The sequence below is a fragment of the Arthrobacter sp. ISL-48 genome (assembly GCF_018613805.1).
In the GTDB taxonomy this organism is placed as follows: domain Bacteria; phylum Actinomycetota; class Actinomycetes; order Actinomycetales; family Micrococcaceae; genus Arthrobacter.
Map to the genome: position 1 here is coordinate 56,906 of NZ_JAGGPL010000001.1, position 113,742 is coordinate 170,647.

Annotated in this window: 110 protein-coding genes, 3 tRNA genes and 2 pseudogenes (1 of these 115 running past the window's edge); 31 read left to right on the plus strand and 84 right to left on the minus strand. The window is 65.1% G+C overall.

The genetic code is table 11. From position 1 onward, the window contains the following. The 8 genes from J7E83_RS00265 to J7E83_RS20980 all read right to left on the minus strand — a co-directional run bounded on the left by J7E83_RS00265 (position 1) and on the right by J7E83_RS20980 (position 8,993). A complete protein-coding gene (locus J7E83_RS00265; protein ID WP_214958429.1) occupies positions 1–453 on the minus strand; it encodes a helix-turn-helix domain-containing protein in 453 nt (150 codons plus the stop codon). 152 nt (positions 454–605) lie between these two features. After that, positions 606–1,085, minus strand: coding sequence for a CinA family protein (locus J7E83_RS00270; RefSeq protein ID WP_214958430.1), 480 nt, complete (start codon positions 1,083–1,085; stop codon positions 606–608). Continuing rightward, the gene (gene pgsA, locus J7E83_RS00275; protein ID WP_214958431.1) at positions 1,082–1,714 is read right to left on the minus strand and encodes a CDP-diacylglycerol--glycerol-3-phosphate 3-phosphatidyltransferase; all 633 of its coding nucleotides are present in this window, start codon (positions 1,712–1,714) and stop codon (positions 1,082–1,084) included. The genes J7E83_RS00270 and pgsA overlap by 4 nt, the downstream gene beginning before the upstream one ends. 23 nt (positions 1,715–1,737) lie before the next feature. Then, positions 1,738–4,704, minus strand: a complete 2,967-nt coding sequence (locus J7E83_RS00280; protein WP_214958432.1) for a DNA translocase FtsK — start codon at positions 4,702–4,704, stop codon at positions 1,738–1,740. A 174-nt stretch (positions 4,705–4,878) separates the two neighbouring features. Next, positions 4,879–6,570, minus strand: coding sequence for a ribonuclease J (locus J7E83_RS00285; RefSeq protein WP_214958433.1), 1,692 nt, complete (start codon positions 6,568–6,570; stop codon positions 4,879–4,881). Between the two features lie 62 nt (positions 6,571–6,632). Then, the gene (gene dapA, locus J7E83_RS00290; protein WP_214958434.1) at positions 6,633–7,541 is read right to left on the minus strand and encodes a 4-hydroxy-tetrahydrodipicolinate synthase; all 909 of its coding nucleotides are present in this window, start codon (positions 7,539–7,541) and stop codon (positions 6,633–6,635) included. A 98-nt stretch (positions 7,542–7,639) separates the two neighbouring features. Next, positions 7,640–8,386, minus strand: a complete 747-nt coding sequence (locus J7E83_RS00295; protein WP_214958435.1) for a carbon-nitrogen hydrolase family protein — start codon at positions 8,384–8,386, stop codon at positions 7,640–7,642. A 67-nt stretch (positions 8,387–8,453) separates the two neighbouring features. Continuing rightward, positions 8,454–8,993, minus strand: coding sequence for a hypothetical protein (locus tag J7E83_RS20980; RefSeq protein WP_251043258.1), 540 nt, complete (start codon positions 8,991–8,993; stop codon positions 8,454–8,456). Between the two features lie 111 nt (positions 8,994–9,104). Between J7E83_RS20980 and J7E83_RS00305 the strand changes: the two genes are divergently transcribed. Beyond that, positions 9,105–10,340, plus strand: a complete 1,236-nt coding sequence (locus J7E83_RS00305; RefSeq protein ID WP_214958436.1) for a heparan-alpha-glucosaminide N-acetyltransferase domain-containing protein — start codon at positions 9,105–9,107, stop codon at positions 10,338–10,340. Positions 10,341–10,391: 51 nt separating this feature from the next. Here J7E83_RS00305 and J7E83_RS00310 read toward each other — a convergent pair whose 3' ends face one another. The 9 genes from J7E83_RS00310 to J7E83_RS00350 form a co-directional block, all read right to left on the minus strand. Continuing rightward, entirely contained in the window at positions 10,392–10,868 is a 477-nt protein-coding gene (locus J7E83_RS00310; RefSeq protein ID WP_214958437.1) for a hypothetical protein, read from the minus strand. A 3-nt stretch (positions 10,869–10,871) separates the two neighbouring features. Next, positions 10,872–11,630 (minus strand): 4-hydroxy-tetrahydrodipicolinate reductase, encoded by a 759-nt coding sequence (dapB, locus tag J7E83_RS00315; RefSeq protein WP_214958438.1) that lies wholly within the window; start codon positions 11,628–11,630, stop codon positions 10,872–10,874. A gap of 149 nt (positions 11,631–11,779) precedes the next feature. After that, entirely contained in the window at positions 11,780–12,241 is a 462-nt protein-coding gene (locus J7E83_RS00320; RefSeq protein ID WP_214958439.1) for a molybdenum cofactor biosynthesis protein MoaE, read from the minus strand. After that, complete coding sequence (locus J7E83_RS00325; protein ID WP_214958440.1) at positions 12,231–12,767, minus strand: MogA/MoaB family molybdenum cofactor biosynthesis protein; 537 nt, start codon at positions 12,765–12,767, stop codon at positions 12,231–12,233. The genes J7E83_RS00320 and J7E83_RS00325 overlap by 11 nt, the downstream gene beginning before the upstream one ends. Then, positions 12,764–13,258 carry a cyclic pyranopterin monophosphate synthase MoaC gene (moaC, locus tag J7E83_RS00330; RefSeq protein WP_214958441.1) on the minus strand — a complete coding sequence of 165 codons (495 nt, stop codon included), beginning with the start codon at positions 13,256–13,258 and terminating at the stop codon, positions 12,764–12,766. Before moaC ends, J7E83_RS00325 begins: the two co-directional genes overlap by 4 nt. Beyond that, on the minus strand, positions 13,246–14,595 hold the full coding sequence (gene glp, locus J7E83_RS00335) for a gephyrin-like molybdotransferase Glp (RefSeq protein WP_251043259.1): 1,350 nt from the start codon (positions 14,593–14,595) through the stop codon (positions 13,246–13,248). Before glp ends, moaC begins: the two co-directional genes overlap by 13 nt. Next, on the minus strand, positions 14,592–16,145 hold the full coding sequence (locus tag J7E83_RS00340) for a molybdopterin-dependent oxidoreductase (RefSeq protein WP_214958442.1): 1,554 nt from the start codon (positions 16,143–16,145) through the stop codon (positions 14,592–14,594). Before J7E83_RS00340 ends, glp begins: the two co-directional genes overlap by 4 nt. Then, on the minus strand, positions 16,135–17,358 hold the full coding sequence (locus J7E83_RS00345; protein WP_214958443.1) for a cell wall metabolism sensor histidine kinase WalK: 1,224 nt from the start codon (positions 17,356–17,358) through the stop codon (positions 16,135–16,137). Before J7E83_RS00345 ends, J7E83_RS00340 begins: the two co-directional genes overlap by 11 nt. Then, on the minus strand, positions 17,345–18,151 hold the full coding sequence (locus J7E83_RS00350; RefSeq protein ID WP_214958444.1) for a response regulator transcription factor: 807 nt from the start codon (positions 18,149–18,151) through the stop codon (positions 17,345–17,347). Before J7E83_RS00350 ends, J7E83_RS00345 begins: the two co-directional genes overlap by 14 nt. Before the next feature lie 132 nt (positions 18,152–18,283). Between J7E83_RS00350 and moaA the strand changes: the two genes are divergently transcribed. From moaA to J7E83_RS00365, 3 genes and pseudogenes are all read left to right on the plus strand, one after another. Then, positions 18,284–19,405, plus strand: a complete 1,122-nt coding sequence (gene moaA, locus J7E83_RS00355; RefSeq protein WP_214958445.1) for a GTP 3',8-cyclase MoaA — start codon at positions 18,284–18,286, stop codon at positions 19,403–19,405. A 4-nt stretch (positions 19,406–19,409) separates the two neighbouring features. Next, entirely contained in the window at positions 19,410–19,676 is a 267-nt protein-coding gene (locus J7E83_RS00360; protein WP_214958446.1) for a MoaD/ThiS family protein, read from the plus strand. Between the two features lie 422 nt (positions 19,677–20,098). Beyond that, positions 20,099–21,643 (plus strand): annotated as a pseudogene (locus J7E83_RS00365) (DUF222 domain-containing protein). Between the two features lie 365 nt (positions 21,644–22,008). On the opposite strand, the gene J7E83_RS00370 reads toward J7E83_RS00365, so the two are convergent. From J7E83_RS00370 to truB, 10 genes are all read right to left on the minus strand, one after another. Next, complete coding sequence (locus tag J7E83_RS00370; RefSeq protein ID WP_214958447.1) at positions 22,009–22,470, minus strand: DUF1579 family protein; 462 nt, start codon at positions 22,468–22,470, stop codon at positions 22,009–22,011. Positions 22,471–22,503: 33 nt separating this feature from the next. Next, a complete protein-coding gene (locus J7E83_RS00375; protein WP_214958448.1) occupies positions 22,504–23,847 on the minus strand; it encodes a pitrilysin family protein in 1,344 nt (447 codons plus the stop codon). Positions 23,848–23,971: 124 nt separating this feature from the next. Then, positions 23,972–26,236 carry a polyribonucleotide nucleotidyltransferase gene (locus J7E83_RS00380; protein ID WP_214958787.1) on the minus strand — a complete coding sequence of 755 codons (2,265 nt, stop codon included), beginning with the start codon at positions 26,234–26,236 and terminating at the stop codon, positions 23,972–23,974. Between the two features lie 248 nt (positions 26,237–26,484). Continuing rightward, positions 26,485–26,754, minus strand: a complete 270-nt coding sequence (rpsO, locus tag J7E83_RS00385; RefSeq protein WP_164201122.1) for a 30S ribosomal protein S15 — start codon at positions 26,752–26,754, stop codon at positions 26,485–26,487. 249 nt (positions 26,755–27,003) lie between these two features. Next, positions 27,004–28,263 (minus strand): kynureninase, encoded by a 1,260-nt coding sequence (gene kynU / locus J7E83_RS00390; protein ID WP_214958449.1) that lies wholly within the window; start codon positions 28,261–28,263, stop codon positions 27,004–27,006. Next, on the minus strand, positions 28,260–29,114 hold the full coding sequence (kynA, locus tag J7E83_RS00395; RefSeq protein ID WP_214958450.1) for a tryptophan 2,3-dioxygenase: 855 nt from the start codon (positions 29,112–29,114) through the stop codon (positions 28,260–28,262). The genes kynU and kynA overlap by 4 nt, the downstream gene beginning before the upstream one ends. A 36-nt stretch (positions 29,115–29,150) precedes the next feature. Further along, positions 29,151–30,134: a bifunctional riboflavin kinase/FAD synthetase gene (locus tag J7E83_RS00400; RefSeq protein WP_214958451.1), complete on the minus strand. Its 984-nt coding sequence runs from the start codon at positions 30,132–30,134 to the stop codon at positions 29,151–29,153. 95 nt (positions 30,135–30,229) lie between these two features. Further along, positions 30,230–30,739: a hypothetical protein gene (locus J7E83_RS00405; protein ID WP_251043260.1), complete on the minus strand. Its 510-nt coding sequence runs from the start codon at positions 30,737–30,739 to the stop codon at positions 30,230–30,232. 1 nt (position 30,740) lies between these two features. After that, positions 30,741–31,094, minus strand: coding sequence for a hypothetical protein (locus tag J7E83_RS00410; protein WP_214958452.1), 354 nt, complete (start codon positions 31,092–31,094; stop codon positions 30,741–30,743). Positions 31,095–31,096: 2 nt separating this feature from the next. Beyond that, positions 31,097–32,035, minus strand: coding sequence for a tRNA pseudouridine(55) synthase TruB (truB, locus tag J7E83_RS00415; protein ID WP_214958453.1), 939 nt, complete (start codon positions 32,033–32,035; stop codon positions 31,097–31,099). Between the two features lie 78 nt (positions 32,036–32,113). Here truB and J7E83_RS00420 point away from each other — a divergent pair, with 78 nt between their 5' ends. Further along, on the plus strand, positions 32,114–33,301 hold the full coding sequence (locus J7E83_RS00420) for a pyridoxal phosphate-dependent aminotransferase (RefSeq protein WP_214958454.1): 1,188 nt from the start codon (positions 32,114–32,116) through the stop codon (positions 33,299–33,301). Here J7E83_RS00420 and trxA read toward each other — a convergent pair. The 7 genes from trxA to rimP all read right to left on the minus strand — a co-directional run bounded on the left by trxA (position 33,298) and on the right by rimP (position 40,574). Next, entirely contained in the window at positions 33,298–33,735 is a 438-nt protein-coding gene (gene trxA, locus J7E83_RS00425) for a thioredoxin (RefSeq protein WP_214958455.1), read from the minus strand. The genes J7E83_RS00420 and trxA overlap by 4 nt on opposite strands. A gap of 2 nt (positions 33,736–33,737) precedes the next feature. Continuing rightward, positions 33,738–34,220, minus strand: coding sequence for a nucleoside deaminase (locus J7E83_RS00430; RefSeq protein ID WP_214958456.1), 483 nt, complete (start codon positions 34,218–34,220; stop codon positions 33,738–33,740). A 316-nt stretch (positions 34,221–34,536) separates the two neighbouring features. After that, positions 34,537–35,046 (minus strand): 30S ribosome-binding factor RbfA, encoded by a 510-nt coding sequence (gene rbfA / locus J7E83_RS00435; protein WP_214958457.1) that lies wholly within the window; start codon positions 35,044–35,046, stop codon positions 34,537–34,539. 248 nt (positions 35,047–35,294) lie between these two features. Further along, a complete protein-coding gene (gene infB, locus J7E83_RS00440) occupies positions 35,295–38,258 on the minus strand; it encodes a translation initiation factor IF-2 (RefSeq protein WP_214958458.1) in 2,964 nt (987 codons plus the stop codon). Between the two features lie 152 nt (positions 38,259–38,410). After that, the gene (locus J7E83_RS00445; protein ID WP_251043312.1) at positions 38,411–38,773 is read right to left on the minus strand and encodes a YlxR family protein; all 363 of its coding nucleotides are present in this window, start codon (positions 38,771–38,773) and stop codon (positions 38,411–38,413) included. Between the two features lie 203 nt (positions 38,774–38,976). Further along, complete coding sequence (gene nusA, locus J7E83_RS00450; protein ID WP_214958460.1) at positions 38,977–39,957, minus strand: transcription termination factor NusA; 981 nt, start codon at positions 39,955–39,957, stop codon at positions 38,977–38,979. Then, on the minus strand, positions 39,957–40,574 hold the full coding sequence (gene rimP / locus J7E83_RS00455; protein ID WP_214958461.1) for a ribosome maturation factor RimP: 618 nt from the start codon (positions 40,572–40,574) through the stop codon (positions 39,957–39,959). Before rimP ends, nusA begins: the two co-directional genes overlap by 1 nt. 88 nt (positions 40,575–40,662) lie before the next feature. Here rimP and J7E83_RS00460 point away from each other — a divergent pair, with 88 nt between their 5' ends. Next, positions 40,663–41,886 carry a ferritin-like domain-containing protein gene (locus J7E83_RS00460; protein WP_311379544.1) on the plus strand — a complete coding sequence of 408 codons (1,224 nt, stop codon included), beginning with the start codon at positions 40,663–40,665 and terminating at the stop codon, positions 41,884–41,886. 9 nt (positions 41,887–41,895) lie between these two features. On the opposite strand, the gene J7E83_RS00465 is transcribed toward J7E83_RS00460, so the two are convergent. After that, positions 41,896–42,456, minus strand: coding sequence for an ATP-binding protein (locus tag J7E83_RS00465; protein ID WP_251043261.1), 561 nt, complete (start codon positions 42,454–42,456; stop codon positions 41,896–41,898). Between the two features lie 230 nt (positions 42,457–42,686). On the opposite strand from J7E83_RS00465, the gene J7E83_RS00470 reads away from it, so the two are divergent. Both J7E83_RS00470 and J7E83_RS00475 read left to right on the plus strand, forming a co-directional pair. Further along, complete coding sequence (locus J7E83_RS00470) at positions 42,687–43,421, plus strand: VIT family protein (protein ID WP_251043262.1); 735 nt, start codon at positions 42,687–42,689, stop codon at positions 43,419–43,421. A 72-nt stretch (positions 43,422–43,493) separates the two neighbouring features. Next, positions 43,494–44,552 carry an aminoglycoside phosphotransferase family protein gene (locus J7E83_RS00475; protein WP_214958464.1) on the plus strand — a complete coding sequence of 353 codons (1,059 nt, stop codon included), beginning with the start codon at positions 43,494–43,496 and terminating at the stop codon, positions 44,550–44,552. A gap of 19 nt (positions 44,553–44,571) precedes the next feature. Here the strand turns inward: J7E83_RS00475 and J7E83_RS00480 are convergent, their stop codons facing one another. The 4 genes from J7E83_RS00480 to J7E83_RS00495 all read right to left on the minus strand — a co-directional run bounded on the left by J7E83_RS00480 (position 44,572) and on the right by J7E83_RS00495 (position 50,596). Continuing rightward, positions 44,572–45,969 carry a pyridoxal-dependent decarboxylase gene (locus tag J7E83_RS00480; protein WP_214958465.1) on the minus strand — a complete coding sequence of 466 codons (1,398 nt, stop codon included), beginning with the start codon at positions 45,967–45,969 and terminating at the stop codon, positions 44,572–44,574. Positions 45,970–46,041: 72 nt separating this feature from the next. After that, a complete protein-coding gene (locus J7E83_RS00485; RefSeq protein ID WP_214958466.1) occupies positions 46,042–47,889 on the minus strand; it encodes a glycoside hydrolase family 15 protein in 1,848 nt (615 codons plus the stop codon). 79 nt (positions 47,890–47,968) lie between these two features. Next, a complete protein-coding gene (locus J7E83_RS00490; RefSeq protein WP_214958467.1) occupies positions 47,969–48,763 on the minus strand; it encodes a TSUP family transporter in 795 nt (264 codons plus the stop codon). Between the two features lie 21 nt (positions 48,764–48,784). Continuing rightward, positions 48,785–50,596, minus strand: coding sequence for a proline--tRNA ligase (locus J7E83_RS00495; protein WP_214958468.1), 1,812 nt, complete (start codon positions 50,594–50,596; stop codon positions 48,785–48,787). 376 nt (positions 50,597–50,972) lie between these two features. Between J7E83_RS00495 and J7E83_RS00500 the strand changes: the two genes are divergently transcribed. From J7E83_RS00500 to J7E83_RS00510, 3 genes are read left to right on the plus strand one after another with little or no spacing between them, the layout of a single operon-like run. After that, positions 50,973–51,830, plus strand: a complete 858-nt coding sequence (locus J7E83_RS00500; RefSeq protein ID WP_214958469.1) for an ABC transporter ATP-binding protein — start codon at positions 50,973–50,975, stop codon at positions 51,828–51,830. Positions 51,831–51,838: 8 nt separating this feature from the next. Continuing rightward, positions 51,839–52,582, plus strand: a complete 744-nt coding sequence (locus J7E83_RS00505) for an ABC transporter permease (RefSeq protein ID WP_214958790.1) — start codon at positions 51,839–51,841, stop codon at positions 52,580–52,582. Next, positions 52,579–53,259 carry a TetR family transcriptional regulator gene (locus J7E83_RS00510; RefSeq protein WP_214958470.1) on the plus strand — a complete coding sequence of 227 codons (681 nt, stop codon included), beginning with the start codon at positions 52,579–52,581 and terminating at the stop codon, positions 53,257–53,259. The genes J7E83_RS00505 and J7E83_RS00510 overlap by 4 nt, the downstream gene beginning before the upstream one ends. Here the strand turns inward: J7E83_RS00510 and J7E83_RS00515 are convergent. The 8 genes from J7E83_RS00515 to dxr form a co-directional block, all read right to left on the minus strand. Further along, complete coding sequence (locus tag J7E83_RS00515; protein ID WP_214958471.1) at positions 53,252–53,764, minus strand: hypothetical protein; 513 nt, start codon at positions 53,762–53,764, stop codon at positions 53,252–53,254. The two genes, J7E83_RS00510 and J7E83_RS00515, sit on opposite strands and share 8 nt — an antisense overlap. Positions 53,765–54,048: 284 nt before the next feature. Further along, on the minus strand, positions 54,049–54,939 hold the full coding sequence (locus tag J7E83_RS00520; RefSeq protein ID WP_214958791.1) for a GNAT family N-acetyltransferase: 891 nt from the start codon (positions 54,937–54,939) through the stop codon (positions 54,049–54,051). Continuing rightward, positions 54,902–56,068 carry a flavodoxin-dependent (E)-4-hydroxy-3-methylbut-2-enyl-diphosphate synthase gene (gene ispG, locus J7E83_RS00525; protein ID WP_078105708.1) on the minus strand — a complete coding sequence of 389 codons (1,167 nt, stop codon included), beginning with the start codon at positions 56,066–56,068 and terminating at the stop codon, positions 54,902–54,904. Before ispG ends, J7E83_RS00520 begins: the two co-directional genes overlap by 38 nt. A 49-nt stretch (positions 56,069–56,117) precedes the next feature. Further along, complete coding sequence (locus tag J7E83_RS00530; RefSeq protein ID WP_214958472.1) at positions 56,118–56,411, minus strand: YciI family protein; 294 nt, start codon at positions 56,409–56,411, stop codon at positions 56,118–56,120. Positions 56,412–56,490: 79 nt separating this feature from the next. Further along, positions 56,491–57,018 (minus strand): hypothetical protein, encoded by a 528-nt coding sequence (locus tag J7E83_RS00535; RefSeq protein WP_214958473.1) that lies wholly within the window; start codon positions 57,016–57,018, stop codon positions 56,491–56,493. Next, positions 57,015–57,719, minus strand: a complete 705-nt coding sequence (locus J7E83_RS00540; RefSeq protein WP_214958474.1) for a MarR family transcriptional regulator — start codon at positions 57,717–57,719, stop codon at positions 57,015–57,017. The genes J7E83_RS00535 and J7E83_RS00540 overlap by 4 nt, the downstream gene beginning before the upstream one ends. A gap of 112 nt (positions 57,720–57,831) precedes the next feature. Next, positions 57,832–59,163 (minus strand): RIP metalloprotease, encoded by a 1,332-nt coding sequence (locus J7E83_RS00545; protein WP_214958475.1) that lies wholly within the window; start codon positions 59,161–59,163, stop codon positions 57,832–57,834. 18 nt (positions 59,164–59,181) lie between these two features. After that, positions 59,182–60,366, minus strand: coding sequence for a 1-deoxy-D-xylulose-5-phosphate reductoisomerase (dxr, locus tag J7E83_RS00550; protein WP_214958476.1), 1,185 nt, complete (start codon positions 60,364–60,366; stop codon positions 59,182–59,184). Between the two features lie 57 nt (positions 60,367–60,423). Between dxr and J7E83_RS00555 the strand changes: the two genes are divergently transcribed. After that, on the plus strand, positions 60,424–61,902 hold the full coding sequence (locus J7E83_RS00555; RefSeq protein ID WP_214958477.1) for a lipase maturation factor family protein: 1,479 nt from the start codon (positions 60,424–60,426) through the stop codon (positions 61,900–61,902). A gap of 4 nt (positions 61,903–61,906) precedes the next feature. Here the strand turns inward: J7E83_RS00555 and J7E83_RS00560 are convergent, their stop codons facing one another. The 7 genes from J7E83_RS00560 to J7E83_RS00590 are packed head-to-tail and all read right to left on the minus strand — an operon-like array spanning position 61,907 to position 69,942. Then, positions 61,907–62,746, minus strand: coding sequence for a CoA ester lyase (locus tag J7E83_RS00560; RefSeq protein WP_214958478.1), 840 nt, complete (start codon positions 62,744–62,746; stop codon positions 61,907–61,909). Beyond that, entirely contained in the window at positions 62,743–63,324 is a 582-nt protein-coding gene (locus J7E83_RS00565) for a MaoC family dehydratase (RefSeq protein WP_214958479.1), read from the minus strand. Before J7E83_RS00565 ends, J7E83_RS00560 begins: the two co-directional genes overlap by 4 nt. Beyond that, on the minus strand, positions 63,321–64,082 hold the full coding sequence (locus tag J7E83_RS00570) for a CoA transferase subunit B (protein ID WP_251043263.1): 762 nt from the start codon (positions 64,080–64,082) through the stop codon (positions 63,321–63,323). The genes J7E83_RS00565 and J7E83_RS00570 overlap by 4 nt, the downstream gene beginning before the upstream one ends. A gap of 2 nt (positions 64,083–64,084) precedes the next feature. Further along, complete coding sequence (locus J7E83_RS00575; RefSeq protein ID WP_214958480.1) at positions 64,085–64,912, minus strand: CoA transferase subunit A; 828 nt, start codon at positions 64,910–64,912, stop codon at positions 64,085–64,087. A 20-nt stretch (positions 64,913–64,932) separates the two neighbouring features. After that, on the minus strand, positions 64,933–66,096 hold the full coding sequence (locus J7E83_RS00580) for an acyl-CoA dehydrogenase family protein (protein ID WP_214958481.1): 1,164 nt from the start codon (positions 66,094–66,096) through the stop codon (positions 64,933–64,935). A gap of 2 nt (positions 66,097–66,098) precedes the next feature. Beyond that, entirely contained in the window at positions 66,099–68,327 is a 2,229-nt protein-coding gene (locus tag J7E83_RS00585; protein ID WP_214958482.1) for a biotin carboxylase N-terminal domain-containing protein, read from the minus strand. A 7-nt stretch (positions 68,328–68,334) separates the two neighbouring features. After that, complete coding sequence (locus tag J7E83_RS00590; protein WP_214958483.1) at positions 68,335–69,942, minus strand: carboxyl transferase domain-containing protein; 1,608 nt, start codon at positions 69,940–69,942, stop codon at positions 68,335–68,337. Positions 69,943–70,132: 190 nt separating this feature from the next. On the opposite strand from J7E83_RS00590, the gene J7E83_RS00595 reads away from it, so the two are divergent. Beyond that, positions 70,133–70,792 (plus strand): TetR/AcrR family transcriptional regulator, encoded by a 660-nt coding sequence (locus tag J7E83_RS00595; RefSeq protein WP_214958793.1) that lies wholly within the window; start codon positions 70,133–70,135, stop codon positions 70,790–70,792. A 109-nt stretch (positions 70,793–70,901) separates the two neighbouring features. Here J7E83_RS00595 and J7E83_RS21360 read toward each other — a convergent pair whose 3' ends face one another. From J7E83_RS21360 to pdhA, 3 genes are read right to left on the minus strand one after another with little or no spacing between them, the layout of a single operon-like run. Continuing rightward, the gene (locus tag J7E83_RS21360) at positions 70,902–72,386 is read right to left on the minus strand and encodes a dihydrolipoamide acetyltransferase family protein (RefSeq protein WP_214958484.1); all 1,485 of its coding nucleotides are present in this window, start codon (positions 72,384–72,386) and stop codon (positions 70,902–70,904) included. Next, positions 72,383–73,393, minus strand: coding sequence for an alpha-ketoacid dehydrogenase subunit beta (locus J7E83_RS00605; protein ID WP_214958485.1), 1,011 nt, complete (start codon positions 73,391–73,393; stop codon positions 72,383–72,385). The genes J7E83_RS21360 and J7E83_RS00605 overlap by 4 nt, the downstream gene beginning before the upstream one ends. Further along, complete coding sequence (gene pdhA, locus J7E83_RS00610) at positions 73,393–74,571, minus strand: pyruvate dehydrogenase (acetyl-transferring) E1 component subunit alpha (protein WP_214958486.1); 1,179 nt, start codon at positions 74,569–74,571, stop codon at positions 73,393–73,395. The genes J7E83_RS00605 and pdhA overlap by 1 nt, the downstream gene beginning before the upstream one ends. Before the next feature lie 194 nt (positions 74,572–74,765). On the opposite strand from pdhA, the gene J7E83_RS00615 reads away from it, so the two are divergent. From J7E83_RS00615 to J7E83_RS00630, 4 genes are all read left to right on the plus strand, one after another. After that, a complete protein-coding gene (locus tag J7E83_RS00615; protein ID WP_214958487.1) occupies positions 74,766–75,239 on the plus strand; it encodes an Lrp/AsnC family transcriptional regulator in 474 nt (157 codons plus the stop codon). 115 nt (positions 75,240–75,354) lie between these two features. Continuing rightward, positions 75,355–76,044: a hypothetical protein gene (locus tag J7E83_RS21000; RefSeq protein WP_311379546.1), complete on the plus strand. Its 690-nt coding sequence runs from the start codon at positions 75,355–75,357 to the stop codon at positions 76,042–76,044. A 138-nt stretch (positions 76,045–76,182) separates the two neighbouring features. Further along, on the plus strand, positions 76,183–76,587 hold the full coding sequence (locus tag J7E83_RS00625; RefSeq protein WP_214958488.1) for a DUF4383 domain-containing protein: 405 nt from the start codon (positions 76,183–76,185) through the stop codon (positions 76,585–76,587). A 6-nt stretch (positions 76,588–76,593) separates the two neighbouring features. Then, complete coding sequence (locus J7E83_RS00630; RefSeq protein ID WP_214958489.1) at positions 76,594–77,178, plus strand: hypothetical protein; 585 nt, start codon at positions 76,594–76,596, stop codon at positions 77,176–77,178. Between the two features lie 99 nt (positions 77,179–77,277). Here the strand turns inward: J7E83_RS00630 and J7E83_RS00635 are convergent, their stop codons facing one another. Both J7E83_RS00635 and J7E83_RS00640 read right to left on the minus strand, forming a co-directional pair. Beyond that, positions 77,278–78,894 carry a cation acetate symporter gene (locus J7E83_RS00635; RefSeq protein ID WP_214958490.1) on the minus strand — a complete coding sequence of 539 codons (1,617 nt, stop codon included), beginning with the start codon at positions 78,892–78,894 and terminating at the stop codon, positions 77,278–77,280. Then, complete coding sequence (locus tag J7E83_RS00640; RefSeq protein WP_214958491.1) at positions 78,891–79,271, minus strand: DUF485 domain-containing protein; 381 nt, start codon at positions 79,269–79,271, stop codon at positions 78,891–78,893. Before J7E83_RS00640 ends, J7E83_RS00635 begins: the two co-directional genes overlap by 4 nt. 169 nt (positions 79,272–79,440) lie before the next feature. Here J7E83_RS00640 and J7E83_RS00645 point away from each other — a divergent pair, with 169 nt between their 5' ends. From J7E83_RS00645 to J7E83_RS00665, 5 genes are all read left to right on the plus strand, one after another. After that, positions 79,441–80,658 carry a sensor histidine kinase gene (locus J7E83_RS00645; protein ID WP_214958492.1) on the plus strand — a complete coding sequence of 406 codons (1,218 nt, stop codon included), beginning with the start codon at positions 79,441–79,443 and terminating at the stop codon, positions 80,656–80,658. Positions 80,659–80,705: 47 nt separating this feature from the next. Continuing rightward, positions 80,706–81,425, plus strand: coding sequence for a LytTR family DNA-binding domain-containing protein (locus J7E83_RS00650; RefSeq protein WP_214958493.1), 720 nt, complete (start codon positions 80,706–80,708; stop codon positions 81,423–81,425). Next, the gene (locus J7E83_RS00655) at positions 81,422–81,772 is read left to right on the plus strand and encodes a hypothetical protein (protein WP_214958494.1); all 351 of its coding nucleotides are present in this window, start codon (positions 81,422–81,424) and stop codon (positions 81,770–81,772) included. Before J7E83_RS00650 ends, J7E83_RS00655 begins: the two co-directional genes overlap by 4 nt. 7 nt (positions 81,773–81,779) lie before the next feature. Further along, positions 81,780–83,258 carry a cation acetate symporter gene (locus tag J7E83_RS00660; protein WP_214958495.1) on the plus strand — a complete coding sequence of 493 codons (1,479 nt, stop codon included), beginning with the start codon at positions 81,780–81,782 and terminating at the stop codon, positions 83,256–83,258. A 79-nt stretch (positions 83,259–83,337) separates the two neighbouring features. Next, entirely contained in the window at positions 83,338–84,042 is a 705-nt protein-coding gene (locus J7E83_RS00665; protein ID WP_214958496.1) for a hypothetical protein, read from the plus strand. Between the two features lie 54 nt (positions 84,043–84,096). Here J7E83_RS00665 and J7E83_RS00670 read toward each other — a convergent pair whose 3' ends face one another. From J7E83_RS00670 to rpsB, 6 genes are all read right to left on the minus strand, one after another. After that, positions 84,097–84,681 carry a DivIVA domain-containing protein gene (locus tag J7E83_RS00670; protein WP_214958497.1) on the minus strand — a complete coding sequence of 195 codons (585 nt, stop codon included), beginning with the start codon at positions 84,679–84,681 and terminating at the stop codon, positions 84,097–84,099. 86 nt (positions 84,682–84,767) lie between these two features. Then, a complete protein-coding gene (locus J7E83_RS00675) occupies positions 84,768–85,691 on the minus strand; it encodes a phosphatidate cytidylyltransferase (protein WP_214958498.1) in 924 nt (307 codons plus the stop codon). Next, complete coding sequence (frr, locus tag J7E83_RS00680; protein ID WP_214958499.1) at positions 85,691–86,248, minus strand: ribosome recycling factor; 558 nt, start codon at positions 86,246–86,248, stop codon at positions 85,691–85,693. Before frr ends, J7E83_RS00675 begins: the two co-directional genes overlap by 1 nt. A gap of 128 nt (positions 86,249–86,376) precedes the next feature. Continuing rightward, positions 86,377–87,114 carry a UMP kinase gene (pyrH, locus tag J7E83_RS00685; RefSeq protein WP_214958500.1) on the minus strand — a complete coding sequence of 246 codons (738 nt, stop codon included), beginning with the start codon at positions 87,112–87,114 and terminating at the stop codon, positions 86,377–86,379. A 124-nt stretch (positions 87,115–87,238) separates the two neighbouring features. Further along, complete coding sequence (gene tsf, locus J7E83_RS00690; protein ID WP_214958501.1) at positions 87,239–88,075, minus strand: translation elongation factor Ts; 837 nt, start codon at positions 88,073–88,075, stop codon at positions 87,239–87,241. A gap of 126 nt (positions 88,076–88,201) precedes the next feature. Then, complete coding sequence (rpsB, locus tag J7E83_RS00695; RefSeq protein ID WP_214958502.1) at positions 88,202–89,098, minus strand: 30S ribosomal protein S2; 897 nt, start codon at positions 89,096–89,098, stop codon at positions 88,202–88,204. A 471-nt stretch (positions 89,099–89,569) separates the two neighbouring features. Here rpsB and J7E83_RS00700 point away from each other — a divergent pair, with 471 nt between their 5' ends. Then, entirely contained in the window at positions 89,570–90,124 is a 555-nt protein-coding gene (locus tag J7E83_RS00700; RefSeq protein WP_214958503.1) for a M23 family metallopeptidase, read from the plus strand. Positions 90,125–90,141: 17 nt separating this feature from the next. On the opposite strand, the gene J7E83_RS00705 is transcribed toward J7E83_RS00700, so the two are convergent. Further along, positions 90,142–91,332 (minus strand): acyl-CoA dehydrogenase family protein, encoded by a 1,191-nt coding sequence (locus J7E83_RS00705; RefSeq protein ID WP_214958504.1) that lies wholly within the window; start codon positions 91,330–91,332, stop codon positions 90,142–90,144. 415 nt (positions 91,333–91,747) lie between these two features. After that, positions 91,748–92,095 carry a hypothetical protein gene (locus J7E83_RS00710; protein ID WP_214958505.1) on the minus strand — a complete coding sequence of 116 codons (348 nt, stop codon included), beginning with the start codon at positions 92,093–92,095 and terminating at the stop codon, positions 91,748–91,750. Positions 92,096–92,128: 33 nt separating this feature from the next. Here J7E83_RS00710 and J7E83_RS21560 point away from each other — a divergent pair, with 33 nt between their 5' ends. The 4 genes and pseudogenes from J7E83_RS21560 (at position 92,129) to J7E83_RS00725 (ending at position 94,625) form a co-directional block, all read left to right on the plus strand. Then, positions 92,129–92,371, plus strand: a complete 243-nt coding sequence (locus J7E83_RS21560) for an Ig-like domain-containing protein (RefSeq protein ID WP_396020468.1) — start codon at positions 92,129–92,131, stop codon at positions 92,369–92,371. Then, a pseudogene (locus tag J7E83_RS21565) lies at positions 92,368–92,475 on the plus strand (hypothetical protein); the annotation flags it as partial. The gene J7E83_RS21560 and the pseudogene J7E83_RS21565, both read left to right, overlap by 4 nt. Before the next feature lie 51 nt (positions 92,476–92,526). Further along, positions 92,527–93,822, plus strand: coding sequence for an ice-binding family protein (locus J7E83_RS00720; protein WP_214958506.1), 1,296 nt, complete (start codon positions 92,527–92,529; stop codon positions 93,820–93,822). 224 nt (positions 93,823–94,046) lie between these two features. After that, the gene (locus J7E83_RS00725; protein ID WP_214958507.1) at positions 94,047–94,625 is read left to right on the plus strand and encodes a hypothetical protein; all 579 of its coding nucleotides are present in this window, start codon (positions 94,047–94,049) and stop codon (positions 94,623–94,625) included. Positions 94,626–94,868: 243 nt separating this feature from the next. Here J7E83_RS00725 and J7E83_RS00730 read toward each other — a convergent pair. From J7E83_RS00730 to J7E83_RS00750, 5 genes are all read right to left on the minus strand, one after another. After that, positions 94,869–94,942, minus strand: a tRNA-Ile gene (locus tag J7E83_RS00730). 79 nt (positions 94,943–95,021) lie between these two features. Then, positions 95,022–96,218, minus strand: a complete 1,197-nt coding sequence (locus J7E83_RS00735) for a glycosyltransferase (protein ID WP_214958508.1) — start codon at positions 96,216–96,218, stop codon at positions 95,022–95,024. Between the two features lie 110 nt (positions 96,219–96,328). Then, positions 96,329–97,237 (minus strand): DMT family transporter, encoded by a 909-nt coding sequence (locus J7E83_RS00740; protein ID WP_214958509.1) that lies wholly within the window; start codon positions 97,235–97,237, stop codon positions 96,329–96,331. Beyond that, the gene (locus tag J7E83_RS00745) at positions 97,237–97,860 is read right to left on the minus strand and encodes a CDP-alcohol phosphatidyltransferase family protein (RefSeq protein WP_214958510.1); all 624 of its coding nucleotides are present in this window, start codon (positions 97,858–97,860) and stop codon (positions 97,237–97,239) included. Before J7E83_RS00745 ends, J7E83_RS00740 begins: the two co-directional genes overlap by 1 nt. A gap of 107 nt (positions 97,861–97,967) precedes the next feature. After that, the gene (locus J7E83_RS00750; RefSeq protein WP_214958511.1) at positions 97,968–98,822 is read right to left on the minus strand and encodes a phage holin family protein; all 855 of its coding nucleotides are present in this window, start codon (positions 98,820–98,822) and stop codon (positions 97,968–97,970) included. Positions 98,823–99,000: 178 nt separating this feature from the next. On the opposite strand from J7E83_RS00750, the gene J7E83_RS00755 reads away from it, so the two are divergent. The 3 genes from J7E83_RS00755 (at position 99,001) to J7E83_RS00765 (ending at position 100,914) form a co-directional block, all read left to right on the plus strand. After that, positions 99,001–100,224, plus strand: coding sequence for a multidrug effflux MFS transporter (locus J7E83_RS00755; RefSeq protein WP_214958512.1), 1,224 nt, complete (start codon positions 99,001–99,003; stop codon positions 100,222–100,224). A gap of 9 nt (positions 100,225–100,233) precedes the next feature. Further along, positions 100,234–100,413 carry a complement resistance protein TraT gene (locus tag J7E83_RS00760; protein ID WP_214958513.1) on the plus strand — a complete coding sequence of 60 codons (180 nt, stop codon included), beginning with the start codon at positions 100,234–100,236 and terminating at the stop codon, positions 100,411–100,413. A 93-nt stretch (positions 100,414–100,506) separates the two neighbouring features. Next, entirely contained in the window at positions 100,507–100,914 is a 408-nt protein-coding gene (locus tag J7E83_RS00765) for a hypothetical protein (RefSeq protein ID WP_214958514.1), read from the plus strand. A 107-nt stretch (positions 100,915–101,021) separates the two neighbouring features. On the opposite strand, the gene J7E83_RS00770 is transcribed toward J7E83_RS00765, so the two are convergent. The 10 genes from J7E83_RS00770 to J7E83_RS00815 all read right to left on the minus strand — a co-directional run bounded on the left by J7E83_RS00770 (position 101,022) and on the right by J7E83_RS00815 (position 111,156). After that, positions 101,022–101,094 (minus strand) — tRNA-Asn (locus J7E83_RS00770). A gap of 125 nt (positions 101,095–101,219) precedes the next feature. Then, positions 101,220–101,292 (minus strand) — tRNA-Asn (locus J7E83_RS00775). Positions 101,293–101,406: 114 nt separating this feature from the next. Next, entirely contained in the window at positions 101,407–103,332 is a 1,926-nt protein-coding gene (gene dnaG, locus J7E83_RS00780) for a DNA primase (protein ID WP_214958515.1), read from the minus strand. A gap of 70 nt (positions 103,333–103,402) precedes the next feature. Continuing rightward, positions 103,403–104,692 carry a deoxyguanosinetriphosphate triphosphohydrolase gene (locus J7E83_RS00785; RefSeq protein ID WP_214958516.1) on the minus strand — a complete coding sequence of 430 codons (1,290 nt, stop codon included), beginning with the start codon at positions 104,690–104,692 and terminating at the stop codon, positions 103,403–103,405. Beyond that, positions 104,685–105,863: a tRNA dihydrouridine synthase DusB gene (dusB, locus tag J7E83_RS00790; RefSeq protein ID WP_214958517.1), complete on the minus strand. Its 1,179-nt coding sequence runs from the start codon at positions 105,861–105,863 to the stop codon at positions 104,685–104,687. The genes J7E83_RS00785 and dusB overlap by 8 nt, the downstream gene beginning before the upstream one ends. Before the next feature lie 76 nt (positions 105,864–105,939). Next, entirely contained in the window at positions 105,940–106,551 is a 612-nt protein-coding gene (locus tag J7E83_RS00795; RefSeq protein ID WP_214958518.1) for a response regulator, read from the minus strand. Then, the gene (locus J7E83_RS00800) at positions 106,548–107,732 is read right to left on the minus strand and encodes a sensor histidine kinase (RefSeq protein WP_214958519.1); all 1,185 of its coding nucleotides are present in this window, start codon (positions 107,730–107,732) and stop codon (positions 106,548–106,550) included. Before J7E83_RS00800 ends, J7E83_RS00795 begins: the two co-directional genes overlap by 4 nt. 93 nt (positions 107,733–107,825) lie before the next feature. Further along, positions 107,826–108,602, minus strand: a complete 777-nt coding sequence (locus tag J7E83_RS00805) for an ABC transporter permease (protein ID WP_251043267.1) — start codon at positions 108,600–108,602, stop codon at positions 107,826–107,828. Beyond that, positions 108,599–109,534 (minus strand): ABC transporter ATP-binding protein, encoded by a 936-nt coding sequence (locus tag J7E83_RS00810; protein ID WP_214958520.1) that lies wholly within the window; start codon positions 109,532–109,534, stop codon positions 108,599–108,601. The genes J7E83_RS00805 and J7E83_RS00810 overlap by 4 nt, the downstream gene beginning before the upstream one ends. 161 nt (positions 109,535–109,695) lie before the next feature. Continuing rightward, entirely contained in the window at positions 109,696–111,156 is a 1,461-nt protein-coding gene (locus J7E83_RS00815) for a YibE/F family protein (RefSeq protein ID WP_214958521.1), read from the minus strand. A 92-nt stretch (positions 111,157–111,248) separates the two neighbouring features. On the opposite strand from J7E83_RS00815, the gene J7E83_RS00820 reads away from it, so the two are divergent. After that, complete coding sequence (locus tag J7E83_RS00820; protein WP_311379547.1) at positions 111,249–112,007, plus strand: alpha/beta fold hydrolase; 759 nt, start codon at positions 111,249–111,251, stop codon at positions 112,005–112,007. Positions 112,008–112,043: 36 nt separating this feature from the next. On the opposite strand, the gene J7E83_RS00825 is transcribed toward J7E83_RS00820, so the two are convergent. Beyond that, the gene (locus J7E83_RS00825) at positions 112,044–113,090 is read right to left on the minus strand and encodes a GNAT family N-acetyltransferase (RefSeq protein ID WP_214958522.1); all 1,047 of its coding nucleotides are present in this window, start codon (positions 113,088–113,090) and stop codon (positions 112,044–112,046) included. A 2-nt stretch (positions 113,091–113,092) separates the two neighbouring features. Further along, on the minus strand, positions 113,093–113,742 hold the 3' portion of the coding sequence (locus tag J7E83_RS00830; protein WP_214958523.1) for a glycine--tRNA ligase. Its footprint extends 736 nt past the window's final position; only the last 650 of its 1,386 coding nucleotides appear in the window; the start codon falls outside the window, past its right edge — the gene reads right to left on this strand; the stop codon is at positions 113,093–113,095.

Sequence of the window (113,742 nt, forward strand, 5' to 3'; positions counted from 1 at the left end):
TTAGCGTGCGCCGGAAAGCAGGCCCTTGGAGAGTTCATTGGTGAGTTCTGCACCCAGGTCGCGCTCAAGGTCGCGGCCGTAACGCTGCGAGAATTCCTGGGGAACGGTGTCTGGCACTGCAACGCCCTCGGCGACGGCAACACGGTCGCTGACTTCGCGGAGCATGCTGGACAACGGTACGTCCAAGGCGGAGCAAATGGAGGACAGAAGCTCAGATGACGCTTCCTTCTGGCCCCGCTCGACTTCACTGAGGTACCCCAGGGAAACACGGGCACTGTGCGAGACTTCACGGAGCGTGCGGCCCTGGCGCTGGCGGACATCGCGCAGGACATCACCAATTTCGTGACGAAGTACAACCATCTTGCGCTCCTTCTGTTCGCTCTTGGCCTGATCGGCGAGGCCCACATCCTTCCAGCGGACAACGCCGTTTACGGATACGGGCTGCTTAACCATCTGTATCGCCTTGCTCCCTCATAAGTCCGGTCCGCCGTGGAGCGAACCGTGGTGGTTTATTCATCCTAAGCGCCCCCGCTCTCCGGAAGCGACACAATGTAATAACTAATGGGTACCAGGATTTGTTCCCGGCAACTTTACGCCCGGTAGCCTCAGGCGGACAGGGCGGCAAGCAATCTTTCCAGCGCAGCCCCGCAGGCCTGCCCGCGGATCTCTGCGCGGTTTCCGGTAAATCCGTACTCAAAGGAAGTTGAGCCCTCCGCCGTGGCAATGCCGATGAAGACGGTTCCGACGGCTTTCCCGTCATGCTCCTCGGGGCCGGCCACCCCCGTGGTGGACACCCCGATGTCCGAGTTGAGGATGTTGCGGGCGCCCGCGGCCATGGCAGCAGCAACATCGCCATCCACAGATCCGACGGCGGCCAGCAGTTCGGACGAAACGCCCAGGACGTCCACCTTTGCCGAGTTCTGATAGGCCACTACTCCGCCCTGCAGCATCGCGGAGGCGCCGGCCGTGTCGGCGAGCACAGCCGAAACCATGCCCGCGGTCAGCGATTCGGCCGTGGCGACGGTGACTCCCCCGCCCACGGCACTCTCAACGGCCTGTTCGGCGAGGTGGTGAAGATTTGTCACGTCGGCTCCTTTGTTCCATGGCGTTTACCGCGGGACCGAAGCCGGAGCGCTTCCACGACGTATTCGCCGCCGGTCCAGACCGTGATCAGAACTGCTGCCATCATGACGGCGAAGGCCACCCATACAAGCCACGGGGCCAAGGCAGCGAGCGGCAGCAGATAGAGGAAGATTGCGGCGGTCTGCACTGCCGTCTTGAGCTTGCCTCCACGCGAGGCCGGAATGACACCGTAGCGGATCACGAAGAAACGCAGCGCGGTGATGCCCCATTCCCGGACCAGGATGACGATTGTCACCCACCATGGCAGTTCCCCGAGGACGGAGAGCATCACCAGGGCGGACCCGATCAGGAGCTTGTCCGCGATGGGGTCGGCGATCTTGCCGAAGTCGGTGATGAGGCCGCGGCTTCTGGCGATGTCGCCGTCGAGCTTGTCTGTGTAGATCGCGACGGCGAACGCCAGCACCGCCGCCCAGCGCCAGAGCCCTGACTGGCTGTGCAGCCCGGGGGCATCCACAAGAAGGAACCAGACGAAGAACGGCACCAGGGCAATGCGGAGCATGGTCAGGATATTGGGAAGATTCCAGATCCCCGCACTGCTGGGGCCGGCTGCGGTTGCTTCGGTGCTAGTCACCCTCCTAGGCTACATTCTTTGGGCTAGCGCCCGGTGAGTGACCAGGCGTCTTCGGAACCGTCCTCGTCGTCCCCGTACGAGCCCGACGGCGAATCGGCACCGTCGTAATACTCAACGTTCTGGGCGCGCAGATCCAGATCAGCTGCCACGAGGTCTTCGGCGTAGCCACCCTGGGCAATATTCGCGTTGGCGTTGTCACTCAGCGCGGCCGTTTGGGAGTCTGCCGCGGCCGGTGCGTCCTGGCCCTTCATGGCGGCAAGGACCGCCGCCAGGTCGTCTGGCTTGACCAGGACATCGCGGGCCTTGGACCCTTCGGACGGACCCACCACTCCCCTGGACTCGAGCAGGTCCATAAGGCGTCCAGCCTTGGCGAAACCGACACGCAGTTTGCGCTGGAGCATAGAGGTGGAGCCGAACTGCGTGGTAACCACCAGTTCGGTGGCCTGCAGCAGTACTTCAAGGTCATCGCCGATGTCGTCGTCGATCTGTTTCTTCTGCGCTTCAGGGGCAACATCGTCACGATAGACGGCCTTCAGCTGGCCCTTGACGTGCTCCACCACCTTGTGGATTTCGGATTCAGTGACCCAGGCGCCCTGGACGCGCATGGCCTTCGAGGCGCCCATGGGCAGGAAGAGGGCATCGCCCTGTCCGATGAGTTTCTCGGCACCGGGCTGGTCCAGGACCACCCGGGAGTCGGTGACCGAGGACGTGGCGAAAGCCATCCGCGAAGGCACGTTGGCCTTGATCAGGCCCGTGACAACGTCCACGGACGGACGCTGCGTGGCCAGGACCAGGTGAATGCCGGCGGCACGCGCGAGCTGGGTGATGCGGACGATGGAATCCTCGACGTCGCGGGGGGCCACCATCATGAGGTCCGCGAGCTCATCCACGATCACCAGCAGGTATGGGTAGGGCCGGATGACCCGCTTGGAGTCCACCGGCGGCTGGACCTTCCCCGCGCGGACCGCCTTGTTGAAGTCGTCGATGTGCTTGAAGCCGTAGTTGGCGAGGTCGTCGTAGCGGGCGTCCATCTCGCGGACCACCCATTGGAGCGCCTCGGCAGCCTTCTTGGGGTTGGTGATGATGGGTGTGATGAGGTGCGGAACCCCCTCGTACGCGGTCAGTTCCACGCGTTTGGGGTCCACCATCACCATCCGCACCTCGTCCGGAGTGGCCCGCATCAGGATGGACGTGATCATGGAGTTCACGAAGGACGACTTACCGGCACCGGTGGCGCCCGCCACCAGCAGGTGGGGCATCTTGGCGAGGTTGGCTACGACGTAGCCGCCTTCGACGTCCTTGCCCACGCCCATGACCATGGGGTGGTCCGTCCGCCGGGCGTTCTGGCTCCGGAGCACGTCGCCCAGGGAGACGGTTTCACGGTCGGTGTTGGGGATCTCGATGCCAATGGCCGACTTGCCGGGGATGGGGCTCAGGATCCGGACGTCCGAACTGGCTACGGCGTACGAAATGTTCTTGGACAGGGCGGTGACGCGCTCCACCTTGGTGCCCGGGGACAGTTCGATTTCGTACCGCGTCACGGTAGGACCCCGGCTGAAACCGGTCACCTGCGCTTCGACGTTGAACTGGTTGAGGGTCTCCGTCAGGGACGCCACAATCGCGTCATTGGCTTCTGTGCGCTCCTTGGGGATGGAGCCAGGCGTGAGAACGTCCGACGACGGCAAGGTGTACGTGACATCCCCGGCCAGTGACAGCTGCTCCGTCCGCTGCGGAATAGGAGTGGGCAGCGGTGCGGGGGTGACAGGTCGGGCCGGAACCTGGGGAACGCCTGACGGAGCACCGCTTTGGACGGGGTTGAGCGAGCCCGCGGCAACCATGCCGGGCGTCACGAGCGGGATGGCCTCGGTGGCGTTCTCCCCCGCAGATGCTTTCCCGGCGGTGCCCAGGCCCTGCGCCGCCTTGATCTTCTCGACAGCGATTTCGGCCTGGGTGGGGCGGCGGACACCAGGCGCAAGGCCCGGTTCCTGGCCCCCCTTCACCCCATCGGCTGGTGCGTCGTCGTCGATGACTGCGTGCTCGAAGGCTTCGTCGCCCACATAGCCTTCCAGTCCGGCGTCCTTCTCCTCGTCCTTGCCAAAGAACCGCCGCTTTTTCTTCTTGGGTGCCGCGGCGGCCGGAGTTTCGTAGAGGTAGCTGCGGTCATGGCCGGCGCCGTCCTCGTCTGCTTCCAGGAGGTCGATGCCCATGAGGTGCTCGTATCCCTCGCGCAGGCGGCGGGGAATGGCACCGAACGGCGTGGCAGTGATGATGAGCAGTGAGACAAATGCCAGCAGACCGTAGAGGGCAACTGGAACGGCGGCGTGGATGGCAGCGAGCGGTGATGCGGCCAGGAAGCCGAGCATGCCTCCCGCCTGCCGGAGCCCGTCGAATCCCTGCGCAACAGTCGGCTGGCCGCCCAGGACGTGGGCCAGGCCGCAGCCTGCGAAGGTCATGATGAGGAAGCCGATCCCCACCCGGTTATTGCCACGACCGTCCGCTGGCCGCCTGAAAAGCCGGAAGGCGCAGACAAACAGCATCAGCGGCAGCAGCAGCGACATCCAGCCGAATGTGCCGTTGACCACGCTGTAGACCGTGTCCGGGAACCACCCGGTGAGTCCCCACCAGGCGAAGGTGGCGATGAAAACCCCAAGTCCCAGGTTGAACAGGGCTGCGCCGTCACGGCGTTCTTCGGTGGGCAGGTCGCTGACATCGTGGCCTATCCTGCGGACGCCACCGCCCACCAGATGGCCGATCCCGAGCCAGGCACCGCCCACCACGCGCAGGAGCCAGGGCTGGCGCTGTTCGACGACGGGGAGCCGGCGGGTGCGCGAGGCACCGGCGGAAGTGCCGGTCCGGCCGGTCTTGGATGCTGGGGAACCGGCACCGCGGCCGGCGGAGCTGCCGGATTTACTCCCGGTGCTACGGCCGGTATTGCCGCCAGCATTGCCGCCAGTATTGCCCCTGGGCGCGGAAGTGGTACGAGTGGCCATACTTGCCACCGTACCCGAACCGGGCCGGAATCCTGCGGATTTCCGAGCGGTTCCGGGTCCCCCATGTTGGCCGGCTCATGGCATGGTTGCCTTCCGACAGCAAAGGCCCGGTTCAGTGGAACCGGGCCTTTGCTTATTCGGAAGACTGCCTTTCCGAAAGAATTCCTGTCGCTGTTACGCCTCAAGGACCACCGGAATGATCATGGGCTTGCGGCGGAGCTTCCGGTTGACCCATGTGCCCACCACGCGGCGGACAACCTGCTGGAGCTGGTGCGTGGTGTGGTCCGTGCGGTTGAGCACGGCTTCCTCCAGCGCTGCGTTGATCTTGGGGATGATCTCGTCGAAGACTGAATCGTCTTCGGCGACGCCGCGGGCGTGGATTTCCGGTCCGGAGACCACCTTGCCGGTGGCGCGGTGGATGACCGTGATGATGGAGATAAAGCCCTCATCGCCAAGGGTCTGGCGGTCCTTGAGGTCGGCTTCCGTGACTTCGCCCACGCTGGAGCCGTCCACATAGACGAAACCGACTTCGACCTGGCCTACGATGTCCGCCTGGTGGTCGTGGAGGTCGATGACGGTGCCGTTGTCCGCCAGCAGGATGCTCTCGTCGGGGACGCCTGAGTCCAAGGCGATCTTGCCGTTGGCAATCAGGTGACGCGTCTCGCCGTGTACCGGCATCGCGTTGAGCGGCTCAAGGATGTTGTAGCAGTAAAGCAGCTCACCGGCGGCGGCGTGGCCCGAGACGTGGACCTTGGCGTTGCCCTTGTGGATCACGTCGGCCCCAAGCTTCAGCAGGCCGTTGATGATGCGGAATACCGCGTTCTCATTACCCGGGATGAGGCTCGAGGCGAGGATGACCGTGTCACCGTCGCCCACCACCACACGGTGATCGCCATTGGCCATCCGGGACAGCGCCGCCATGGGTTCGCCCTGCGAACCCGTGGACATCAGCACGACGCGGTTATCCGGCAGGTTGTCGATGTTCTTGATGTCGACAAGGAGGCCATCAGGAACGTCGAGGTAGCCCAACTTTGCGGCAATAGCCATGTTGCGGACCATCGAGCGGCCCACGAAGGCCACCTTGCGGTTGTGCTTTGCCGCGGCATCAAGGACCTGCTGGACGCGGTGAACGTGCGAGGAGAATGAGGCCACGATCAGCCGCTTTGTAGCCTGGCCGAACAGCCGGTCCAGGGTGGGGCCGATTTCCTTCTCGGCGGTCGTGAAGCCCGGGACGTCGGCGTTCGTGGAATCGGACATGAACAGGTCGACGCCTTCTTCACCCAATTTGGCGAAGTGGCGCAGGTCGGTGATGCGCCCGTCCAGGGGCAGCTGGTCCATCTTGAAGTCGCCGGTATGCAGCACGGATCCACCTGCGGTGCGGAGGAACACGGCGAGGGCATCCGGGATGGAGTGGTTGACCGCGACGAACTCGCACTCGAACGGGCCGAACTTCTCCACCTGGCCTTCGGTGACCGTGAGGGTCAGCGGCCTGATCCGGTGTTCCTGCAGCTTCGCCTCGATCAGGGCCAGCGTCAGCTGCGATCCCACGAGGGGGATGTCGCTGCGCAGGCGCAGCAGGTAAGGAACTGCTCCGATGTGGTCTTCGTGGCCATGGGTCAGGACGACGGCGACGATGTCGGCGAGGCGGTTCTCGATGTAGGAGAAATCGGGAAGGATCAGGTCCACGCCGGGCTGGGTTTCCTCCGGAAAGAGGACGCCGCAGTCGACGATGAGCAGCTTGCCGTCGATTTCAAAGACGGTCATGTTGCGGCCGATCTCGCCCAGGCCTCCAAGCGGCACGATGCGCAAGGTGTCCTTGGCGAGTTTCGGGGGCGTGACAAGGCCGGGAAGGGCGGTTTGGGTCATAGTGCACTACTTTCCAGGCGGGTTGCCGGGCAGGTCGTTGCCGATCAGGGAAAACACCTGAATCAGGAAAAGACCAGCCCCGCTTGCGCCAAATCCTCGCGGATGGTTTCGATCTCGGCTTCGTCCGGCTCCACGAGGGGCAAACGGACGACTGAGTTGGGCAGGACTCCCTGCCATTTAAGAATTTGCTTGGCCGCAACGGCACCCTGGACGCGCGTCATCGTTGCACGCACCACGGGTTCAAGTTCGAAGTTTATCTTGCGGGCCGTTCCGAGGTCATTGGCATTGACGGCGTCGATAAGCTCACGGAAACGGCGGGTGGCAACGTGTGTTGTGACACCTACCAGGCCTACGGCGCCCAAAGCCATCCACGGAAGAGTCAGTCCGTCGTCCCCGGAGTAAAAGAGAAGGTCGGTCTCAGCCATGACGCGCGTGGCGGCAGCGAAGTCGGCCTTGGCATCCTTGACGGCCACGATATTGGGGTGCTGCGCAAGACGGATCATGGTCTCGGGCTCTATCGCAATGGAGGAGCGGCCAGGAATGTCGTAGACCATGACGGGCACGTCCGTGGATGAGGCCACGGTCTCGAAGTGGGCGCGGACGCCGGCCTGGCTGGGCTTGTTGTAGTACGGCGTGACGAGCAGGAGGCCATCGACACCGAGCGCAGCTGCCTGCTGGGAGAGATGCACAGAATGTGCAGTGTCGTTGGTCCCGGTGCCGGCGATGATGGCGGCCCGTCCTCCGACGGCCTCCTTCACGGCGCGGAACATTCCGAGGTTTTCCTCATCTGTCAGGGTGGAGGTTTCGCCCGTGGTTCCGGTCACCACCAGGCCGTCGCAGCCGTCGTCCACGAGCTTGCCGGCCAATTCCGCCGCCTGCTGGTAGTCCACTTTGCCGTCCTTGGTGAACGGCGTGACCATCGCGGTCAGGAGGGTACCAAGAGCAGGAACGTTCGCGGAAGTGTCAGCCATGGAAAAAACGTTACCCTGTTGGCGGCTGGTTAGGACAATGCCGGTGGCGTGATGATCGTCAAATAACGGGCTTGCGGTGTCATGAGGGGCCAGATGGCTCACCGGAATTTCCGCAGCGCACTCCGCTGGAGAATGGCCGTCACCAGTTCAGCGCCTGTTCCGGCCGCCCTTTTCATCAGGAGGCCGTCGGGACCCCAGAACCCACTGAGCCCGCATGAGGGGCCCAGCGTGCTCGTTCCGCCAAGATTGGCCAGGACACCGAACATTCTGTTGTCCGTGGCCCGGGCGCCCAGGTGCAGCGCCAGCCGGTGTTCTTCCTGCCGGGTGTAGACGGCCGAGACGGCATAGGCGTCTGCCCCTGCTGCAGCGGCGCCGGCGGAGTGGGCAGGAACCGCGGCATCGAAGCAAATGGCCAGCGCGATTTTCCAGCCGTCAAGCTCAAGGAGGACGGCGCCGTCGCCGGCAGCGAACATTTCCAGTTCCTGGCCGTGGAGATGCGTCTTGAACGCGGCCTGGATGATGCCTTCGGGATGGATGGCCAAGGAAGCCAGGCGGGGTGTGCCATCCGTTTCATGGCAGGCGGCACCTACCACGGCCGTAATTCCTGTGCGGCGGCAGATTTCGCGGATGTCCCCCAGCCGGTGGTCGTCCGGCTCCAGCCAGTTCTCCGGGGTCTTCAGCGACGGCAGGTTATAGCCGGTGAGTGAGAGCTCCGGAAATATCACGAGCCGGGACCCGTGGGATTCGGCGTCCTCGATCAGGCGGACGTGCTCCATGGCATTGGGGACAACCCCGCCGTCGAGGGCCTGGTACTGGACAGCGGAAACAGTCAGGGCATCGCTCACACCTTCATCCTAGGGAACCGCCGTGGTTCCTAGGGAACCGCAGTGGTTCCGCCACTGGCCGAAGTCCTTATGGCGACGGGGCAGGTTTCCCGGCTGTGGGGTCACCAGCAGGCACCGCGGGGCGGCAGTACCTTGCCACTGCCTCCTCCCGCAGCCCCTCTGCCCAGGACGCCAGCCGCTGAGCCGCCCTGACATAGTGGAACAGCTCTATGGGCGTGAGTGCCTCAAGGTCCGTTTCAGCCAGCCTCCGCGCCAGTTCCGCTCCCGGCGGCTGGGCCGAGAGCGTGATGCCCTCTTTTTGCCACTGAACGTCCTCCGGCGACTCACCCGCAACCAATTGGCGGAAGAGATAGTCCACAACTCCGGGGCTCATGGCCTTCATCAACCCTGCAGGCTGTGAGGGACCGCCGTCGTCCTTTGCCACTTGTGCGGGTGCTGCCCTCGACGGCGTGTCCGTTCCCGGCTGCTGCTGAGACCGGACGTTGTGCGCCACAGGACGCCCGGACCCAGGACGCCCGGACCCAGGACGCTCGGACTCAGGACGCTCGGACAGGGGTCGCTGCGATGGAATGCGCTGGGACGGAAGCCGCTGGGAGGGAGTCTGCATGGCGTCAATTGTATTCGAACATATATTCGAATACAAGAGTTCCTCCTGTTCGGCGCCAGCGGATAACCACTTTGACCGCCGGCCAGGAGGTTGGTGTGAGAACATCGGCTCATGACCTCGCGTGCCACGGCAACACCTTCCAGGGCGCCCAGGAGCTCATCTGCCGCGGACCGCTTGCGCGGCATCGACGCGGCCCGCGGGTTGGCGCTTCTTGGCATGATGGCTACGCACCTGCTTCCCACCTTCGAGGCCAATGCGAGCCTCACTCCCACCTGGATCGGCCTCACGTTCTCGGGCCGCGCCGCTGCCCTGTTCGCGGTGCTGGCTGGGATCGGACTGGCACTGTCCACGGGAAAGCAGGTGCCGGCAGCGGGGAGGGCCCTGGGCGCGGCCCGCCGAGGCATCGCGCTCCGCGCGGGGGTGATCGCCGCCGTCGGGCTAACGCTGGGCGGGCTGGAAGTAAACCTGGCCATCATCCTGGTCCATTACGCCGTGCTGTTTCTGTGTGTGCTGCCGTTCCTGGGCCTGAGACCGGGGATCCTGTGCGCCTGGGCCGCCGGCTGGATCCTGGCGTCCCCGGTGTTGGCCTACCTGCTTCGTCCCTGGCTCATGGCGTCCTATCCGCCGCTGAAGCTTGACCACAATCCGTCCTGGGAGGACCTGGCCACGCCCTCCCGGCTTTTGGGCGACGTCTTCTTCACCGGTTACTACCCGGTGTTCCAGTGGATGTCGTATTTGCTGGTGGGCCTGGCCATCGGCCGGCTTGCTTTGACGAAGGCCAGGATTCCGGTCCTGCTGCTGGCCGGCGGCACGGTACTGGCTGTCCTGGCCAAGGCTTTGGGCACGGCAGCGATGGAGAACTGGGGCGGCAGGGCCGCCCTCCAGGAGGTACTGAATGCCCCGGGCTACCCCCTGGACAGCGTGCTGCAGGTCAACCTCGCGGGCGTGCAACAGGAGGGATCGTGGTGGTGGCTGGCGTCAGCGGCACCGCACTCCGGCACTACCCTTGACCTGGCCCACACCTCCGGCGTGGCGGTGGCTGTGGTGGGTGCGTGCCTGTTGCTTGGCAGGCTGGCTGACTGGCTCAACCTTGACTTGCTGCTGCCGCTGCGCGGAGCGGGCGCCATGACGCTGACCTTGTATTCGGCTCATGTGTGGGTGGTGGCGGCGTTCTACCTGAAGCCGCTTCCGGCTGGCTGGACGGAAGACGGGATGTACTTCGCGCATGCGGCCACAGCCATCATTGTGGGCATGGTGTTTGTCCTGCTGAAATGGCGGGGCCCGCTCGAATGGCTGGGACATGCCGCGAACCAACTGGGCCGCCATGAAGGAAACAAACTCCGTTAAGCGCGCCGGACTAGCGGGCCGCAGCCAGCCGGTACCGGCAACTGCCAGCGCTCAGGCCGGAAGCTTCGAACGGAAGAGGCGGACGGCGTCGCGCATGGAGGCGCGGGCGCGCTTGCGGTCCCCGGCGGCGTCGTAGGCGCAGCTGAGCCGGAACCAGGAACGCCAGTCATCAGGCGCCGTCTCAGCCTCGATCCGGTATTTTTCGAATTCCTGGTCCGCCGCCGCGCGGACGATCCGTCCACCGGGAGTGCGCGGCAAATCGTCCACCGGCAATCCTCCCTCCGCTTCAAGGACCCTGGCCATCTGCTCAGTGCGCGCCCCGAACATCAGCTCCCGGATCATGGCCCACGCGCCGATGATGGGCAGTACCAGGTACGCGGCGCCAATAGCTTTAGCCGTCAGGTTAGTGTCCAGGAGCAGCAGAACGGACCGTTGGAAGGACACCAGCAGGTAGAAGACCAGGAGGAGCGTCACTGCGCCCACCCAGATCTTGGTGCGGTTCTTCTGGAACGCCGCGATGAAGCCCACGGCTCAGAACCCCAGGTCCAGGTAGCCGTCCAGGCCCACCGTGAGTCCCGGGTGCGCGGCGACGTTGCGGAGGCCCAGCAGCACGCCGGGCATGAAGGAGGCCCGGTCAAACGAATCGTGCCGGAACGTCAGTTGTTCCCCGGGCCCGCCGAGGAGCACCTCCTGGTGGGCCACCAGGCCACGGAGCCTGACGCTGTGCACGCGGATTCCGTCCACGTCGCATCCCCGTGCGCCGGCACGTTCGCTGGTTGTGGCGTCGGGGCTGGGCGGGACACCGGCCCCTGCACGCTCGGAGGCGATGAGCTGGGCAGTGCGGACGGCCGTGCCGGAAGGTGCGTCCACCTTGTCGGGGTGGTGCAGTTCGATGATTTCCACGGACTCGAAGTACTTTGAGGCCTTGGCGGCAAGCGCTGACGCCAGCACTGAACCGAGGGCAAAGTTGGGGGCGATCAGCACGCCGGTCTCGGGCCGGGCGGCCAGCAGCGATTCCAGGGCCGAGAGCCGTGAGGCATCCCAACCGGTGGTTCCCACCACCGCGTGCATGCCGTGCTCGACGGCGAACCGGACGTTGGCCTCGGTGCTTTCGGGAACCGTCAGGTCCACCACATACCTGGCCCCGGACGAAGCTAACTGGTCCAGCGAGTCAGTGCGTCCCAGTGCCGCTACGAGCTTCATGTCGGCGGCGGCTTCAACGGCCTTTATGGCCTCTGCGCCCATGCGTCCGTTGGCGCCCAGGACGGCGACTGCTAGTTGTTCGGTCATGGCCTTAACCCTACCGTCGGGCCGGGGGCGGGACTGAACCGGGCGCTATGCGTTACCTCGCATATAGCCGCCCTCACCTGACCGCTCGGAGGGATCCCTGGGGAACGGCCGCTGTTCGGACAGCGCGAGGCGTACGGCGGACCACAGACTCAGCCGGCCGCGCCTACCCACTCAACGGTGCCGTCCGAAAAGAACTGCTCCTTCCAAACGGGCACCTGTTCCTTGATCCGGTCCACCAGTTCGGAACAGACCGCAAAGGCCTGGCCGCGGTGCGCGGCCGACACGGCACACACAAGCGCGGGATCGCCAATCTCCAGCATCCCGATCCGGTGGGCTGCCCAGATGCGAACGGGCCGGGTGGATGACCCCTCGGCCTCCTGCTCGGCCGCGAGCCGCGCCACGACGTCGGCCATGACCTGGTGGGCGGTCGGGTGCGCGCTGTAGCTAAGGCGCTCCACTGCCTTGCCGCCGTCGTGGTTCCTGACGACGCCGCTGAAGCTGACCACCGCACCGGCGGTGTCCGATTCCACGGCGGCAATGGCCTGGTCAACAGAGATGGGCTCAGCACTCAGGACTGCGTGGACCACTTCGAAAACCGATTCAGTGCCCATGGCCGCCCTCCAGCTGGTCGCACAGGTGCCCGATCACGGGGTCCAGGACGGACAGCCCATCCATGACTCCCTTCGGTGATCCGGGCAGGTTGACGATGAACGTGCTGCCGTGGGATCCGGCGTGGCCGCGGCTCAGCGCAGCGAGCGGCGTCTTGGCTGCCCCGGCGCGTCTCATGGCCTCCATGATTCCCGGGATTTCACGGTCCAGCAGCGGGAGGGTCACGTCCGGGGTCCGGTCGTCAGGGCTGAGGCCGGTCCCGCCGCTGGTGATCACGACGGCGGGATGCTGGGTGAGGAGGGCACGGATGGCCGCCCCGACGGGCTCGCCATCCGGAACTACCATGGCAGGGAAGGCCTCAAACCCGTGCTCGGTGAGCCAATCGATGATGATCGGGCCGGTCTCGTCCTCGTAGATGCCCGCGGCGGCCCGGGTGGACGCGATGACGACGCCGGCCTTCCGTCCCTGCACGTCTCCGTGCCGGTGCGGTTCGGGCAGGTTCAAGGTGTTCCCAGTGGTGCTGCTCATAGTGTCCAGTCCCCGCTCTTGCCGCCGCTTTTCGCCAGCACTTTTATGTCCATGAGCACGGCATGCTTGTCCACGGCCTTGATCATGTCGTAAACGCTGAGGGCGGCCACAGACGCAGCCGTCAGCGCTTCCATTTCCACACCCGTGACGCCACGGGTCTTGACCGTGGCGAGGATGGCCACGGAATCGGCCCTGAGTTCGAAGTCAACGGTCACCTTCGACAGCGGCAACGGATGGCACAGCGGGATAAGTTCCGGCGTCTTTTTTGCGGCCATGATGCCCGCCACCCGGGCAACGGCGAGGGCATCTCCCTTAGGCAGGCCGCCTGATCCCAGCAGGTCCAGCACTTCGCTGGTGGTCCGCACGGTGGCCGTGGCGGTGGCTTGGCGGGTGGTTTCGGCTTTGGCCGACACGTCTACCATCTGGGCGGTACCGTCCCCGCGCATATGCGTCAGGGCGGACGGGCTCTGTTCTGCATTCACAGCATCCATACTTCCACCTCGTCGCCCTCAGCGAGCGCCGAGACCCCCTGAGGCACGTGCACCAGCGCATTTGAACCAGCCAGGGCATGCATCAGATGGGAGCTTTCGCCGCCCTCCAGCCGGACTGTCCCGTCCGCCCGGAGGCTCCCGCGGCGGACCTGGTGCTTGTGTTCAGGCGAGCTGAGTCCGCCCGCAATCCTGGCACGGACGGGCATCCGCGGCGCCGGAGATCCGAAGAGCTCGGCCAGCACGGGACGGAGAAACATTTCGAAGGAAACCAGGCAACTGACAGGGTTTCCCGGGAATCCAAGGAAAGGCACGGCGTCGAAAGTGCCAATTCCCTGCGGACCGCCGGGCTGCATGGCCACGTGAAGGAACTCGGCCTGCTGCCCTTCCATCGCCTGGCGAACCACCTCGTAGGCACCTTTGCTGACGCCGCCGGTGGTGACGATCAGGTCCACTGCCGGTCCTTCGGCGCGCAGGAGCGCCCGCAGCTCCTTGGGCTTGTCAGTGGAGATCGCTGTGCGAACCACCGTGAGGCCTGCCTGCCGCATGGCACTCTCCAGCAGGGTGCCGTTGGCATCGTAGATCCTGCCCTGCTCAAGGGGCTGGCCCGGTTCGACGACTTCGTCTCCGGTGGTAACCAGGAGGACCGTCACGGGGCGGTACACGGTGACTTCCGGTATTCCCAGTGCTGCCAGGAGTCCAAGCTGGGCTGGGCCCAGGAAAGCCCCCGCCGCGAGCGCCAGCTCCCCCACCTGGACATCGCTTCCTATGCGCCGAACGAATGTCCCGGCCGCCGTGGCAGGCAGCCACACTTTGTTTTCCCGGCTCCCGTCGTCTGCAAGCGGGAACCTGTCGGGCACCGCACGTTCCACAGGTACGACGGCGTCCGCACCGGCCGGGATCATGGCACCAGTCATGATGGGGGCGGCGGTGCCCGGCTCAAGCCGGGCCGGGACGGCACCAGCCGGAACGGCAGCCACCGCCCGCAGCTCCGCGCCGGCGTCGGGCAAATCAGCTGTGTTGACGGCAAAGCCGTCCATCTGTGAGTTGGCGAACGGCGGGAGGCTGACGGTCGCTGTGATGTCCTGCGCCAGCCCTTTACCCAAGGCCGCACGGAGGGGCAGTGTTTCCGTCCGGTCCGTGGAGCGCAGGGGCGCAAGCAACTCCCGCACGGCGGCCCGGTGTGCCGCCACGGACCTCGCGGCGTGGACCGCTTGGTGCGTGCCGCCGTCGTGCCTGCCGTGATCCTGGGTGGAGCCGTGGCCGGAATCCTCCCTGGGAACCTGGCCGTGCTGATGCGGAGGGCTGTGCATGGTCCTGCCTTCGGTTGCGGCCGTCATGGTCTCACGTCAACTCTAATCGTGTGGAAGCCTGTGGCTCCGTCCGGCGCAACCGGCCTGCTTTCCTCCTTTTGGGGTTCGCCCTTGAGGTTTGTGGCCCGCACCTGGACCTCATACTGCCCGGGCGCCAGGTCGATGCCCAGCGTCCACTGGTACCAGGTGTCCAGCGAGATCCCAGGCGCGAGGGCTGCCATCTGCCATGGTCCGCGGTTGACCCGGAGTTCCACTTTCCCGATCCCGTTGTGCTGGGCCCAGGCTACCCCTCCGAACATTACTTTTCCGGCAGCTACCTGGCGGCCGGTGCGGGGTACATCGATCCGGGACGACGTCTTGATCGGCCCGCGGGCTGACCAGCCCCGGGGCGTCCAGTACCCGACGTCGTCCGCGAACCTGGTGACCTTCAGCTCCGTGAGCCACTTGGTGGCGGACACATAACCATAGAGCCCGGGCACGATCATCCGTACCGGAAAGCCGTGTTCCAGAGGCAGCGGTTCGCCGTTCATCCCCACCGCCAGAATCGCGTCCCTGCTGTCCATGAGGACTTCGAGCGGAGTGCCTGCGGTCCAGCCATCCGAGCTCCGTGACAGCACCATGTCCGCTCCGGTCTGGGGCCCGGCCATGGCCAGCAACTCCCGGACCGGCCAGCCAAGCCAACGGGCATTGCCGATCAGGTCGCCGCCAACCTCGTTCGACACACAGGCGATGGTCACGTGCCGTTCGATCAGGGGTTTGGCCAGAAGCTCCGCGAAACCCAGTTCAATCTCGTGGTCCACCATGCCAGTGACCCGTAGCATCCACTTGTCCGGGTCAATCGCCGGCACGGAGAGGGCTGTGTCAATCCGGTAGAAATCGCGGTTGGGGGTTACCAGCGGCTCCATGCCGTCCAGGCTTACCTCCGCACCGGCCGGGATGGCCGGCGCCGGCGATCCTGCATCCGGAAGCTGCAGCCGTTGCCTGGCTTCGTTGATGCCGGCCGCCGCACCTCGCCATCCTGCGGCCAGAACGCCGCCCACCGCTGTCACTGCGGCACCCCCGGCCAGGGCCCGCATGAAGGTACGTCGGCGGGCACCTTCAACGCCTTCAGGGGCCCGCCCCTGCCATTCCCCGAGCCGGCGGGTGAGCAGCCTCAGCAGGATCCCGCCCACCACCGCTGCCACCAAGGGGACAGCCACGGCGTTGGGTGTCATTTGCGGCCGGGTCAGGACGGCCGCCACTCCGACCAGCCCGAAGACCGCAATGATCGCGACGCCGGCAAACCGGCGGCGCTGTTCGATGATCCCGGCCAGCGCGGCCAGGGCGGCAATGACAAGCACCATTCCGGTCAGGAGGGCTATCTTGTCGGCCGTCCCGAACAGCGCGATGGCTGCGTCCTTCACCCCCGGTGGAACGGCGTCGATCACTGCTCCACCAACCGCCGTCATGGGCGACACCGACGGGCTAACGAGCCCGGCCAGCAGTTCGCCCAGTACCAGGCCGGTGCCGGCGGCGACTACTCCGGAGGCGGCAGCCCACCGGCTATTCCGGTCATGCACGTTCCCGTCACGCCGCATGGTGGGTTCCCGTCCTGTCGTGCGTCTCGGCGGCCTCCGTTGGCGGTTCCAGGGCGGCGCTGTCAGTCAACTCTGCGGGAAGGCGCAGTGTGAAGCGGCAGCCGGCGCCGACGTTTTCCACGCTGATGCTGCCACCATGGGCGCGGGCAATTCCAGCCACCATGCTCAACCCAATGCCGGCGCCGCTGTAGGGGGCGTTGCCGGTCATGTCAGGCCCCGCCGGGTCCAAGCGTGCCTGGCTCCCCTGCCATCCGGTTTCGAAGACGTGTTTCAGGTCTTCCACGGGGATTCCGCCGCAACCGTCCGTTACTGACACAGAGGCGCTCCCGTCCTGGCGGCCCACCGTGACCGTGACCTGTGATCCGGGCCGGCTGTAGAGGACGGCGTTCAGGACAAGATTGCGGACAGCACGTCCTACCGAGGGCCCGTCAGCGAGTGCCAGGCTCTCACGGTGACCACCGCCGTCGAGCGTGATGCCCCGGCGGGCCGCGAGGGGCGCCAGATCCGCGAGGGCGTCACTGGCCAGGTCATACAGGTCCAGAGGCTCAGCGTTGAGGCGCAGCGTCCCGGCCTGGATCTTGGACAGTTCCAGGAGGTCGTTAACCATCCCGGCCATCTGATCCGTTTGGGCAATGATGGTTCGGTGGTAGGCGGAAGGGTCTCCTGCCATGCCGTCCTCCAGTGCTTCCGCCATGGCGCGCATGCTGGCCAGCGGCGTACGGAGATCGTGAGAGATCCAGGACACCAGTTCCCGGCGTGACTTCTCGACGGCGGCCTCCCGCTCCCGGGATTCCTCGAGCCGGCGGCTGCTTAGGGCAAGTTCACTGGCGAGCGCGGACAGTTCCGATCCCATGACGGGCGCGGCGGGGCCGGCCTTCTCGCCCCTGCCGATGCTCCGTGCGGCTTCCAGGAGGACCCGGGCATTCCGCGAGACCCGTGCTCCGAGTATCAGGGCTATCGCAACTGCCACCGCGGAGGCGATGGCCAGGATGTACCACATGACTTCCAGGTCCCTGGCGGAAATGAACATGGCGTTGAAGGCGCTGACCATTCCAGCGGTCAGGACAGCCACGGTGGCCAGGACAACCACGCAGATCTGGACAGCAAAGGACGCGCGGCGCAGTGATTTCAGGGCCAGCAGTGCCGCCGCCCCGACGACGACCGCCCACAGCAGTGCCCAGCCGATGATGGCGAAAAGCTCACTGCCCTGCATCTGATGCCCCGCTCAATTCCTGGGAGGCCAGTGTCGCTTCGGCGGACGCATTATCGGAGGCGGGATCTCCAGAGCGATCCGGGACGTCCAGCCGGTATCCCACTCCCCATACCGTTTTCAGGAGGATCGGATGCTGGGGGTTCTCCTCGATCTTCTCGCGCAACCGCCTGACGTGAACCGTGACGGTGGAAAGATCACCGAAATCCCATCCCCACACGGCCTTGATGAGGTCCTCCCGGCTGAACGCCTGGTTGGGCCGGCGGAGCAGGAAGGCCAGAAGGTCGAACTCGCGGGCGGTCAGGGCCAGCGGGCTGCCTTGATGGGTAACTGTGCGGGCTGAGGGATTCAGTTCGAAGCCGGCCACTTCAACGGGAGGCTCGGGGCTGAACTCCTGCAGGCTGCGGCGGAGCACTGATCTGACCCGGAGCACCAGTTCCCGCGGCGAGAACGGCTTGGTGATGTAGTCGTCAGCGCCGGCTTCCAGTCCCAGGATCCTGTCGTCTTCTGTGCCAAGTGCCGTGAGCATGATCACCGGCACTGTCATGGTCTTCCTGAGCCTGCGGCAGACCTCCACACCGTCCAGCCCGGGGAGCATCCGGTCGAGGATGACCAGGTCCGGGTGTCGGGATGCGGCCAGTTCCAGGGCTACGAATCCATCCCGGGCGAGGTCGATCTGGAATCCTGCCTGAAGCAGGTAGTCGCACACCACACCGGCGATTGTCTGCTCGTCCTCGACGAGCAGGATCCGGCGATTGCCGACGTCGGCCGTTTCCTGCGGCTGGGACCTGTTCACTCCTCCAGCATAGGTTCGCCGGAGCGCCGCGGCTGCGGAGTTGGCGGTCCTGAGGGGAACCGTAGGACTTCCGTAAGATTCCCGGGCGTCACGGGCGCGATGAAGGGGCCCAAGGTGGCGTAGCCTGAATTCATGACTGTTCAGCTGGGCATGCCGCAGACTCCCAAGGGTGCGGGTACGGGCCTGCCGCTGGCCACCCGGCCGGCGGATGCACCGCCGGGACTCCTGGACCGCTACGGGCGCCGCGCCACTGACATGAGGCTGTCATTGACTGACAAATGCAACCTGCGCTGCACTTACTGTATGCCGGCCGAAGGGCTGGAGTGGCTGGCCAAGCAGGCTGTCATGTCTGCTGAGGAGATCGTGAGGATCGTCCGGGTCGGAGTGGACAGGCTGGGCGTGCGCGAACTTCGGCTGACGGGCGGAGAGCCGCTGGTCCGCGCGGATCTGACCAGCATCATCGGGGCCATCAGGAGCAACCACCCCGAGCTTCCCATCTCCATGACCACCAACGGCGTGGGCTTAGACAAAAAGGCATCTGCCCTCAAGGCCGCCGGACTCACGCGCATCAACGTTTCACTGGACTCCCTGCATGAGGAGACCTTCGCCAAGCTGACGCGCCGTCCCTTCCTGGACCGCGTGCTGGCCGGGGTGGACGCCGCATGGGCAGCCGGGCTGGGCCCCGTGAAGCTCAATGCCGTGCTGATGCGGGGCATCAATGACACCGAGTCGCCGTCGCTGCTCGCCTGGGCTTTGGACCGCGGCTATGAACTGCGCTTCATTGAGCAGATGCCGCTGGACGCCGACCATGGCTGGACGCGCCGGAACATGATCACGGCAGCGGAGATTCGGGGGCTTCTGTCCACCGATTACGTCCTCAGCCCGGACCCCCGCGCCCGTGACGGGGCACCAGCGGAACGCTTTGAAGTCCGACGCCGAAAAGCCGGGTCAGAGGAATCGCAGGGACCCGTGCTGGGAACCGTGGGGATCATCGCGTCCGTGACGGAGCCGTTCTGTTCCGATTGCCGCCGGACCCGGATCACTGCCGAGGGCAAGATTATGAGCTGCTTGTTCTCGCGCGAGGAGTTTGATCTCCTCGGGCTCCTGCGGGAAGGCGCCAGCGACGAAGCGCTGGCCGAACGATGGCAGGACGCCATGTGGGTCAAGCCCAAGGCGCACGGCATGGACCATGTAGGACTTGACGCCCCGGACTTCGTCCAACCGGACCGCAGCATGAGCGCCATCGGAGGCTGAATTCTTGAACGTACGATACTTCGCTGCCGCACGCGCCGCCGCGGGTATGGAGGAGGAGCAGTTCGACTTGCCCTCCGGTACTACGGTTTCGGACCTCCTTCAGGCCGTGCTTGCCGTGGAACGCGCTGAGCCGCCGGCCGGTACGCCTGCCTTGCCGCGCATCCTGTCTCGGAGCAGCTTCCTGCTCAACGAGGTGGCTGTGCGGGACCGGAGTGTGGCGCTGGAACCGGGAGATGTTGTCGACGTTTTGCCGCCGTTCGCCGGAGGTTAGGCCCTGGCGCGAACGTACACTTCAGGCCCGCGTTGCCTCCGCTTCAAAAACTTCGAAAAAGGTTTCTGTATTTCTCTACGGAGGCGCCCCGAGGCGCTTTATTGTCGGTGGCTCGCAGGATGATTTGGGTATGGATAGCAGATCGGCCTGGCAGGCTGAAAATAGGAAAGCCCTGGAGGCTATTGCCAGGTCCGTTGCCGCGCTTCAAGCAAGAGTCATCACAAACCAAGCTGACCCGCCTCGCTCGTCTAATGGCCCGTATGTTGAGGCGCTGGCTCGGAAGGCTATGTACTTGGCCAGCCTCGCCGAGCTCGCCAGCGTGGAAACCAGGATCACCGCCCTGAAGGCCCGACTGGTTGCAGGTTATCCACATAGCCTCCTGTTGCGCCGTTAAAGTCAGACCCTCGCGGGATGATTTGAGTATGGAAAACAGGGCGGCAGCTGATGTGTTGGAGGCCTTTGAAGCGTCCGCCGCTGCGCTTGTTGCCTTGGTACGCCGCGGGACAGGTCACCCTGGCGCTGATGGTACGGATCCGCTCCGGGATCAGGCGGATGCGTGCCTGGACGGGCTCGCAGAAACTGCCCGTGTGCACGCCATCGTGTCCGCCCTGAGAGTGCACCTCACCGCCGGATTCGCCGATAAATCCACAGCCCTGGCCGGCCCTGCCACGAGTCCGGGTGAACACACGGCCCAGGATATGGCGGTGGCCGCGGAGGTCGCGTGCGTCCTGACGGTGAGTGAACGCACCGCTGGGGCCCTGCTCGCCGAATCCCATGAGCTGACCACCAGCCTGCCGTTGACGCTGGCCGCGCTGGAGTCGGGAAACCTTTCCTGGCAGCACGCGAGGGCCATGGTCGACGAAACCGCCAACCTCGACCCCGCCGGCGCAAAGGCTGTGGAAGCCCATTTCCTGGACCCGGCAGCACCGAATCCGGCGAGGGGTTGCCCGGCCGGGCAGCTTGTCCCGTCCCGGTTCCGGCACAAGGTCAGAACCTGGCGGGAACGCCACCACGCGGACAGCATCGAAAAACGCCACACCAAAAGCGCGCTGGACCGGCGGCTCGAATACGCCCCGGACCGGGACGGCATGGCCTGGCTCTCCGCCTACCTGCCCGCAGACAAGGCGGCCGGGATCTGGAACCGCACCACGACCGCAGCTCGGGCACTCCAAGGCCCCGACGAAGCAAGGACCATGACCCAGCTCCGCGCCGATATCGCCGCGACACTGCTCCTTGGCGGGACTGCAGGTGAAATCAGCCCAGAGGCAAGCCGTAGCAAGGAGGCGGGCAGGAACGGGCAGAACGGCACGGAGCCTACAGCCGGTGACGTCAGTAACGCGGGCCGTGGCACGAACACGCGCATGAACCCGCCTGATGTTCCGTCCCCGCGGGCGGAGGTCCTCGTCACGGTGCCCGTCTTTTCACTCATGGGCCTCACCGACGAACCCGCCACCCTGGATGGTTACGGGCCGATCCCAGCCTCCATGGCCCGGGACCTCGTCGCGAACGGGGCCGAGTCGTTCCACCGCGTCCTGACCGACCCGAACACCGGGGCCCCCTTGGAAATCGGCCGGTCCAGCTACCGCATCCCGAAAGCCATGCGCCAATGGCTACGGCTCCGCGACGGCAAATGCCCCTTCCCCGGCTGCAATAACCACTCGCTGGACAACGAAGCAGACCACCTTCTCGCCTGGGCAGACGGTGGCGCCACCGGGATCGCCAACCTCGGCCAGCCCTGCCTCAAACACCATCGACTCAAGCACACGACGCCATGGAAACCGGTTGACGCCGGCACCGATTAGCCACCTGGCTGGGTTTCCCCCAGGGGCCGCCATTATCCCAGTGAGCAGCAAGACTGGGAATCGCCACACTGGCCTGCCATTCTCCAGACCCAAGCACTCCGTTCAGATCCGGGCCTCCAACTGGAACTTGAACCTGCCCCTGCCCAAATCTCCCGTCGCGAATGAGGCACGGCCAATGAGCCGTCGTCACAGGTGTGCTCAAATACCTAAGCGCTGACGGACAATGTGTGGAACTCCTCGGCCTCTTCCTCTGCCCCTGAAAGGGGCGCCGCGGACGCGGATTACCGAATCGGCAGGATGTCAAGCCGATTTTCGGGGGCGCGAGGGTCCGCTCGCGCTACGGGAAGGGCCGCAAGTGTCGGCTCGCGCTACGGGAAGGGCCCGCATGGGTCCGCTCGCGCTACGGGAAGGGCCCGCATGGGTCCGCTCGCGCTACGGGAAGTGCCGCAAGGATCCGCTCGCGCTACGGGAAGGGCCGCAAGTGTCGGGTCGCGCCGGGTAAGGGCCCAAGAGTTAAGCCAGCGCGCAGGTCAGACGCGGCGGCACTCCGAGGTCATGAACGGAACATAGTCCTGGTCCTCGCCAAGGCGCAGTTCTGCCGTGTGAATGAGCACGTCGCCATCCACCCGGAAGGTGTGGCGGGCGGTCGCGCGGTCGCTGTGGCGCTCCACACGCAGGACGCCGTCCACCCAACTGCAGCGGACCGGCGTGCCCGGCGGCAGGCCCATGCTGTCGACGTAGTACCAGAGAACGTCGTCATGGTCGGGATCGATGGTGAAGACCCCATGTCCTTCAAAATGCGTCCCGTCAGCTTCTGTGTGCCGGTAGCTTTGAACGACGGCGTAGCCGCCGGCCGCCCGCGTGTAGCTCACTTCGGCGGCGGCGGTGCGCTCCGGCCCCCACGCCGACGCCGCCAGCCGGGTGGTGCCCCGCCAGTGTCCCAGGAAGTCCTCCAGCACTGCGTGCAGGGCGCCAGGCTGTGGGCTGCTCATGGCTGCAACGCGCTCCCTTGGTATGTCATTCGGTCAGAGACCGAACGTCTCGGTTTCCTCGAATGGTCCCACGACCGTGACGGTGCGTGGCGCCGCGGCCAACTCCCGGGCAAGGTCCTGGACTTCCTGGGCCGTGACCGACTTGATCAGCCTGAGGGTCTCATCGATGTCCTGGTATTCACCGGACACCAGTTCGGCGCGGCCCAGGCGCGACATCCGGGAACCGGTGTCCTCCAGTGCCAGTACGATTCCGCCACAGAGCTGGCCTACAGCCTTGCGGAGCTCGTCGTCGGAGATCCCGCCCTCGGCCAACTTGTCCAGCTCAAGCCCCAGCAGGTCCAGCACCTGACGGACCTTGGAAGGCGTGCAACCGGCGTACATGCCGAAGTAGCCGGCGTCGGCGTAGGAGGACGCGAAGGAATAAGTGGAGTATACGAGTCCTCGCTTCTCCCGGACTTCCTGGAACAACCGCGAGGACATTCCGCCGCCGAGCACGGCGTTAAGCACGCTCATTACGTAGCGCCGATCATCGGTGGCCACGATCGTGGGGCAGCCCATGATGATGTTGGCCTGCTCCACCGCACGCTTGACCACGTGCAGGCCAGCGGTGCCGGTGATCTCGGCACGTTCGGTGGAGCGGCGCTCTACGGGTGCGGCATCGGACTCCAGCGGCCAGCCGGCCGTGTGGAGCGCGTCCACCACGAGGCGGCAGACGACGTCGTGCTCCAGGCCTCCGGCGGCGGTGATCACCAGCTCATCCGGCCGGTAGTAACGGCGGTAGTGCTCCCAGACCGAGTCACGGGCCACAGCCCTGATGGCGGCGGGCGTGCCGCCGATGGGGCGGCCCAGCGGATGGGTCCCCAGCACTGCCGCTACAAAGTGTTCGTGAGCGACATCGGTGGGGTCATCGCTGTCCATGGCGATTTCCTCGAGGATGACATCGCGCTCCTGCTCCATTTCCGTAGGATCCAGGACGGCACCGGTGATCATGTCGGCGATGACGTCGATGGCCATGGGCAGGTCCGTGTCCAGGACGCGGGCGAAGTAGCAGGTGCTTTCCTTGGCCGTAGCGGCGTTGGACTCGCCTCCCACCTCGTCGAAGGCGGATGCGATTTCCAGCGCGGTCCGCCGTTTGGTGCCTTTGAACAGGAGGTGTTCCAGGAAGTGCGTGGAACCGTGCTGCCCCGGGGCCTCGTCGCGGGATCCGACGCCCACCCAGAAGCCAATGGTTGCCGAGCGTTGCCCGGGCATCGCCTCGGTCAGCACCCGCACGCCGCCAGGCAGCACGGAGCGCCTGACCACGGGGCCGCCGTCGGATCCATGGACCAGGGTGTCGCCAGGCCGGTTCTGCTCCAGCGGGAGGGGTACAACAGTCATTGAAGCCTTTCAAAAGCGGCAGCCCAATCTGGCTGCCATCGTAACAGCGGCGGGGCCGGTGGATCATCCACCGGCCCCGCCGCTTCATGCTGTGTGCAGGAGGCTGCGACTCCGCGTCAGTGGACTATTCCGCTTCGGAAGCGCCCTCTGCCGCGACGGAAGCGTGAACGCGCTCGCCTTCGCCTGCGCCTTCCTCTTCAGCCACTACGGGGGACAGCGACAGCTTTCCGCGGTCATCGATCTTGGTGATTTCCACCTGGATCTTCTGGCCCACGGAGACGACGTCCTCGACGTTGTCCACGCGCTTGCCGCCGGCAATCTTGCGCAGCTCGGAGATGTGCAGCAGGCCGTCCTTGCCCGGGGTCAGCGAAACGAAGGCGCCGAAGGTGGTGGTCTTGACGACCGTGCCCAGGTAGCGCTCACCGATTTCGGGGACCTGCGGGTTGGCGATGGCGTTGATGGCGGACCGTGCTGCGTCGGCAGACGGGCCGTTGGTGGCGCCGATGTAGACAGTTCCGTCGTCCTCGATCGAGATGTCGGCTCCGGTGTCTTCCTGGATCTGGTTGATCATCTTGCCCTTCGGGCCGATGACCTCGCCGATCTTGTCAACCGGGATCTTGACCGCGATGACGCGCGGCGCGAACTCGGAGAGCTCGTCCGGGGTGTCTATCGCGGAGTTCAGGACATCCAGGATGTGCAGGCGGGCTTCGCGGGCCTGCTTCAGGGCTGCTGCCAGGACAGAGGCCGGGATGCCGTCGAGCTTGGTGTCCAGCTGGATGGCTGTGACGAACTCGGCGGTGCCGGCGACCTTGAAGTCCATGTCACCGAAGGCATCTTCGGCGCCGAGGATATCGGTCAGGGCGGCGTAGCGGGTCTGGCCGTCAACCTGGTCGGAGACCAGGCCCATGGCGATACCGGCAACGGCTGCCTTCAGCGGCACACCGGCATTGAGCAGGGATAGCGTGGAGGCGCAGACGGAACCCATCGACGTCGAACCGTTGGAGCTGAGGGCCTCCGACACCTGGCGGATGGCGTAAGGGAACTCCTCGCGGGACGGCAGCACCGGCACGAGCGCACGCTCGGCCAGGGCACCGTGGCCGATTTCGCGGCGCTTCGGGGAACCGACGCGGCCGGTCTCGCCAGTGGAGTACGGCGGGAAGTTGTAGTTGTGCATGTAGCGCTTGCGCGTGACGGGAGACAGCGAGTCGATCTGCTGCTCCATCTTGAGCATATTCAGCGTGGTGACGCCCATGATCTGGGTTTCGCCGCGCTCGAAGATCGCTGAACCGTGCACGCGGGGCAGAACCTCAACCTCGGCAGTGAGCTGGCGGATGTCCGTCAGGCCGCGGCCGTCGATGCGGATCTGGTCCTTGAGGATGCGCTGGCGCACAACCTGCTTCGTGACCGAACGGAATGCTGCGGAGAGTTCCTTGTCGCGGCCTTCGAACTGGCCGGCCAGGGAGGAAACTACCTCATCCTTGAGTGCGTCGGAAGCGTCGTCGCGCTCCGTCTTGTCTGCGATCTGGAAGATTGCGGCCAGCTTCTCAGCGGCAGCGGACTCAACGGCTGCGAAGACGTCGTCTTCGTAGTCGAGGAAGACCGGGAACTCAACGGTGGGCTTCGCAGCGCGGGCGGCGAGGTCCGACTGTGCGTCGCACAACGCCTTGATGAACGGCTTGGCAGCCTCGAGGCCCTCGGAGACGACCTCTTCCGTGGGAGCCGTTGCGCCCTGTTCCTTGATGAGGTTCCAGGAGTTGTCCGTTGCTTCGGCTTCGACCATCATGATGGCGACGTCGTCGCCGGCAATGCGGCCGGCCACAACCATGTTGAAGACCGAGTTCTCCAGCTGGGAGTGCTTCGGGAAAGCAACCCACTGGGAACCATTCTCGTCAGCTACGAGGGCAACGCGGACGCCGCCGATCGGGCCGGAGAACGGGAGACCGGAGAGCTGGGTGGACATGGAGGAGGCGTTGATTGCCACCACGTCGTAGAGCTCGTCGGGGTTGATGGCCAGGACGGTCACCACGATCTGGACTTCGTTGCGCAGGCCCTTGACGAAGGCCGGACGCAGCGGGCGGTCCATGAGGCGGCAGGCCAGGATGGCCTCAGTGGAGGGGCGGCCTTCACGGCGGAAGAACGAGCCCGGGATACGGCCGGCAGCGTACATGCGCTCTTCAACGTCGACCGTCAGGGGGAAGAAGTCGAAGCCTTCGCGCGGGTGCTTGCCTGCGGTGGTGGCGGACAGCAGCGCGGTGTCGTCGTCGATGTACACCATGGCTGCGCCGGCTGCCTGCTTGGCAAGGCGGCCGGTTTCGAAGCGGATTACACGCTTGCCGAAGCGGCCATTGTCAATGACTGCTTCTGAGAACTGGATTTCGGGACCCTCCAAGAGAGTCACCTCCGTTTCTTGTTTCACGGAGTCCAGCCGCATCAACCCAGTCCAGCATCTGTCTACTGGCCTGCACTGCACCCGGTCATCGATCGAGACCCACGGGCCGGGGGCTTCAGTCTTCGAAGCCGTTCCCGGGGATCACTACCGAGGACCGCGAATGCGTGATGCGGTTGATCCTCCTGTTTTTAGTTTTCTTCTGAAGAAGGCGGCCCGATCCGAAGGAAAGGGCCGCCCCTTAAGCCTGACTAGCGGCGCAGGCCGAGACGCTCGATGAGCGCACGGTAGCGGGCAATGTCAGTGTTCTTGAGGTAGGTGAGCATGCGCTTGCGACGACCAACCATGGCCAGCAGACCGCGCTGGGTGTGGTAATCGTGCTTGTGCTCCTTCATGTGCTCAGTCAGATCCTTGATCCGCTGGGTCAGGACTGCAACCTGGACCTCCGGCGAACCGGTGTCGCCCTCGGACGTTGCGAAATCCTTGATGATGGACTGCTTTACAGCGGCGTCAAGTGCCACAATAACTCCTAGAGATGTGCCGTGAGGCCCGAATCAGTAACTCACTGCCGGGTCTGCCGGCGCAGGATCCCCCCGGAAACCAAGGGTTTTCCACGCATGGCAGGAACCAGCCGCCACGGACTGCAGCCGGATCCAACGTTTAGTTTACCGGCAGCGCTGCAATCTTGTCGAAACAGCCCCGACTGGCACTGCAGAGGCACTGATATACCGACAGGCAGAGGCACCGGCACGGCGACGCTTACGGGCCAGTCATGCGCGCAGCTGGTCCCGGACAGCGGCCATTCCCCGGTACAGTTCCGCAAAACTGGTGCTCAGGGGCGACAGTCCGATGCGGATGCCGTGCGGTGCCCGAAAGTCCGGGACAACGTCCTGTCCCCACAATGCGGCAGTCACGTTCCGGAACGCCGGGTGGTCCACGGTGATGTGACTCCCCCGCCGCCGAGGATCACTGGGTGAAGCCAATTGAACCCCCAGCGGTTCCAGCCACGCTTCGAACAGCTCGACGGAGAAAGCGGTAAGTTTCAGGGACTTCTCCCGGATGGCTGCCATCCCGACCTCTTCGATAAGGTCCAGGGTGCCGCGCGTGGCCAGCATCCCGAAGATGGCCGGGGTCCCGCTCAGGAACCCGCGGATCCCGGGTGCCGGCTCGTAGCCTGCCGCCATCTCGAACGCATCCTTACGTCCCATCCATCCCCAGATAGGCTGCCTCAAGCCGGGCAGGTGCCGGCTGTTGACGTAGGCAAAAGCCGGCGAGCCCGGGCCTCCGTTGAGGTACTTGTACGTGCAGCCGGCCGCAAAATCCACCCCCGCGCCGTCAAGGTCCAGTTCAACGGAACCGGCCGAATGGCACAGGTCCCACACCACCAGTGCCCCCGCACTGTGCGCGGCTTCGGTGATAGCTGGAAGATCGGCCAGGAACCCGGAACGGTACGCCACGTGGCTCAAGAGTACGACGGCGGTGGCCGGCCCGGTGGCTTCCCTCACCTGTTCGGGGGTCACGCCGGCTGCCGGGTCCGCTTCGATCCAGCGCAGGGAGAGGCCTTCCTCGCGGGCGACGCCCTCCACCAGGTAACGGTCCGTGGGAAAGTTGTCCGTGTCCAGGACAACCTCCTTCCGGGCAGGGTCTGTCACGGCGGCGAGTGCAGCGCGGAGGAGCTTGTACAGCACCACGGTGGTGGAATCGGCGATGACGGTCTGGCCAGGAGCTGCGCCCAGCACGGCACGGCCCAGCTGGTCGCCGATGGCCTGCGGCAGGTCCAGCCATTCCTCGTCCCATCCCCGGATCAGCCGGCCACCCCAGCCGTCCTGGATGAAAGTGCTGATGTCTGTGAGGGTGCGCTTGAGCGGACGCCCCAGGGAGTTTCCGTCGAGGTAGGACAGCTCCGTGTCCGTACCGATGAAGAGGTTCCGGCAGGGTGCCAGGGGGTCCTGGGCATCGAGCTGCGCTGCCCGCTCAAGGAGGGCGCCGCCGTCGTGATGTTCTACTGGGAGCTGTGCTTCCTCCGTCATTGGCCGATCTCCGTCCGAACGGCGAACAGTTCGGGGAAGAAGGTCAGTTCGAGGGCCTTCTGCAGGAACGCCGCGCCGCTGGAGCCTCCGGTTCCCCCTTTCATGCCGATGGTGCGCTGCACAGTACGCAGATGCCGGAACCGCCACAGCTGGAAGTTGTCCTCTAGGTCGACGAGTTCCTCGCAGGCCTCGTAAGCACCCCAGTTCTCTGCCGCGTTTTCATAGATGTGCTTGAACAATGGCACCAGTTCCGGGCGGAACTCGTGGGCGCGGGTGACGTCCCGTTCCAGGACTGACGGCGGCACCTCGAAGCCCTGCCTCGCGAGGTAGGCGAGGAACTCGTCATAGATGCTGGGGGCATGGAGCAGCTCCTCGAGCATGGCGTGCGCTTCGGGGTCGGATTCAAAGACGGGAAGCATCTTGCGGTTCTTGTTCCCTAGGACGAACTCCACCGCCCGGTACTGGCTGGACTGGAAGCCCGACGAGTTGCCCAGGAAGCCGCGGAATTGCGAATACTCTGTGGGCGTCAGGGTGGCGAGGACTGACCACTGCTCTGTGAGGGTTTTCTGGATGTGCTTCACGCGGGCGATGCCCTTGAGAGCGGAACCGAGGTCGTCTTCCCGGAGCCACGCGGCGGCACTCCGAAGTTCGTGCAGGACCAGCTTGAGCCACAGCTCCGTGGTCTGGTGCTGGATGATGAACAGCATCTCGTCGTGGTGCTCGGGCTGGCTGACCGGCTGCTGTGCGCTGAGGAGGGTCGGCAGCTGCAAGTAGGACGCATAGCTCATCCGCGAACTGAAGTCACGGACGATGCCCTTGTCCAGTTTTCGAGTGTTCTTTTCTACGGACACGGTGCTGCCTTCCTGGCTGATGGTTCCTGGAACGGATCAGCGCCGGGCCAGGAGATCATGGGCCTGGACCACGTCCAGGCGCATCTGGTCAACGAGCGCCTCAGGCCCACGGTATGCCACCATTCCGCGGAGCCTGGCCACGAATTCCACGACTACTGTCTGGCCGTAGAGATCGAAGTCCTCCACCGATTCTTCGGGACGGTCGATCACGTGGGCCTCGACCTGGCGGCTGACGCCGTCGAACGTGGGGTTTGAACCGACAGAAATAGCGGCCGGCCAACGCGTTCCGGCCTGGTCAACGAGCCAGCCGGCGTAGATCCCATCCGCGGGGATGAGTCCGCTGGCCTCGTGGGCAAGGTTGGCTGTGGGGAACCCGAGCGCGCGCCCGCGGGCAGCACCGTGCACCACCTCGCCGCGCATGCGGTGCGGACGGCCCAGAACGTCAGCGGCTGTGGCGACGTCACCCTCCTGCAGTGCCTCACGCACCCAGGTGGACGAGCAGCGGCGGTCCTCTCCGTCGTCGTCATGCAAGGGGTACCCTTCGGAACCGAACTCGCTGATGACCTGGACGTCGAAGCCGAACTTCTCGCCGAGCTGTTTCATGGTGTCGAGGTCCCCGGAGTTGCCGCGGCCGAAACGGGCGTCGTGGCCGATTACCACGTGGCTGGCGTGGAGGCTGTCCACCAGCACCTGGCCCACGAACTCTTCGGGGGTGAGGCTGGCCAGTTGCAGCGAATATTTCATCACCAGGATGGCGTCAAGGCCCAGCTCTCCGAGCGCCTCCAGCTTGTCGTGCAGCCCCATGATCAGCTCCGGGGCGGACTCGGGGCGGTGGATCAGGGCCGGATGGGGGTCAAACGTCACCGCTACGGCCTTTGTCCCGTTAAGCCGGGCCGAGCGGATGAGCTGGGACAGCACCTGCTGGTGGCCACGGTGGACGCCGTCGAAGTTGCCGAAGGTGACAACGGATGGACCGAAGTCCGCCGGGACCTCGGACGGATCGTTCCAGATGTAGACCATCACCCTCGCCTTTTACTGCCTGCAACTGACATGTCCCGGAGCCTGACCGGCCCGGGAACTCTCTAAGATTACCCGCAAACCTGGTGGCCGGGATGCTAGCCCTCGGGGCTCAGCGGACGCTTCTCCGGCCGCCGCCGGTACAGCCAGACCAGCCCCAGGATGGGCAGCACCAGCGGGATGAATGCGTACCCCCGGCCGAAGAGGGACCAGACCGTCTCGTGCGGGAACTGGACCGAATCGAAGATGCTGAGGGCGCCGACCACCAGGACTCCGATCAGCTCGACCAGGACGGCAGTCACAGACACCTTGAACCAGGTGCGGCCGGGCTTGGCCAGGGACACCGTTGCCACCACGTACACCAGGGCCGCAAAGGCGGACAGCAGATACGCCAGCGGCGCTTCGGAGAACTTGCTGAGGATCTGGTAGCCTGCGCGCGCGGTGGCCGAGATGGCAAATACCGCGTAAACGGCAATCAGGAGACGGCCGGGACCGGTGTTGCGGGTGTCCTTGGCCGGGACCGGCGTTTGTCCCGGGGTCGCTTGGGAATGGGACTTCAGGGGATCGGACTTCTCTGGTCGGGACTTCACAGTGCGGGCTTCTTCCATTTCAGTACCAGATCTGGTTCATTCGGGCGGCCATCACCAGGGCGGTGACGCCAACGGCGGCCAGGACAAAGTTGCTCCAACGGGTACGTTCCAGGATGGACCAGTACACGGCAGCGACGGGGAGCAACAGGGCGGTTGCCAGGTACCCCCAGAATTCCCAGGCTTCGCCGGCCATGTGTTCGCCGGCGGAGACTCTGACAATCGAACCCACGAGGTACACCAACAGCGCCAGTTCAACCGCCGCGACGGAAACGATGGTGACATCGTTGGGCGCTTTTTTGAGGATGCCGGCCACCAGGCAGATTCCGCTGGAGAGAAGACCGACCACCAGGATGATGTAGAAATATGCGTCCACGCCTAGGCCTCCGGGCCTGCAGTCTTTTCCGGGGCAGCATTACCTGGCGCGAACACGAGCACGGGCTTGGCAAAACTGCCCGAATCTGCCAGCAGAGCCACGAGGCTGCCGTCCGGGGCGAAGGCCGCAGCGGGACGCTCTGCGGTTGCCGCCGCCGGACTTCCAGCGGGTGCGCCGGCCGCAATCCTGCGGCCGAAGGAGATCTCCGTGGTCTCCTCGGTGGTGAGTTCCCTGTTGGGCATCAGCGCCCGGGCGGCCTGTGACATTTCCAGGATATTCAGTTCCTCGGCCAACTGCTCCAGCGTCCCCGCCTGTTCCAGTGTGTAGGGGCCAACGTGCGTGCGGCGCAGCGCGGTCAGGTGGCCGCCGACGCCCAATGCAACTCCGAGGTCCCGGGCGAGGGCGCGGATGTAGGTGCCGGAGGAACACTCCACGGTGACGTCGACGTCGACGACATCACCGTCTGGCTCCCGTCTGATGCCGTGGACTTCGAACCGGTGGATGGTGACAGGACGTGCTGCGAGCTTTACTTCTTCGCCGGAACGGACCCGTGCATAGGCGCGTTCGCCATTGACCTTGATGGCGCTGACGCTGCTGGGCACCTGCTGGATTTCACCGGTGAGCGCTGCAACGCCGTCGTGGATTGCTTCGTCGGGGACGGCGGCGGCGCTTATGGCGGCAACGACCTCACCTTCGGCGTCGTCGGTGATGGTGGATTCACCCAGCCGGATGGTTGCCGTGTACGTCTTGGACGTCCCCACGATGTAGGTGAGCAGGCGGGTTGCCTTGTTGATGCCCAGCACCAGGACGCCTGTGGCCATGGGGTCGAGGGTCCCCGCGTGGCCTACCTTCCGGGTACCGGCGAGCCGCCGCATCCGGCCAACCACATCATGGCTGGTCCATCCCTGCGGTTTGTCCACTATCACCAGTCCAGAAAGCACGCTTCCCAGTATATCGGCGCTGTTCCCGCCGCCTGCCACGCTGTCTTCGAGGAATCGTGCACGGCTAGGATGGCAGACATGCCTGAGCTTTCCGCGCATATCCGCGACGTTCCCGTCAACCAGATCCGTGAGATCACCGAAGCCGCGTGGCGTACCCCGGGGGCCGTTGTGCTCAGCATCGGCGAACCGGGCTTTCCGCTCCCCCGGCACGTACTGGAAGCCGGAATGGCGTGCCTGGAAAGGGACGAGACAAACTACACCCCGAACGCCGGCCTTCCGGCACTGCGGGAAGCTTTTGCCGCCAGGTTCCGCGAACAACACGGCCCCGGCCAGGCCCCGGGAGACAAAAGCAGCATTGGTGCCGAACGGGTCTACGTGGTGGCAGGCGCGCAGCAGGGTCTGCACCTGGCGATGAGCCTCCTGCTCTCCCCAGGGGATGAAATCCTGATCCCCAATCCCGGCTACCCCACGTTCGCCATGACCAGCAGGCTCCTGAATGCTGTCCCGGTGGGCTACCCGCTGTACCCCGAACAGGACTTCCAGCCCAGGATCCAGGACATCGAGGCGCTCATCACCGAGCGGACGAGGGTGCTGATGCTCAATTCACCGTCCAATCCGCTGGGGGCCGTGCTCGGCGAGGATCTGACCCGTGAGCTGGTGGAACTCGCCCGTCGGCGTGACCTCTGGATCATTTCGGACGAATGCTATGAGGCGTTCACCTACGATGTCCCTCACATTAGCCCGGCCAGCTTCGACAGCGATGTCCCCGGCCAGGCACGGGTATTCACCTCGCTGACACTTTCGAAAACATACGGCCTTACCGGGCTTCGCATCGGCGCGCTGATCTGCCCGCCGGGGCTGGAGCAGACGATGAACAACGTGATGGAGGCGATCGTGTCCTGTGTCGCCTCGCCGTCGCAGTATGCCGCGCTGGCCGCGCTGACCGGTCCGCAGGACTACGTCGAGCAGGCTCATGCCCACTACCTGGCCAACCGGGATACCGCCTCCGCCATCCTCAAAGCCAAGGGCATTCCCTACCTGACCGCACAGGGTGCCTTTTACCTCTGGGCAAACGTGTCCCATGCCAGCGGGGGCGACGTCCGCGGCTGGACCCGCCGGTTCCTCGCCGAGTCCGGGGTCGCGCTGGCCCCCGGAACAGCGTTCGGCTCCATCGGCGAGGGCTGGGTGCGGATCGCTCTTTGCGGCAACCCGGAGGAACTCGGGGAGGGCCTGTCCCGGCTGCCGGCCCGCGAGCGGCAAGGCTAGCCGGGGGCTCCTGAGAGGGCTCCGTCCAGCCACGAACGCAGGACCTCGGCCGGCGCAGCTCCTGCCTGCCGGGCCGCAACCTTTCCGTCAACCACCACCATCAGTGTGGGGATCGCCTGCACGTCGAACCGCCCGGACAGGCCGGGCGATCTATCCACGTCAACCTTGACCAGTTTGATCCGGCCGGGCCGTTCCCGCGCCAGTCTGTCCAGCACCGGACTCACCATCCGGCAGGGGCCGCACCATGCCGCCCAGAAGTCCACGAGCACGGGAACCGGGGATTGTTCGGCCACGGCGGTGAAGTCCGCGTCTCCGGCGTTCACGATCCAGGGCAGCCCTGCCCTGCAGTTCCCGCAACGGGGCCGGCCGGCTGCCTGGGCGGGGATCCGGTTGGTTTTTCCGCAGGCGGGGCAGGCGATAAGTGTGGGCTCCATCCCTAGTACTCCTTTCTCCTCTTGAAGGCACCCCAGGCCTGGAAAGGGGCGTCCGACGCCGGGATGTCACCGCGAGTGACCGGCAGCAGTTCCGGCCGGGCACCGGCGAAGTAGTCATAGAAGAGGGCGTCGTCGAAGCCTGCAGCGGCTGCGCCATGGCGGTCGGCAGCAAAGTAGACCCGGCCGATCCGCGCCCACAGTGCAGAGGCCAGGCACAGCGGGCAGGGCTCACAGCTGGTGTAGAGCACTGCGCCGTGCAGATCGTAGCTCGCACTTGCAGCGGCCGCCGTTCGGATGGCCACCACTTCGGCATGGGCAGTGGGATCATTGTCGCGGGTGACCCGGTTGACGCCTTCATGCACGCGCCCGTCCCGGGTCACCACCACAGCGCCGAATGGTCCCCCACCATCGTCGACGTTCCGGGTGGCAAGGGCTACGGCCCGTTCAAGGTACTGGTTGGCATCGCCGTGGTCCGCCTGGTTCATAGCTCGATCCTAGCCAAAGGGTTGGTGTTAGGGGATGAAAATAGGGGGCAGGACCGCAACGACTACCTGCCGGTACAGGCCTGGTCTTCCAGCGGGAGCCCTCGGCTGGCCTCCCCAACACGAGTATAGGTACGGCGACGTCTTCGCCACGTGGACGCGCTGCCGGCGCCGCCGGATCCGTCAGCACCTGACGCCCCTGCCCCCAGGCCTGAGGGCAGGGTCATCGAAGTCGACTGTTGATCAGGAGAGGCCTTAAATGGAACAGGACCCGGATATGTCTCCGGGTCCTCTTCCACGCTTGCGGGATGTCCGCGGGCTACTTGTTACCGTCTTCGTCGAGCTCCTCGTCGTCGCCGAGGTCCGGATCCTCTTCGTCGAAGTCATCCTCGTCGATCTCCACATCGGCGGGGATGTCGCTTTTGTACGGGTCGGCATCGCCGGCGTGCTTGGCGTTCTCGGCCAAGGCAGCCACCTCGGCGTCGCGCTTCTTCGCCGCGCGGAGGAGTTCCTCCAGGTTTGAAGCGTTGACGGGGATCTGGTCGGCCACAAATTCCAGGGTGGGTGTCAGCCGGACAGTAACGTTCCGGCCCACCTCCTGGCGGAGCACACCCTTGGCCTTCTCCAGACCCTTGGCGGCTTCGGACTGGACCAACTGGTCGCCGAAGACGGTGTAGTAGATCGTGGCATGCTGCAGATCGTTGGTCACGCGCGCATCCGTGACAGTAATGCCCTCCAGCCGGGGGTCCTTGACCTTCCGGCCCAGAGCCTCCGCAACAACAACCTTGATCCGCTGCGCCAACTTGGCAGCCCGTGCGGGATCAGCCATTTCCACTCCTAAAAAAATTTGGGGGTACGACGGCGCCTAGCGACCTGCGTACACACGTTCAGTTTGTTGCCACGCACTCACCGGGAGTCCACAACGGACCCCCGTTGGAAGTTTTTCCGGCGGCCTGGGAGTGGCATCGGGCCTGCCGAAGCTGGGCGGCAAAGGATCGCAGATCCGTTGCCGCCCAGCGTAGGGGCGGGGCCGCCGGAAAAATTCCAACGGCCCCGCACCGGTCAAGCTAGAACAGCCTAGACGCGCGGCTTCTCACGCATCTCGAAGGTCTCAATGATGTCGCCTTCGGTGATGTCGTTGAACGAGCCAAGACCAATACCACACTCGAAGTCCGTGCGGACCTCGGTGGCGTCGTCCTTGAAGCGCTTGAGCGTCTCAACGGTGAGGTTGTCACCGATGATCTTGCCGTCGCGGCTGATGCGGGCCTTCGTGTTGCGTCGGATAACACCCGAGCGGACGATGGAACCGGCAATGTTTCCGAACTTGGAGGAACGGAAGACTTCGCGGACCTCGGCGGTGCCAAGCTGGACCTCTTCGTACTCCGGCTTGAGCATGCCCTTGAGGGCCATCTCGATGTCATCGATTGCTGCGTAGATGACGGAGTAGAAGCGCATGTCCACGCCTTCGCGGTCTGCCAGTTCGGCAACCCGCTCGGCAGGCTTGACGTTGAAGCCGATAATGACGGCGCTGTCCACTGTTGCCAGGTTGACGTCGTTCTGCGTGATGGCGCCAACGCCGCGGTGGATGACGCGCAGCTGCACGCCTTCGCCGACGTCGATCTTGAGCAGTGCGTCTTCGAGGGCTTCCACGGCACCGGACACGTCACCCTTGAGGATGAGGTTGAGGGTGTCGATCTTGCCTTCGGCCACGGCCTGGTCGAAGTCTTCCAGGCTGATGCGCTTGCGGCGCTTAGCCAGGGCGGCATTGCGGTCCGCTGCTTCACGCTTCTCGGCGATCTGACGGGCAGTGCGCTCGTCAGCGGTCACGAAGAAGGTGTCGCCAGCGCGCGGCACGTTGGACAGACCCAGTACCTGCACGGGGCGGGACGGGCCGGCCTCGGTCAGGGCACTGCCGTCGTCGTCGAACATCGCACGGACGCGGCCGTGGGCCGTGCCTGCCACGATGGTGTCGCCGACGCGGAGGGAGCCGGACTGCACCAGGACGGTGGCCACGGAGCCGCGGCCCTTGTCGAGGTTGGCTTCGATCGCGATACCGCGGGCGTCCTTGTTCGGGTTGGCGCGCATGTCAAGGGCTGCGTCTGCGGTAAGCAGGACGGCCTCGAGCAGCTCGTCGATGTTGAGGTTCTGGCGGGCAGAGACCTCAACGAACATGGTGTCGCCACCGTACTCTTCAGGAACCAGGCCGTACTCGGTCAGCTGGCCACGAACCTTTTCCGGGTTGGCGCCTTCCTTGTCGATCTTGTTCACGGCCACCACGATCGGCACATTGGCTGCCTGGGCGTGGTTGAGGGCCTCAACGGTCTGCGGCATCACGCCGTCGTCCGCCGCGACCACCAGGATGGCGATGTCGGTGACCTTCGCACCACGGGCACGCATGGCGGTGAACGCCTCGTGGCCCGGAGTATCGATGAAGGTGATCTTGCGGTCTTCGCCTTCGTGGTTGTGCGTGACCTGGTAGGCACCGATGTGCTGCGTGATGCCGCCGTGTTCGCCAGCCATGACGTCGGACTTGCGGATGGCATCGAGCAGCCGGGTCTTACCGTGATCGACGTGGCCCATGACCGTGACGACCGGAGGACGTGCCTCGAGGTCTTCGTCGCCTTCGGCCTCGAGCTCGGCTTCGAAGTCGATGTCGAAGGTGGAGAGCAACTCGCGCTCCTCGTCCTCCGGCGACACAACCTGCAGCTTGTAGCCGAGTTCTTCACCAAGAAGTGCGAAGGTTTCCTCGTCGAGCGACTGGGTAGCCGTTGCCATCTCACCAAGGTGGAACAGCACGGTAACCAGTGCGGCGGGGTTTGCCTCGATCTTGTCGGCGAAGTCCGTGATGGACGAGCCACGGCGAAGCCGTACTACGGTATTGCCGTCGCCGCGGGGTACGCTCACGCCACCCAGCGACGGAGCACTCATCTGCTCGAGTTCCTGACGCTTGGCACGCTTCGACTTGCGCTGCTTGCCACGCCCGGCGCCACCCTTACCGAAGGCACCCTGGGTACCACCGCGACCGCGGCCACCCTTGCCGAAACCTCCACCTGCGGGAGCTCCGCCACCGGCACCCGGAGCACCGCCGGTGCCGGGTGCGCCGCCTGGACGACCCGGACCACGGCCACCGCCACCGGGACGTCCGCCGGCGCCAGCCGGTGCGGGACGCTCAGTGCGGTTGGGCATCATGCCCGGAGTAGGACGGTTTCCACCGGCACCCGCGGGACGCGGACCACCGGCACCGCCCGCGGTACGCGGAGCACCAGCGCCACCCGGACGGGCGCCACCGGCACCACCCGCGGTACGCGGAGCACCGGCGCCACCCGGACGGGGGCCGCCCGCACCGGCTGCGGGGCGCGGACCGCCGGGACGGTCGCCGTCGGTACGGCTGCCACCCGGGCGGGGCATGCCCTGCGAAGGAGCGAACGGGTTGTTACCCGGACGCGGGGGACGTTCTCCGTCGCCGCCACGGCCGCGGGGCATGCCCTGGGACGTCGCGAAAGGGTTGTTGCCCGGACGGGGACCGCCGGGACGCGGTGCCGATCCACCCTGCGCCGACCCGCCCTGTGCCGACCCACCCTGGCGGGTGGGAGCAGCCGGGGTTTCAGCCTTGGGTGTGGGCCTCGCACCAGGCTTGGCGCCGGTAGAGAGAGCACCGGCGGACGGGGCACCTGCGGCAGGTGCTGCGGCGACCGGAGCCGGAGCAGCCGGTGCAGCAGGAGCCGAAGCCGCAGGAGCAGGCGCGGAGGCCTCTGCCTGCGGAGCCGGAGCCTTGGGTGCTGCGGGGCGTGATTCTGCCGATGGGGCAGGCGCCGCGGGACGTGATTCGGCCGACGGGGCAGGCGCCTTGGGCGCGGCTGCCGGTGCTGCGGACTTCGCAGCGGCGTCGGGGTAGGCGTTGCGGAGTTTCCGCACAACCGGGGCCTCAATGGTGGAAGAGGCGGAGCGAACGAATTCGCCCAGTTCCTGCAGTTTTGTCACTGCATCTTTGGAAGTAATACCGAGCTCTTTTGCAAGCTCATGTACGCGGACCTTGGCCACATTTCTCCTGTCTCGGTCCGCACCGAGCCAGGCACGAACCGTCTACTTCTTACTGCGGGCCCTCGCCGCGGTTGCAGCTGAAGGACCCATTGCAGAGCGCAACAAAGTTGTCATCGTTGCGCACTCATCGCTGGGAACTCATCGGGTTTCCATCAGATTTCTGACCCGCTTTCAGGTTGGACGGTTGGTGCTGCGTCTACCGGAGGTATCCGCAGCGTGCCTGGAGCGTTCGCGCCCGCCTTGATCCGGCTTTCGACGGCGGCGGTTCCGGTTGCGCCGTTGAGGGCACGCCCGAATGCTCGCCGCTTGACTGCCAGAGCCAGGCACGATTCGCTGGGGTGCAGCCATGCACCCCGGCCAGGCATCCGGCGTCGTTCATCCACCAGGACAGCGGCGGAACCACTGCCTTCGGCGACGAGCCGGAGTAACTCAGACCGCGGGCCCTTGTTCCGGCATCCGATGCAGGTACGCTGCGGTTGATCCTCGCTGTGAAGCACTTCTGCCACGGTGAGCATCTTCCTGACGTTCATATCTGCCGGCCCCAGCGGCGAGTTTCCGCATGTCAGCGGAAACGGGCAGGTCCAGGGCGCACGAACACCGGCCGTTAGGCGCGGTCATTGTCTATTCTAGCCCCTCGGGGCCGTTCTGCCGGAAACCCACGCGCCGGCCGGCACGGCGGGCGCTCCGGAGCACCTTCAGTTCCGGCGCGGGTTGCGCGTCAGTTCCCGCGTGGCGCGGCAGCGTCGGAGACGATGTCGATGCGCCAGCCGGTCAGCTTTGCTGCCAGCCGCGCGTTCTGGCCCTCTTTGCCGATGGCCAGCGAAAGCTGATAGTCGGGCACCACGACACGGGCGGACCGGGTGGCCTCGTCGATGATGGTGACGGAATTCACACGCGAGGGCGACAGGGCGCTGGCGATGAAGGTGGCGGGATCTTCGCTGAAGTCGACAATGTCGATCTTCTCGTCATTGAGCTCCGTCATGACCGCGCGCACACGCGAACCCATCTCACCAATGCAGGCACCCTTGGCGTTGATGCCGGGGGTGTTGGCCTTGACGGCGATCTTGGTGCGGTGGCCGGCTTCACGTGCCAGTGCCACGATCTCCACGGAGTGGTCCGCGATCTCCGGGACTTCAAGCTCAAAAAGCTTCCTGACGAGTCCGGGGTGCGAGCGGGAGAGCGTGATGGACGGCCCCTTGGTGCCACGGTGCACGTCGATGACGAAGGCGCGGAGCCGGTTGCCGTGGAGGTACTTCTCCCCCGGCACCTGCTCGGGCGGCGGCAGCAGCGCCTCCACGGTTCCCAGGTTGACCTGGATCATGTGCGGGTTGTTGCCCTGCTGGATCAGGCCAGCCACGAGTTCACCCTCGCGGCCTTTGAACTCGCCCAGGACGTTGTCGTCCTCCACGTCGCGCAGGCGCTGCAGGATGATCTGCCGGGCAGTGCTCGCCGCGATGCGGCCAAAGCCGGCAGGGGTGTCCTCGAACTCGCCGATAGGGGCGCCGTCGTCGTCGATTTCGACAGCCCAGATGGTCACGTGGCCGCTCTTGCGGTCCAGTTCAGCGCGGGCCTTCTCGAAGGCGCCGGGCGACTTGTGGTACGCCACCAGGAGCGCCTGTTCGATGGTGGGAATCAGGAGGTCCAGCGGAATTTCGCGCTCACGCTCCAGAAGTCTCAGTGCGCTCATGTCAATATCCATCAGGCCTCCTCAGAAGGTCCATTGTGCTCAGGTTCCAGACCAGCCTCGTCGAGGTGGCTGAATTCGATCTCGACTTTTCCGTTGCGGATCCTGTCGAAAGGAAGTTTTACAGGCTCGCCCTGCTTGGGCTTCATGCCTTTTTTGACGGCGATTTCCGGGACAATTGTCACGCCGGAATCATCCACGGACTGGATCCTGCCGGTGACGTTCTCTCCTTGGAGCACACTGACTTTTGCCATGCGGCCCCGGGCGCGGTGCCAATGCCGGGGCTCGGTCAGGGGGCGCCCCACACCCGGGGAGGAGACCTCAAGATCGTAGGGCCGTCCGTCATCGCCCGGGTCATTGTCGAGGACGTCAGAGAGGACCTTTGAAATGTCCGAGATCACGTCAAGGTTTACGCCGCCGGTTTCCTCCTGCGGGAGGTCCACCACCACGTGGACTACACGGTGTGAACCGGCCACATTGATGACCACATCCTCGAGGTACAGGCGGTTGGCCTGGACGGAGGGTTCCAGCAATGCCCGGAGCCGGGCGGCTTCCGGATTGTGGGCAGGCGAAGGGTCAGCCTTACCCGGACCGGTACGGCCTGATGAAGTCGTGGCTTCTGCGTTATTCACGATGCCGGACGCCTCCCGATAGATGATGTTGTGACTACTAGCCTAACGATTTTCCGGACGCAGTGGTGCACGGAGTATGGCTCCAGGCGTGACAACATGGTCTGTTGTGAAAGACGACAGCCAGGAAATCAGCCACCGCAGGCGCTATTTCCGGTACGCAGTCTTTTCGCTCACAGCCCTCCTTGTCCTGAGCCTCGGGATTGCCCTCATCCCCCGCCAGCCCGCTCCCCCGGCGGAACCCCAGTTTTCGGAGCAGGCAAGGGCTGCCGCCTTCGCGGACGCCATGTCCCTTCGTTCCGCCGGACTTGGACTTACTGACCCCGCTGCCGGCGCCGGCAAGGCCCCCACCTCCGCGTCGTTGGACCGTGTTGTGACTTTGCTGACCCTCCAGGCACGGGCGCTGATGCTGCCTGGGGATCCCGCCGCTTCCGGGCCCTCCGCCGGGCCAACACCAGGAACAACGTCCCGAACCGCCCCTGGACCAACCGGCGGCTCTTCCGCCCCGGCTTCCGCGTCTCCCCTCCCGTCCACCGCAGCGGGGCTGGCTGTCGCGCTCTCGGCGAGCTCGGTGCAGCGGCTCAAGGATTCAGAAACGGCCGACGGCGGCATGGCCCGCCTTCTCGCCGGCGCGGGGACCGCGCAGTTCCTGGCGGCCCAGGATCTGGCAGCGGCTGCAGGTGTTCCGGCGGAGGTGCTTCCTGCTCCGGCTCCAGACCCGGGCCCTGCAACCGACCACGCCGATGACCCAAGTGGCACAGGGCGGCCGGAAGACACTCCAGCCCCTTCAGCGGCCTCAGCTGCCCCGCCATGCACGGCCATTCCGTCCGCCTTCCCGTCCGCTGACATTGCTGAAGAGACGAACCGTGCGACCTTGGCGTCCGCCCTGTCGTCAGCCGTGGAAGCCGAACTGGAGGCGGTCTATGGCTACCAGGCAGCGCTCACCAGGTTGGATCCGGCGTCGGTTGTGCCGGCGTCGCACCTTTTGGAACAGCACAAAGAGCTTGCGGACGGCGCCGCAGCCCAGAGCAGGATGCACTGCGCGGCTGTTCCGCCGCAACAGCCCGGCTATGCCCTTAGTCAAGCGTTCCTTGACGCTCCGGCAGCCGGGTTGGGGCGGCTGGAAGCCGGAACATTGGCTGTCTACGGAGATGTGGTGGCCCTGAGCGCAGGATCCACCCGGAGCTGGGCTGTCTCGGCGCTCGTGGCGGCTGCCGGGCGGACGCGCCACTGGGGCGCCGACCCTGGGCCCCTGCCGGGAGTGCCGCTGGACGAATCCGAACTCCCGCAACTTCCTGGCTTTCCGGAGGAGTAACGCCAGGTCTTAGGGGTCTGCATTAAGGGCTGAACGTGTCCGGGTGATCAGTTCGGAGTAAGACTCGGATTCCGGCTCGAAGGACACGAACGCTTCGTCCGGCTCGGGGGCCTCAAAGCCCTCTAGGTGCTCCATCATGACCGAGTCAGTAACGTCATGTCTCTCCAACGCCGACCGGTTAACCCGGTGGCGCTGAAGGAGGACTTCCTCAGTCGTGTCCACGAACACCAATGCGAATGCTGCTCCGACGGAACGCGCAGCCGAGCGCCACTTGTCGCGGAGAAACCGGGGCGAACTGGTGTCGTCAACGACGACCGTCCGGGCTCGGGACAAAAGCTCGAGCACTTCCGCCGTCGCGATCTCGTGGGTCCGGATCCATTCCTCAACTGGAACGCCCTGGCCGCCAAAGAGGCCGCGTTCCTCGTTGATCATGTCAAGGCTCACGACGTCGGCAGGCAGGGCTGTGGAGAGCTGCAGCGCCACTGTACTTTTGCCGGAAAAGGACCGGCCGCAAAGCAGGACGAGTTGCCCATTCGTAACGGTGCCGGCGTTGGCTTCCATCGTTCCCATGCCTTTATGATCCTGCATTACTGGCTCCGGACGCTGGAACTTGGTGTTAGCTGGAAGCCGCGGCCCGTCTAAGCTGACGGGAACCCGGAATCGCGGCCAGCCGCGCCGCTGACACAGCAGACCCCAGGAGATGGCCGACCCTTGAATCGGGAGTGGCACGGAGCAACAAGTGATGGTTTGCTGAATTCATGGATTCCCACGACCCACCCGAGCCGGCAGACTTAACAGGCATGCAGGCGGTTAACCGAGATCTGGAACGCCACCTTGAAAGCGAGCCGCATGACAATGATGTGGCACAGCGGCTCAACTGGCTGCGCGCCGGAGTCCTGGGTGCGAACGATGGAATAGTCTCTGTGGCCGCCATCGTGGTGGGCGTGGCCGGAGCCACGTCGGCCACCGGGCCCATCCTCGCCGCAGGGGCAGCGGGGCTGGTAGGTGGAGCTGTCTCGATGGCCCTTGGCGAATACGTCTCCGTGAGCAGCCAAAGCGATAGCCAGAAAGCGCTGATCGAAAAGGAACGCCGGGAACTTGCCGAAGAGCCGGAGGAAGAACTTGCCGAGCTGACCGCCATCTACCGTGACAAGGGCCTCAGCCCGGAGACCGCACGGGCTGTGGCCGAAGAACTGACCAGCCACGATGCCCTGGCGGCCCACCTTTCCGCAGAGCTCAACATCGACGAGTCCGACATCGTCAGCCCCTGGCACGCCGCTTTAGCCTCGGCTGTGGCATTCACTCTTGGCGCCGTACTGCCGATGCTGGCCATCCTCCTGCCGCCACCGGACCTCAGGGTTCCTTTGACGTTCGGCGTCGTGCTGGTGGCACTGGCCCTAACCGGGGCATTGGGCGCTTGGATCGGAGGCGGTTCAAAGTCCCGGGCTGCCGTCCGAGTGGTGGTCGGCGGCGCGTTGGCACTGGCCGCCACATTCTCTATCGGCAACCTGCTGGGTGCCAGCGGCGTCGTCTAAGCCCTGGCGCACGGGTACCGCACCCTGCGCCCCTGCGGCCTGAAGGAGCCCCGGTCAACTACGCTGGAGCTAATGAGACAGCAGACTGAAGTACCGATCCCCCCGGACCTCAGCGCACGGTACAGCCGGAGCAGTGCAGGTCGCGCATGGCTGGCTTCGCTGCCTGGCCTGCTGCAGGGCAGGTTGGAACACTGGGAGCTGGAAGCAGAGCTGGCTCCCGGCACCCTTCCCTGGAACGGCCACGGTGGCGTAGTGGTCCCCGTCCGCCGGTACGACGGGACCCCGGCTGCGCTCAAGATCGCCTTTCCGCATGATGAGGCCCGGGTTGAGCGCCACGCACTGGCCCTGTGGGGAGGGCACGGTGCCGTCCGCCTGCTGGAATCCGACGCCGGAACCTGTGCCATGCTGCTGGAGCGCTTGGACGCCGGCCGCTCGTTGCAGACCGTCCCGATGGATGACGCGGTGACCGTGTGGGGCGCACTGATGCGCCAGCTCAGCCTGGTCCCCGACGGACGGCCGCAATGGCAGGAGTTTGACCATATTGCGGGGCGGGCCGAGCAGTGGAGCGATGACCTGCCGGCGGACTGGGAACAGCAGGGCCGCCCGTTTCCGCGCTGGCTGCTGGAAGCGGCCCTCGAAGTCTGCCAGACCCGCGGCGCCGTTGGCCGCCGATCGGGACGCGACGTACTGGTGCACACGGACTTCCATTTTCTCAACATCCTGGCCAGGCCTGGAATGGGCCAAACGGGAGGGATGGACGGCACCCGTTTGCAGGCCGCGGAGGGCTTCGCCGCTATCGATCCGCAGCCCATGATCGGCGAGCCGGAATTTGCCGTGGCTCCGCTGCTGTGGAACCGGATTGCTGACCTCCCGCGGAGCGATCCTCAAGAGGGCCTTAGGCGGCGCTGCCGGGACTTCAGTGCCGCGGCCGGTCTTGATGCGGAGGTCGCCCGTCAGTGGGGCATCGCCCGTGAAGTGGAGAATGCGCTCTGGTACGCCTCCCGGCCGCATCACCAGGGGGATCTGGCGCGCTCGCTGTGGGTGGCCAGCACCCTGGCCGGCCGGACCTTGGACGGCCTTCCGGCCGCGCACTCCCTTCCGGAACCAGGGCAGGAACAGTCGGCTGGCTGACAGGCTGACTTAGCCGGGGTCAGCCCGATTCGGCCCGGATGGCCGCAAAAGCGGAACTGACTGCGTCCACCGCGGTGCCGACGTCGTCAGTGTCAGTGCTCCAGTTGCTGACTGACACGCGCAGCACATCGCGGCCCTGCCAGTGTGACCCTGACATCCAGACCTTGCCGTCCTGGATGACCTTGGCTGTCACGGCCCGGGTGGTGGCATCGTCTCCGAAAGCGAGCGAAACCTGGGTGTAGTCCACAGCGTTCAGGACCTCGATGCCGTCCACCCGGTCCAGTCGCTCGGCGATCGAGGAAGCTGCTTCGGCCAGCCCGCTGACCTGCGCTGCCACGCCCTCCCGGCCCAGTGACCGGAGAGCGGCCCACACCGGAACACCGCGGCCGCGCCGGGAGAGCTCCGGCACTTTCTGGAACGGATCGCCAGGGCCTTCTGCGTCCTGGACCAGGTAGCTGGTGGTCAGTCCCATGGCACTGCGCAGCGCAAGGGAATCGTTAACCACTGCGATGCCGCAGTCGTACGGAACGTTGAGGGTCTTATGGGCATCGGTGCCCCACGAGTCAGCCGCGACCATGCCTTCAGTGAGGTAGGCCAATTCCGGGACGGCCGCCGCCCACAGGCCGAAGGCTCCGTCGATGTGGACCCAGGCGCCATGGCGCCGGGCTACCCGGATTGCGTCGTCGAACGGGTCGAAGGCTCCTGAATGCAGGTTCCCGGCCTGGAGGCAGACAAGGGCGGGCCCAGCACCCTCTGAGAGCAGCCTGTCCAACTCGATGGGAAGCAGCCTCCCCTGGGCATCAGCGGGCACCGCAGTGGGCGCGCCCAGGCCGAGGTAGCGCAGCCCCAGGTCGATGGTCTCGTGGCGTTCCTGCCCCGCAAAGCACCTGATCCGTGGTGCTCCTGACAGTCCGTCCCGGTCAAGATCCCAGCCTGCATCAGTCATCAGCCGCCATCGTGCGGCGGCCAGCCCGGTGAAGTTGGCCATGGTTGCGCCGGTGGTAAAGCCGACGTCAGCCTCCTCCGGCAGCCCCAGGAGCTGCAGCAGCCAGTGGCCGGCGGCTTCCTCGATGGCAGCCATGGCAGGTGTGGCGTAGCGCAGCCCTGAGTTCTGGTCCCAGGCGCTGACCAGCCAGTCCGCCGCCAGGGCCGCGGGAAGGGTGCCGCCGATCACCCAGCCGAAGAACCGGCCGGAAGGCATGGCCATCAGTCCAGGCTCTGCCTTGAGTGCGAGGTAGTCCACGACGTCGGCGGCGGGCATCCCCGCTTCCGGGAGGGGACCGCCGAAGTCAGCGGCCAGATCATGGGCTGTCACTCCGGGGCCGACGTGCCGGCCGGGCAGGCTCCCCAGCCAGTCACTGGCGTGGCGGGCCGCAGCGGACAATGCTGCCGAATACGGTTCAGCGCCTGCGGACATACCAGCATGCTACGCCTGCGCCGGACCAGGCACGAGGCCTCGCCCAGGACCGTCTGCCCGGAACGGAACCCGTCACGGGGTTCCCTCGTCCCTGGCGGCAGCGGGCGCGTCTTTGTCCTCAGCCGTGCGGATGGCCCAGGCTGCGTTGACGAGGCCGATATGGCTGAAAGCCTGTGGGAAATTTCCGAGCAGCTCGCTGCTGTCCGGGGCAACCTCTTCGGCCAGCAGGCCCAGATCGGTGGCGAATCCCGCGGCCCGTTCGAAAACGGTCCGGGCGCGCCGGTTCTGACCGGCCAGGGCCAGGGCATGGGCCAACCAGAAGGTGCACAGGAGGAACGTTCCTTCCTTCCCGGTGAGCCCGTCGTCGGCCTGATACCGGTACACCAGACCCCGGCTATCGGTGAGCCGGTCTTCGATGGCGTCGATCGTTGCCAGCATCTTGGGATCGTCGGCGGCCACGAACCCCACGATGGAGAGCATCAGCGCCGATGCGTCGAGGTCCTCTGAGCCGTAGGCCTGGGTGTAGGCGTGGGCTGTCTCGTTCCAGCCGTTCAAGAGGATGGAGCCAGCCAGCTGCGCCCGGGTCTGTATCCAGTACGGAACCCGCTCTTCCGCGTTCAGAATCCCGGCGAGGCTGATGGCCCGGTCAACGGCCACCCAGCACATCAGCTTTGAATGAAGGTAGTGCCTGGGTGCGCCGCGAACCTCCCAGATGCCCTGATCCGTGGACTGCCAACGCGATGCTGCAGCGTCGGCCGCATCGGCAAGGAAATGCCGCGTCCCGGGCTCCAGATCGTTGAGGTACTCAGGGAGGGCCGCGGCGGCGTCGAGGAGTTCGCCGTAGACGTCGAGCTGGCGCTGGTCCCAGGCGCCGTTGCCCACCCGCACCGGGGCGCTGTCGCACCAGCCCGGAAGATGGGCCAGTTCGCGTTCGGACAGGTCCCGTTCGCCACCGATGCCGTACATGATCTGCAGATCGTCGCCGTTGCTCAGCCGGCCGGCGGCTGCCGACGCGAGGAACTGGAAAAACTTCCCGGCTTCGTCCGGACACGCAGCCACCCACAACGCCTGCAGGGTCATGCTGGCGTCCCGGATCCAGGTGTACCGGTAGTCCCAGTTCCGGGTGCCGCCGACGACTTCGGGCAGGGACGTTGTCGGGGCCGCGACGATCGCGCCGGTCGGATAGAACGTCAGTGCCTGCAGAATCCTGCCGCTGGAAGCGACGAGGTCCTGCCAGGGTCCGTCGTAGCTCTGATGCAGCTGCGACCAACTGTCCCAGCCCTCCAGCGTGTCCTCCAGCCGGCGGGCGATCTCCTCCTGGCTCCAGAACGGCGGCGGTACTGGCCCGGCGTTCCGGTGGTGAAGGGCGAATCCCAGAACGTCACCGGTACGGAGGACCGGCTTCGCCTGCGCTTGGCCACCCTCGAAGTCGAAGGGGACCGGGGTGGAAAAGGCCATCACGTCGGCCCCGCCGTGGACGAAGATTCCGGTGGCCGTGTCCTCAAGGAGTGGCCGGACCAGGCCGTATTCCGGCCGCGGCGCGAACGTCACCTCCATCTCGACTTCGCCGTCGGTGCAGGCAACATGCCGCAGCAATGTTCCGGGAGCCCCCGCCCCGAGTTCGTGGCCCCGGCTCCCTTCACCCAGGACCAGGGCATCGGTGACTGTCACGGTTCCGGCGGCTGTGGTGTGGACCGTCTCGAGCACCATCGTCGGCCCGAGGTACCGGCGGGTCGAGGAATGTGGGGCCGCAGGCCGGATCGACCAGTAGCCTGCGTCGTCGCCCAGGATCCGTCCGAACACCGAGGGGCTGTCAAAACGGGGGAAACACAGCCAGTCCACCGAACCCGAGGCGCTCACTAGCGCGGCGGAGCGGCAATCAGAGAGAACGCCGTAGTTGGCGATGGGCTCGCTGGTCATGGGTACACCCTGCCTGATTCATTCAAGACGGTCCAGTGCGTCTTAAATGGCGTCGTGGACGTCGGATACGCGTAGGACACTAGGCGAAGTTGTCCTGCCAGACGTCATAGCCGAGCTTGATGATCAGGGCACCCACCACGAGCAGGAAAACAACCCTGATGAAGCGGCTCCCCTGCTTCACGGCGGTCCGTGCGCCGAGGTAGCCGCCCGCCATGTTGGCCAGGCCCAGCACCAGGCCGACACCCCACAACAGGGAGCCGTGCGGCAGGAAGAACAGCAGGGCACCGGCGTTCGTGGCCATGTTCACGATCTTGGCTTTGGCGCTGGCCTCCAGGAAGGCGTATCCCATGGCCGACACCAGGGCAATGATCAGGAAGGAACCCGTGCCCGGACCGATCAGCCCGTCGTAAAAGCCGATCACTGCCCCGATCAGGCAGGCCACCAGATAGTGGGTACGGCCGTCGTGGCGCAGCACCGTGATGTCCCCGACGTCAGGCTTGAGGGCAGTGAAAAGCGCGACGGCGACCAGCGCGGCCACGATGATGGGCTTGAAGACACTGGACGGAAGCGAAGCCGCCAAGACGGCGCCCCCGAAGCTGCCGGCCAGCGCGATCACCGCCATCGGCAGGGCAGTCCGGAGGTCCGGCCGAACGCGCCGGTAGTAGGTGACGGCACTGGTGGTAGTGCCGAAAATGGAGCCCATCTTGTTGGTGGCGAGGGCCTGGACAGGCGTGATGCCAGGCACCAGCAGCAGGGCGGGCAGCTGGAGCAGTCCGCCCCCGCCCACCACTGCGTCCACCCAGCCTGCAGCGAACCCAGCCACCACAATCAGGATGATCGTAGTGAGCTGGATCGACTCAAATCCCGAAACCACCTGCTTACAGCACGTCGGGCGTCAGCTGCTGTGGACGGCGTTGACCACATAGTCAACGGCCTTGTCCACTGCCACGTTTTCGGCGACTCCGGTGCGGCGGTCCTTAATCTCCACCACGCCGTCCACGAGTCCCCGGCCGACGGCGAGGATGGTGGGGACGCCGACCAGCTCGGCGTCGCCGAACTTCACGCCGGGGGAAACCTTCGGACGGTCGTCATAAATGACGTCCAGGCCTGCTGCTTCAAGCTCCGATGCCAGCTGCTCGGCGGCGGCGAAGATCTCCTCGCCGCGGCCGACCGCCACGATATGGACATCGGCCGGGGCGACGGCGCGGGGCCAGGTCAGGCCCTTCTCGTCGTGGTTCGACTCAGCCAGGGCCGCGACGGCCCGGGTGACGCCCACACCGTAGGAACCCATGGTGACCACTACCTGCTTGCCGTTCTGGTCGAGGACCTTCAGCTCAAGGGCTTCGGCGTACTTGCGGCCCAACTGGAAAATGTGGCCCATTTCGATCCCACGGGCGGTCTCCAGCGGTCCGGAGCCGTCCGGTGCGGGGTCCCCTTCACGAACTTCGGTGCATTCGATGACGCCGTCCCAGCTGAAGTCCCGTCCGGCCACGAGGCCAAAGACATGCTTGCCTGTTTCGTTGGCACCCGTAACCCAGGCGGTGCCGCTGACCACGCGGGGGTCCACGAGGTACAGCAGCTTGGTTGAGCCTTCGCTGCCCAGCAAGGGTTCATCCAGCGCCAGGCCCGGGCCAAGGTAGCCCTTGACGATGAGGGGGTGCTTCTTGAGGTCGTCCTCGTTGGCCGCTTCCAGTCCGATCTCTCCGGCGATGGGCAGGAAGGAGCCGATGTTGGCCTCCACCCGCTTGAGGTCCACTCCGCGGTCTCCGGGGACACCGATCACCACGATCTGGCGCTCACCGGTGGGCAGGGTGACCGCGAGCACCACGTTCTTGAGCGTGTCAGCGGCAGTCCAGGCGCCGCCGTCGGCCTCTGCGCGGGGAGCAAGCTGGTTGGCAGCCGCCACGAGCGTTTCAATGGTGGGGGTATCAGGGGTGTCCAGGACCTCGGCGGGCGCAGCCCCGGTGAAGTCGATCTCAGCAGGAACCACCGTGGTCACTGCCTCGACATTGGCGGCGTAACCCCCGGCTGAGCGCACGAACGTGTCCTCGCCGATCTCAGTGGGGTGCAGGAACTCCTCGCTCTTGGAGCCGCCCATGGCACCAGCCGTTGCGGCCACCGGAATCACTTCCAGGCCCAGGCGCTCAAAGATCCTGAGGTAGGCGCCGCGGTGCGCGGCGTAGCTGGCGTCCAGTCCGGCATCGTCCACGTCGAAGGAGTAGGAGTCCTTCATGATGAACTCGCGGCCGCGGAGGAGGCCGGCGCGGGGACGCGCCTCATCGCGATACTTGTTCTGGATCTGGTAGAGGCTCAGCGGCAGGTCCTTGTACGAGGAGTACAGGTCCTTGACCAGGAGGGTGAACATTTCCTCGTGCGTGGGGGCCAGCAGGTAATCGGCGCCCTTGCGGTCCTGCAGGCGGAAGAGGCCTTCGCCGTACTCGGTCCAGCGGTTGGTGACCTCATACGGCTCCCGCGGCAGCAGAGCCGGGAAGTGGACTTCCTGGGCGCCGATGGCGGCCATCTCCTCACGGATGACGGCCTCGACTTTCCGCAGGACACTGAGCCCCAGCGGCAGCCAGGTGTAGATGCCAGGTGCCGCACGGCGGATGTAACCGGCGCGGACCAGGAGCCGGTGGCTGGCGACCTCTGCGTCGACGGGATCTTCACGCAGGGTGCGCAGGAAAAGCTGGGACAGTCTTAGGACCACTGGTCGGTATCCGTTTCTGGGGAAGTGCTGCTTGGGAAAGCAGAGCCGGGCAAATCGTCTGGGTACTAATCTACCGGCAAGCGCACGTATCCCATGCGGAGCAATAGAGCCACGCCCGGGATGCAAAGCCCCTGGCCCCCATCGGGCTGGTCATCGCTTCCGGGCGTGGCTCCACGGCCATTGACGCCTTTGTTTCTGGTGAGGACTGGTGAGACCGCCCACGCCACTCCAGCGCATTAGGTCGAACCTATGCGATCACCGCCGCCTTGACAAGGGTTTTTTCCAATCGAAGGGTTATTGACGGCTGAAGTCACGAGGCATAGCTTTAATTCATCACCTGGTGAATTAAAACCGGGTTCCCCCGATGGAGGCATCCATGTCCCACGCAGCAGCTGCAACCAGTACCATCCCGGGGAGCAAGGCAGCCGTGGTGACAAGGGGCCTCCGTGTGACCAGGGGCAAGGTCCCTGTCCTGCGGGGGCTGGACTTTTCCATCCCCACGGGCCGGATCACCGGACTGCTGGGGCCCTCCGGCAGCGGCAAAACCACCCTGATGCGGGCCATCGTGGGAGTCCAGCGGTTGTCCTCCGGCTCCGTTGAAGTCCTGGGTCTCCCCGCGGGACATCCCACTCTCCGGCACCAGGTGGGATACGTCACCCAATCACCCAGCGTGTACCCCGACCTGACGGTGGAAGCCAACGTCAGGTATTTCGGCGCCATGCACAGCAAGGGCCGGGCCGAGGTGGCCGAGGCGATTGCCGCCGTCGGACTTGAAGCGCAGGCGAGGCAAAAAACCGCCGATCTGTCCGGCGGACAGCTTAGCCGTGTGTCACTGGCCTGTGCACTGGTTGCGCACCCCACACTCCTGGTACTGGACGAGCCCACCGTGGGCCTTGACCCAGTGCTCCGGGCTGACCTTTGGGAGCGTTTTCGGTCGATGGCCGAGTCCGGCACCACGCTGCTGGTTTCCAGCCATGTCATGGAGGAGGCAAGCCACTGCGGATCGCTCCTGCTGCTGAGGGAGGGCCTGCTGCTGGCCCAGCTGACGCCCCAGGAGCTGAGCCAGCGCGGGCACAGCGCAGACCTCGAAAGGGCTTTCCTGCTCATCATCCAGAACGCGGAAGACGGCAGTGCAGGGTCCCCGGGAACGGTACCTCCTCAGGCGGGCCAGGTTCCCGAAAGCCATTCGACTCCTGAAAGCCATCAAACCCCGGAAAGCACAGTGCGGTCATGAACCTGCTGATGATGCTGGCTACAACCAGGCGGGTCCTGGACCAGCTGCGGCACGACCACCGCAGTGTGGCGCTGATCCTGGTGGTGCCGGCCCTTCTGCTGACGGCCGTTTACTTTCTCTTCGAGAACGAGACGCTGCCACCGGGCGTACCCCGGACGTTCGACCGTGTGGGCCTGATGATGCTGGCCATCTTCCCGTTTGTCGTGATGTTCCTGGTCACGTCCATCACCATGCTTCGCGAGCGGACCTCCGGGACCTTGGAGCGGCTGCTGACTACCCCCATCCACAAGGCCGATCTGCTCTTCGGCTACGGGCTGGCGTTTTCCATCATGGCCGCCCTGCAGTCACTGGTTGCCACGGCCGTTGCCTACTGGATTTTCGGCCTGGATATCAAAGGAAGCCCCTGGCTGGTGGTCCTGATTGCTGTGATTAACGCGGTCCTGGGCGTCGCGTTGGGCCTGTTCTGTTCGGCCTTTGCCCGGACGGAGTTCCAGGCCGTGCAGTTCATGCCGGTGGTGGTGGTGCCGCAGATACTACTCTGCGGGCTCTTTGTTGCCCGCGACAGGATGAACGAGGTCCTGGAAGCCGTCTCGAACGTCCTGCCGCTCACGTTCTCGGTGGATGCACTGCAGGAGATTGCGGCCAACGCGGACGCCACCGGCCAGCTGTGGCAGGATGCCGTCGTCATGCTGGTCATCGTCCTGGGCGTGCTGGTGCTCGCTTCCCTCACCCTGCGCCGGCGGACTGCATGACCGGAACCCAGCGTGTCGGGCACGCCGGCAAGGGAGCAACCAGCGCCCCGGGCCAGCGGACGGCATCCGGCCGGAGGGGCCGCCGGGGCGGGACCACGGAAACCCGGGCCCAGATCCTGGATACGGCACGCCGGTTGTTCGCGGAGCGCGGCTTCGACGGCACCACACTCCGGCAGGTAGCCCGCGAAGCCGGGGTGGACCCTGCCATGATCCACCACTTCTTCAAGGGCAAGGACGAACTGTTCGCCCGAAGCGTGGCCCTGCCGGCGGACCCGGCCCAGGTCCTTGAGGGCGTTGACCGCCATGATCCCGGGCATCGTGCCGAGGCGATCGTGTGGGCGGTGCTCCATCTCTGGGAGAGCCCCGCACAGCACAGCCTCGAGGCGTTTCTCCGGGGCGCCATCGGCTCGAAGGCAAAGACCCTGCTGCTGCGGGAAATGGTGACCCGGACCGTCCTCAGCCGAATCATGGCCGGAGTCCCGGGAGCGCCGGAGGAAGTGGCCACCCGAGCAAACCTCGTGGCAACGCAGATGGTAGGCCTGATGCTGGTCCGCTACGTGGTCAGGCTCGAACCCCTGGCGTCGGCCCCACCCGAGGACGTGGTGGCCCTCATTGCACCCAACGTCCAGCACTATCTGACGGGCGAGCTAAAAGTGATAGGGCTGTCAGCTACTTGATCTGGGCCCCCGCCTGATCCAACATCGCCCCGGCCCGTGAGATTGCGGCTTCTTCGGTCGCTCCACCCATCGAAATAACGCTAATCAGCACACTGTGGACGACAGCCTGCGCCGTGATGATTGACTGCTTCCGGCCATCGGGCAGGGTGGTGTCAGTCCGGTAGGCCAATGTCCCGGGGACCGAGCTGAGTCCGTCAATCGTGGTGAGCGCCACGTCGAGTTTTTTTCCTGCCGCCGTAATTGACATGTTCGCGCACTTGGATATCTCGCCCGCTTGGGCCATCCCCTTCGCCAGGAATGCGGGGTCCAGCCCGGAAGCCATGGACACGGTTGTGGTCGCTCCCTCGGCTGCGTCCATGCTGGTCCCCACCGCAACTGTAGCGCCGGCAACGGATGGTGCAGTGCCGGAGATGGCCATTTCCTGGCACTCCGCCGGTTCCACGGACATGGAGGAGAGAAGGGCTTTGGTCTGGTCCAGGGATCCGGTCAAGTCGGCGCTGGACATCACTGAGAGTTTGACTCCCTTTGCGTCCTTCAGCTGACCTACCAGAGCGCCCAGTTCATCGCTTGTATAGGACTTTGCTGGAGTCACGCTCGGCGAAGGCGTTTGGCTGGGCGAAGGCGTGGAGGCGGCAGATGTTTCGTTAGCCGGGTGTTGGGCCCCATTGTCTGTGGGAGCGCCGGCGCAGCCCGTGAGGCCGGTCATCAACAGAGCAGAGATTCCGATGGCGCGCGCCATGACCTTATTCAAGTGTTCCCCTGGGTTTAGTGGGGACAGCAGTCTGTCCCCTAAAAGAGAACTGTAGCGAAGGTACCCACTTCACAGAATCCGACTCGCTGGTACGAGGCCCTGGCACGCGAATTGAAGCCGTTGACGTAGAGGCTCGTGACTGGTGCGATCTTCCTGGCCTGTTCCACTACTGCAGCCATGTAGCCCGCGCTCAGGCCCTGCCCCCGGTAGAGGGGGTTCATCCACACTCCCTGGATTTGAGTCACCTCGGCCGTCACTGCTCCCAGCTCGGCCTTGAACACCACTTCCCCGGCCGAATTGAGGTGCACCAGCGAATGCCCTTGCCTGATCAGCCCCTCCACCCGGCGGCTGTAGAACTCCCTGCCGCCAAGGAAAGGCGAATAGCCCACTTCCTCTTCGAACATGGCGGCGCAGGCGGGGAGGATGCGGTCAAAATCGGCCAGCCGGCCAAGTGTCAGATCCTGGTTCGGTTCCACTGACGGGGGCCCGGCGATGGTCATCAGTGGCTGTTCAGACCGCACTTCGTGGGCCGCGTGGCCAAGCTCCTCCAGTTCGGCATGCAGGGCAAGGACAGGCTCCGCGGGACCAAAGGCGGAGGCATAGCGGCGGCCCGCACTGTTCGCAGCCGCGGCAACGGGACCGGCATAGGAAGGGTCCAGCTGGATCGGAACCAGGTTGGCTCCTGTCCAGCACGCCCCCACCAGGATGCCGTCGTCGAACACACCCAACACGCTGGCGCCGCCGCTGGTGGGACCGGCGGTACCGGCCGCGCGGAGGTGCGCCAGGATAAAGACGTTGGCTACCGGATCCTGCAGGGCAAGGCACCGGAGAGCGGGCGTGTCCGCCCCGCCCAGGGTCCTGACCAGCACCCCTGCGGAAGCGGGGCCTTCCTTATGAGACGCTAACCACGGGGCTACCCTTGACAGCATCTTCGCCATCGGCCTCCCCCATCTCTTCAGCGATACGCATGGCCTCTTCGATCAGTGTCTCAACAATCTGGCTCTCAGGCACAGTCTTAATGACTTCGCCCTTCACAAAGATCTGGCCCTTGCCGTTGCCTGATGCGACTCCAAGATCGGCTTCGCGGGCTTCGCCGGGTCCGTTGACCACGCAGCCCATAACAGCCACACGGAGCGGGATTTCCATACCCTCGAGGCCTGCAGTGACCTGTTCGGCCAGGGTGTAGACGTCCACCTGGGCCCGTCCGCATGACGGGCAGGAGACAATTTCCAGCTTGCGCGGGCGCAGGTTGAGCGACTGCAGGATCTGGTTGCCGACCTTGATCTCCTCCACTGGCGGGGCGGAGAGGGAAACCCGGATGGTGTCCCCGATGCCGCGCGAGAGCAGGGCTCCGAAGGCGGTGGCCGATTTGATGGTTCCCTGAAATGCCGGGCCGGCCTCGGTAACGCCGAGGTGCAGGGGCCAGTCACCCTTTTCTGCCAGCATTTCGTAGGCGGCCACCATGATGACGGGGTCGTTGTGTTTGACGGAGATCTTGAAGTCGTGGAATCCATGCTCCTCGAACAGGGAAGCCTCCCATACGGCCGATTCCACGAGTGCCTCAGGAGTGGCCTTGCCATACTTCTTCAAGATGCCCGGCTCGAGGGAGCCCGCATTCACGCCGATGCGGATGGACGTGCCATGGTCCTTGGCGGCCTTGGCGATTTCCTTGACCTGGTCATCGAATTTGCGGATGTTGCCGGGGTTGACCCGCACCGCGGCGCAACCTGCCTCAATGGCCGCAAACACGTACTTGGGCTGGAAGTGGATGTCCGCGATGACCGGGATCTGGGACTTGCGGGCAATGATGGGCAGCGCCTCGGCATCATCAGCTGACGGGCAGGCGACCCGCACGATGTCGCAGCCGGAGGCCGTGAGTTCGGCGATCTGCTGCAGGGTGGCGTTGATGTCCGTGGTGGGCGTGGTGGTCATGGACTGCACACTGATGGGCGAGTCCGAGCCCACTCCCACCGAACCGACCTTGATCTGGCGCGTCTTGCGGCGGGGGGCAAGGACGGGCGGCGGTGCTGACGGCATTCCCAGGCTGACCGAGGTCACGTGGACTCCTAGAGTTGGAAGGTGGATCTGTGAAGGAAGAGACCCGGGATCAGGACGCGTGCGCGGCGAGAATGCCGATCACGGGTGTCCACTCGGTGGTGCGGATACCCGCGATGGTCCCGGCGAGGGCGAAGGGATCCTGCTTGAGCAGTTCGTTCAGCTCAGACTCGTCCTGGGCCTTGAAGATCAGTAGGGCCCCTGCTCCATCACCATACGGTCCGCTGGTCAGCAGCCGGCCATCATCGGCAAGCCCGGAAAGCCAGGCGCGGTGTGCGGGGCGGTGCTCATCGCGGGCGGGTGCGGAATCGGCGGCGTAAACGTACTCAACGGCAAAAACAGTCATACCGCTACCCTATCGCCCTGGCTGCCTTCCTTCCCATCCGAAGAGCAGCCGGAACCGGGAACCACTCGCCAACTGGCGCTCAGCCAAGAAACAGCACTTTCACCGTGGCCGCGATACCTGCTGCCCACAGCATGGAAGTAAGCGTCCCGATAATGAACCGTTCGGCCGCCACCGGAGTTTCCTTCAGCTCCGCGAACCTGCCCAGGCCCTTGATGGCCACAACGTACGCGATAGCCACCGGCTGTCCGGCGAGGATGGCAAGGCAGACAGCCAGCCGCTCCAGGACGCCGATGATCGCCCCGCCGCGAAGGATCCGCTGGCCTGGATCAGCAGGCTGGCCTGGTCCGGACGACGGCGTCTGGCCGGCTTCGGCCGTCAGCTCGCCATCGATCATCTGGGCGGCGCCCGCTCCAACCCCGGTGGGGACGGCGTCCACCGTGACATCGGCCGACGGATCCTCCGCAGCTTTCCGTGCAGAATCGTCGCCTGAGGTGGCGGCGTCGGCTTTGTCGTCAATTGTCCTGGCCAGCTTGAACACGAGGGCGGTCACGGGCCAGCCCAGAAGTCCGGCCACCAGGAGGGCCCCCGTAATCCAGAGTGCGTTCACCGGTCTCCTTCTTTAGGTGTTCCAGCCGCCTCGACGCTCGCGGATGGAACGATTTGGGAGTGCGCATAATCCAGGAGCATCGCCGCTGCTGGCCTGGCAGCCCATTCTTCCTGCCAGCCGGACCTCAGCAGGGCACGGCTCACCGATTGTTCCGTTATTCCCAGTTCCTTGGCCACTTGCTTCTGACTGCCGTGCTTACCGCCGCTCCGCTGGATGCTGCGTAGCTGGTCAACAACCTTCCATTGGGCGTCGGTCCGTTCCAGGACGAGCCGCCCGATCAGGCGGAGCACAGCTTCGGCGTTGGCGCAGCTCCTGGCTCCTTCCTTGGCGTCGTGGGGTATATCCATTCCACGGCCGATACTGCCGGAGACCACTGACAATGGGACGTGGCCCGCCGCACTCTTGGCCTCGTCAACTGCCTTCCGGGCCGCGACGAAGCCGCTTCCGGTTCCCTCGCGTGGCGCGGCGGCGGCGGCAAGCCGTACGCTGCCGATACCGATTCCCACATACCAATGCCCGGCACGCAATGCATGGAGGGCGATATCCACTACCTCGTCGGGATCTCCCACCACGCCCTGGATTTCGTCGCCGACGGAGCGTTCAAAGACGGCCGAGGTGAGTCTGCGCAGTTGCGAGACGAGTTCGGGGACCCGGTCCACGTCCGTGCGGCTTCCGCGCTGGTCGATAGTCATGACGTACATGACATAAACCGTACGCGGCTGATATCAGATAATCAATCGTATTTGGCTGATAGGAAATAATCAGCCGAAAGCAGATGATATTGAGGTATCAGCCACCGAGGATTCTCCCGCCTTAACCGAACAGGTTCACGGGCTTCACGATGTCGGCGTATATCAACAGCGCGCTCATCCCCATCAGCAGGGCGGCCACCACATAGGTCACCGGGAGCAGCTTGGCAATATCGAAAGCGCCCGGATCAGGCCTGCCGAACAGCTTGGCCACGCGCCGCCGGGCACCTTCGTAAAGGGCGCCGGCGACATGGCCGCCGTCGAGCGGAAGCAGAGGGATGAGGTTGAAGACAGCCAACGCGAAATTAAGCCCGGCAAGCAGCCCCACCAGAGCGGCGAGCCTGGACTGCAGCGGTACTTGTTCCATCGCGGCAACTTCACCGGCTACGCGGCCCACGCCCACCACGCTGATCGGGCCGTTGGGATCACGTGGCTCCTCGCTGAAGGCAGCCTTCGCCACTCCCACCACGCGGGCGGGGAGGTTGAAGACAACCCCTGCTACCTGGCTGATGTTTTCCCCCGCCACGGGCAGGACGGACGACGCCGGCTGGGGCACCAGTGCCGTCTGCGCGCCGATGCCCAGGAAGCCGACGTCCTGGTACTGGAGGTTGCCGGCGTCGTCCTTTGCCTGGCGGCCGTCAGCTCCGATAACCGGCCGGGCGGACAACACCGGCGTGATAGTTGTGGTGACGGGTGCGCCGCCGCGTTCAACAGTGATGCTGACCTCCTTACCGGCCGAGGCGCGGATCCACTCCGTCAGCTGGTCCCAGGCCGTCACGGCTTTGCCGTCAAAGGAGGTGACCACGTCGTTGGGCTTGAGCCCTGCCGCCGCGGCCGGAGTCAGGTTGCAGTCCGGCGAATCGGGATCAACGGTCTGGCCCGCGGCCACCTGGCATTTGGAGACGTCGGAGATGGTCCTGGTTGCCGTGGCGACGCCAAAGCCCATCAGGAGGACAGCGGTGAGCACCACGCCGATCAGCAGGTTCATGGCCGGGCCGCCCAGCATCACAATGACTTTCTTCCAAACGGGCAGGCGGTAGAAGACGCGGTTCCCGTCGCCCGGTCCCACCTCCTCGTGGGCCAGGGACCTGGCTTCCGTGGCCAGGGTCTGGAACATGCCGGTGCTGGAGGGACGCACCGTTCCGTCTTCCTTGTTGGGCGGGTACATGCCGACCATGGAGACGTAGCCGCCGAGCGGAATGGCCTTGACCCCGTACTCGGTCTCACCCTTGCGTTTCGACCAAAGTGTGGGGCCGAAGCCGATCATGTACTTTGTGACGCGCACGTTGAAGAGCTTGGCTGGAACCAGGTGCCCCACTTCGTGCAGCGCGATGGACACGGCGATGCCGATCGCCACGAAAACGACACCGAGGACAAAAAGGAGAACGGGACTCATGGGTGGTTCTGCTGCTTCCTAGAGACTACTGACTGCTAAACGTTCGTGGGCGCGGGCACGTGCCCAGCTTTCAGCATTCAGCACGGACTCCAGCGTCAGCACGGAGGATCCTGAATGTTCGCTGAGGACAGAGTCGATGGTATCCACGATGTCGGTGAAGCGGATGCGGCCATCATGGAAGGCAGTCACCGCTTCCTCGTTCGCGGCGTTGAACACCGCCGGGAACGTGCTCCCCTGCTTGGCGGCGTCCCTGGCGAGGTCCACTGCTGGGAAGGCGGCGGCATCCAACGGCTCAAACGTCCAGCTGGTGGCCTTCGTCCAGTCACAGGGCGATGCAGCGTTGGGGACCCTGTCCGGCCAGCCCAGTCCCAATGCTATCGGGAGCCGCATGTCAGGCGGAGACGCCTGCGCAATGATGGAGCCGTCCACGAACTGGACCATGGAATGGACCACAGACTGCGGGTGGACCACGACGTCGATCCGGTCCAGCGGGACGTCGAACAGAAGATGCGCTTCGATCAGCTCCAGGCCCTTGTTGACCAGCGTGGCTGAGTTGGTGGTGACCATCAGGCCCATGTCCCACGTGGGGTGCGCCAGCGCCTCGCGGGGTGAGACGTCATGGAGCTCTTCCCTGGTCCGGCCACGGAAGGGGCCACCGGATGCGGTGAGGATCAGCTTCTCAACCTCCGGGGCGGAGCCCGACCGCAGGCATTGGGCAATAGCGGAGTGTTCGGAGTCCACCGGCACGATCTGGCCTTCCCTGGCCGCGGCTTTCACCAGGGCGCCGCCAACAATCAGGGATTCCTTGTTTGCCAGCGCCAGTGTGGCACCCGATTTCAGGGCCGCGAGCGTTGGGGCAAGGCCGATAGAGCCCGTAATGCCGTTGAGCACCACATCCGCCTCCACTCCGGCGATGCGGGCCGACGCCTCAGGACCTGCGATGATTTCCGGCTTGAACTCCGGCCTGCCGGCGGCCCTCGCAGCATCGGCGATCAGGTCCTGGAGCCGCCGTGGATCGCCCGATGCAATGCCCACGGCCCCGGCGCCCGTATGGACGGCCTGGTGTGCCAGCAGTTCCAGGTTTCCTCCGCCGGCGCTGAGGGCCACCACCTCAAAAAGGTGCGGGGCGCCGTCGACGACGTCAATGGCCTGGGTGCCGATGGAACCGGTGGATCCGAGGAGGACGATTCTGCGTGGCTGCATTGCTTAAGTATCCCGCAACGGCCTTGACCCGAAACGCGGCGGGCGTAACGTGGAAGCGTGGACTGGCTTTCCTGGTTGGATGCGCCGGATTACGAGTTCGCCCGGCAGGTGCTGCAGCGCGGCGTCGCGGCACTCTACTTCGTTGCCTTCCTTTCCTCGGTCAACCAGTTTCCGGCACTCCTCGGGGAACGAGGACTCCTTCCCGTTCCCGATTATCTGGAGGGATTCGGCACACACCGGCGGCCCACTCTTTTCCGCTGGCGCTATTCGGACCGTCTGCTGCGCGCGGTCTGCGCAACCGGACTGGCCATCTCGGCGCTGCTGGTGGCCGGTCTTCCGCAGCTGGGGCCGCCATGGCTGCCTCTGATTGCCTTCCTCTCGCTGTGGCTGCTGTACATGTCAATCGTGAATGTGGGCCAGACCTTCTACGGCTTCGGCTGGGAGATGCTGCTCCTCGAAGCAGGCTTCATGGTTGCTTTCCTCGGGTCGGACCAGACGGATCCGCCGCGCACCATCCTGATCCTGGTGGCTTGGCTGGTGTTCCGGCTGGAGTTTGGCGCGGGCATGATCAAGATCCGCGGCGGCCGGGAATGGCGCGACCTCACCGCCCTGTATTACCACCATGAGACCCAGCCGATGCCGGGGCCGTTGAGCCGGCAGGCGCATCTCCTGCCCCGCCCCTTCCATCGAATGGAAGTGCTGGGAAACCATGTTGCGCAGCTGGTGGTGCCCTTCTTCCTCTTCGCCCCACAGCCAGTCGCCAGCGCCGCCGCGGGAATCATCATCTTCACCCAGTTGTGGCTCGTGGCCAGCGGAAATTTCGCGTGGCTCAACTGGATCGCCATCGTGCTGGCTTTCTCGGGGGTCAGCGACCGGGTGGCCCACGCCGTGCTTCCGGTCCTGCCGGTGGACTGGCATCCCGAGGTCACTCCCGGCAGCCGGGTCTCTCCGCTGTGGTGGCTGGCCATCACGCTGGCTGCGACGCTCCTGCTGGTGGTGCTGAGCTACTGGCCGGTGCGCAACCTGTTCTCCAGGCGCCAACTCATGAATGCAAGCTTCAACCGGTGGCAACTGGTCAACACCTATGGGGCGTTCGGCACGGTCACCAAGCAGCGGGTAGAGATCGTTGTGGAGGGCACCCTGGATGAGAATCCGGAGGCCTCCGCGGACTGGCGCGAGTATGGCTTCAAAGGAAAGCCCGGTGACGTGCGCCGTGTGCCGCGGCAATGGGCCCCCTACCACCTGCGGCTGGACTGGTTGATGTGGTTCCTGCCGCTGCGCACTGTGCACGAGGAATGGTTTTACGCCTTCCTCACGAAGCTGCTCGAAGCGGACCGGCAGGTCCTGCGCCTGCTGCGGCAGGACCCGTTCGACGGCGGCCGGCCCCGCTGGGTGCGCGCCCGCAGCTACCTGTACCGCTTCGCCACGCGGGCCGAGTTCCGCGAAACGGGTCAACGTTGGGTCCGGACGCCCCTCTATGAGGCCATCCCGCCGCTGTCCCTCCCCCGGGCACGGGGGCGCAGCATGGACGAGTGACGGGCTAGGTTCGGGCTCCGGCCCTGCGCAGAGTGGCCTCGGCATGCTTGAGAATGGGCCCGTCGATCATTCTGCCGTTGTACTGGAAGACTCCTGTCCCGGCTGTTGCGGCGGCCTGCAGCAGTGCGGTGGCGGCGGCGACGTCGGCCTCGGAAGGTTCGTAGGCACTCCGGACAACATTGGCCTGGGTGGGGTGGATGCAGGCCTTGGAGCTGAACCCTGAGGCCACAGCGTCGCCGGCTTCCACGGAAAGGCCGGCGACGTCCGGGATATTGACGTACACCGCGTCGACCGCCTCCTTCCCGAAGGCGCGCGCGGCCAGAAGCACCGAGGACCTGGCGTGGAGCGCGACAGCCCGGTAGCCGCCGTCGTCCTTCCTGCTGGACGTCCCGCCCAGGGAAGCAAGCAGGTCCTCCGCGCCCCACATCAGCGCCACGACGTTGGGGGCGGCGGCGATGGCCGGGGCATTGAGGACTCCAGCGGCTGTCTCGCACAGGGCAATCACGTGGTAGCCCTCAAGTGGCTTCAGCTGTTCCGCGCTCTCGGCCTTGGCCAGCATCACTGTCTTGTAGGGTGTGTGCGCGAGGCAGTGGAGGTCCTTCTCAAATTCTTCCGTTCCTGCCGGGTTGATCCGGACGATGGTGCGGCTGGGATCCAGCTCCGGAGTATCGCCGGCGGCGCCGAGCTGCGCCAGGATGGCGCCCCGGGCCCGTTGCTTGTCCGCCGGGGCCACCGCGTCCTCGAGATCCAGGATGACGGCGTCCGCGCGTTCAGCGGCCTTCTGGTAGCGCTCCGGCCTGTCGGCAGGGCAGAACAGCAGGGCAGGTCCCATCAGGAAGGTCATAGGGACATTGTCCCCTTTTCACGCCCCTGCCGGCGCCCCTGCCGGCTCTCCTGTTGGCTCTCCTTGCTACTGTCCCCCTCCAGGCCGACGTGGGCCTCGCGTGTCCACATCAGGCAACTCCGGCTGGCCAGGGCCACCACAATGCCGTCCTGATTCCGGCCGGTGTGCGCCATGGTCACGACGCCCTGGCCTGGCCGTGAACCCGAAAGTCGCTTCCGGGTAACCACGGTCTCTGTGTAGAGAGTGTCCCCGTGGTACAGCGGATGCGGAAAGGAGACGTCCGTCAGGCCGAGCTGGGCGACGATGGTGCCCTGGGTCAGCTGGGAAACGGACTGGCCGACCACGGTGGCCAGGGTGAACATCGAGTTCACCAGTCGCTGGCCGAACGGTTGCCCGGCGCTCCAGGCCGCGTCGAGGTGCAGCGCCTGCGTGTTCATGGTCAGGGTGGTAAACAGGACGTTGTCCGCTTCCGTCACTGTCCGGCCCGGCCGATGGGCATAGACCACTCCTTCTTCGAGTTCCTCGAAGTACAGGCCGCGCTGTTCAATGACGCGGGGCGGCGGTGGATTATCCGTCATACGGTCATTTCCCGGTCTTCTTCGAACAGCTCAGCGCCGGTTGCTGCCGCCACATCCTCAGCGGAAACATTCGGCGCCAGCTCACGGAGGACCAGCCTGGAAGCCCCTCCATCAGGGACGACGTCGATCACGGCAAGGTCGGTGATGATCCGGTCCACGCAGGCCTTGCCCGTCAGGGGCAGCGTGCACTGCTGCACGATCTTGGGATTGCCGTTGCGGTCCACGTGTTCCATCATCACGATCACCTTCTTTGCTCCGAAGACCAGGTCCATGGCCCCGCCCATGCCCTTGACCATCTTTCCCGGGATCATCCAGTTGGCCAGGTCCCCGTTGGCAGCGACCTCCATGGCACCGAGCACTGCCACATCGACATGCCCGCCGCGGATCATGCCGAATGATGACGCGGAGTCGAAGAAGGCGGCGCCTTTGTTGACGGTGACGGTTTCCTTGCCCGCGTTGATCAGGTCGGGATCCACCTCGTCCTCGCCCGGATAGGGCCCGACGCCGAGGATACCGTTCTCCGAATGAAGCACCACTTCCACACCCGCCGGAATGTAGTTGGGGATCAGGGTGGGCATGCCGATGCCCAGGTTCACGTACTGTCCGTTGCTGAGTTCCTGGGCCACCCTTGCCGCCAGTTCGTTGCGGGTCCAGCCTTTGCTGCCAGGAAGGGTGGTCGACGGGTGCGCGACGGCGGCCCGGCGGTATTCAGGCCGGACGCCTTCCGGCCTGGGAGCCTGGGGGCTGTTCGGGTCCATGGCTAGGCTCCTGCCTGATCTGCTGTTGTTTCTGTTGCCGGTGCTGTTGCCTTTGCAAGCCCAGCGGATGCTGACGGCGCCGCGAGGGACACCGTCCGCTTTTCAATGCGTTTCTCGCTCTGCCCTGCAAGTACCACGCGCTGGACGAAGATGCCGGGCGTGTGCACATGCTCCGGATCGAGTTCCCCAGGTTCCACCAGTTCCTCCACCTCGGCGATGGTGATCCTGCCTGCCATGGCGCAGAGCGGGTTGAAGTTCATGGCCGTGGCATGGAAGACCAGGTTGCCGTGGCGGTCGCCCTTCCAGGCATGGACCAGGCCGAAGTCCGGCGTCAGTGACTCCTCCAGGACGTAGTCAACCCCGTTGAAGGTGCGTACTTCCTTGGGCGCGGAGGCTATGGCGATGCCGCCGTAAGCGTCGTACTTCTGCGGAAGGCCGCCGTCGGACACCTGCGTGCCCACGCCCGCCTTTGTATAGAACGCCGGGATCCCGGCCCCGCCCGCACGCAGTTTCTCGGCCAGCGTTCCCTGCGGCGTCAGAACCACCTCCAGTTCACCGGAAAGATACTGGCGGGCGAACTCCTTGTTTTCGCCCACGTAGGAGCTGACGGTGCGCCGGATCCGGCCGTCACGCAGCAGGACGCCCAGTCCCCAGTCGTCCACGCCGCAGTTGTTGCTCACGGTTTCCAGGTCCTTGGTGCCGCGGCGGTGCAGGGCGTCGATCAGGCCTATCGGAATCCCGCAGAGGCCGAACCCGCCGACAGCCAGGGATGCGCCGTCGGGAATGTCCGCGATAGCTTCCTCTGCGCTGGCAACAACCTTGTTAATCATCAGTGATCCTTTCAGGCCGGCTACAGTCCCAGTTCGCGGGCGATCAGCATCAGCTGGACCTCCGTGGTGCCCTCCCCCACTTCAAGGATTTTGGAGTCGCGGTAGTGGCGTGCCACGGTGAATTCGTTGATGAAGCCATAGCCGCCGAACACCTGGGTGGCGTCCCGCGCGTTGTCCATGGCTGCCTCGCCTGCGACCATCTTAGCGATGGCCGCCTGGGTCTTGAACGGCTTGCCTGCCAGCATCCTCGCCGCGGCGTCGTAGTAGGCCAGGCGGGCGGTGTGGGCCCGGGCTTCCATCCGGGCAATCTTGAAGGAAATGGCCTGGTACTTGCCGATGTGGTGCCCGAAGGCGCTGCGTTCCTTCGCATACTTCACGGACAGGTCCACGCAGCCCTGTGCGGCTCCTGTGGCCAAGGCTGCGATGGCGATCCGGCCCTCATCCAGGATGGAGAGGAAGTTGGCGTAGCCGCGGCCTTCTTCGCCGAGCAGGTTCTCTTCAGGGACGCGGACATTGTTCAGGGTCAGCGGATGCGTGTCGGAGGCGTTCCAGCCCACCTTGTTATAGGCCTTCTCCGCCTTGAACCCAGGGGTGTTGGTGGGCACCAGGATGGTGGAGATCTCCTTCTTGATGCTCCCGTCCTTGCGCTCCTTTTGGCCGGTGACGGCGGTGACGGTGACCAGGCGGGTGATGTCCGTCCCGGAGTTGGTGATGAATTCCTTGTTGCCATTGATCACCCAGTTCCCCGCCTCACGCCGGGCGTGCGTCTTGGTGCCGCCGGCGTCAGAGCCCGCCTCCGGCTCGGTGAGGCCGAAGCCGGCCAGAGCCTCGCCCGAGGCCAGCAGCGGCAGCCACTCCTTTTTCTGGGCGTCAGTGCCGAAGCGGTAGACGGGCATGGCACCGAGGGACACGCCTGCCTCCAAGGTGATGGCCACGGACTGGTCCACCCGGCCCAACTGCTCCAGGGCGAGCGCCAGGGCGAAGTAGTCACCGCCCATTCCGCCGTACTCCTCCGGGAACGGCAGTCCAAAGAGCCCCATGTCGGCCATGTGGGAGACCACCTCGTAGGGGAAGCTGTGCTCCTCGTCGTGCCGCGTGGAGACCGGTGCCACGACGTTGTCCGCGAAGTCCCGGACAGTATCGCTGAGGTCCTGGTATTCCTCGCTGAGGTCAAAATCCGGCATGTCTAGGCTCCCTTGCCAGTGCTGGTTGAAGTGTTGCCAGTGTTGGTTGAAGTGTTCGTTGGTTCGTTGGTTGGATCGTTGGTTGGTTTCTGGATGGTGGCCACCACTTGGTCAGCCTTCACGAGGTCGCCGGACCTGATGCTGATGTGCACGGTGCCCTCCAGCGGCGCCAACAGCTGGTGTTCCATCTTCATGGCCTCCACGGAGAGCAGTACCTGTCCGGCTGCCACGGTGTCGCCGTCGCCTACCGCGACGGACACCACGGTTCCGGGCATCGGCGAGCGCACCGCCGGGTCCGCGGTTCCCTCCTCGCCTTCGATGGCTGCCAGCACACGGGCCAGCCGTGATTCACGGGTGAGCACCTCAAGCCGGCAGGACCAGCCTCCGTTGCCCAGGTAGACGGTCTGTGGATGGCCCTCCGGCGGGTAGTCCGCCCAGGATGAGCCCAGGGCGAACCGCACTTCCTCGCCGTCGATCTCCACAAATGCGTTGTCATCCGAGAGCCCGATCACCTTCACCACATGCTCGGGTCCGGCGTCGACCCTCACCCTGGCGTGCCCAAGGTCCCTGTTGTTCAGCCAGGTAACTGCAACGGTGGAGATCGTGTCGTCTGGGACGCCGAAGCTCATCGTCCAGGGGGCGGGTGCGCCCACACGCCAGCCATGGATGGTGTTCCAGGGGGACCCCACTGTGGACGGCGCCTCGGCCAAGACCCAGAACTGCATGGCCGCGGCGATGAGCTCGGCATCACCAACGTGGCGGAAGCTGAAGTGGGGCATCCTGCGCTCGATCAGTCCGGTGTCGAGCCTGCCGGCCCGGACGTCATGGTCGTTGATCAGCAGGCGCAGGTATTCGACGTTCGTGTCGATGCCGAGCACCGTATACCGCGCAAGGGCCTCGTCCAGCTTGTCCAGCGCCGCTCTCCGGTCCCGGCCCCAGGCAATGACCTTGGAGACCATGGGATCGTAATCGCTGGAAATCTCGAGTCCCTGGAGCAGTGAGGAATCGATCCGGATGGCCGGGTCCTCCGACGCCGGTGTGGAGGCATCAAAATCGTCCATGGCGGTGAAGATCGTGCCCCTCTCATCCAAGAGCACCACTTCGCCGCCTGCTGGCAGGAAGTTCCGTTCCGGGACCTCGGCGTAGACGCGGGCTTCGACGGCGTGGCCGTTGAGTTCGACGTCGGACTGGCGGACGGTGAGCACCTCGCCAGCGGCGATGCGCACCTGCCATTCGACCAGATCGACGCCGGTAACCATTTCGGTGACGGGGTGTTCCACCTGCAGGCGGGTGTTCATCTCCATGAAGAAGAACTCGTCCGGGGCGTCGTCGGAGACCAGGAACTCCACGGTCCCGGCCCCACTGTAGTTGACACTGCGGGCGGCCTGACAGGCGGCTTCTCCGATCCTCGCCCGGACCGCGGCACCGTCGGGAAGTGATTCCAGCAGCGGAGATGGCGCCTCCTCGATGACCTTTTGGTGCCGGCGCTGCAGGGAGCATTCACGCTCGCCAAGAAAGATGACGTTGCCATGGTTGTCGGCCAGGACCTGCACCTCGATGTGCCGGGGCGTGGACACAAGCCTTTCCAGGAACAGGGTGTCGTCGCCGAACGCACTCGCCGCGACGCGCCGGGCCGTGGCCAGGGTGGCTTCCAGTTCCTCGGACCGTTCGACGGCGTGCATGCCCTTGCCGCCGCCGCCCGCGGAGGGCTTGATGAGCAAGGGAAAGCCGACTCGGGCCGCGGCCTTAACCAGCTGGGCATCAGTCAGTCCCGGCTGTGCGATTCCCGGGACGACGGGAACGCCGTAACCTGCCACGTGATTCTTGGACCGGATCTTGTCCCCCATGATATTCAGGGAGTCAACGCCGGGGCCGATGAACGTGATGCCGGCTTTCTCCAGGGCCCGGGCAAAGTCCACATTCTCACTCAGGAAGCCGTAGCCGGGGTGGACAGCCTCGGCGCCGCTGTCACGGCAGGCCTGGAGAATGGCCTCGATCTTGAGGTAGCTCTCGGACGCGGCGGCCGGGCCGATCAGCACGGCGCTGTCCGCTTCGCGCACGTGGCGCGCGCCGGCGTCGGCCTCGCTGTACACGGCGACCGAACGAATGCCCAGGGCGCGCAGGGTCCGGATCACGCGGCAGGCGATCTCGCCGCGGTTGGCCACGAGCACGGTATGGAACAGCGGCTCGGGGCTCTGGGGCTTCTGCTGTGGTATGGAAGTACTCGTCATCTCGGCCTCACATCCTAAAGAGGCCGAAGGAGGTCTCCGGCAATGGGGTGCGGGAGACGACGTCGAGTGCCAGCCCCAGAACAGTGCGGGTATCCGCGGGGTCGATCACGCCGTCATCCCACAGCCGGGCGGTGGAGTAGTACGGGCTGCCCTGGTCCTCGTATTGCTGCTTGATGGGGGCCTTGAACGCTTCCTCGTCAGCGGCGGACCAGTCCTGCCCCGCAGCCTGGTACTGATCCCGCTTCACCGTGGCCAGCACGCTGGAAGCCTGGTTCCCGCCCATCACCGAGATCCGGGACGCAGGCCACATCCACAGGAACCGCGGCGAGTAGGCCCGGCCGCACATCGAGTAGTTGCCCGCCCCGAACGATCCGCCAATCACTACCGTCAGCTTGGGTACCCGGGCCGTGGCCACAGCCGTGACCATCTTGGCTCCGTTCTTCGCGATCCCGCCCTGCTCGGAGTCCTTACCCACCATGAACCCCGAGATGTTCTGCAGGAAGACCAGCGGAATGCCGCGCTGGTCACACAGCTCGATGAAGTGCGCGCCCTTGAGCGAGGACTCGCTGAAAAGCACACCGTTGTTCGCCACGATCCCCACCGGGTGCCCATGCAGCCTGGCGAAGCCCGTGACGAGGGTGGCGCCGTACTCCCTCTTGAACTCGTGGAACCTGCTGCCGTCCACCAGCCGCGCAATGACCTCGTGGACGTCGTACTGGGCATTGACGTCCGTCGGGACGGCACCATACAGCTCCTCCGGATCGGCCAGAGGTTCGACGGCGGTGTCCACCTCCCAGGCGGGAGCGGCCGGGCGGGGCAGGGTGGCCACAATGTCGCGGACAATCTGCAGCGCGTGCTCGTCGTTTTCCGCCAAGTGGTCCGTGACCCCGGAAATCCTCGAATGCACTTCCCCGCCGCCCAGCTCCTCAGCGGTGACAATCTCCCCGATGGCTGCCTTCACCAGCGGCGGGCCGCCCAGGAAGATGGTCCCCTGGTTCCGGACAATGACTGTCTCGTCACTCATGGCGGGAACGTACGCCCCACCTGCCGTGCAGGAACCCATCACCGAAGCAATCTGCGGGATCTTCGCAGCGGACAGCCTCGCCTGGTTATAGAAGATCCGGCCGAAGTGCTCCTTATCCGGAAACACTTCATCCTGCTTCGGCAGGAATGCACCTCCGGAATCCACCAGGTAGATACAGGGAAGCCGGTTCTCGAGGGCAATTTCCTGGGCGCGGAGGTGCTTCTTCACCGTCATCGGATAATAGGTACCGCCTTTGACCGTTGCGTCGTTGGAAATGACCAGCACCTGCCGGCCATGCACCAGACCGATACCCGCGATCACGCCTGCACCCGGGGAATCATCGTTATACATCCCGTTCGCGGCCAGGGGCGCGATCTCGAGGAACGGGCTGCCATCATCCAGCAACCGGTCGATGCGCTCCCGCGGCAACAGCTTGCCCCTGGCTACATGGCGCTCACGCGACTTTTCCGGCCCGCCCAACGCGGCTTGGGCCAACTTGTCCCGCAGTTCTTCGGCGAGCACCAGCTGTTCTGCCCGGTTCACTGCGAAGGAGCCGCTGGATGCGTCAAGCCGGCTGACGAGTGTCTCCATGGACTGGGTCCGTTCCTGTTCCATTCAAAAGCCGTAACGGCCAACTCGGTTAGTGTGCAGTAACTGAGATTTAGGTTAGTCTCTATTAACTGTGATGTCCAACACACAGCCGCCTTGCTAGAATTTGCAGGTCCGAGGAGGAAATGTGCCCACCGCCCAGGCCCCGCAATCACATCAGCGCAGCCCTTTGATCCAACCCGGCCAGACCCGGCCCGGCGCATCAACCCAGCCTGGGGCGTCAACCCGGCCCGGCGCATCAACCCAGCGCAGCCAGGCGAAGGAGAACCGGCGCCAGGCCCTGCTGGCGGCGGCAGCGTCCCTGTTCGCTGTGAACGGGTTCAACCGCGTGTCGCTGGAGGACCTGGGCGCTGCAGCAGGGGTCAGTGGGCCTGCGGTGTACCGGCACTTCTCGGGCAAGCAGGCCGTCCTGGGCGACCTGCTGCTCACCGTCAGCCGCGAACTGCTCGACGGCGGCCGCCGGGTAGTGGCCGAAACGGCTGATCCCCGGATAGCCCTGGACCGGCTGGTGGAGTTTCAGGTGGACTTTGCGCTGGGCAAGCCCGATGTGATCCGGGTCCAGGACCGCGACTTCAGCAATCTCACAGAGCAGGACCAGGCCGAGGTGCGGGCCTTACAGCGCAGCTACGTCGAAGTGTGGGTTGAGGTCCTCGCGGCTCTGCATCCTGCCATGGACGCCGCCGACCTTCGGATGCGGGCCCACGCCACGTTCGGCCTGATCAACTCCACACCTCATTCGGTGCGCAGCCATGGCCGCAAGATGGCGTCCAAGACTGCCAGGCCGCTGCTCGAGAGCATGGCGCTGGCGGCCCTCACCGTTGAGGCCCCATAACGCTGAGGCTCTTAACGCGCATCAGCTGCCCGGACCCGCATGACCGGCGCCGGGCACCAACGTCTATGCGCGCCCGGGCCGCTGATAAGGGAGTCCCTGCACCTGCCTGCTAGACCATCGTCAGGACCATGCCGGGGTCGGCCAGGATCGCGCCGACGTCAGCCAGGAACCGCGAGCCCTGCTCACCATCCACGAGCCGGTGGTCAAAGGACAGGCTCAGCGTCATGACCTGGCGCAGGGCCACCTCGCCCTGGAACTCCCAAGGCGCCCTCCGGACCGCTCCCAGGGCCAGGATGGCTGCCTCGCCGGGGTTGAGGATGGGCGTTCCGGCGTCGATGCCGAATACCCCGATGTTGGTGATGGAGATGGTGCCGCCGGACAGCTCGGCCGGCGACGTCTTCCCGGCCCGGGCCGTCTCGGTCAGTCCGGTCAGGGCTTCGGACAGTTCGGTCAGGGACAGGGTGTCCGCGTCCTTGATGTTCGGTACGGTCAGGCCACGGGGTGTTGCGGCGGCGATGCCCAGGTTCACGTAGTTGAACTGCACAATCTCCTGGCGCGCGTCGTCCCAGCGGGAGTTCAAACTGGGATTCCTCCGGAGCGCAATCAGTACGGCCTTGGCTCCCAGGGTCAGTGGCGTGAGCTTGTACCCGGCAAAAGCGCGACTTGCCTTCAGCCTGGCGAGCAGGTCCATGGCGGGTGTGACATCAATGGTCAGGAATTCCGTCACGTGCGGAGCCGTGAATGCGCTGGCGACCATCGCGGCTGCCGTGAACTTTCGAACGCCCCTGATGGGAGTGCGGACTTCGCGCTCTTCCGAGGCTCGTGCCCCGGCAGTTGTTCCCTGCCCGTCCGGCGCCGCGCCAAGGTTACGGGCCGCCGCGGGAAGGTCCCCGCCGCCGATAAATTTTCGGACGTCGTCGCGGGTGATCAGCCCGCCCGGGCCGCTGCCCGTGACCTCGGCCAGCTCCACCCCAAGGTCCTTGGCCAGCTTCCGCACCGGGGGTGTGGACCTGGGCCGTTCACCCGCGGGAGCCCCAGGAATTTCCAGGGAGGGTTCCACGGCGGCAGGAGCTTCAGGAGTCCGTCCCGGGCTTACAGGAGCAGCAGGAGGGGCGGCAAGGATGCGGGACCGCCGCACCGGCCGTCCGGAACTCTCGACGACGGCGCCATAGCCGACCAGGTTCGGTTGCCTGGTGGAGGCTCCCGCCTCAACGGAGTTCGAGTCAACGGCGCCCGACCCGGCGGCCGGTCCCGATCCTCCTCCGTTCGCACCGGACCAGGCCCCGGCATGGTTCGCACCCACCCCGGCGGGTGTGGCTGTGGAAGGCTGCTCGCCGCCGTCGTCCGCTACCTCGAACGAGACGATCGGCTTGCCCACTTCCACAATGGTTCCGGGCTGTTCGTGGAGCGCCGTGATGACTCCCGCGAAGGGCGACGGCAACTCAACCACGGCCTTGGCGGTTTCAACCTCGGCGATGACCTGATTGAGGCTGACGGTATCCCCCACCCCGACCTTCCAGCTGAGGATTTCGGATTCCGTGAGGCCTTCCCCGAGATCCGGGAGCCTGAATTCCTTGATCATGGTGGCGCTCATCCCTCCAGCCCGCTGAGCGAGTTCGGACGGCCCAGCGCGCGGTCCACGCCGTCGAGGATCCTGTCCAGGCCGGGAACGTGGTGCATTTCCAGCTTGGAGTAGGGGTAGGGGATGTCGAAGCCGGTCACCCGGACCGGCGCCGCCTCCAGGTGGTAGAAGCACCGTTCGGTGATGCTGGCCGCCACTTCCGCTCCCACACCGCCGGACTGGCCGGCTTCATGCGTTACCACCAGCCGGCCGGTCTTCCGCACTGACGCCTCCACCGTGGCATAGTCCACGGGTGCCAGCGAGCGCAGGTCGATGACCTCGATGGAGATGCCCTCGTCGGTGGCGGCGGTGGCGGCATCCCGGGCGGTCTTGACCAGCGGGCCGTAGGCCACGAGCGTCACGTCGGTGCCTTCGGTGAGCACGCGTGCCTTGTCCATGGGGATGGCGGAGCCGGGATCGATCGATTCATCGACCTCGCCTTTGTCGTGATAGCGCCGCTTGGGCTCGAAATAGAGGACGGGGTCGTCGCAGGAGATTGCCTGCTGGATTACGGTATGCGCGTCCTGGGGGTTGGAAACGGTCACGACCCGGAGTCCTGAGGTATGGGTGAAGTAGGCTTCCGGCGATTCGGAGTGGTGTTCGGGTGAACCGATGCCGCCGCCGAACGGCACGCGGACGGTGATGGGCATCTTCACCGCGCCCTGGGTTCGGTAGTGCAGCTTGGCGACCTGGCTGACGATCTGGTCGAAGGCCGGGTAGATGAAGCCGTCGAACTGGATTTCCACCACGGGCCGGTAGCCACGGTACGCCAGGCCGACGGCGGTGCCCATGATGGCCGACTCGGCCAGGGGCGTATCCACCACGCGGTGCTTGCCGAAGTCCTTCTGGAGTCCGTCGGTTACCCTGAAAACACCACCCAGGGTACCGATGTCCTCTCCCAGCAGGATGACCTTGGGATCGTTCTCGAGGGATTTGCGCAGGCCAGCGTTGATGGCACGGGCAAAGGTCATCTGGGTCATCAGCGTGCACCTTCTTCTGAAGCGGCTCCTGCGGGGTCACCGAAGGAAGCCAGGTAACGGGAGTAGTGGTCCTGCTGCCGGTCCAGCCAGCTGTTCGGTGAGCTGTAGACGTGCTTGAAAATGTCCAGCGGCTCCGGGTCAGGCATGGTGGTGCAGCCCAGGCGCATCTCGCGGGCCACGGCGTCCGCCTTCACGTGGACGTGCTGCTGCAGCTCTTCGGTGAAGAGGCCCTTGCGCTCCAGGAGTGACGCCACCCGGGAGATGGGGTCCTTGGCTGCCCAGTCCTCCAGCTCGTTTGGGTCCCGGTAGCGGGTGGGATCATCGGCGGTGGTGTGCGGGCCCATGCGGTAGGTGACGGCTTCGATGAAGGTCGGTCCGCCGCCGCGGCGGGCGCGGTCAAGGGCCACGCGGGTCGCCGCCATCACGGCCAGGACATCGTTGCCGTCCACCCGCATGCTGGGAATGCCGAAGCCGGTGGCCCTGTCAGCGAGCTGGATGTGGGACTGCAACCGCACCGGCTCCGAGATGGCCCACTGGTTGTTTTGGCAGAAGAAGACCACCGGCACCTGGAAGCTGGCCGCGAAGACCATGGCCTCGTTGACGTCGCCTTCGCTGGTGGCACCATCGCCGAAGTAGGTGATAGCCACCGAGTCCGCACCGTCGTTCTGGATTCCCATGGCATAGCCCGTGGCATGCAGGGTCTGCGCTCCAATGATGATCTGCGGTGTTGCCATGTTGATCGTGTACGGGTCCCATCCTGCCGACGCGTTTCCCCGCCACACCCTGATAATGTCCGTCAGCCCCACCCCGCGGCAGTACGCCACTCCGTTTTCCCGGTAGCTGGAAAAGACAAAGTCGTCATCTCGCAGGGCCCTGCCTGAGCCGATCTGGGACGCTTCCTGTCCCAGCAGTGGCGGCCAGAGAGCCAGCTCACCCTGGCGCTGGAGCGCCGTGGCCTCGACGTCGATCCGCCGAACCACCATCATGTCCTCGTAGAGGGAGCACAGGTTTTCGTCTGTGATCTCCTGCACCCAGGGATCGAATTCCGGATGGCTGATCCGCTCCCCCGCGGGGGTGACCAGCTGGATCAGGTTTCCGCCGGAACCTCCGTGGTCTTCTGCGCTGTTGCCGGGGCCTCCGGCGCTTGGTCCGCCCTGGCCCGCTTCGTCTGTAGACACGATCGCCCGCAACCTTCTCACGTCGTTTGACCGGCCCTTGGGGACTTGTGGTCCCGCCGTTGCCAGCCGCCCGGGCGCCGTTGCCCCGGATAATTGTGACCATACTCACAATGCTCAATGGGTACAACCACTGCTCGGATAGCTGAGCATAATGCTCTGTCTGGTCGTCCCAGACCGTGCTAGCGTTGCGCATTATGCAAGCTTTGGATGGCACTGATACCCGGCTGCTTTCGGCGCTGGCACGTGACCCCCGCCGGACGGTGGTGGCACTCGCGCAGAAGCTTGGCCTGTCCAGGAACACTGTCCAGGCCAGGATGGCGCAGCTGGAGAAGAAACACGTCTTCCTGTCCTTCGAACGGCGAATCAACCCGGCGTCCCTGGGTTATCCGCTGATGGCCTTTATCTCAGTCCATGTGCAGCAACAGAAGCTGGGCCAACTGGCAAAGGACCTCGCCGGCGTCCCTGAGATCCTGGAAGGATACGGCCTCACCGGTTCCGCGGACCTTCTGCTGCGCGTCGTGGCCCTGGACGCTGAAGACCTGTTCAGGATCAACGGTAAGATCCTGGCCTGCGACGGCGTGGAGCGGACGGACACGGCACTCGCCATGGGCGAACTCATTCCCTTCCGCATCCAGCCCCTGCTTGAGCGCGGATCCGGAGAGGGCTAGGACTTCCCCTGCGGCCGGCCCGCCGGGTTATAGGCTGGTCCAAGTTGAATTCACGGGGCGCCGGTCAGGGGTCTTGAAACAAGGCAGCGCCGCGCTCTGCCGGAAAGGCTCCATCGTGAGCGATCCTCAGGAACCGAACCAGCCGGGCCAGCCCGACGCCGGATCACCGCCGCAGCCACAGCCGGCACAGCACCAGCCGTCGCAGCAGGGCGCACAGCACCCGGGCGCACAGCCACCGGTACCGCCACAGCAACCACCTGCAGCACCATATGGTGCACCCCAGTACCAGGGTCAGTATGCGGCTCCGGGCCGTTACGCCGGGGCCGGTCCGTACACCGCACCGTTCGGCCTGCCGGGCCAGGAGCCACCGGTCAAGGGCCGCAGGAAGCTGTGGATGATTCTTGGAATCGTGGGCGGTGTCCTGCTCCTGGTGATCGTCGGAGTGGTCATCCTGGTCAATGTTGTGGGAGGTGCCACCAACCAGGCCAAGGGCCTCGCGGACAACTTCACCAAGCTGGTCATTGCCGGAGACAGCTCCCAGGCCTACGACGACTACCTGGACCCCGCGCTGAAGGAACAGTTGTCAAAGGAAGAGTTCATCGCCGGCATCCAGAGCCTGCAGATGGATGACACCTGCAAGCCCGCCTACGACAACCTCAAGGTCAGCTCTGACAACGGGACCAACGCGGCTGACGTGACCGGCCTCATCACCTGCAACAATGACAAGAAAATTGATCTTGCCTACCGCTTCGAAGGCAGGGACGAGCTCAAGATGATCACCATCAAATTGAAGCCCAAGGTGTAGCCAGCGTAATATCCGCGAAGCTCACGCATCCGTACCCATCCGTGCAGAACCCTGCTCCGAATCGCTTCCTGAGGATCCCGTCCGGGATCCCGCAGTCAGGTGGGACCCGTCATCCCGCCCTACCGGAAGGACTCGGCCATGCGCACATCTCCGAACCGTCTCATTGCCACCGTTTTCGGCGCCGTTTACCTGCTTGTTGGCCTCCTGGGCTTCGCGGTAACGTCCGGGATCGGCTTTTTCGCCACCGAGGGCAACAACCTCATCATTTTCGAAGTCAACCCGCTGCACAACGTCATCCACCTGGCCATCGGCGCTGCCCTCCTCTACGCAGGCCTCAAGGACACCGCCATGGCCCGCACGGTGAATGCCAGCGTGGGCGGGGTATACCTCTTGGTTGGCGTGGTGGGTCTGTTCCTCCTGTCCTCACCGCTGAACATCATTGCCCTCAACGGAGCTGATAACGTGCTGCACCTCGCCAGTGCTGTGCTCCTCCTCGGCGTGGGCCTGTCCCTGGACAAGTCTCCCGCCACCGCCCGGGCCTAGCCCGCCATGGCTCCCCGGCCTACGGAAGGACCGGCCTTTCCTGCGGTTCGGCTCTTCGCCGGCTTCGCAGGGTTCGGGGCAGGCGCAGTTAACCTGGCCCTCTCGTCGAGCCTCCTTGCGGGGCCGGCAGGCTCCGGCGCTCCCCGACAAGTGGCATTGGGGATCCTCGCCGGCCTGTGGGGAGCCTCACTGATCCTGACGGCGGGCGTCTTCCTGAACGGCGCCCGCATTCCCGCAAGCCGCTGGTGGTCCGCCCTCCTGGTTGCAGCTGCGGGAATACACGCGGCGGCCCTGCTGATGACCCGGGGCTCCGCTTCCAGCCTCAACATCAGCCATCTGGCGGCCCTCCTGCTGACACTGATGATTATCGCTTCCGCCGCCTGGCTTCGCAGGCACGCAACGGGGTATGACGACGGCGTTGCTCCCGCTGCGGGCCGGCCGGGAAGGCTACTGCTGGCGGCCTTCGCCGGTGCATTGCTTGTTGCCGGAATCGCGACGCCGGGCCTTGCCGCCTCCACGGCTGGCCAGTACGCCGTACCCCACGGCCAGCATGGGGACCCGCCCCTGCACTCAAACCACGATGGGCACTGACTCCAGTCGCCTCGCGGGAAAGCAGAACCCACACGAAAATGAGTCCCTGCGCTCGGGCGCAGGGACTCATTTCGCAGAGCCGCCGAGGAACGTCAGGGGTCAGTGGTTGACTGCCTTCTCGGCGCCGACCCCGGTAAGGGAGCGGACTTCCATTTCGGCCTGTTTCTTCGTGTTCTCCAGTTTCTTGTCCAGCACGGTGCCGAGCCAGCCCAGGAGGAACGCCAACGGAATGGATACGAGGCCGGGGTTGCTCAGGGGGAAGATCGCGAAGTTGGCACCCGGGATCATGGATGTCTTGGTCCCGGAGACCACAGGCGAGAGTGCGATCAGGACGATGGCCGAACCGAGGCCGCCGTACATGCTCCAAAGCGCGCCCTGGGTGGTGAACCTGCGCCAGAACAGCGAGTAGATGATGGTGGGCAGGTTGGCCGAGGCTGCCACGGCGAAGGCGAGCGCCACCAGGAACGCTACGTTCTGGCCGTTGGCGAAGATGCCGCCGACGATGGCCAGGAGCCCGATGACCACAACGGTGCGCCTGGCCACCTTGACCTCAGTGTCGGCGTCGGACGTTCCTTTAGCTATGACGTTGGCGTAGATGTCGTGGGCAAAGGACGCCGCCGCAGTAATCGTGAGGCCTGCGACAACGGCGAGGATCGTCGCGAAGGCCACCGCTGAGATGAAGCCGAGCAGCAACGGTCCGCCGAGGTGGAAGGCGAGAAGCGGCGCAGCGGAGTTAACGCCACCAGGAGCGGCCTTGATCGTGTCAGCACCTACCAGGGCGGCTGCACCGTAGCCGAGGACCAGGGTAAACAGGTAGAAGATTCCGATCAGCCAGATGGACCAGACGACGGACTTCCGGGCTTCCCTGGCGGTCGGCACCGTGTAGAAGCGCATCAGCACGTGCGGCAGGGCGGCGGTCCCGAGCACAAGGGCCAGGCCCAGGGACATGAAGTCCAGCTTGGAGGTATCGGACTTGCCGTACTGCAGTCCGGGGTTCAGGACGGCAGGGTTCTTGGAGGTTTCCACCGCACCGCCGAGCAGGTCGGACAAATTGAAGCCGTAGATGGCGAGGACCCAGAAAGTCATGACGGCGGCACCGGTGATCAGAAGCATCGCCTTGATGATCTGCACCCATGTCGTTCCTTTCATGCCGCCGATCAGTACGTACATGATCATCAGGGCACCGACGACCATGATCACCAGGGCCTGGCCGCCCCAGTCACTGATGCCCAGCAGCAGGGAGATCAGGCTGCCTGCTCCGGCCATCTGCGCCAGGAGGTAGAAGAAGCAGACCGCAAGGGTCGAGATGGCCGCGACGATGCGCACAGGGCGCTGCTTGAGCCGGAACGAGAGCACATCTGCCATGGTGAACTTGCCGGTGTTGCGGAGCAGTTCGGCGACGAGGAGCAGGGCAACAAGCCAGGCGACCAGGAAGCCGATGGAGTACATGAAGCCGTCGTAGCCGTTAATGGCGATGGCGCCGGTGATTCCGAGGAAGGAGGCCGCGGAAAGGTAGTCGCCCGCGATGGCGGTGCCGTTTTGAGGGCCGGTGAAGGAACGGCCGGCCGCATAGTAGTCTGCCGCCGTCTTGTTGTTCCGGCTGGCCCTGATGACGATCACCATGGTGATCGCGACGAACAGGGCGAAGATACCCATGTTCAGCAGGGTGGTGTCCTTGAGGTCCGCAACATTGACTGCGGGAACCATGAGCGTCATTTCTGTACTCCGGTGATCGGTTTGCCGTGCTGGTCGAATTCGTGGCCTTCAATGTCATGGCGCATCTCAGCCGCGATCGGGTCCAGCCTCCGATTGGAGTAGCTCACGTACCAGCCAGTAATGGCGAACGTGGAGACGAACTGGAGCAGCCCCAGGATCAGGCCGATGTTGATGTTGCCCCACACCTTGGTGGACATGAAGCCGACGGCGTAGTCAGCCAACAGGACGTAGGCGAAATACCACAGTAGGAAGGCAACGGCCATGGGAAAGACAAAGCTGCGGTGACGTTTGCGGAGTTCCTGGAACCGCTCAGTCGACTGGACCTGCTCGAAGTCCACGGACGCCGCTGCGCCCGGAGTCTGGGCTTCATTACCCATCGTTCCTCCTCATTGAGACTTACTGGTGCCACACCGGCGCAACAACCCTCCAATGTGACTACAATCACTATGCGCCGTTTTCCCCACAACATTCCATAGCCGGAATAGGCAGGTTCGCTCAACGGTCGTGATGCTGCGGCAAACGGCAGCCGCGGCTACGCTGGGCAGCATGCCGGACTCCCCGCTGCTGACCGCCGCCGCCATTGCCGTGATCGCGCTGGCAATTGCCGTCGTCGTCGGCGTCGGCCTCAAGGTGCTCCGCTCCTTCCGTGACCTGGGCACGGATGCCGAGCGCGCAACCTACAACACCCTGCACGCCGCCTCCCGTGCGGGGCAGCATCTGCGGACGGGGCTGAACCCGGCGGGAGCCGCAAAGGCGGGGCGGCAGCTACGGAGTTTGCTCGGCTGCGATGCCTTGGCGATCACAGACACATCGGGAGTACTGGCCTGGGACGGCTCTTCCGAGGAGCTGAAACCACTGCTCATGGAACTCGCTGCGGACGTCCTCACCAGCGGCCGGACCACCGTGCTCAAGCCGGGCGACCTCATGCCAGCCGGCCTCGCCGCCGGTGGACTGAGCGGCTGGCCCGGCGGCCGCCTCGCCGCTGTCATTGCTCCGATACGCGCCGGCTCGCGGGTGGTCGGCGTGGTCGCCGCGTTTTCCCCGTCAATCGGTGCCGGACTGGTCCGGGCCACCAGTGAAGTGGCCGACTGGGTGGCAGTCCAGGTGGAGCTGGCCGAGCTGGATGCGTCCCGAACCCTCCTGATGGAGGCTGAAGTACGGGCCCTTCGGGCCCAGATAAGCCCGCATTTCATCTACAACTCGCTGAACGCCATCGCGTCTTTCATCAACACGGATCCGGAGCGCGCTCGCGAGCTGGTGGTGGAATTTGCCGATTTCACGCGGTATTCGTTCCGGCGCCACGGCGATTTCACCACCCTGGCGGAAGAGCTCCGCTGTATCGACCGGTACCTGCTGCTGGAGCGCGCCCGCTTCGGTGAACGGGTACAGGTCAGCCTGCGGATCGCACCGGAAGTCCTGAGCACCGTCATCCCATTCCTGAGCCTGCAGCCGCTCGTGGAGAACGCGGTGCGGCACGGGCTCGAGGCCAAGGAGGGTCCAGGCCACATCAGCATTACGGCCAATGATTCGGGAGCTTTTGCGGAGGTGACCATCGAGGACGACGGCGTGGGGATGGACCCTGCCCAGCTCCAGTCGGTACTGGCAGGGCACAGCGACGGTGACCATGTGGGGCTGCGCAACGTGGACACCCGGCTCCGGCAGGTCTACGGCGACGATCACGGCCTGGTGATCGAGACAGCTCCGGGGGAAGGAACCCTCATCACCATGCGCGTACCCAAATCCCAGCCAGGCCATGACGCCTGATGCCACAGTCCCCTGATGCCACGGTCCAACGCCGCTAATGTAGAACCATGATTAATGTCCTCGTCGCAGATGACGAGCTGCCAGCCGTGGAGGAATTGGCCTACCTCCTGGGGAAGGATGACAGGATCGGCATCATCCACCGGGCATCCTCCGGCGCTGAGGCCCTGCGCGCACTCACCACGGAAACCGTTGATGCCGTGTTCCTGGACATCCATATGCCAGCGGTGTCCGGCCTGGACGTTGCCCGAGCCATTTCCCGCAGCAGCAGGCCCCCTGTGGTGGTGTTTGTGACCGCGGATGAGGATTGTGCCCTGGAAGCCTTCGAACTCGCCGCAGTTGACTACCTGCTCAAGCCGATACGCGCGGAGCGGCTGACCCGGTCAGTGGGCCGGATCAGCGAACTGATGCGCGACGGCGGGCCGCTGCCCGGGATGATCACTGTGGACCAGGGCGGTACAACCCGGATGATCAGGCTCGACGACGTCACTTACGTCCAGGCGCAGGGAGACTATGCCAGGCTCCACACAGCCGACGCGAGCTACCTTATCCGGGTCCCGCTGGCTGACCTTGAGCAGCAGTGGGCGGGAGCGGGCTTCGTCCGCACGCACAGGTCCTACCTGGTGGCACTGAAGCATGTCACTTCCATGAAGCTGGCTGCGGACAAGCCCAGCGTCACCGTTTCCGGGGCCGGTCTTCCAATCAGCCGCCGCCACCTGCCAAGCATCCGGGGAAAGCTTGAAGCCACCCGTATCCGGCCGAAGGCATGACCCGGGTCCGGGTCACAGCCCCGCGGTCCGCGGCGCGGCCGGTGACGGACACGCGGGAAGCGGCCGAGGAATCGGACGCCGGCCAGGTATTCGTCCGATCCCTCATCCGCTCGCAGCTGCGCCTGGCACTGGTGGTGGGCGGCGGGTTCCTGCTGATCCTGTGCGCGTTCCCGCTGCTGCTAGAGGCTGCGCCCGGCCTCGCTGACACGCGCGTGGCAGGTATTCCTTTCGACTGGCTGCTGCTTGGCGCCGGCATCTACCCGGTGATGGCGCTAAGCGCCTGGCTGTTCATCCGGACCGCCGCCCGGAATGAGGCGAGGTACCGCGACCTGGCCGAGGACAAATGATGCTCCCATGAATCCTGCAGTTAGTCCTGCCGTCGGCGTTGCGGCCCTGGCCGTCGTTTCGCTGGCCACCGCGGTGATCGGCTTCTATGGCCTCCGGATTTCCCGCACCACGGGTGACTTCTACGTGGCCTCCCGAACGGTCCGTCCGTGGTGGAACGCGTCGGCAATCGGCGGCGAGTACCTGTCCGCGGCAAGCTTCCTGGGTGTGGCCGGACTGATCCTGCTTTCCGGTACCGACGCCCTGTGGTTCCCGGTCGGATACACCGCCGGATACCTGATGCTGCTACTTTTTGTGGCCGCCCCACTTCGGCGGTCCGGCGCTTACACCATCCCGGATTTCACGGAGGCCCGGCTGGATTCACGTGCCGTCCGCCGCGTTACCAGCCTGGCGGTGGTGGTAGTGGGCTGGCTGTATATCGTCCCCCAGTTGCAGGGTGCGGCACTGACCATCCGGATAACTACGGGCCTGCCGTCCTGGGTGGGATCGGTTGCAGTGGTTGTGGTGGTCTGCCTGACCGTGGTGGCCGGCGGCATGCGTTCCATCACCTTCGTGCAGGCCTTCCAATACTGGCTCAAGCTGACGGCCCTCGCCGTTCCGGCCGTGTTCATCGCCTTTGTACTGGCAGGCAACGGGTCTCCTGCCATCGCTCCGGCCTCCATCAATCCCACCGGCCTCGCGCCGGCCGGGCCGTACCAGAACATCTCCCTGCTGGTCGCCCTGCTCTTCGGTACCCTGGGGCTGCCGCATGTCCTGGTGCGCTTTTACACGAATCCTGACGGCCAGTCGGCTCGGCGGACCACCCTCATAGTGCTGGGCCTGCTCTCCGTGTTTTACCTGTTACCCACCGCCTACGGGTTGGCCGCCCGGATGTTCGCCCCAGGGCTGGCGCGCTCGGGCCAGGCGGATGCCGTGGTGCTGCTTCTGCCGGCGCAGCTGATCGGTGGCACCGCCGGGGACCTGCTGTCCGCGCTGGTGGTGGCCGGCGCCTTTGCCGCTTTCCTGTCCACCACCTCTGGCCTCGTGGTTTCCCTGGCCGGCGTGATCAGCCAGGACGTGCTCGGCGGCGGCGTCCGGGGTTTCCGGCTGGCAGCGGTCATCTCCGTAGTGGTCCCCTTGGGTTTCGCCTTCATGACGGACTCCCTGGCGCTGGCCGGAAGTGTCGGCCTGGTGTTCGCCTTCACAGCCTCCACGGTCTGCCCGGTCCTGCTGCTTGGCATCTGGTGGCGGGGCCTCACCGATGCCGGCGCCATCGCAGGCATGGTGACCGGCGGCCTGCTGTGCGGCGGAGCCATGATCTACAGCGCAGCCCTGGGTGGAGCCGGCACACCGTTCTGGGTAGCCCAGCCGGCGGCCTGGACCGTACCCGCGGCCTTCGCGGTGATGGTGCTCGTCTCGCGTGCCACGAAGGGGCGCGTGCCCAAAACCATGTCACGGGTTATGACCCGGCTGCACACCCCCGAACGGCCGCTGGTGACTGACCGCTAGGGATCGAACAGCCTGATCCGAACAGGATCCGAGCAGAAAGGATCTCGCGCAGTGGTGCCGCAGGGTGGACAATGGCGGCATGTCCACACAGGACGGAAGCCCGCTCCCCGGAATGCCGGAGAGTCTTCCGGAGATCGTCCCGGCATCGGTCCGGGCGCAGTTGCTCGCCACCGAGCACTGGAGCCTACTTGCTTCGCGCAGCACCACACAGGCTGAAGTGCTCACGCGGATCAGCATGTTCCTGACTTTCACCTCGGCCAGCCTGGTGAGCGTGGCCCTGGTGGGCCAGGCCACCAAGTTCTCGGACATGTTCATCCTGCTCGCGGTGATTGTCCTCGGCATCGATGTGCTGATCGGATTCCTTACGCAGGTCCGTGTGCTTAACGTTGGCACGGAAGACCTGATGTACGTTGTGGCGATGAACCGCCTTCGCGCAGCCTACGTCGAGCTGGACCCCGGCGTTGCCCCCTACCTGATGGCCGCGTACCACGACGATGAAGCCGGCGCCGACCGGACATATTTCTTCCTCGGACGCCGCAGTACGTTGAGCCATGTGGCGGGAAGCAGCATGGTGTTCATCAATACCGCGAATATGGCGCTGATTGCCATCCTGCTGGGCTTGCTCGCCTCTTTGCTGGGCGCGAATACCATCACCGCCATCATTTTCGGTGCTGTCTGCGGGCTCGCCTACTTCACCGCCTCTTCCATTCACGGCTACCGGCAATACAGGGCGGCGTGGCAAGGCTTCACGCCGATCTCGCCGACCCCGCCCGGTGGGAGCTGACTCCGGGCGCGAGCCTGACACCGGCCAGGGCTCAGCCGGTCAGTCTGAGCCAGGTCAGTCGATGGCTGCCATCAGTTCAACCACTCGGTCCAGGAACGCATCGACCTGGTTTTCCTCGTACCCGTCCTTGCCCGTGGCGGGCCGGAAGAATGCCCGGCGGACGTTGTCAACACTGAGGGGCTTGTCCTGTTCCAGGTAGCCGATGAGGTCGTGGCAAAGGTTGTCCACGTCCAGGATGTTGTAACTGCGGACCTTCTTCTTCGACGGGCGGCGGAAGCGCTCGCCGTCGGGCCTGTGCAGCCGTCCGCGGAGGATGCCGGAGAGTTGTCCGATGTCGCGCAGCCATGCTTCCTCGCCGCGGGCGGCAATCAGTTCGTCCCGCTCGCGGCGGGCGAAGGCGTCCTCGAGCCTGTCCAGGGCAGCGTCCACGACGGCAGCCGAGTACCCGCCCTTCACAGGATCGAAGCTGACGGCACGGACGTCGGCGCTCCCGATGGCGCCGATGGCCGTCTTAGGCGTCTCGAGGGACACGCGGGCGCGCTGGAGGAACTGGTCCACCTGCTTGGCGTTGTAGCCGTATTCGCTGCGCTGCACGCGTTCAAAGGACGCGGGAATCTGCCGCTGGAAATCCACTGCCACTTTATGTTCCTTCAATGATCTTCGGCGGGGTCGGTGTTCGCACCAGTATATTGGCGCCCGGGGTTCTCTTGGCGCTGGGGGTCGCGTCAGGCTCCTACGACGAACCCGTAGAGGACAATCGCCACCGGGGAAGCGAACACAATGGAGTCCAGCCTGTCCATCACGCCGCCATGACCGGGGAGGATGCTGCTCATATCCTTGATCCCCAGCTCGCGCTTGACCATGGACTCAGCGAGGTCGCCGGCAGTGGATGCCGCCACAAGGCCGACGGCCAGGACCACGCCCACCCACCAGGGCTTGCCCAGCAGGAAGACGCTGGCCAGGACGCCGATCAGCATGGCCCCGGCAATGGAGCCGGCGAATCCTTCCCAGGACTTCTTCGGACTGATTTTCGGCGCCATGGGGTGCTTGCCCAGCGACGCGCCCACAACGTAGCCGAAGGTGTCATTTGAGACCACCAGGAGCAGCATCACTGCCACCTGCCACGCCCCAGGTGGCACGGTTCCGCCCGGCCACAGGCCTAACGGCGAAGCTCCTCCTGAAGCATGGAGCGGCAAGGCGGCAAAACTGATGAAGAACGGCACCCAGCCGAGGGTGAACACGCCGGCAAAAATGCTGTTGGCCGATCCGGCCGCGCTTTCCACCGAACGCCAGAGGAGCACCGCCACACAGCTGAGGAGCATGGCGAAAAGGAGGCTTTCGAGCCCGCCGAAGTAGGCGGCGAAAGGCATGGCCACGGTCCCGGTCATGACCGGAACAATGGGCATCCTGGTCCCGTTTGCCTCGAGGGCACGGAAGATCTCCCAGACTCCGAAGATGGCAAAGGCGGTGGTTATCGCAACGAAGGCCAGCGGCAGGAAAAGCAGTCCGCAAAGGACCCCGATAAGCATTGCCAGCCCCACCACCGTGGCCGCCGGCAGGTTCCTGCCGGCCTTGGGTGTCGGGTTGCTCCGGGGCTGCTTTCCCCTCGTCCGCGCCCTTTGTGCGGGGGCCTGCTCTGCCTGGCTCATCAAACTTCGAGCAGCTCTGCTTCCTTGCGCTTGAGCAGTTCGTCGATGCCGTCCACATGGGATTTGGTCAGGGCGTCGAGTTCCTTCTCTGCACGGCTGCCTTCGTCTTCGCCGGCTTCGCCGTCCTTGACCAGCCTGTCCAGCGTTTCCTTGGCCTTGCGCCGGATGTTGCGGATGGACACCTTGGCGTCCTCCCCCTTGGTCTTGACGATCTTGACGTATTCCTTGCGGCGTTCCTGAGTCAGGTCCGGGATGGTGATCCGGATGACGTTGCCGTCGTTGGACGGGTTGGCGCCGACCTCGGAGTCGCTGAGAGCGCGTTCGATGTCCCGCAGGGCGGTCTTGTCGAACGGCGTGATGAGGATCGTCCGGGCATCGGGAATGGCGAAGGACGCGAGCTGCTGCAGTGGGGTGGGTGAGCCGTAGTAGTCCACCAGAACCTTGTTGTACAGGCCGGGATTGGCCCGCCCTGTACGGATTGAGGCGAAGTCTTCCTTGGCGACCTCAACGGCCTTGTCCATCTTGTCCTCGGCTTCGAGCAAGGTATCTTCGATCACGGTCTCTCCTCAGAAGTTGGTGCAGTCCGGGATGCCGGGTCCATGCACAAATCGTGGTTCAGTGTTCCTGGTTCCATCCCCGTTCCAATGCCCGGGAAGGGAGCGTCCTGAAAACATCCTAGCTGTAGCTAGGCGGTCACCAGTGTGCCCAGCTTTTCGCCGAGGATGGCGCGGGTGACGTTCCCTTCACCTTCCATTCCGAAGACCACCATGGAGAGGTTGTTGTCCTTGCACATGGTCATCGCGGTCTGGTCCATGACACGGATGTCGCGGCGCAGGGCGTCGTCGTAGCTCAGCGTGTCCAGCCTCTCGGCCGTGGGGTCAGTCTTGGGATCCGCGGTGTAGACGGCGTCCACCCCGCTCTTGGCCATGAGCACCACGTCCGCGTGGACTTCCAGTGCCCGCTGGGCGGCCACCGTGTCCGTGGAGAAGTAAGGGAGGCCGGCGCCGGCACCGAAGATCACGACGCGGCCCTTCTCCATGTGCCGGATGGCGCGGCGCGGAATGTAGGCCTCGGCGACCTGCCCCATGGTGATGGCGCTCTGGACCCGGGTTTCAACGCCGGCCTGCTCCAGGAAGTCCTGCAGCGCCAGGCAGTTCATGACGGTTCCGAGCATGCCCATGTAGTCTGCCCGCGAACGGTCCATGCCGCTCTGCGAGAGTTCGGCGCCGCGGAAGAAATTACCGCCGCCGACGACGATGGCAACTTCCACTTCCGTGACGGCGGCTGCGATCTGTTTGGCAACGTCCCGGACGGTTTCGGGATCAACGCCCAGCTTTCCCCCGCCGAAGACCTCACCGGACAGTTTGAGGAGAACGCGGCGCCTGGTCTTCTCCGGCTGGACTGAAGTGTTGACGGCTTCCATGGTGCCTCCCGTTTGTGAACTCTGAGCTAGGTTATCGTGCTGGGCGGCCAAAGGTCTCATCTGACGTTTAGCCGTTGCATGCAAAAGGGGCGGCCACCGAAGTGGCCACCCCCTGCACGTGCGACTAGGAGCCGACGCGGAAACGAGTGAATGCGGTTGCCTTGACGCCGGCCTCTTCGAGGACCTGCGCCACGGACTTCTTGGCGTCCTTGGCGAAAGCCTGGTCAACCAGGACCTCGCCCTTGTAGAAGCCCGTCACGCGGCCTTCCACAATCTTGGTGAGGGCAGCCTCGGGCTTGCCTTCAGCCTTTGCGGTCTCTTCGGCGATGCGACGCTCGGACTCGACCAGCTCGGACGGAACGTCTTCGCGGGTCAGGTAGTTCGGTGCCATGGCGGCAACGTGGACGGCTACGTCGTGTGCGGCGGTGGCAGCTGCTTCGCCTTCACCGTCGACAGCAAACAGCACGCCCACCTGGGCCGGAAGGTCCTTGGAGGTCTTGTGCAGGTAGGCGTCAACCGTGCCACCCTCGATACGGGAGATACGGCGGACAACAACCTTTTCGCCCAGGACGGCGCCCTCTTCGACGACGACCTCGGACAGCGGCTTGCCGTCGACGTCGGTGGCCAGCAGGGTGTCCAGGTCGGCAGCGCCGGACTCCACAGCAACGGCCAGGACCTTGTCGGCCAGCTGGATGAACTTGTCAGCCTTGGCAACGAAGTCAGTCTCGCAGTTGACCTCAATCATTACGCCGACGCCGTTGGTGACCTTGGCAGCCACCAGGCCTTCAGCGGTGGAGCGGCCTTCGCGCTTGGTAGCGCCCTTCAGGCCTTTGATGCGGATGATTTCGATGGCCTTCTCGGCGTCACCGTTGGCTTCGTCAAGAGCCTTCTTGACATCCATCATGCCGGCGCCGGTGCGCTCGCGCAGAGCCTTGATATCAGCGGCAGTGTAGTTCGCCATGTGAACCCCTCTGTCTAGAAAATTTATGTGGTGTACGGACCGACAGGACAGCGGCTCACCAGGTGAGCCGCCATCCTGTCAGGTGATCCTGCGCTGCAACAGAGCAAGAAAATCCGGATTTACTTGTTACTTGTCGGCGTCGGCGGCCGGCGTTTCCTCAGCAGCCGGAGCAGCCGGGGCTTCCTCAGCAACCGGAGCAGCTTCTTCAGCAACCGGAGCAGCTTCTTCAGCGGGAGCTGCAGCAGCCTCTTCAGCCTTGCTGCCTTCGAGGAGCTCGCGCTCCCATTCGGCCAGCGGCTCTTCCGGAGCTTCCGTGGTGCCGGTGGCGCGCTGGTTCCGGGCGATGAGGCCCTCGGCAACAGCGTCAGCGACCACGCGGGTGAGCAGGTTCACGGAGCGGATGGCGTCGTCGTTGCCCGGGATCGGGAAGTCGACTTCGTCAGGATCACAGTTGGTGTCCAGGATGGCCACCACCGGGATGTTCAGCTTCTTGGCCTCGTCGACAGCAAGGTGTTCCTTCTTGGTGTCCACGATCCAGAGCACTGAAGGCGCCTTGGTCAGGTTGCGGATACCGCCGAGGTTGGTCTCAAGCTTGGTGAGTTCGCGGCGAAGGAGCAGCAGTTCCTTCTTGGTGTACGCGGAACCGGCGACGTCGTCGAAGTCGATCTCTTCCAGTTCCTTCATGCGCTGGATGCGCTTGGAAACAGTCTGGAAGTTGGTCAGCATACCGCCGAGCCAGCGCTGGTTCACGTACGGCTGGCCAACGCGGGTAGCCTGCTCAGCAATTGCTTCCTGAGCCTGCTTCTTGGTGCCGACGAAGAGAACGGTGCCGCCGTGTGCGACGGTGGCCTTCACGAACTCGAAGGCGCGGTCGATGTAAGACAGCGACTGCTGCAGGTCAATGATGTAGATACCGTTGCGTTCCGTGAAGATGAACCGCTTCATCTTCGGGTTCCAACGGCGGGTCTGGTGTCCAAAGTGGACGCCGCTGTCAAGCAGCTGGCGCATAGTTACGACGGGCATGCCGGCGCTCCTTCCGGCAGGTCATTCATGAGAAGGCCCGGAGGCCCTCTTACCCTGCCAATAGTTGACGGTTGTTTAGCGTGGCCCAAGGCGGGCCGTGCTCCTGGCATCCTTTGCGCCCTCATCAGGACCATGAAGCCCTGACCGCAAGAGGCACAATCCTCCTCAAACGAAGCCTGGGGCTTCGGAATTGGAGGGCTGGATGCGCGTAGTCAGCTACCGCTCCCCCACACTTCTGAATGAGACGTGCTGACGCAGGCCGGTCATGCGGTTCCTACCTAGGTGTATACCTTGATACAAACCGGTGATTCGAAAAGCGTTGAGGGCGCAGCAAACTGCTCCACCAAGTGTACTACAGGCGCTTCCTGCCGACGGACAGCTCCAGCCCCCTTCACCTCCGGCCGGGACGGGTTTTCCACATGGCAAAGAACGGCGCTGCCGGGCTTCGGCACGTCCCGCCATGCTGGGCAGATGAAAGCATCCGCCCTCCTCGCCGCACTGCTTCTGCTCCCGGCATCCGTGACCCCCGCCGGGGAAGTGATGTCCGCACCGCGTGCCCGGCCCGCGGCTGCCTATGCCACCGGCACGCCCCATGCCGCCCCGTGGCAAAACTGGGAGTGGCCGGTCTCCCCGAAGCCTGCAGTTGTCCGGTCCTTTGACCCGCCGGACAAGCCGTGGATGAGCGGCCACCGCGGCGTGGACCTGAGGGCATCGCACGACGGCGTACCGGTCACCTCGCCGGAGGCCGGCACTGTGAGCTTTGCGGGAGTGGTGGTGGACCGGCCGGTGATCACCATCGATCACGGGAACGGCCTCCGCAGCAGCTTCGAGCCCGTCGAGAGCCCATTGACCGCCGGGGACATGGTGGCGAAGGGCGACACTATCGGCACCTTGCTGCCGGGCCACTGCGAAACCGTCACCTGCGTCCACTGGGGAGTGAGGCGGGGTGATGACTACGTCAATCCGCTGGAATTCGTGCTGGACCTCCGCCCGTCAATCCTCCTGCCCATCACAGGTCCCCCATAACGCGCGGGGGTTCGACGTTAGACGATGGCCGATATGCCCGTGATCGCCCGGCCTGTCACCAGGGTGTTGACCTCGTGGGTTCCTTCGTAGGAGTAGATGGCTTCCGCATCGGCGAAGATCTTGGCCATCTCGAAGTCGGTCACGATGCCGTTCCCGCCCAGGAGGCTGCGGCCAATCGCGACACTTTCACGCATCCGGGCTGTCGTGAATGCCTTGGCGAGGGCGGACTGTTCGTCCTTTGCCTGCCCGGCGTCCTCAAGCTGGGAAAGCCGGACCATCATCCCCATGGAGCTGACGGCATTGCCAAGTATCTGCACCAACTGGCTTTGGACCAGCTGGAATGACGCCAGCGGACGGCCGAACTGGTGCCGCTCCACTGCGTAGCGCCGGGCCACGTCGAAGGCGGCCAACTGCTGGCCCACTGCCTGCCAGGCAACGGCCAGGCGGGTGACTTTCAGGACCTTGTTGGTGTCACGGAAGCTGTTGGCATTGGCCAGCTTGAAGAAGTCAGGAACCACCACGTTCTCCAGGACGATGTCCGCGTTCTGTACGGTACGCAGGGAGATCTTGTTTTCGATCTTCGTTGCGCTGAAGCCTGGAAGGCCCGTATCCACGAGGAAGCCTTTGACCTGGTTGTCGGCCAGGTCCCGGGCGTAGATAACCACCCAGTCCGAGAACGTGGCGTTGCCGATCCAGCGCTTGGCGCCGTTGAGAATCCAGGTATCGCCGTCGCGCCGGGCCGTCGTGCGGGTTCCTCCGGCCACATCGGAACCGCCCAGCGGCTCTGTCAGCCCGAAGGCACCGATTTTCTTCAGCGAGTAGATGTCCGGAAGCCAGGCTTCCTGCTGCTCCGGCGAGGCAAGTGCCTCGATGGAACCGGTGAACAGGCCGTCATGGACGCCCATAAAGGTGGCGATGGACGTGTCCGCGCGGGTTGCCTCGGCATGGACAAGTCCGGCGAACAGGTTGGAATGGCCCTGCCGCCTGACCGGACTGACCAGGTCGATTTCGGCGAGCTTGGGAATGAGGTCCATCGGAAATTCGCCCCGGTTCCAACAGTCCACAGCGATCGGACGCACTTCGCGGGCCAGGAATCCGCGGATCTCCGCGAGCCGGTCCTGCTCCTTCCCGGTGAGCAGCTGCTCGAACGCAAAAAAGTCACCGTCGGCGTACGGAAGGTTATTGATGTCAATAGCGGCAGTGGACATGGTTCCCTCGCAAGAGATCAGCAGTGGCGGACTAGGGGCGGGGCGGCGCCCGCGGTATGTTACTCGTCAGTAACTTACCGTAATGCCGGCCGAATGCACAAGAAACCGGAAGACAAAAAACCGCGGCCGGCGCTCGACGCCGGTCGCGGTTTCCCTGTCGCAGGAATTGTGTAGGGCTACTCGGATCTGAATTCAGGAACTTCGAACAACGACTCGTTTGTCCCTCACGGCACAGTCCTGGCGCAACAGCTGCCCCCGCCGACGGGGCGCGATGCTTTTGCCATCCTGAAACGGTGGGTCCCGTGAGCAATGAGCACTCTGATCCGAGTCTCTGTGAGGAACAATGACCTGCAGAGGTCCATCGAAACGCCTAAGGCCTGATTCACAGCAGCATGCACGGAATGAAGTGCTTCTTTCAGGCCCGGGTTTCGGCCGTGTTCCGCCGGCGAAGCCACGACCACAGCAGTGCGGCAACGATGAACAGGACTGCCACCCCGGCGCCCAGAGCCGTCCAAGGGAAGCCAGCCTCCTGGGGAGGTTCTACAGTTTCGCCCTGACCAGCGTCCGGAAAAGTGATGCTGGCCGCGGCTTCGCGTTCAACCAGTCCGCTTTTGAGTTGCAGCTGGGCGTTCCAGGGCCCGTTAGGAAGTGCCCGATCGAGGGTGGTGACAACGGTCCCGTCTCGTCCGGGGGCCAGGGTCAGGGCCTTTTGCGCTCCGAAGGGGCCGGCCGCTATCCCGCCGGGGCCCCTGGAGAGAGTCAAATTACCGGTGATGTCCAGCGCCCTGCCTAGACACTGACCACAACGGTCCAAACCGGCGGCACCTGGGCAGTCACGGCAGAAACACTCCCCGACGGCGCCCACACAGTAATGGCCTCAATAACCAATGCGGCGGGGTTCACTGGTGCCGCAGCCCAAACTCTCACCATAGATACCTCAGTCCCGGTGGTGGCCATCGACGGAGGGGCGGCGAAAACGACGACACGGCCACGCCCACGATCGCCGGGACTACTGATGCCATCACCGGGTCCACAGTGACGGTCTCAGTTGACGGGCAAACGCTGACCTCACCAGTCCAGTCCGGCGGTACCTGGGCCGTGACAACCGCAACATTGGCGAACGGGCCACATACCGTGTTGGCGTCGATAACCGATGCAGCCGGGAACACCGGGACCGCAACCCAGGCCCTTACTGTGGACACGATCATCCCTCCGGTGGGGTTGGGTGCTGCTGGGATGTACTCAGTGCTGGCCGGAACGATGGTGACAAGTACCGGCGCGACCACCATCAGTGGGGACCTCGGCGTGAGCCCCGGCACCGCCGTCGTCGGGTTCCCGCCCGGAAATGTCACCGGCACCATTCGCACCGGGGACGACGCAGCCCAGGCACAGACCGACCTCCTCAGCGCCTACAACAACGCAGCCGGACGCACCCAGACAGGAAACTTCGCCGGAGACAACAACGGCCGGACATACACCCCCGGCATCTACCACACCGCAGCAGCCTTCGCCCTGACCGGGACCATGACCCTGGACGGCCAGGACGACCCGAACGCCGTCTTCATCTTCCAGGTCGACGCCGCCCTCAACACAGCCGCCGCCAGCAACATCAACCTGATCAACGGCGCGAAGGCACCCCACATCTTCTGGCAGGTCCTCGGCGCCGCAGGAACCGGCGCATCATCATCCTTCACCGGAACAATCATGGCCACCGGCGCCATCACCATCGGCGCCGGCGGAACCCTCACCGGCCGCGCGCTCTCCCGCGACACAGTCACCCTGGCCGGCAATACCATCACCACCGTCACGGACCCGACCGTGACCATCACCGGCGGCGCGACCGTCTCGACCAACGATGCAACCCCCACCATCACCGGCACCACCGACGCGGCCCCCGGAACTGCAGTCACCGTGACCGTTGCCGGACAGACACTGACCACAACGGTCCAAACCGGCGGCACCTGGGCAGTCACAGCGGCACCCCTTACAGAGGGCCCGTACACCGTCCAGGCCTCAGTAACGGACCCGGCCGGCAACACCGGCACCGCAACCCAAAACCTCACCGTGCTGGGCGGCGGACTTTCGATTACCGCCCCCACAGACGCCGGCAACCTCGGCTCCGGTCCCCCCACCGTTAATGGAGGGATCATCAGCGGCGCATTGGGGCAGGTGCAGGTAAATGACAGGCGCCATGCATCTGCCGGTTCAGGCTGGGTCGCGAGCGTCACTTCCACCCCCTTCGCCACGCCGGCCGGAGATGCCATCCCCGCCGGCGCGGTCGGCTACGCCGCGGGGCCCATCACCAAAGTGGGCACCGCGACCTATACAGCAAATGATCCCGCTGGCCTCGCCGAAGTTGTTCCTGCCGTTTCAGCCACCGGGATCAACGGAGATAACTCCGCTACCTGGAACCCTGTGATCAACGTGGCAATCCCGGCCAGCGCCATCGCCGGCGTCTACTCCGCTACGATCACCCACTCCGTTCTCTAGATACTGATGCGGATCCGCAGACGGCTCCGGTGACTGCCCCGGCCGAAACCTCATCAATCCGGCCATTTGTGACACTCGGCGCGGGGTCTTGATCAAACACTGATCGATTCTGGTGCGTGCCCAGATGTTGATCTGGCAACGTTGTGCCTGCCAGCTGCATTGGCTGGCTGCCGTTGATCGTCAGAGTGGCGGCCCTGGTACGGGTACCGGAAGCTTGGGGGCTGATGATGGGCACAACCGTTGGTTTATCTGCACCATTTGCTGTTCGGGCCACGCCAGGGCACACCGCAGGGATCATCCGGACCGCACTTATCCTGCTCTGCTCGGCCGCCCTCGCCGGGGGACATTCGCTCCCTGCTTCCGCCGCGGACACCCTGACCACAATCGTGATTTCGTCAGGTTCGCTTGGTTTCAGTTCAGCCCCGGCATCTGCCTCTCTCGGTCTGGTCGATCCGGGCACCACTGCCTCCATCACCCTGTATGGCAATCAGGTGAGCGATAGCCGCGCTGGAATTTCCGGCTGGAGCGCCTTTGTTGTCTTCACCGACTTCAGGGGTGATGCGACCGGATCTACTCTTCCCTCCGCCGGTGCCACATACAACCCGGCCGCGGCAACCACCACCGGCACCGCAACCGTGACGGCATCCACGGCAACCAATCCAACCACGCCCAGGATTGTGCAGACTGCCACGGGTCTCTCCGGCAACAACACGGCAACCTGGAACGCAGACCTGACGGTTCCGGTGCCAAATGACGTCGTGGTGGACAGCTACACTGCAACGCTGACGTACTCCGTGTCCTAACCCACCGACAGCCGCTGCGAACCCCGAATCGACCCAGAAAATGCGATTGAGAAGAATCCAGGTAAGAGCCTGCGTAGGCATACCGATTTGCTTCGCGCCCGCTGTGGGCGGGTTGGGTGAAGCGGCGCGCCGAAGACAGCGATGTATGAATCCGGTGGGTTTCCGCTGGAGGACTTACCTACGAACTTCAAAACAAGAGAGCCCCCGATCTGCGTTTCCCGCAGATCGAGGGCTCGTTCCTCGTAGGGCTACTCGGACTTGAACCGAGGACCTTAGGATTATGAGTCCCGCGCTCTAACCAGCTGAGCTATAGCCCCGTGTGCCCTACCGGGCCGGTCCGGTGAAGGACTTCGGCTCCCGTGGGGCAAAAACACTCTAGCAAACCGCGGAATGCCTTCAGACCACCTTGTCCTCGAAGCCGGCTCCCCGGTAAAGATCCTCGAAGGTCTGCAGTGTCCCCTGGATGCTGTGCGGTTCCACCATCCGCCTGCTGGCTTTGCCCATAGCGGCGCGCTCCTCCGGCGGCAGCTCCAGGATCCTGGTGATCTTCGATGCCAAATCGTCACTGTCATTCGGTTTGAACAGATAGCCGTTTTCCCCGTCGCGCACCAGATGCGGCAGTGCCATCGCATCAGCGAGCAGCACGGGCGTCGACGCGGACATGGCCTCGAGCGTGACAAGAGACTGCAGCTCGGCAGTTCCCGGCATGCAGAACAAATCCGCCTTAATGTAGGTCTCGCGGAGTTCGTCGTCGCTCGCCAGGCCCCGGAACTTCACCCTGTCATTCAGGCCGAGCCTGTCCACCAGGGCTTCGAGGGCGGAGCGGACCTCGCCGCCTCCCACGATTTCGAGGTGGACGTTCAACTCGGGAGGTGTCTTGGACACCGCCTTGATCAGGACGTCCACGTGCTTTTCCTCGGCAAGGCGTCCAACGAAAACCACGGTGGGATGCGGGTGGGCTTCGATGACCTCCCCGGGCTGCAGTTCATAGGCCGACGAGTCGATGCCGTTGGACAGCGGAAGCACCTTCCGCAGGAAGGCGTGCTGGTGCATGGCCTTTGCCGCCAGAGGGGTGGGGGTGGTGACGACGTCGGCCTGGCCCATGACCTTGCCCATGTCCTTCCACGAGATCCGGCCGATGATGTCCTTGAACCACTGCGGGAACGGCAGGAAGGGATTGAGGTTCTCCGGCATGAAGTGGTTGGTCGCCACGATCCGAATGCCCCGCTTCACGGCCTCATACAGGACGTACTCGCCGATCATGTAGTGGCTCTGGATATGGACCACGTCAGGCTGGATGCGGTCGAACAGGAGGCCTATTTCCCTCTTGATTTCCCAGGGAAAGCAGATGCGGAAGTATTCGTGGGTGAACACCCCGTGCGAGCGGAGCCGGTGCACGGTGGCCTCGGAACGGAACTCGGTAAAGCTCTTGCCGTTGTCTGCACGGCAGGCCAGCACGTGCACGTTGTGCCCGCGGCCTGTCATTCCCTTGGCCAGGCGATAGCCGAACTGGGCGGCTCCGTTGAGGTGTGGCGGATATGTGTCCGCGGCGATCAGGATGGTCAGGGGTCGCTGGTCAGCGGGCGTTGTCACGTGGAGAGCTCCTGATGGTCACGGCGCGGCCAGCTGACGCTGACCGCACTGGTTGGCCGCTGGCACCGTGGCGCCGGGCCTCTTAGTGAAGATCGGTTTAATGGGAATGGCTAGTGGGATGCCCTGCCCGCAGCCTTCCTCGCGTCCTTCCTGCGCTTGGTGACCTCGGGATGGTGCCTGGAGAGGGCGATCACCCCAACGATAGCAAGGGAAGCAGCCGTAGCCATGGCAATCGCCATCACGGCGTGGACGTCCGGCCGGAGTTCGCCCAGGATTACGATGCCGATGGCGATGCCCACAATCGGATCGATAACCGTGAGGCCGGCGATGACCAGGTCCGGTGGGCCGCCCGAATAGGCGTTTTGCACGAACCAGGAACCGAGCCCGCCCGCGGCTACGATGGCCACCAGTGTGTACCACTGCACATTGAGCAACAACAGGCCGTTCGGGTCGAGCAGATGCTTGCCGATGATGCGGGTCAGGACAGCCACAAAGCCGAACAGGACACCGGCCCCGAGGATGTAGACAAACGCACTCAACCGGTGCCTGAACATGGCTGCCAAGGTGCCGAACACGCCAACGGCAAGGGCAAGGAGCAGAACGATGGTGAGCTCGTCCTCCTGGCTGACGTGGTGGTTCTCCTGGGTCACAAAGACGGCAAGGAGCACGAACAGGGCGGAGCCGGTGACGCAGGCGGAAATGGCCACCACGGTGGCCCGGTTGATCGTCAGGTCCTGGTCCCGTGCGTTGACCACAGTGGTGATGACCAGGGCTATGGCGCCGATGGGCTGGACAACAGTCAGCGGCGCGGACACCAGTGCAACGGCGTTCAGGCCCATTCCAGTACACAGCAAGAGGACGCCGAGCAACCAGCGCGGGTTCCGGAGCAGGCGGAAGAAGCCGTTGGAGCTCAGTCCGAGCCCACCGGTATCTGCCTTGACGGCACTCCCCTGCCGCTGCGCGCCGAAGGCTAGAAAAAATGCGCCAAGCACCGCCAACAGGACTGCGATCCACATCATCAGCCGGTCCCGCCGTCGTGATGTGAGCGCATCCTGCCCTTCCGCAGGATGGCCCAGAAATAGTTGTAGGCTGCAATCCAGTGCCCCGCCAGGCCAAGCCCCAGCACGATCCAGGCAGCAACATACAGTGCATCGGAAAAGGCGGAATCCAACCGCGACAGGACCAGCAGCGGTGTCCCCAGGAGCAGGAGCCCGGTACGGATCTTCCCTATGAGACTTACCGGCAAGTCCGGATGGCTGCCGAAGTAGGACAGCGTCAGCACCAGCAGGACGGCGTCCGGGACCACCAGCGCTGCCAGGTATAGCCAGTTCACGACGCCGGCGATCACCAAGGTGACCGCGACGGCTATCAGCGCCAGGCGGTCCGCGACGGGATCCATGATGCGGCCCAGGTTGGAGGCCTGGTCGAAACGGCGGGCCACGTAACCGTCAACCCAGTCCGTGCCGGCCATGACTGCCAGCACCACCACCGCGAAGCCGAATTCCTTCCCTGCCAGGACCAGCCAGATGAAGAGCGGCACTCCCATGAAGCGCAGCACGGTGAGCATGTTGGGGACGGTGAAAACAAGGTCGCGAGCAACCTGCGGGCGCCCCGGACGGGAGCCAGCACCGATAAACCTCATCCCGTCCCCCCTTCTTCCCGCTGCCCCTGAGGGCGTGCGTTATTCCTATTGTGAGTAAAGCGGAGTCCCGGCCGTTGGACAGAACACCGTCCGGCGGCCGCTGTGCCTTATTGGTTTTTGAGGAGCTTACGTAGCAGCACCACAAACACGGTGGTTGCGGCAGCAAAGGCTGCCAGCGGCTTCCAGCGTACTTCTGGGCGGGCCGTGGCTTCGTTCATTGAGGCAATCTTTTGTCCCGCGAGTGCCTTGGCACGGTTCACCAGCAACTGCCCCTCTTTTAGCTGGTCCTGGGCCGCTCCCATCACGTACCGGGCCTGGGCCTTGACGTCGAGTTCCGTGTCCAGCTCGTCGCGGACCTCGCCGAGGTGGCGGCGTCGCAGGTTCAGGCGACGGTGCAGTTCAGGTTCGGACGCATGCGGGAACTCTTTGTCGTGGGCCTCTGCCTTTGCCTGCTTCTCGGCCCTGGCCTTCGCCGCAGCTTCATCCTTGGCGGCCTTGGCGGCCTTCGCTTCCGGGCTTGCGGGATCGAGGAGGGCGGCATTGAAGTCCGAGCCCTCTTTGGCGATCCCCAGGTCGTGCTTGATCCCCCGAATGGCCTCCTCCGGCACCAGTGGCATGGCCTTCTTGAATTTCCGGAGGCCGATCAGTGCACCGATCAGGGCGATGAGCAAGAACGCCGCACTGACCAGCAGTGCAGCCAGCCACGCCGGCATGATGGTGGCGAGACCCATGATGGCGGCCACAATGAGCCCAACCACCAGGAAGGCGACAAAAATAAGGGCCACGGCGAAGAACGCCGCTGCCACGCCCAGCTGGATGCCTTTGCGTTTGATCTCGACTTTGGCGAGGGCGATCTCATCATTGAGCTGGCGAGGGGCCAGCCGGAAAAGAAGCTTAAGCGTCCTGGGCAGCGCGATGATGCGCAGCCCCTGGCTGGTCCGCCCGCTGTGACGTCCGCTCATCGGTTCCGCCTTACTGGTTACATGGTCGATTCGGCTTACGTGTCCTGCGGGAGAGTGCGCCAGCACAGTCCCCGCCACAAAACTATCATTCAGGTTCAGGCCGAACTTCGGGGCATACCGTGCGGCGTGCCCTCCAACGCTGTAAAAGAAGGTCCATTCGGGCCTAGGATTGTTCTCCGTGACCATTCACCCCAATCCCGGCGACTTACTGAGCCGCCGCCGGAAACTCCTGTACATCCTCCTGCTCGGCGCGCTCACCGCTTTGGGTCCCTTCACGATCGACCTGTACCTCCCGGCTTTTCCCGCGCTGGAAACCAGCCTGGGAGTGTCCGAAGCCCAGGTCCAGCTGACTCTCGCCGGAACCACGGTGGGCTTTGCCCTGGGCCAACTGGTGGTTGGTCCCTTCAGCGACAAGTTCGGCCGACGGCGTCCGCTGATCCTGGCCACGGCGCTGCATATCGCTGCCTCTGTGGGGGCCGCACTCTCCACCGACATTGCCAGCTTGGGGCTATTCCGGGTCCTGATGGGAATCGGCGCTGCCGGCGGCGGCGTGGTGGCCATGGCCATGGTCCGGGACCTCTTCTCGGGGTACGCGATGGTCCGGATGTTCTCCCGGATGGCGCTCGTGAATGGCCTGGCGCCGATCCTGGCACCGGTCATCGGATCGCAGCTCCTCCTGGTGATGCCCTGGCCCGGGATTTTTGTGTTCCTCGCCTCATACGGCACGCTAGTGATCGTTTCCGCGCTCTTCCTGGTCCGCGAAACCCTGCCTCCTGAAAAGCGCAACCAGTCCGGCATGACGGCCCGCCAGCGCTACAAGGTTCTCTTCACCGACCGGATCTTCGTGGGCCTTCTGCTCCTGGGCGGGATGAACTTCGCCGGCCTGTTCACATACCTTTCGGCATCGCCGTTCCTGTTCCAGAACGTCTTCGGTTTCTCCCCGCAGCAATACGGACTCCTGTTCGGCATTAACTCGCTTGGTATTGTCGGCGGCGTACAGACCAGCTCGAGGCTGATCAAGCGTGTGCCGCCGCAATGGATCCTCGCCTGTTCCACCGCCTGGATGTTCCTGATGGCTGTGCTGATCGTGATTTTTGACCAGCTGGGCCTGGGACTGTGGGGCGTCTTGGTACCGCTGTGGTTCTACATCCTGGGCACCGGCTTCACGTTTCCCTGCGTTCAGGTCCTGGCGCTGGCCAGCCACGGCGCCCAAGCCGGAACGGCAGCTTCCCTGCTGGGCGCCGCTACGTTCCTGATGGCCGGACTGATTTCGCCGGTGGTGGGGTGGCTCGGAATCCAGAGCGCCACACCGATGGGCGCAGTCCAGGCAGCCTGCATCCTGCTGTCGATCACTGCCTTGTGGCTGGTGGTCCGGCCCCGCACCGTCCCGTCCATTCACTAGGGTGGGACGATGAAACGCAAACCGCACCGGAACCGGCGGGGACTCTTCCTCGGGGCGGTGCTGGGCGCCGTCGTGGGCTATTTCGCGGGGCGGACCCTGGGAAACCCTGCTATCGGGATCATCCTGGGGACGCTGGCAGGCTCGGCCCTGCTGTACCGGATCAACCCGGGTCCCTGGAACCTCCGCTGACCGCCTGATCATCCTCAGCGAAGCAATGCCGCTGTGGCCTGTCCGCCCGGCTACCACTGCCGCCCTGGACCATTAGAGCGATAAAATGATTCCGTGCCCAGCTGGCAGGACCAACCGCCGCTCCCGGCCACGTGGCAACGGTGCGACTCCGGAATTTTGCCTCTGTGGTGGGATCGGTTGTGCGCCCAGACCGGTCAGCAGTCCGCGGCGCTCTACGCCGCCGGATTGTTCACGGAGGACAGGCGGAGGCCCATCGCCCAATGGTTCAACCCCGCGTTCAACGCAGCCCTGCTGGTAGCCCCGGAAACCTCGCCTGAGTGGCCCGTGCAGCGCTTCGGCATCTTCTACGCCCCGCCCGGCTCCGGCTTTGTCCGCGTGCACTCGGCACCGCATGAATGGCATCCCCGCGAGCCGCGCAAATCCCCCACGGAACGTGAGGCCTTCCTGGCGGCGATCGCCGAGGCGGAGCGCTTCCTGCAGGTCGAGATGGACTTCGTCTGAGTTCCTCCCGAGGTAACAGCCGCAGGCGATAACCACGGAAGCAGCCCAGAACACCCAAAGCAAAGATCCCCGACCTCACACTGGAGGACGGGGATCTTGTTGGGTTGCTCCTCCTGCTGGACTTGAACCAGCAACCCTTCGATTAACAGTCGAATGCTCTGCCAATTGAGCTAAGGAGGAATGAAGCAGGTATGACTTTAGCAAAGGTTTCCCGGCTATGGGAAATCGGCGTCCGGCGGCGGGAAAATACCCGCCTGGGGTATAAAAAAGTCCCCGTTCCGGAGGTCCGGAACGGGGACTGCGCGCTCCTCCTGCTGGACTTGAACCAGCAACCCTTCGATTAACAGTCGAATGCTCTGCCAATTGAGCTAAGGAGGAATGAAGCGGGTACCAGCCTAGCAAGCCCCCGGAGGGAAGTGAAATCGGGAAGTGAAATCGGGAAACGAAATCGTTGGCCGCGGGACTGCTCCTGCCCTGCCGCACCGGCGGGCCCTAGGCGTCGGAGCGCAGCGCCCGGCGCTCCATCTCCAGCATCATCAGTTCCCTGTTCAGCCGCTGGAACTCCTCCGGATCAGCCGCAGGATCCAGCCGCTGCAACTGGCCCATCTTGTCCGCCTTCACCCGCGTTATCTGCAGTTCGAACAGCCGCGCCAGGATGTCCTTGCAGTACTTCTGGACGGCCTCAGCAGTGCTGGCGGGGAGGGGGACCACGGCGAGCTCGGAAACCAGCGGGCGGAGCGGTTCCGGTACTTCATGCATGACCTGCTCCACCCAGCGGACAGGGTCACCGGTCAGGCCCGGCCCCGAGGCGCGCATAGCGTCGTGGACCGCCTGGAATGCCGGAGTGGCGAACCGCGCAGCCGAGAAACGCTCCCAGATGCCGCCGCCCAGGAGGGCAGGCTCCTGCAGCGCCACCTCCAGCGCCTGGCGCTCCATGGAGGCCACAGGGTCGCGTGGGTCGGGACGGTGATAGGACGGCAGGACGCCCGACGCCGGTCCCGCGGCCACACCGGGGCCGCCGGGCTGCGCGGGCCTCACGGGAGGCTCGGTTCCGGCTGCGGAGCGCCCCTGGGCCGGTGCGTGGTCTCCTCGTTTGACTGCCGCCGTCACCATCCGCAGTACCTCGTTGGGATCTGGCATCCCCAACCAGCCTGTCAGCGCCTGGCAATAGCCCGTCCTCGTGGACGCATCCCTGATAGCTGCAACTACCGGCACCGAAGCTTTCAGGCCCTGCACCCGGCCTTCCACCGTGTCCAGGTTGAACTGCTTGAGTGTGGTGCGGATGGCAAATTCGAACAGGGGCCGACGCGACTGAACCAAGGCATGCACCGCCTCGTCGCCCTTGCTTTGCCGGAGATCACAGGGATCGGCACCGGTCGGTTCCACGGCCACATAGGTTTGCGCGGTGAAGCGCTGGTCCTCATCGAACGCCCGCAGGGCCGCCTTCTGTCCGGCGGCGTCGCCGTCGAAGGTGAAGATGACCTCTCCCCCGGTACCGTCGTCGGACAGCAGGCGGCGGGCGATCTTGATGTGCTCGGTGCCGAATGCGGTGCCGCAGGTGGCCACCGCCGTCGGAATTCCCGCGAGATGGCAGGCCATGACGTCGGTGTAGCCCTCGACGACCACCAATTGGCGGTCCTTCGCGATGCTCCGCTTGGCGAGGTCGATCCCATAGAGGACTTGCGACTTCTTGTAGAGCGTTGTTTCGGGGGTGTTGAGGTACTTGGGGCCCTGGTCGTCCTCGTAGAGCTTGCGGGCTCCGAAACCGATGGTGTCGCCGGCGATGTCGCGGATGGGCCAGATGAGGCGGCCCCGGAAACGGTCGTAAATGCCCCGGTTGCCTTCGGAAAACATGCCCGTGAGCTTGAGCTCCTGGTCCGTGAAGCCCCTGCCCCGGAGGTGCTTGAGCAGCGCGTCCCAGCCCTGCGGCGCGTAGCCCACACCGAATTGCTCGGCGGCGGCACGGTCAAAGCCGCGGCCGTGCAGGAACGTTCGGCCCTCTGCGGCGCCGGGTGTCAGCAGCTGGGCGCGGAAGAACTCGTCGGCGATCTTGTGGGCGTCCAGGAGACGCTGGCGCCTGCCAACCTCTTCCCTGTTGGGCCCCGTGCCGCCGTCTTCATAGCGGAGCTCGTAGCCGATGCGGGCGGCCAGTTTCTCCACCGCTTCCTGGAAGGACGTGTGGTCCTGCTTCTGCACAAAGGCGATGACGTCCCCGTCCTCGCCGCAACCAAAGCAGTGGTACCTGCCCACCTGCGGGCGGACGGTGAACGACGGCGACCGCTCGTCATGGAAAGGGCACAGTCCCTTGAACGTTCCCAGCCCGGCACCTTTAAGCGTGACGTAGCCGTCAACCACTTCCTTGATGTCCGTGCGCTGGCGTACTTCGTCGATATCTTCACGTTTGATCAGGCCAGCCACAGAGCCATCCTAGCCCCGGGGTGTGACAAGAAGGTCAGGGACGACGACGGCCGGCTGCCGGGTATGAATTTCACCACAGCGACGGCAGGCTGCCCACCAGGCGCTCATACATTGCCAGGGCGGAACCGTCCGTCAGCGAGGCCACCTGGTCGATCACCACCCGGAGCCTGGCACCGTCGTCGGCCGCGTCCCGCCAGTCAGCGGCGAACATCGGTTCCAGATGACGGTCCCCCGTGGCGCTGAGCGCCGTGACCAAGGCGTGCAGCACTTCGCGCTGGCGCTCATAGATGGGCTGGCGGTGTTCGGTGGTCATCACAAACGTGGTGGCCAGGCCCTTCATCACCGCGATTTCCATGATGGTTTCATCCGGCACCATGAGCTGCGCGTTGTAGCGGGTGAGGTTTTCCGGGCCGTACATGGCGCGGGTGGTTTCCAGGGCGCTCTGGCAGAACCTGCCGATGAGCTGGCTGGTCATGTTTTTCAGGGCCGCCATGGATTTGCGGCTGCCGTCGGCTTCCCTTACCCAGACGTCGGTTGCCTCGAGCCGGCCCAGGGCGGCGTCGATGGCGGCGGGGTCGTTGTGCGGGAGGTACCACTGCTTGGCGTAGCCCACCACGCGGGCGCGGTGGTCGGGGTTGTCCATCCAGCGCAGCTGGAAATGCCCGGCCACGATCGCGTCCTCGACGTCATGCACGGAGTAAGAAATGTCGTCCGCGAGGTCCATGACCTGGGCCTCAAGGCAGGACCGGCGCTCAGGAGCACCTTCCCTGATCCAGTTGAAGATGGGCAGGTCGTCCTCGTAGGCGCCGAACTTGCTGGTGCGCTGCCCGTGGATCACCGGAGCCTCCAGGGCGGACCACGGGTACTTCGCCGCAGCGTCCAGGCTGGCGCGGGTGAGGTTAAGCCCGGCCGGCCGGCCGTCAGAAGCCAGGACCTTGGGCTCGAGCCGGGTGAGCAGGCGGAGGGTCTGGGCGTTCCCCTCGAACCCGCCGATACCGTGTGCCACCTCGTTGAGGGCGGACTCGCCGTTGTGCCCGAAGGGCGGGTGGCCAAGGTCATGGCTCAGGCACGCGGTGTCAACGACATCCGGGTCACAGCCGAGCGCGCGGCCCAGTTCGCGGCCCACCTGTGCCACTTCGAGGCTGTGGGTCAGGCGCGTACGGACAAAGTCGTCGGTGTCCGGTGCCACCACCTGGGTCTTGGCGCCGAGCCGCCGGAGTGCCGAGGAGTGCAGCACCCGGGCACGGTCCCGCTCAAAATCGGAGCGGTAGTTGTTCTTGGGCGGCTCTTCCACCCAACGGGCGGAATCATGGGCCTCGTAACCGGGCAGTACGGCTGCTGTGGTGCGGGTCTCAGCCACCGGAAACGTCCAACTCGGCGGCCGAGATGTCCCGCGATTGGTCCGCGTTCAGGGCGCGGGAGTCCAGCCAGTCCTTGGGCAGCGCCGGCTTCTTGGGAGATCCGGCACGGCCCCGGGGTCCCTCCGCGTCGATGCCCGGATAGGGAGAATCGAGGTCCAGCTGGTCCAGGGTCTCACGCAGGATCGCCAGTGTGGACACCATGGCCAGCCTGGTGCGGAGTTCACTGCCCACGACGTAGCCCTTGAAGTACCAGGCCATGTGCTTGCGAATCTCGCGGAGCGCCTTTCCTTCGTCGCCGAAAGTTTCGATCATCAGTTGCGCGTGGCGGTAGACGCCTTCCGCAACCTGGCGCAGGGCTGGCTTGTGCCGCTCATCACTGCCTTCGAAGGCGGCCATCAAATCCCCGAACAGCCATGGGCGCCCCTGGCAGCCGCGGCCTACCACCACGCCGTCAACCCCGGTTTCGCGGACCATCCGGACTGCGTCCTCAGCAGACCAGATGTCCCCATTGCCCAGGACGGGAATGTCCGGCAGCGCTTCCCGCAGGCGTGCAATCGCAGCCCAGTCGGCCTGCCCCGAATAGAACTGCGCCGCGGTGCGTCCGTGGAGTGCGACGGCGGCAACACCGGAATCGCGGGCGATCCGGCCGGCGTCGAGGTACGTCAGGTGGTCTTCGTCGATGCCTTTGCGCATCTTGATGGTCAGTGGCACGCCGCCCCGGGACGCCTCCTTGACCGCCGTCTGGACAATGGACGTGAAGAGGTCGATCTTCCAGGGCAGCGCCGAGCCGCCGCCGCGCCGCGTGACCTTGGGCACGGGACAGCCGAAGTTCAGGTCGATGTGGTCCGCGCGGTCCTCTTCCACCAGCATGCGCACCGCCTGGCCCACCGTTACCGGGTCCACACCGTACAGCTGGACTGAACGGACCTTTTCGTCGTCGTCGTGCGAGATGATGCGCAGGGACTCCGGCGTCCGTTCCACCAGGGCGCGCGAGGTGACCATCTCCGCCACGTAAAGGCCTCCGCCGTATTCACGGCAGAGCCTGCGGAAGGCGGAGTTGGTGATGCCGGCCATGGGAGCCAGGATCACGGGGGTGTCCACCGTGATGGGGCCCAGTTTCAGGGGCGGGAGTTCCAGCTTGGGGGCGGGAGGCGTTGCTACAACAGTCACCTGTCCATTGTCGCAAAGCGGGGCAAATCGGGCGCCGGCCTGTCCTGCCCGAGCCGGCGCCTGAATGTTGATGCGCCTAGAGCAACCAGCCGTTCTCCTCGGCGATCCGTACGGCCTCGGATCTGGTCCGCCCGCCGGTCTTGGCCATCGCGGCAGACAGGTAGTTCCGGACTGTCCCTTCGGACAGGATGGCTGCCCTGGCGATGTCGGCGACCGTACCGCCTTTCGACGCGGCCCTCAGTACCTCCGCCTCCCTCTCGGTGAGGGGGCTGTCCCCCGAGGTCAGTGACTCGGCAGCGAGCACCGGATCAACCACCCGGAGCCCCATGTGCGTGCGGCGCACAGCTTCAGCCAGTTGCCGCGCGGGGGTGTCCTTAACGACAAACCCGGAGGCGCCCGCCTGCATGGCGCGCTTAAGATAGCCCGGCCGGCCGAAGGTGGTGACCATGAGGACCCGGCAGTCCGGCGCCGCCTTCCGCACCGCTGCAGCCGCGCTGATCCCGTCGAGGCCGGGCATCTCCACGTCGAGCATCGCCACATCGGCGGAGTGCTCCACGACGGCGGCCGCCACTCCCGCTCCGTCACCCAGTTCAGCGACCACCTCGATGTCCGGCTCCAGGCCCAATAAAGCGGCGAGGGCGCCGCGAACCAGCGCCTGATCGTCCGCGATCACCAATCGAATGCTCATACGTCAACCGCCAATCTGAACCCTCCCAGGTCACTTTGGCCAATACTGACCGTTCCCCCGGTAGCAGCCACCCGCTCCCGGATGCCGGCCAGTCCATTTCCGGAAGTACCACCCGAAACGGGGCCAACGCCGTCGTCTTCCACCACGACTGTCGACGCCGTCAGGCGCACACGGCAGCGCGATGCACCGGAGTGCCGCAGCACGTTGGTGATTCCTTCGCGCAGCACCCAGCCGAAGAGCTCACGGTGTCGCGCAGGTACCTGCTCCGCAGTCCCCGGAAGTTCAGCGTCAATCCCTGCCGAGTCCAAGGCGCTCCTTGCCGCGGCGAGCTCGGCAAGCACGTTGACGCCCCGGTATCCTCCCAGCGTGGCGCGAATATCGGCGAGCGCACCACGGGCGAGGTCCTGGACCGCCGTGATCTCAGCAGCGGCCCTGTCCCTGGCCGGATCCCCAGGCGCCATGTCCAGCATCCGCCCGGCCAGCTCGGCCTTGACAGCGATCACCGTGAGGGAGTGGCCCAGGATGTCGTGCATATCCCGGGCCATCCTGCTGCGCTCGGCGGCGACGGCGGTGTCCGCCAGTTCGCTCTGCGCCGCCCGGAGACGGGCCGTCTGCCGGATCAGCCTGGCAAACGCTGACATCATCAGCCCCAAGGACAGCACGATCGCCGGCTGGGTGAACGCCTGCTCCGGATGCACGATCAGCAACTGCGTAGCTAGGGACACTGCGGACAAAACGAAGATCAGGACGAGGTCCAGGCGCCGTGGGAGAGCCGTCATGGCGATAGCACAGGAGAGGAACGGCCACGTCCACAACGCCTCAGTTCCCACCAGGGCAATGATTGCCACGTTCAGGGCCACCAAGATGCATACGGACGCCAGGCCAGCACGCACGCCCCTATGCCAGCTGACCTGGGGAAGGACGGCGTACGCGGCAAAGAACGCGATCAGCGACGCAGAGGACGCTGCTTTCCAGATGGCCGGCTCGTCCACGGACCACACGAGGTTCCAGGTGGGCCAGGCCCACAGGAGGATCGAGAACCCCGCGCCGACAAGCCAGCCGCGCGGTCCGCGCCCGCGGAACAGGATGCCTCGGGACGTGATTGCGCTGTCCGCACTGCCGAGGAAGGCCCCGCGGGCAGTGGCACCCGTGGTGGTGCCGTGGCTGGTCCCGGTACTCATGGTTCCCACCCTAGGGCACCGTTTCTGGGCGCCGCGGCCCGGTCCCCACCCTGTCCATGCCGCAACGCCATGGCCGCTGGTCCCCGATCCCGCTCAGACGCGCTTCGTGTCGCGGCGGAAGGCCATGGCGGCTCCGGCGGCGAAGATGGTCAGCCAAAGGACCACATTAACGATCCAGGCCCAGTCGAATTCACCGGTGATGGGGCTCCTGGCCAGCTGCCCGATCCCATAGGCCGGCGTGAACCTGGCGATCTCGCCGAAGGTCTCCCCCATAACCTCGATCGGCATGAACAGGCCGCCGAGCATGGCCAGGATTGCGAGCGCCGGGCCGAGGATCTGCATGACGTTCTGGCTCGGCATCAGGTATCCGATGAACAGCCCCAGCGCCGCGAAGACCAAGGATCCCAGCCAGGCCACCAGCCCTGCCGTGAGCCAAATCCCGGCGTCCATGGTGACCCCGGCCAGGGCACCAATGGTGAACTGGGCAATGACGGCTACGAGGGACAGGGTCAGCGCGGCCACCGCCTTCACCGCGACGTATGCACCGGGCAGGAGCGGCGTGAGCCGAAGCTGCCGGCTCCACCCTTGTGCCCGCTCGACCGCCACTTGGCTGCCGGCGGCAGTGGCCGCGGTCATGGCCGCGTACACCGTGAGACTGATGAGGATGTACTGTCCGTAGTTGTGTCCGTTGGGCAGTTGCTCGTCCCTGTTGGACAGGCCGAATATGAAGAAGAAGACGGCCGGCATGAACACCGTGAAAATGATGGTCCGGCGGTTGCGGAGCATCCGCTTGATCTCGATCCACAGGAACGTGCGGTTGACGCCGCCGGCGGAAGGCTGCCGGCTCTGGATGGCAGTGGCTGCGCTCATACCAGGTCTCCTTTCAAGGTGCGCCCGGGCTCCGGGGCGGCATCGTCTCCGGTGAGCGCCATGAAGGCTTCCTCGAGGTTGTTGGAGGCTACCTCGACGTCGTGCGCGGCGGTGCTGTTGAGCAGGTAGCGGACGACGGCGTCGGAATCGCGGGTGCGGACCGTGACGCGTCCGCCCTCGAGCGCTACGCTGTCCGCCGCCGGAATTGCCGCAAGCAACTCCCTGTCCCCTTGGGGAAGGGAGGCCTTGACGGTCCGGCCGGACGCGAGGTTCTTGATCTGGGCTGCGGTCCCGTCCGCCACCACACTGCCTTGCCGGACCAGGACGATCCGGTCCGCGTACGCGTCGGCTTCCTCAAGATAGTGGGTGGCGAAGATGACTGTCCGTCCGCGCAAGGCATCGGCACGGATGGCGGTCCAGAAGTCACGCCGTCCGGCCACATCCATGCCCGTGGTGGGCTCGTCAAGGATGAGGAGCCCTGGGTCGGAGACGAGGGCCATCGCAAAGCGCAGCCGTTGCTGTTGGCCTCCCGAGCACTTTTCCACTTTGCGGTCGGCGATGTCCAGGATGCCCGCCCGTTCCAGGACTTCGTCCACGGGGCGGGAGGAAGAGAACATGGCGGCATTGAGCTGAACGGTTTCACGCACGCTGATGTCACGCAGCAGGCCTCCGGTCTGCATCACTGCCGCCACTTGGCCCCGGGCGATGGCCCCTCGGGGCGTGTGGCCGTAGACAGCGACGCTCCCTTGGTCAGGCGTGCTCAAGCCCAGGATCATGTCGATCGTGGTGGTCTTGCCGGCACCGTTGGGACCGAGGAAGGCCACCACCTCCCCCGGTTGCACGGTCAGGTCCAGGCCGCGGACGGCATGAACCTTTCCGAAACTCTTGTGCAGTCCGGCGGCATGGACCGCCGGAACACTCGTTGTTGTCATGGCTCTCCTTGACTGATGGTTGCTCTCCACTCCATCAAAGCCGCGATCGGCCGACTGAGCCGGGGCCGCGTGTAACCGATCAGGAATGACAAATGTCATGCATCAGGTGCCTGGACCGGAACAGGCGCCATGGCAGGTGGCACAAGGTGCCGGGTGCCGTTCTATCCTCGGTCCGCCCTGCGGCCCCTGCGGGTGGCGGGAGCGTCGGAATTTTCATACGTTGCGTGAGTGGACCGGCTGCTGGCGGCTGCCGCTGCGAGCGCGCCGGTGTCGCCGACCTCGTCCGGGTGGACGGAGTGCCCAACACGGCCTTGGTCTCCAAGGCTGCCACTGCCGGGCAAGCCGTCTGACGTCGCTCCTGCCGTCCGGATGCCCGTGGCCTTGACCACAAGCACGGCAATCAGGGTGGTGACGGGGATGGCGAGCACCAGTCCGATGGAGCCCACCAGGGTCCGGATGACTTCCTCGGACAGTTCGGCGCTCGTGATGGCGTCGGCCAGCGGACGGTCATACAGCATCACGATGATGAGGATGGGCAGGGCTGCACCGGCGTAGGCGAACGCTATGGTGTACACCGTGGAGGCGATATGGTCACGGCCTATGCGCATGGCGGACGTGAACAGTTTGCGGGCGCTGGAGTCCGGGGCGAGCTCATAGAGTTCCCAGACAGCGGACGACTGGGTGATGGTGACGTCGTTGAGGACGCCCAGCCCGGAGATGATCAGGCCGCAGAGGATCACGCCGCTGATGGAGATGTTGGCGGACGTATTGATCAGCGTGGCGGCGTCATGACTGCCAACTCCGGCGAGGTTGGCTGCATCAGTGGCCCAGGCCGCGAGCACCGCCGTGATGGCCAGGCCGAACATGGTGCCCAGCAGCGCGGTGGAGGTCCTGGCGGAGAAGCCATGGGCGAAATACAGCACGCCGATCATGATCACCGTGGCACCCACCAGAGCCAGCAGCAGCGGGGGCTTTCCCTCCACCAGGCCGGGCAGCATGAAGCTGCCCAGCACAAAGTACGCTCCCACCAGCCCGATCAAGGCCCGGAGGCCACGCCAGCGGGCGACAGCAATCACCACCACCGCGTACAACAAGGCCAGCAGAACAATGGGCAGGGTCCGCACGAAGTCCACAAAGATGTAGGCAGGGGATCCCTGCGAAGCCGACGCCCCCGGGGCCTGGGAGAGATTCAGGTACCTGATCTGGTCCCCAGGCTTAACGCCATGGGATTTGGCCACGTCCGGATTGATGACCACCTTGACCGGGCTGCCTCCCTGGTCCGGCTCAGTGAAGGCGAAGGTACAGTCTGTGCCCGGCTGACCCTGCTGATTGTCGGAGCCTGAGGACGGACCGGCGGCGGATCCCTGCATGCAGCTTTCCACCACAACACTTTGGATTTTTCCGGTGTCAAAGGTCACGCCGGGCGCTGCTGAATACGGGTTGGCGAGGGTGACCCCCTCCTTGCTTCCGGACGGCCACAGCATCGCCATGGCGACGACGGTGAGCAGCGTGAGCGGCACCAGCACTGCAGCAAGGATGCGGTTGGCCTTCCTGCGGGCAGCAACCGCCCCCGCCGTCGGCTCCGAATGTCCTGTGGAAGTGTGGGAGTGACCGGACCCCATCAGACGTTAGACCTCATACGTTGAACTCTAAGGCCGGCGCCTTAGGGTTGGTAAATGGACCAGGAAGTCAGAGGAACCCGGAGGGACCCGGAGTGACCCGGCGCAGGACTGAGGACAGCGGAAAGCTTGGCACCGGCGGGGCGGCGGAGCGCCCGGCACATCAGGCCGTGCTCACGGTGTTGGAGGCCTCAGGCCCCACTCTTGGGGTAGTGCTGGTGCTTCACGGCGGCCGTTCCTACAGCTATGCGCCGGTCACCGCACGCCATGTGAGCCCCGCCAGGATGGTTCCCTTAGCGCGGCATCTCCATCGCGCCGGCAAGCGTCACGGACTGGCTGTCTGGTCCCTGCGGAACAGCGTGCGCGGCTGGAACGGAGAGGACATGACACCGCTGCGGGATGCACGGTGGGCCCTAAAGCAGATCAGCGAGCGGCACCCAGGGGTTCCCGTCTATCTGCTGGGTCATTCCATGGGAGGACTGACGGCGGTGTGCGCTGCCGACGATCCGCAGGTGGATGCGGTGGTGGCGCTGGCCCCTTGGCTCAGTGCGGACGCCCCCGCCTCACGGGTCGCTGGCCGGAGGGTGCTGATCGTTCATGGCACCGCCGATCACCTGACCAGCCCGTCAGAATCCCTGAAGTTTGCCCAACGGGCAGCCGGAGACGCTGCGTCCATGCAATACGTCTCGCTCAAGGGGGCGGGGCATTTCATGGTCCGCCGGGTCCGGTTATGGCAGGCACTGGCCACCGGATTCGTGATGAAGGCGTTCAGCGACCGGACCGGCGCCAACCTGCCGGCGGCGCGGGTCATGGATGAGCTGGTGCCGGTATCCGCGGTCCATGTGACCCTCTAGGCGAGGCGGGGTGGCGCAGGCCGCCGTCGTTCTGAATCAGTCCGAGACGATGAGCGTCTCCGCGCCAGCCAGGCGTGCCTTGCCCCTTTCCAGCAAAGGCCCGACGGCGGCACGCAATGCAGTCATCGAATCGTCCAGTTCCAGCATGACCGGGTGCTGGTAGGCAATAAGCGAAAGCATGTCCCGGACCGCTTCGGCAGCATCCTCCGCCGCCAGGCCAGGCTCGTGGCCGACAAAAACATCCGTTGCGGCCGGGCCCTGGGCTGCTGCGTCCTGGGATACTGCGGCCTGGGATACTGCGGCCTGGGCAGCCTCCGCATAACTCACCGCGAAGGCACGGATCCGCCCTTTCTTGCTCGGGGCGACACCCGCGCCAAATGCGGACTCCGGCTCGGCGCGCAGCACGATGGCGCCGTGGGCGCCGGTCAGATCGTCCAGGAACAGTTTCTGCACCTGTCCCATGGAAAGCACACCAGGAGAATCCCAGCCGTGGATGGACGTGTAATACCGCCCCACCACATCCGTCAGCTCGACGGAGCCGGTGGCGAGATCCATGACCACATCCGAGCCGGCGTTCTCATCATTGGCCGGCCTCCCGCCGTCGTCCTTTGCGGGAAACACGGGCAGCTTCAGGGCACCCGGCTCCACGACCACAAGGCGGGACCGCTGGATGGGCGAAAGCCCGAACGCCTCGGCGAAAGCGGCCCCCGGGGTGCCGGGCTGCACTTTCGCGCGGAGACTCGTAACCCCTGACGGGGACCGTTCGGCTTCGCGGCGCAGCATCGTCAGGAGCGTGGCGCCGATGCCGGAGCGGCGGTGGTCCCGCGCCACCTCGATGTAGCTCCACAGCCGCTCGGGATGCAGGGACGCCTCGTAGACGACGCCGGCTGCAACGGGGATGCCGACGCCGTCCAGGACGTCCTCGGCCACGATGCAGCGGCGCCATGGTGTCCCGTCTGTGCCGTTCGACGAGACGGTCAGGGCGCCGCGGAACTGGCCGGCCTGGAAGGTGTCCGGATCCCCCCAGATTTCCAGCAGGGCCAGGTCGTCACCGTCACGCCATTCACGGTATTCGATGGCCATGCTCAGGCCCCGATCAGGCGTGCGGCCAGGTAGCCTTCCACCTTGTCCAGCGAAACGCGTTCCTGGCTCATGGTGTCGCGCTCACGGATGGTCACGGCCTGGTCCTCGAGCGTATCGAAGTCCACGGTGATGCAGAACGGGGTGCCGATCTCGTCCTGGCGGCGGTAGCGGCGGCCGATCGCGCCGGCGTCGTCGAAGTCGATGTTCCAGTTCTTGCGCAGCTGGGCGCCCAGTTCCTTGGCCTTCGGCGAGAGGTCCTCGTTGCGGCTCAGCGGCAGGACCGCCGCCTTGACCGGGGCCAGGCGCGGATCCAGCTTGAGGACAGTACGGACGTCGACGCCGCCCTTGGCGTTGGGCGCCTCGTCTTCCGTGTATGCGTCGATGAGGAAGGCCATGAAGGAGCGGGTGAGCCCGGCTGCGGGTTCGATCACGTAGGGGGTGTAGCGCTCGTTGGTGGCCTGGTTGAAGTAGCTGAGGTCCGTGCCGGAGGCCTTGGCGTGCGTGGAGAGGTCAAAGTCGGTGCGGTTGGCGATGCCTTCAAGCTCACCCCATTCCGAACCCTGGAAGCCGAAGCGGTATTCGATGTCCGTGGTGCCCTTGGAATAGTGGCTGAGCTTCTCCAGCGGGTGTTCGAATAGGCGCAGATTCTCTT

Coding starts and splice junctions, on each gene's coding strand:
- J7E83_RS00265 (WP_214958429.1), bottom strand. CDS start 453: ATGGTTAAGCAGCCCGTATCCGTAAACGGCGTTGTCCGCTGGAAGGAT.
- J7E83_RS00280 (WP_214958432.1), bottom strand. CDS start 4,704: ATGGCCACTCGTACCACTTCCGCGCCCAGGGGCAATACTGGCGGCAAT.
- J7E83_RS00285 (WP_214958433.1), bottom strand. CDS start 6,570: ATGACCCAAACCGCCCTTCCCGGCCTTGTCACGCCCCCGAAACTCGCC.
- dapA (WP_214958434.1), bottom strand. CDS start 7,541: ATGGCTGACACTTCCGCGAACGTTCCTGCTCTTGGTACCCTCCTGACC.
- J7E83_RS20980 (WP_251043258.1), bottom strand. CDS start 8,993: ATGCAGACTCCCTCCCAGCGGCTTCCGTCCCAGCGCATTCCATCGCAG.
- J7E83_RS00305 (WP_214958436.1), top strand. CDS start 9,105: ATGACCTCGCGTGCCACGGCAACACCTTCCAGGGCGCCCAGGAGCTCA.
- dapB (WP_214958438.1), bottom strand. CDS start 11,630: ATGACCGAACAACTAGCAGTCGCCGTCCTGGGCGCCAACGGACGCATG.
- J7E83_RS00320 (WP_214958439.1), bottom strand. CDS start 12,241: ATGGGCACTGAATCGGTTTTCGAAGTGGTCCACGCAGTCCTGAGTGCT.
- J7E83_RS00325 (WP_214958440.1), bottom strand. CDS start 12,767: ATGAGCAGCACCACTGGGAACACCTTGAACCTGCCCGAACCGCACCGG.
- moaC (WP_214958441.1), bottom strand. CDS start 13,258: ATGGATGCTGTGAATGCAGAACAGAGCCCGTCCGCCCTGACGCATATG.
- glp (WP_251043259.1), bottom strand. CDS start 14,595: ATGACGGCCGCAACCGAAGGCAGGACCATGCACAGCCCTCCGCATCAG.
- J7E83_RS00340 (WP_214958442.1), bottom strand. CDS start 16,145: ATGCGGCGTGACGGGAACGTGCATGACCGGAATAGCCGGTGGGCTGCC.
- J7E83_RS00345 (WP_214958443.1), bottom strand. CDS start 17,358: ATGCAGGGCAGTGAGCTTTTCGCCATCATCGGCTGGGCACTGCTGTGG.
- moaA (WP_214958445.1), top strand. CDS start 18,284: ATGACTGTTCAGCTGGGCATGCCGCAGACTCCCAAGGGTGCGGGTACG.
- J7E83_RS00370 (WP_214958447.1), bottom strand. CDS start 22,470: ATGAGCAGCCCACAGCCTGGCGCCCTGCACGCAGTGCTGGAGGACTTC.
- J7E83_RS00375 (WP_214958448.1), bottom strand. CDS start 23,847: ATGACTGTTGTACCCCTCCCGCTGGAGCAGAACCGGCCTGGCGACACC.
- kynU (WP_214958449.1), bottom strand. CDS start 28,263: ATGACGGAGGAAGCACAGCTCCCAGTAGAACATCACGACGGCGGCGCC.
- J7E83_RS00400 (WP_214958451.1), bottom strand. CDS start 30,134: ATGGTCTACATCTGGAACGATCCGTCCGAGGTCCCGGCGGACTTCGGT.
- J7E83_RS00405 (WP_251043260.1), bottom strand. CDS start 30,739: ATGGAAGAAGCCCGCACTGTGAAGTCCCGACCAGAGAAGTCCGATCCC.
- J7E83_RS00420 (WP_214958454.1), top strand. CDS start 32,114: ATGCCTGAGCTTTCCGCGCATATCCGCGACGTTCCCGTCAACCAGATC.
- trxA (WP_214958455.1), bottom strand. CDS start 33,735: ATGGAGCCCACACTTATCGCCTGCCCCGCCTGCGGAAAAACCAACCGG.
- J7E83_RS00430 (WP_214958456.1), bottom strand. CDS start 34,220: ATGAACCAGGCGGACCACGGCGATGCCAACCAGTACCTTGAACGGGCC.
- rbfA (WP_214958457.1), bottom strand. CDS start 35,046: ATGGCTGATCCCGCACGGGCTGCCAAGTTGGCGCAGCGGATCAAGGTT.
- J7E83_RS00445 (WP_251043312.1), bottom strand. CDS start 38,773: ATGCTCACCGTGGCAGAAGTGCTTCACAGCGAGGATCAACCGCAGCGT.
- nusA (WP_214958460.1), bottom strand. CDS start 39,957: ATGGATATTGACATGAGCGCACTGAGACTTCTGGAGCGTGAGCGCGAA.
- J7E83_RS00465 (WP_251043261.1), bottom strand. CDS start 42,456: ATGGGAACGATGGAAGCCAACGCCGGCACCGTTACGAATGGGCAACTC.
- J7E83_RS00470 (WP_251043262.1), top strand. CDS start 42,687: ATGCAGGCGGTTAACCGAGATCTGGAACGCCACCTTGAAAGCGAGCCG.
- J7E83_RS00475 (WP_214958464.1), top strand. CDS start 43,494: ATGAGACAGCAGACTGAAGTACCGATCCCCCCGGACCTCAGCGCACGG.
- J7E83_RS00480 (WP_214958465.1), bottom strand. CDS start 45,969: ATGTCCGCAGGCGCTGAACCGTATTCGGCAGCATTGTCCGCTGCGGCC.
- J7E83_RS00485 (WP_214958466.1), bottom strand. CDS start 47,889: ATGACCAGCGAGCCCATCGCCAACTACGGCGTTCTCTCTGATTGCCGC.
- J7E83_RS00500 (WP_214958469.1), top strand. CDS start 50,973: ATGTCCCACGCAGCAGCTGCAACCAGTACCATCCCGGGGAGCAAGGCA.
- J7E83_RS00505 (WP_214958790.1), top strand. CDS start 51,839: ATGATGCTGGCTACAACCAGGCGGGTCCTGGACCAGCTGCGGCACGAC.
- J7E83_RS00510 (WP_214958470.1), top strand. CDS start 52,579: ATGACCGGAACCCAGCGTGTCGGGCACGCCGGCAAGGGAGCAACCAGC.
- J7E83_RS00515 (WP_214958471.1), bottom strand. CDS start 53,764: ATGTCCAGCGCCGACTTGACCGGATCCCTGGACCAGACCAAAGCCCTT.
- J7E83_RS00520 (WP_214958791.1), bottom strand. CDS start 54,939: ATGCTGTCAAGGGTAGCCCCGTGGTTAGCGTCTCATAAGGAAGGCCCC.
- J7E83_RS00530 (WP_214958472.1), bottom strand. CDS start 56,411: ATGACTGTTTTTGCCGTTGAGTACGTTTACGCCGCCGATTCCGCACCC.
- J7E83_RS00540 (WP_214958474.1), bottom strand. CDS start 57,719: ATGTACGTCATGACTATCGACCAGCGCGGAAGCCGCACGGACGTGGAC.
- J7E83_RS00545 (WP_214958475.1), bottom strand. CDS start 59,163: ATGAGTCCCGTTCTCCTTTTTGTCCTCGGTGTCGTTTTCGTGGCGATC.
- dxr (WP_214958476.1), bottom strand. CDS start 60,366: ATGCAGCCACGCAGAATCGTCCTCCTCGGATCCACCGGTTCCATCGGC.
- J7E83_RS00560 (WP_214958478.1), bottom strand. CDS start 62,746: ATGACCTTCCTGATGGGACCTGCCCTGCTGTTCTGCCCTGCCGACAGG.
- J7E83_RS00565 (WP_214958479.1), bottom strand. CDS start 63,324: ATGACGGATAATCCACCGCCGCCCCGCGTCATTGAACAGCGCGGCCTG.
- J7E83_RS00570 (WP_251043263.1), bottom strand. CDS start 64,082: ATGGACCCGAACAGCCCCCAGGCTCCCAGGCCGGAAGGCGTCCGGCCT.
- J7E83_RS00575 (WP_214958480.1), bottom strand. CDS start 64,912: ATGATTAACAAGGTTGTTGCCAGCGCAGAGGAAGCTATCGCGGACATT.
- J7E83_RS00580 (WP_214958481.1), bottom strand. CDS start 66,096: ATGCCGGATTTTGACCTCAGCGAGGAATACCAGGACCTCAGCGATACT.
- J7E83_RS00585 (WP_214958482.1), bottom strand. CDS start 68,327: ATGACGAGTACTTCCATACCACAGCAGAAGCCCCAGAGCCCCGAGCCG.
- J7E83_RS00590 (WP_214958483.1), bottom strand. CDS start 69,942: ATGGAGACACTCGTCAGCCGGCTTGACGCATCCAGCGGCTCCTTCGCA.
- J7E83_RS21360 (WP_214958484.1), bottom strand. CDS start 72,386: ATGAGCGCCACCATGATCAAGGAATTCAGGCTCCCGGATCTCGGGGAA.
- J7E83_RS00605 (WP_214958485.1), bottom strand. CDS start 73,393: ATGACCCAGATGACCTTTGCCCGTGCCATCAACGCTGGCCTGCGCAAA.
- J7E83_RS00615 (WP_214958487.1), top strand. CDS start 74,766: ATGCAAGCTTTGGATGGCACTGATACCCGGCTGCTTTCGGCGCTGGCA.
- J7E83_RS00625 (WP_214958488.1), top strand. CDS start 76,183: ATGCGCACATCTCCGAACCGTCTCATTGCCACCGTTTTCGGCGCCGTT.
- J7E83_RS00630 (WP_214958489.1), top strand. CDS start 76,594: ATGGCTCCCCGGCCTACGGAAGGACCGGCCTTTCCTGCGGTTCGGCTC.
- J7E83_RS00635 (WP_214958490.1), bottom strand. CDS start 78,894: ATGACGCTCATGGTTCCCGCAGTCAATGTTGCGGACCTCAAGGACACC.
- J7E83_RS00640 (WP_214958491.1), bottom strand. CDS start 79,271: ATGGGTAATGAAGCCCAGACTCCGGGCGCAGCGGCGTCCGTGGACTTC.
- J7E83_RS00645 (WP_214958492.1), top strand. CDS start 79,441: ATGCCGGACTCCCCGCTGCTGACCGCCGCCGCCATTGCCGTGATCGCG.
- J7E83_RS00650 (WP_214958493.1), top strand. CDS start 80,706: ATGATTAATGTCCTCGTCGCAGATGACGAGCTGCCAGCCGTGGAGGAA.
- J7E83_RS00655 (WP_214958494.1), top strand. CDS start 81,422: ATGACCCGGGTCCGGGTCACAGCCCCGCGGTCCGCGGCGCGGCCGGTG.
- J7E83_RS00660 (WP_214958495.1), top strand. CDS start 81,780: ATGAATCCTGCAGTTAGTCCTGCCGTCGGCGTTGCGGCCCTGGCCGTC.
- J7E83_RS00665 (WP_214958496.1), top strand. CDS start 83,338: ATGTCCACACAGGACGGAAGCCCGCTCCCCGGAATGCCGGAGAGTCTT.
- J7E83_RS00675 (WP_214958498.1), bottom strand. CDS start 85,691: ATGAGCCAGGCAGAGCAGGCCCCCGCACAAAGGGCGCGGACGAGGGGA.
- pyrH (WP_214958500.1), bottom strand. CDS start 87,114: ATGGAAGCCGTCAACACTTCAGTCCAGCCGGAGAAGACCAGGCGCCGC.
- tsf (WP_214958501.1), bottom strand. CDS start 88,075: ATGGCGAACTACACTGCCGCTGATATCAAGGCTCTGCGCGAGCGCACC.
- rpsB (WP_214958502.1), bottom strand. CDS start 89,098: ATGCCCGTCGTAACTATGCGCCAGCTGCTTGACAGCGGCGTCCACTTT.
- J7E83_RS00700 (WP_214958503.1), top strand. CDS start 89,570: ATGAAAGCATCCGCCCTCCTCGCCGCACTGCTTCTGCTCCCGGCATCC.
- J7E83_RS00705 (WP_214958504.1), bottom strand. CDS start 91,332: ATGTCCACTGCCGCTATTGACATCAATAACCTTCCGTACGCCGACGGT.
- J7E83_RS00725 (WP_214958507.1), top strand. CDS start 94,047: ATGATGGGCACAACCGTTGGTTTATCTGCACCATTTGCTGTTCGGGCC.
- J7E83_RS00740 (WP_214958509.1), bottom strand. CDS start 97,237: ATGATGTGGATCGCAGTCCTGTTGGCGGTGCTTGGCGCATTTTTTCTA.
- J7E83_RS00745 (WP_214958510.1), bottom strand. CDS start 97,860: ATGAGGTTTATCGGTGCTGGCTCCCGTCCGGGGCGCCCGCAGGTTGCT.
- J7E83_RS00750 (WP_214958511.1), bottom strand. CDS start 98,822: ATGAGCGGACGTCACAGCGGGCGGACCAGCCAGGGGCTGCGCATCATC.
- J7E83_RS00760 (WP_214958513.1), top strand. CDS start 100,234: ATGAAACGCAAACCGCACCGGAACCGGCGGGGACTCTTCCTCGGGGCG.
- J7E83_RS00795 (WP_214958518.1), bottom strand. CDS start 106,551: ATGAGCATTCGATTGGTGATCGCGGACGATCAGGCGCTGGTTCGCGGC.
- J7E83_RS00800 (WP_214958519.1), bottom strand. CDS start 107,732: ATGAGTACCGGGACCAGCCACGGCACCACCACGGGTGCCACTGCCCGC.
- J7E83_RS00805 (WP_251043267.1), bottom strand. CDS start 108,602: ATGAGCGCAGCCACTGCCATCCAGAGCCGGCAGCCTTCCGCCGGCGGC.
- J7E83_RS00810 (WP_214958520.1), bottom strand. CDS start 109,534: ATGACAACAACGAGTGTTCCGGCGGTCCATGCCGCCGGACTGCACAAG.
- J7E83_RS00815 (WP_214958521.1), bottom strand. CDS start 111,156: ATGGGGTCCGGTCACTCCCACACTTCCACAGGACATTCGGAGCCGACG.
- J7E83_RS00825 (WP_214958522.1), bottom strand. CDS start 113,090: ATGGCCATCGAATACCGTGAATGGCGTGACGGTGACGACCTGGCCCTG.